Annotated in this window: 86 protein-coding genes and 1 tRNA gene; 61 read left to right on the top strand and 26 right to left on the bottom strand. The window is 66.4% G+C overall.

From position 1 onward, the window contains the following. Window positions 1-161 precede the first annotated feature (161 nt). The 6 genes from L284_RS27535 to L284_RS27515 all read right to left on the bottom strand — a co-directional run bounded on the left by L284_RS27535 (window position 162) and on the right by L284_RS27515 (window position 8,271). Window positions 162-3,347, bottom strand: coding sequence for an autotransporter outer membrane beta-barrel domain-containing protein (locus tag L284_RS27535; RefSeq protein WP_021232497.1), 3,186 nt, complete (start codon window positions 3,345-3,347; stop codon window positions 162-164). A 113-nt stretch (window positions 3,348-3,460) separates the two neighbouring features. Next, window positions 3,461-5,896 carry a TonB-dependent receptor domain-containing protein gene (locus tag L284_RS27530; protein WP_031341427.1) on the bottom strand — a complete coding sequence of 812 codons (2,436 nt, stop codon included), beginning with the start codon at window positions 5,894-5,896 and terminating at the stop codon, window positions 3,461-3,463. Window positions 5,897-5,898: 2 nt separating this feature from the next. Further along, window positions 5,899-6,840, bottom strand: a complete 942-nt coding sequence (locus L284_RS27525; RefSeq protein ID WP_021232495.1) for a FecR family protein — start codon at window positions 6,838-6,840, stop codon at window positions 5,899-5,901. 54 nt (window positions 6,841-6,894) lie between these two features. Beyond that, entirely contained in the window at window positions 6,895-7,431 is a 537-nt protein-coding gene (locus tag L284_RS27520; protein ID WP_021232494.1) for an RNA polymerase sigma factor, read from the bottom strand. A gap of 87 nt (window positions 7,432-7,518) precedes the next feature. Further along, window positions 7,519-7,692: a hypothetical protein gene (locus tag L284_RS48175; RefSeq protein WP_021232493.1), complete on the bottom strand. Its 174-nt coding sequence runs from the start codon at window positions 7,690-7,692 to the stop codon at window positions 7,519-7,521. 150 nt (window positions 7,693-7,842) lie between these two features. Beyond that, on the bottom strand, window positions 7,843-8,271 hold the full coding sequence (locus L284_RS27515; protein WP_021232492.1) for an organic hydroperoxide resistance protein: 429 nt from the start codon (window positions 8,269-8,271) through the stop codon (window positions 7,843-7,845). A gap of 103 nt (window positions 8,272-8,374) precedes the next feature. On the opposite strand from L284_RS27515, the gene L284_RS27510 reads away from it, so the two are divergent. From L284_RS27510 to L284_RS27480, 7 genes are all read left to right on the top strand, one after another. Then, a complete protein-coding gene (locus L284_RS27510; RefSeq protein WP_021232491.1) occupies window positions 8,375-8,842 on the top strand; it encodes a MarR family winged helix-turn-helix transcriptional regulator in 468 nt (155 codons plus the stop codon). A 341-nt stretch (window positions 8,843-9,183) separates the two neighbouring features. Continuing rightward, window positions 9,184-9,996, top strand: a complete 813-nt coding sequence (locus L284_RS27505) for a ferredoxin--NADP reductase (protein WP_021232490.1) — start codon at window positions 9,184-9,186, stop codon at window positions 9,994-9,996. A 138-nt stretch (window positions 9,997-10,134) separates the two neighbouring features. Beyond that, complete coding sequence (locus tag L284_RS27500; RefSeq protein WP_021232489.1) at window positions 10,135-10,746, top strand: TetR/AcrR family transcriptional regulator; 612 nt, start codon at window positions 10,135-10,137, stop codon at window positions 10,744-10,746. 606 nt (window positions 10,747-11,352) lie between these two features. Beyond that, window positions 11,353-11,742 carry a hypothetical protein gene (locus tag L284_RS27495; RefSeq protein ID WP_021232488.1) on the top strand — a complete coding sequence of 130 codons (390 nt, stop codon included), beginning with the start codon at window positions 11,353-11,355 and terminating at the stop codon, window positions 11,740-11,742. Further along, a complete protein-coding gene (locus L284_RS27490) occupies window positions 11,739-13,028 on the top strand; it encodes an efflux RND transporter periplasmic adaptor subunit (RefSeq protein WP_021232487.1) in 1,290 nt (429 codons plus the stop codon). Before L284_RS27495 ends, L284_RS27490 begins: the two co-directional genes overlap by 4 nt. 67 nt (window positions 13,029-13,095) lie before the next feature. Beyond that, entirely contained in the window at window positions 13,096-16,293 is a 3,198-nt protein-coding gene (locus L284_RS27485) for an efflux RND transporter permease subunit (protein ID WP_021232486.1), read from the top strand. Window positions 16,294-16,310: 17 nt separating this feature from the next. After that, complete coding sequence (locus L284_RS27480; protein ID WP_021232485.1) at window positions 16,311-17,720, top strand: efflux transporter outer membrane subunit; 1,410 nt, start codon at window positions 16,311-16,313, stop codon at window positions 17,718-17,720. A 178-nt stretch (window positions 17,721-17,898) separates the two neighbouring features. Here L284_RS27480 and L284_RS27475 read toward each other — a convergent pair whose 3' ends face one another. Beyond that, on the bottom strand, window positions 17,899-19,212 hold the full coding sequence (locus L284_RS27475) for an MFS transporter (protein WP_021232484.1): 1,314 nt from the start codon (window positions 19,210-19,212) through the stop codon (window positions 17,899-17,901). 190 nt (window positions 19,213-19,402) lie between these two features. Between L284_RS27475 and cyoA the strand changes: the two genes are divergently transcribed. From cyoA to L284_RS27435, 8 genes are all read left to right on the top strand, one after another. Next, a complete protein-coding gene (cyoA, locus tag L284_RS27470) occupies window positions 19,403-20,683 on the top strand; it encodes a ubiquinol oxidase subunit II (protein WP_052018304.1) in 1,281 nt (426 codons plus the stop codon). Window positions 20,684-20,690: 7 nt separating this feature from the next. Continuing rightward, a complete protein-coding gene (gene cyoB / locus L284_RS27465) occupies window positions 20,691-22,697 on the top strand; it encodes a cytochrome o ubiquinol oxidase subunit I (RefSeq protein WP_031341425.1) in 2,007 nt (668 codons plus the stop codon). A 3-nt stretch (window positions 22,698-22,700) separates the two neighbouring features. Continuing rightward, on the top strand, window positions 22,701-23,342 hold the full coding sequence (cyoC, locus tag L284_RS27460; RefSeq protein ID WP_031341424.1) for a cytochrome o ubiquinol oxidase subunit III: 642 nt from the start codon (window positions 22,701-22,703) through the stop codon (window positions 23,340-23,342). Beyond that, a complete protein-coding gene (gene cyoD, locus L284_RS27455) occupies window positions 23,342-23,719 on the top strand; it encodes a cytochrome o ubiquinol oxidase subunit IV (protein ID WP_021232480.1) in 378 nt (125 codons plus the stop codon). The genes cyoC and cyoD overlap by 1 nt, the downstream gene beginning before the upstream one ends. A 37-nt stretch (window positions 23,720-23,756) precedes the next feature. After that, complete coding sequence (locus L284_RS27450) at window positions 23,757-24,509, top strand: SURF1 family protein (protein ID WP_021232479.1); 753 nt, start codon at window positions 23,757-23,759, stop codon at window positions 24,507-24,509. Further along, window positions 24,497-25,837 (top strand): ATP-binding protein, encoded by a 1,341-nt coding sequence (locus L284_RS27445; protein ID WP_021232478.1) that lies wholly within the window; start codon window positions 24,497-24,499, stop codon window positions 25,835-25,837. The genes L284_RS27450 and L284_RS27445 overlap by 13 nt, the downstream gene beginning before the upstream one ends. 28 nt (window positions 25,838-25,865) lie before the next feature. Further along, entirely contained in the window at window positions 25,866-26,402 is a 537-nt protein-coding gene (locus L284_RS27440; RefSeq protein WP_031341420.1) for a response regulator transcription factor, read from the top strand. 125 nt (window positions 26,403-26,527) lie between these two features. Continuing rightward, window positions 26,528-27,457, top strand: a complete 930-nt coding sequence (locus tag L284_RS27435) for a LysR family transcriptional regulator (RefSeq protein WP_235054270.1) — start codon at window positions 26,528-26,530, stop codon at window positions 27,455-27,457. A 46-nt stretch (window positions 27,458-27,503) separates the two neighbouring features. On the opposite strand, the gene L284_RS27430 is transcribed toward L284_RS27435, so the two are convergent. The 4 genes from L284_RS27430 to L284_RS27415 all read right to left on the bottom strand — a co-directional run bounded on the left by L284_RS27430 (window position 27,504) and on the right by L284_RS27415 (window position 32,023). Then, window positions 27,504-28,280 carry a DeoR/GlpR family DNA-binding transcription regulator gene (locus tag L284_RS27430; RefSeq protein WP_021232475.1) on the bottom strand — a complete coding sequence of 259 codons (777 nt, stop codon included), beginning with the start codon at window positions 28,278-28,280 and terminating at the stop codon, window positions 27,504-27,506. Window positions 28,281-28,346: 66 nt separating this feature from the next. Next, entirely contained in the window at window positions 28,347-29,423 is a 1,077-nt protein-coding gene (gene rhaT / locus L284_RS27425; RefSeq protein ID WP_021232474.1) for an L-rhamnose/proton symporter RhaT, read from the bottom strand. Window positions 29,424-29,459: 36 nt separating this feature from the next. Beyond that, the gene (gene lldD, locus L284_RS27420) at window positions 29,460-30,602 is read right to left on the bottom strand and encodes an FMN-dependent L-lactate dehydrogenase LldD (protein WP_021232473.1); all 1,143 of its coding nucleotides are present in this window, start codon (window positions 30,600-30,602) and stop codon (window positions 29,460-29,462) included. Then, the gene (locus L284_RS27415; protein ID WP_021232472.1) at window positions 30,602-32,023 is read right to left on the bottom strand and encodes an FGGY-family carbohydrate kinase; all 1,422 of its coding nucleotides are present in this window, start codon (window positions 32,021-32,023) and stop codon (window positions 30,602-30,604) included. The genes lldD and L284_RS27415 overlap by 1 nt, the downstream gene beginning before the upstream one ends. Before the next feature lie 122 nt (window positions 32,024-32,145). Between L284_RS27415 and L284_RS27410 the strand changes: the two genes are divergently transcribed. From L284_RS27410 to L284_RS27400, 3 genes are all read left to right on the top strand, one after another. After that, complete coding sequence (locus L284_RS27410; protein WP_235054268.1) at window positions 32,146-34,248, top strand: bifunctional rhamnulose-1-phosphate aldolase/short-chain dehydrogenase; 2,103 nt, start codon at window positions 32,146-32,148, stop codon at window positions 34,246-34,248. Window positions 34,249-34,313: 65 nt separating this feature from the next. After that, window positions 34,314-35,606 (top strand): L-rhamnose catabolism isomerase, encoded by a 1,293-nt coding sequence (gene rhaI, locus L284_RS27405; protein WP_021232470.1) that lies wholly within the window; start codon window positions 34,314-34,316, stop codon window positions 35,604-35,606. Between the two features lie 129 nt (window positions 35,607-35,735). Then, window positions 35,736-39,134, top strand: a complete 3,399-nt coding sequence (locus L284_RS27400) for a glycosyl hydrolase (RefSeq protein ID WP_031341419.1) — start codon at window positions 35,736-35,738, stop codon at window positions 39,132-39,134. Between the two features lie 198 nt (window positions 39,135-39,332). Here the strand turns inward: L284_RS27400 and L284_RS27395 are convergent, their stop codons facing one another. Beyond that, window positions 39,333-40,196: a helix-turn-helix domain-containing protein gene (locus L284_RS27395; RefSeq protein WP_021232468.1), complete on the bottom strand. Its 864-nt coding sequence runs from the start codon at window positions 40,194-40,196 to the stop codon at window positions 39,333-39,335. Window positions 40,197-40,350: 154 nt separating this feature from the next. Between L284_RS27395 and pobA the strand changes: the two genes are divergently transcribed. From pobA to mdoH, 5 genes are all read left to right on the top strand, one after another. Beyond that, window positions 40,351-41,520 carry a 4-hydroxybenzoate 3-monooxygenase gene (gene pobA, locus L284_RS27390; protein WP_021232467.1) on the top strand — a complete coding sequence of 390 codons (1,170 nt, stop codon included), beginning with the start codon at window positions 40,351-40,353 and terminating at the stop codon, window positions 41,518-41,520. Between the two features lie 453 nt (window positions 41,521-41,973). Next, window positions 41,974-43,149, top strand: a complete 1,176-nt coding sequence (locus L284_RS27385) for a TolC family protein (protein ID WP_235054266.1) — start codon at window positions 41,974-41,976, stop codon at window positions 43,147-43,149. Next, a complete protein-coding gene (locus L284_RS27380) occupies window positions 43,142-44,317 on the top strand; it encodes an efflux RND transporter periplasmic adaptor subunit (RefSeq protein WP_031341417.1) in 1,176 nt (391 codons plus the stop codon). The genes L284_RS27385 and L284_RS27380 overlap by 8 nt, the downstream gene beginning before the upstream one ends. An 80-nt stretch (window positions 44,318-44,397) precedes the next feature. Next, the gene (locus L284_RS27375; protein ID WP_021232464.1) at window positions 44,398-45,969 is read left to right on the top strand and encodes a glucan biosynthesis protein; all 1,572 of its coding nucleotides are present in this window, start codon (window positions 44,398-44,400) and stop codon (window positions 45,967-45,969) included. Continuing rightward, entirely contained in the window at window positions 45,966-47,786 is a 1,821-nt protein-coding gene (gene mdoH / locus L284_RS27370) for a glucans biosynthesis glucosyltransferase MdoH (RefSeq protein ID WP_021232463.1), read from the top strand. The genes L284_RS27375 and mdoH overlap by 4 nt, the downstream gene beginning before the upstream one ends. A 152-nt stretch (window positions 47,787-47,938) precedes the next feature. Here mdoH and L284_RS27365 read toward each other — a convergent pair whose 3' ends face one another. After that, window positions 47,939-48,826, bottom strand: coding sequence for a LysR family transcriptional regulator (locus L284_RS27365; protein ID WP_021232462.1), 888 nt, complete (start codon window positions 48,824-48,826; stop codon window positions 47,939-47,941). Between the two features lie 95 nt (window positions 48,827-48,921). On the opposite strand from L284_RS27365, the gene L284_RS27360 reads away from it, so the two are divergent. Both L284_RS27360 and fghA read left to right on the top strand, forming a co-directional pair. Then, window positions 48,922-50,034, top strand: a complete 1,113-nt coding sequence (locus L284_RS27360; RefSeq protein WP_021232461.1) for an S-(hydroxymethyl)glutathione dehydrogenase/class III alcohol dehydrogenase — start codon at window positions 48,922-48,924, stop codon at window positions 50,032-50,034. Next, entirely contained in the window at window positions 50,034-50,876 is an 843-nt protein-coding gene (gene fghA, locus L284_RS27355) for an S-formylglutathione hydrolase (RefSeq protein WP_021232460.1), read from the top strand. Before L284_RS27360 ends, fghA begins: the two co-directional genes overlap by 1 nt. Before the next feature lie 193 nt (window positions 50,877-51,069). On the opposite strand, the gene L284_RS27350 is transcribed toward fghA, so the two are convergent. The 4 genes from L284_RS27350 to L284_RS27335 form a co-directional block, all read right to left on the bottom strand. Further along, a complete protein-coding gene (locus tag L284_RS27350; protein WP_031341414.1) occupies window positions 51,070-51,945 on the bottom strand; it encodes an amidohydrolase family protein in 876 nt (291 codons plus the stop codon). Next, window positions 51,938-52,612, bottom strand: a complete 675-nt coding sequence (gene ligK, locus L284_RS27345; protein ID WP_021232458.1) for a 4-carboxy-4-hydroxy-2-oxoadipate aldolase/oxaloacetate decarboxylase — start codon at window positions 52,610-52,612, stop codon at window positions 51,938-51,940. The genes L284_RS27350 and ligK overlap by 8 nt, the downstream gene beginning before the upstream one ends. Before the next feature lie 89 nt (window positions 52,613-52,701). After that, window positions 52,702-53,121, bottom strand: a complete 420-nt coding sequence (locus L284_RS27340; RefSeq protein WP_021232457.1) for a group II truncated hemoglobin — start codon at window positions 53,119-53,121, stop codon at window positions 52,702-52,704. Window positions 53,122-53,218: 97 nt separating this feature from the next. Then, entirely contained in the window at window positions 53,219-53,848 is a 630-nt protein-coding gene (locus L284_RS27335; RefSeq protein WP_021232456.1) for a L,D-transpeptidase family protein, read from the bottom strand. A gap of 631 nt (window positions 53,849-54,479) precedes the next feature. Here L284_RS27335 and L284_RS27330 point away from each other — a divergent pair. Then, window positions 54,480-55,496, top strand: coding sequence for an adenosine deaminase (locus L284_RS27330; RefSeq protein ID WP_021232455.1), 1,017 nt, complete (start codon window positions 54,480-54,482; stop codon window positions 55,494-55,496). Next, window positions 55,493-56,026, top strand: a complete 534-nt coding sequence (locus L284_RS0123660; RefSeq protein ID WP_031341412.1) for a DUF4269 domain-containing protein — start codon at window positions 55,493-55,495, stop codon at window positions 56,024-56,026. Before L284_RS27330 ends, L284_RS0123660 begins: the two co-directional genes overlap by 4 nt. Before the next feature lie 171 nt (window positions 56,027-56,197). Here the strand turns inward: L284_RS0123660 and L284_RS27325 are convergent, their stop codons facing one another. The 3 genes from L284_RS27325 to L284_RS27315 all read right to left on the bottom strand — a co-directional run bounded on the left by L284_RS27325 (window position 56,198) and on the right by L284_RS27315 (window position 58,990). Then, window positions 56,198-56,731, bottom strand: a complete 534-nt coding sequence (locus L284_RS27325) for a phosphoribosyltransferase (RefSeq protein ID WP_021232453.1) — start codon at window positions 56,729-56,731, stop codon at window positions 56,198-56,200. A 103-nt stretch (window positions 56,732-56,834) separates the two neighbouring features. After that, complete coding sequence (locus tag L284_RS27320) at window positions 56,835-57,755, bottom strand: LysR family transcriptional regulator (RefSeq protein ID WP_031341411.1); 921 nt, start codon at window positions 57,753-57,755, stop codon at window positions 56,835-56,837. A gap of 329 nt (window positions 57,756-58,084) precedes the next feature. Continuing rightward, window positions 58,085-58,990 carry a LysR family transcriptional regulator gene (locus tag L284_RS27315; protein WP_021232451.1) on the bottom strand — a complete coding sequence of 302 codons (906 nt, stop codon included), beginning with the start codon at window positions 58,988-58,990 and terminating at the stop codon, window positions 58,085-58,087. A 115-nt stretch (window positions 58,991-59,105) separates the two neighbouring features. On the opposite strand from L284_RS27315, the gene L284_RS27310 reads away from it, so the two are divergent. Beyond that, complete coding sequence (locus L284_RS27310) at window positions 59,106-60,266, top strand: isovaleryl-CoA dehydrogenase (RefSeq protein WP_021232449.1); 1,161 nt, start codon at window positions 59,106-59,108, stop codon at window positions 60,264-60,266. 173 nt (window positions 60,267-60,439) lie between these two features. Here L284_RS27310 and L284_RS27305 read toward each other — a convergent pair whose 3' ends face one another. The 3 genes from L284_RS27305 to ccmA form a co-directional block, all read right to left on the bottom strand. Continuing rightward, the gene (locus tag L284_RS27305; protein WP_021232448.1) at window positions 60,440-60,880 is read right to left on the bottom strand and encodes a hypothetical protein; all 441 of its coding nucleotides are present in this window, start codon (window positions 60,878-60,880) and stop codon (window positions 60,440-60,442) included. A 483-nt stretch (window positions 60,881-61,363) separates the two neighbouring features. Next, window positions 61,364-62,023, bottom strand: coding sequence for a heme exporter protein CcmB (locus L284_RS27300; RefSeq protein WP_021232447.1), 660 nt, complete (start codon window positions 62,021-62,023; stop codon window positions 61,364-61,366). Continuing rightward, window positions 62,020-62,604 (bottom strand): heme ABC exporter ATP-binding protein CcmA, encoded by a 585-nt coding sequence (ccmA, locus tag L284_RS27295; protein WP_021232446.1) that lies wholly within the window; start codon window positions 62,602-62,604, stop codon window positions 62,020-62,022. Before ccmA ends, L284_RS27300 begins: the two co-directional genes overlap by 4 nt. A gap of 63 nt (window positions 62,605-62,667) precedes the next feature. On the opposite strand from ccmA, the gene L284_RS27290 reads away from it, so the two are divergent. Beyond that, window positions 62,668-62,967 carry a 4a-hydroxytetrahydrobiopterin dehydratase gene (locus L284_RS27290; protein ID WP_021232445.1) on the top strand — a complete coding sequence of 100 codons (300 nt, stop codon included), beginning with the start codon at window positions 62,668-62,670 and terminating at the stop codon, window positions 62,965-62,967. Between the two features lie 19 nt (window positions 62,968-62,986). Then, window positions 62,987-64,096, top strand: a complete 1,110-nt coding sequence (locus L284_RS27285; RefSeq protein WP_021232444.1) for an acyltransferase family protein — start codon at window positions 62,987-62,989, stop codon at window positions 64,094-64,096. On the opposite strand, the gene L284_RS27280 is transcribed toward L284_RS27285, so the two are convergent. Further along, the gene (locus tag L284_RS27280) at window positions 64,093-64,710 is read right to left on the bottom strand and encodes a DNA-3-methyladenine glycosylase family protein (RefSeq protein WP_021232443.1); all 618 of its coding nucleotides are present in this window, start codon (window positions 64,708-64,710) and stop codon (window positions 64,093-64,095) included. The genes L284_RS27285 and L284_RS27280 overlap by 4 nt on opposite strands. Window positions 64,711-64,814: 104 nt before the next feature. Between L284_RS27280 and L284_RS27275 the strand changes: the two genes are divergently transcribed. From L284_RS27275 to L284_RS27125, 31 genes are all read left to right on the top strand, one after another. After that, window positions 64,815-65,132, top strand: a complete 318-nt coding sequence (locus L284_RS27275) for a 2Fe-2S iron-sulfur cluster-binding protein (protein ID WP_021232442.1) — start codon at window positions 64,815-64,817, stop codon at window positions 65,130-65,132. Window positions 65,133-65,286: 154 nt separating this feature from the next. Beyond that, a complete protein-coding gene (locus L284_RS27270; RefSeq protein WP_021232441.1) occupies window positions 65,287-66,297 on the top strand; it encodes a cysteine synthase A in 1,011 nt (336 codons plus the stop codon). 52 nt (window positions 66,298-66,349) lie between these two features. Next, entirely contained in the window at window positions 66,350-66,694 is a 345-nt protein-coding gene (locus L284_RS27265; protein WP_021232440.1) for a hypothetical protein, read from the top strand. Window positions 66,695-66,708: 14 nt separating this feature from the next. After that, window positions 66,709-67,554: a GldG family protein gene (locus L284_RS27260; RefSeq protein ID WP_235054264.1), complete on the top strand. Its 846-nt coding sequence runs from the start codon at window positions 66,709-66,711 to the stop codon at window positions 67,552-67,554. Between the two features lie 314 nt (window positions 67,555-67,868). Further along, window positions 67,869-68,366, top strand: coding sequence for a division/cell wall cluster transcriptional repressor MraZ (locus L284_RS27255; protein ID WP_021232438.1), 498 nt, complete (start codon window positions 67,869-67,871; stop codon window positions 68,364-68,366). After that, window positions 68,363-69,403, top strand: a complete 1,041-nt coding sequence (gene rsmH / locus L284_RS27250; RefSeq protein ID WP_021232437.1) for a 16S rRNA (cytosine(1402)-N(4))-methyltransferase RsmH — start codon at window positions 68,363-68,365, stop codon at window positions 69,401-69,403. The genes L284_RS27255 and rsmH overlap by 4 nt, the downstream gene beginning before the upstream one ends. Continuing rightward, a complete protein-coding gene (locus L284_RS27245; protein WP_031341407.1) occupies window positions 69,400-69,948 on the top strand; it encodes a hypothetical protein in 549 nt (182 codons plus the stop codon). The genes rsmH and L284_RS27245 overlap by 4 nt, the downstream gene beginning before the upstream one ends. 98 nt (window positions 69,949-70,046) lie before the next feature. Then, the gene (locus L284_RS27240; protein ID WP_407635830.1) at window positions 70,047-71,720 is read left to right on the top strand and encodes a peptidoglycan D,D-transpeptidase FtsI family protein; all 1,674 of its coding nucleotides are present in this window, start codon (window positions 70,047-70,049) and stop codon (window positions 71,718-71,720) included. Between the two features lie 10 nt (window positions 71,721-71,730). Beyond that, complete coding sequence (locus L284_RS27235; RefSeq protein WP_021232434.1) at window positions 71,731-73,191, top strand: UDP-N-acetylmuramoyl-L-alanyl-D-glutamate--2,6-diaminopimelate ligase; 1,461 nt, start codon at window positions 71,731-71,733, stop codon at window positions 73,189-73,191. 4 nt (window positions 73,192-73,195) lie between these two features. Further along, the gene (locus L284_RS27230) at window positions 73,196-74,707 is read left to right on the top strand and encodes a UDP-N-acetylmuramoyl-tripeptide--D-alanyl-D-alanine ligase (protein ID WP_021232433.1); all 1,512 of its coding nucleotides are present in this window, start codon (window positions 73,196-73,198) and stop codon (window positions 74,705-74,707) included. Window positions 74,708-74,723: 16 nt separating this feature from the next. After that, window positions 74,724-75,794, top strand: a complete 1,071-nt coding sequence (gene mraY, locus L284_RS27225; protein ID WP_021232432.1) for a phospho-N-acetylmuramoyl-pentapeptide-transferase — start codon at window positions 74,724-74,726, stop codon at window positions 75,792-75,794. 13 nt (window positions 75,795-75,807) lie between these two features. Then, window positions 75,808-77,193 (top strand): UDP-N-acetylmuramoyl-L-alanine--D-glutamate ligase, encoded by a 1,386-nt coding sequence (gene murD, locus L284_RS27220; RefSeq protein ID WP_021232431.1) that lies wholly within the window; start codon window positions 75,808-75,810, stop codon window positions 77,191-77,193. Continuing rightward, window positions 77,193-78,392 carry an FtsW/RodA/SpoVE family cell cycle protein gene (locus tag L284_RS27215; protein ID WP_021232430.1) on the top strand — a complete coding sequence of 400 codons (1,200 nt, stop codon included), beginning with the start codon at window positions 77,193-77,195 and terminating at the stop codon, window positions 78,390-78,392. The genes murD and L284_RS27215 overlap by 1 nt, the downstream gene beginning before the upstream one ends. Then, the gene (gene murG, locus L284_RS27210; protein WP_021232429.1) at window positions 78,389-79,600 is read left to right on the top strand and encodes an undecaprenyldiphospho-muramoylpentapeptide beta-N-acetylglucosaminyltransferase; all 1,212 of its coding nucleotides are present in this window, start codon (window positions 78,389-78,391) and stop codon (window positions 79,598-79,600) included. The genes L284_RS27215 and murG overlap by 4 nt, the downstream gene beginning before the upstream one ends. Then, window positions 79,597-81,018, top strand: a complete 1,422-nt coding sequence (murC, locus tag L284_RS27205) for a UDP-N-acetylmuramate--L-alanine ligase (protein WP_021232428.1) — start codon at window positions 79,597-79,599, stop codon at window positions 81,016-81,018. The genes murG and murC overlap by 4 nt, the downstream gene beginning before the upstream one ends. Further along, on the top strand, window positions 81,015-81,923 hold the full coding sequence (gene murB, locus L284_RS27200; RefSeq protein WP_031341406.1) for a UDP-N-acetylmuramate dehydrogenase: 909 nt from the start codon (window positions 81,015-81,017) through the stop codon (window positions 81,921-81,923). The genes murC and murB overlap by 4 nt, the downstream gene beginning before the upstream one ends. A gap of 9 nt (window positions 81,924-81,932) precedes the next feature. Then, window positions 81,933-82,889: a D-alanine--D-alanine ligase gene (locus tag L284_RS27195; RefSeq protein ID WP_021232426.1), complete on the top strand. Its 957-nt coding sequence runs from the start codon at window positions 81,933-81,935 to the stop codon at window positions 82,887-82,889. After that, window positions 82,886-83,863 carry a cell division protein FtsQ/DivIB gene (locus L284_RS27190; protein WP_021232425.1) on the top strand — a complete coding sequence of 326 codons (978 nt, stop codon included), beginning with the start codon at window positions 82,886-82,888 and terminating at the stop codon, window positions 83,861-83,863. Before L284_RS27195 ends, L284_RS27190 begins: the two co-directional genes overlap by 4 nt. Beyond that, on the top strand, window positions 83,863-85,143 hold the full coding sequence (gene ftsA, locus L284_RS27185) for a cell division protein FtsA (protein ID WP_021232424.1): 1,281 nt from the start codon (window positions 83,863-83,865) through the stop codon (window positions 85,141-85,143). The genes L284_RS27190 and ftsA overlap by 1 nt, the downstream gene beginning before the upstream one ends. A 169-nt stretch (window positions 85,144-85,312) precedes the next feature. Next, window positions 85,313-86,896, top strand: a complete 1,584-nt coding sequence (gene ftsZ, locus L284_RS27180; protein WP_021232423.1) for a cell division protein FtsZ — start codon at window positions 85,313-85,315, stop codon at window positions 86,894-86,896. Window positions 86,897-87,088: 192 nt separating this feature from the next. Continuing rightward, a complete protein-coding gene (locus L284_RS27175; protein ID WP_031341405.1) occupies window positions 87,089-89,074 on the top strand; it encodes an SPOR domain-containing protein in 1,986 nt (661 codons plus the stop codon). 204 nt (window positions 89,075-89,278) lie between these two features. After that, complete coding sequence (locus L284_RS27170) at window positions 89,279-89,785, top strand: type III secretion system chaperone family protein (protein WP_031341404.1); 507 nt, start codon at window positions 89,279-89,281, stop codon at window positions 89,783-89,785. A 147-nt stretch (window positions 89,786-89,932) separates the two neighbouring features. After that, complete coding sequence (locus L284_RS27165) at window positions 89,933-90,742, top strand: pyrroline-5-carboxylate reductase family protein (protein WP_031341403.1); 810 nt, start codon at window positions 89,933-89,935, stop codon at window positions 90,740-90,742. Window positions 90,743-90,887: 145 nt separating this feature from the next. After that, window positions 90,888-91,628 (top strand): Bax inhibitor-1/YccA family protein, encoded by a 741-nt coding sequence (locus L284_RS27160; protein ID WP_021232419.1) that lies wholly within the window; start codon window positions 90,888-90,890, stop codon window positions 91,626-91,628. Window positions 91,629-91,773: 145 nt separating this feature from the next. Next, on the top strand, window positions 91,774-92,487 hold the full coding sequence (locus L284_RS27155) for a hypothetical protein (protein WP_152524594.1): 714 nt from the start codon (window positions 91,774-91,776) through the stop codon (window positions 92,485-92,487). Between the two features lie 137 nt (window positions 92,488-92,624). Next, window positions 92,625-92,700: transfer RNA gene (locus L284_RS27150), tRNA-Ala, on the top strand. 163 nt (window positions 92,701-92,863) lie between these two features. Continuing rightward, the gene (gene obgE, locus L284_RS27145; RefSeq protein WP_031341401.1) at window positions 92,864-93,919 is read left to right on the top strand and encodes a GTPase ObgE; all 1,056 of its coding nucleotides are present in this window, start codon (window positions 92,864-92,866) and stop codon (window positions 93,917-93,919) included. Between the two features lie 112 nt (window positions 93,920-94,031). Next, window positions 94,032-94,934: an alpha/beta hydrolase gene (locus tag L284_RS27140; RefSeq protein WP_021232416.1), complete on the top strand. Its 903-nt coding sequence runs from the start codon at window positions 94,032-94,034 to the stop codon at window positions 94,932-94,934. Between the two features lie 70 nt (window positions 94,935-95,004). Beyond that, window positions 95,005-95,955: a DMT family transporter gene (locus L284_RS27135; RefSeq protein ID WP_031341399.1), complete on the top strand. Its 951-nt coding sequence runs from the start codon at window positions 95,005-95,007 to the stop codon at window positions 95,953-95,955. Window positions 95,956-96,051: 96 nt separating this feature from the next. After that, window positions 96,052-97,182, top strand: a complete 1,131-nt coding sequence (gene proB, locus L284_RS27130) for a glutamate 5-kinase (protein WP_021232414.1) — start codon at window positions 96,052-96,054, stop codon at window positions 97,180-97,182. Further along, window positions 97,182-98,105, top strand: coding sequence for an NAD-dependent epimerase/dehydratase family protein (locus L284_RS27125; RefSeq protein WP_021232413.1), 924 nt, complete (start codon window positions 97,182-97,184; stop codon window positions 98,103-98,105). Before proB ends, L284_RS27125 begins: the two co-directional genes overlap by 1 nt. A gap of 192 nt (window positions 98,106-98,297) precedes the next feature. Here the strand turns inward: L284_RS27125 and fahA are convergent, their stop codons facing one another. Together fahA and L284_RS27115 are read right to left on the bottom strand one after the other, a co-directional pair. After that, window positions 98,298-99,614, bottom strand: a complete 1,317-nt coding sequence (gene fahA / locus L284_RS27120) for a fumarylacetoacetase (protein WP_021232412.1) — start codon at window positions 99,612-99,614, stop codon at window positions 98,298-98,300. 60 nt (window positions 99,615-99,674) lie between these two features. Then, window positions 99,675-100,023: TonB family protein (locus L284_RS27115; protein WP_021232411.1), on the bottom strand; the 349-nt coding region annotated here is incomplete at its 5' end.

Genomic DNA, 100,023 nt, shown 5'->3' with positions numbered 1-100,023 from the left:
GGTCGGTTAAGCGACCGGGGCCGGAGGCGGGACGCGGGAAACGCCGAGCGCCTCGGGGAAGGCGCGGGGTTGGGGTGGGGGACGACGCTCCCCTCGGCGGCCCGGCCCGGCTGGGGCGCCGGATCCGGATCGCCTGTCCCGCCTTTCTCAGGCGCGGGCGATCACCAGCCGATGGTGACCGATCCGCGCAAGGCAAGGTCGACGTGGCCGTGGCGATCCTCGGCCGAAAGCTCGCCGCCCATGGTCAGGCCCAAAGTGCCGCCCACGGCACGCAGGCGGGCGAACCAGCCGCTGGTCGCCTCGTCGCCGTCGAGCGTGAAGTTCTGGCCGCCGGCGAAGTGGGCGGTGGTCGATCCGATGCCGCCGCTGACGATCTCGCGCCAGCCGCCTTCGGTTTCGACGCGGAACCAGTTCTCGTCCCGGCGCTGCATGCCCATGAAGTCGATGCCGAGCGTCAGGCCGCCGTTCACGCCGAGTTCGTCGCTGGTGCGCGAGGCGACCGTCAGGTCAAGCGCCTTGCCGCCGCCGGTTTCGGTGTAGCCGTCTTCCTTCAGGCGCACGTAATCGACCGTCACCGCCGGGCGGTAGAAGAAGTGGCTGCCGCCGCCTTCGTAGGAAGCGCCGCCGGATGCCGTGACGAACGTGCCGTTCCACTTGCCCTTGATCGTGCGGCTGACGTTCTCGCTGCCGATCGCGCCGATGAACTGGCGTTCGCTGTCGTGGCTGGAGCGACCGATCGAGGCGCGTCCGTAGCTCTGGAGGGCTCCGAACTGGCCGCGCCAGTGGCCGGCGAGTTCGAACGAGTTCGACTTGATCTCGCTGGCGCCGCCGCTCGTGTGGCGATTCCAGAGGTAGGAGAAGGTGCCGCCGAACCGGCCGATGCCGGTCAGGTACTCGGCGCCGAGCGACATGGCATAACCCTGGAGATTGTAGGCCGCGCTGGCCCCGGCCTTTTTCTCGCTGCCCCAGAAGGAGAGGTTCATGGTCGTGCTGAAGCGGCCTTCGCCCCAGACCGGGTTGACCGGGTCCATGAGCTGACGCGCGACGGTGCGGGTGCCGAGGCTGATACCCTCGAACGAGCCGCCCGCATGATCGGGCAGCATCTGACCGACGGCCTGGCGGAACTGATCGCCGCTGGTGATGCCGAGGAACACGTCCTCGATCTTCTCGTCCTGGCCGAGCGCCGCGAAGATCGCGTTATAGGCGGTCGCCTGCGAGCGGTTGAGGCCGAGTTCGGCCACGGTGCGGCGGGCGACGTCCACGACCACGGTGTTCGCGGCAGCAGCGTCATTCAGCGTGGCCTTGAACATGAAGGGTACGAGATCGGTCGCGGCCTTGAGCTTGTCGCGGCCGAGGATCGTGCCGGCGGTGAGCACCTGATAGCTGCCCTCGGCGGTCGAGACGTCGGCCAGCTTGATCGCCAGCTTGGCGCCGTCGGCGAACGAAGCCGTCCCCGCGACGTTGTAGGCCGAGCCCTGGCCTGCGGCCTTGTTCAGCGTCACGGCCAGAACGCCGTCCTTGCCGACATCGAGAGCGCCGATCGCGGCGGGCTTGTTCACGTCGAGCATGCCGCCCGTGACCTTGACCGCCAGGTTGCCGGCGTTCGCCAGAGAGCCGGAGAAGACCGAAGTACCGGTGAGCGTCAGTGTGTCCGCGCCGCCGCCGAAGTCCGCCGTGCCGACGAAGCGCGAAGTGCCCGCCAGCGTCATCGCGTCCGAACCGGCGCCGAAGGTCACGTTGCCGGTCTGCACCGCGTCTCCGGAGAGGGCGAGGGTGTTGTTGCCGCCCCCGAACGCGACGTTGCCGGTCATGGTGCCGTCGGCGATGTCCACCAGGTCGTTGCCGCCGCCGAGCAGGATGTCTCCGAGGATCGCGGGGGCGGTGAAGCCCGCGCCGACCTGGGTCTGCTTCACGGTCACGCTGCCCGCCGCTTTGGAGAGGTCGATGGCGACGTTCCTGCCCGATCCGGCCTTGGCGCCGGTGGCCGAGATCGTCCCGCTGTTCTCGACGAGGTTCAGCGTGCCGCTGGCATCGCCGATTGCGATGGCCGAGCCGTTCTCGTTGACAGCGGCGGCCTTGATCGTCCCCGAGTTTCGCAGCGTGGGCAGGCTTGCACCGGCATCGACGCGGACGGCGACGGCCTGAGCGCCCGAAGCGCTGATCGTACCGGCGTTCTGGATCAGCGGCGTGCCGGCGCCGGACCCAAGGCGCAAGGCCGTGGCTGCGGCGTCCTTCGAGGTTGCCGTCACGGTGCCGGACACGCCGATGCCGTTGGCGATGGTCACCTTGCCGCCGAGACCGCCAATCGCCACGCCGTTGCCGTCGATGCCCGCGTAGAGGCCGTGGCCTTCCACCGTGCCGTCGATCTGGAGGCCGTACTTGCTGGCGGTATTGGCGACCGGGCCGATGGCGATATCCCGAGTCGCCGAGCCGATCACGATCGCCGGAGCCTTGCCGTAAGTCTGGACCTTGGCGGCGCCTTCGGTGGCATCGGGGATGCCGTCGCCGTCCTCGTCGTCGTTCTTGGGGTCGCTGTCCTTCGGTGCGACGGCCAGCACGATGCCGCCGGTCACGTTGCCTTCGATCACGATGGCCGAGCCGCCCTGGAGCAGGTCGTCCGCGTCGAGCTTCGAGGGATCGGCGGGCGGCGTGGGATAGCGGTAGCCGGTCGAGACGATCTGGCCCTGCACGACCATGGCACCGTTGATGTCGCCGCCGAACCGCGCGCCGACGGCGTTCCTGCCCTGCGCCTGGACCGTGCCGGCGAGGCGGACGTTGCCGTCGATCTGGCCGGTCTTCACGCCCACGGCATTGTCGCCCAGCACGCTGGTCTTGCCGTCATGGGTGAAGTTGCCGGTCAGCTTGCCGCCCAGCGAGATCCCGGCGGAATCGTTGCCTTCCACGGTGATCGTGCCGCTCTGGGTGATCTTGCCGGTGTGGTCGCCTTCCGTGCGGATGCCGATCTTGTTCGAACCGAGCGCGAAGGGGCCGTCGAGATCGCCGTCCTTGTCGTCGTCAGTCGGGGTATAGGGCTCGTCGAGCGTGATCGTGCCGCTGTTGAGGATGTCGCCGGTGGTGCCGGCATTGGCGACGATGCCGCGCGCGCCGTTGACGTTGGCGATGGTGATCGTACCGGCGTTGGTGACGTTGTGGTTGCTGTCCATCGTCACCGCCGTGCCGGAGGTCAGCACGACCGAGCCGTCCTTGGTCACGTTGATCGCGTCGGCGGCGCCGTTCCTGATCGTCGAAGTGAGGAGCGGCGTGGTCTTCTTGGTGGTCACGTCTTCAGCATGAGCGGCGGTCGCCATGGCAAGAAGCGCGGTGGAAGCAAGCAGGTAGCGAGGCATCTTCGTCCCTTCAGGTCGATATCGAGACCTGAGACGGAGCCCTCGGCCGTCAGCCTTGGAAAAATTTCTCCGGCGAGGGAACAATTGGCCGCATAGTGATGGGGCGCTGGCGTTCAGAACCTGGCGTCGAGTCCCACGCGCAGGGTGCGCGGGCGCAGAGGGGTGACTTGCTCGCGGCCGGTGCTGAACGGGGTGCCCAGCGAGAACCGATTGCCGCGCACATCTGCAAGATTCGTCACGCTGAGGGTGACCCCGTGCCCGGCCGTGCCCAGGCGGATATCGAAGCCACTGTCGAAGTAGTCGCCTTGAGGCGCGCCGAGTTCCGGCCCGATGCCGAGCCGCGAGCGGCCGATGTAGTTGGCCCAGGCATTGGCACTTAGAGTCCAGTCCTCGCTCACCTCATGGGTCCAGGCGAGTGCCGAATGACCGGCGAAGCGGGCGATGTTGGGCACCTGCATGCCGCGCGCCGAGACGTAGCGCAGCGCGTCCGCGCGGGACAGCGTGGCGCCGGCGAGGCCGACCGGCGCCAGCACGTACTGGACCAGCGCCGCCGAGGGTTCGTCCACCCTGCTCTCGTTCCAGGTGGCGCCAAGCTCCACGCGCAGGCCCGGTGCCAGCAGCAGGCCGCCGGAGAGGCTGGCGGACCACACGCGCCCGTCGCCGATGTTGGCGGTGCTGGGCAGGCCTGAGCCGTCGATGAAGTCTGCCTGGATGTCCTGCCAGCGCGTGTAGGACAGGCTCATCGCCAGATCGAATGGGGAGGACCCGGCACGGCCGTGGCGGGCGCCGATCTCGAACGTGCCGGTGCGGTCGCTCTGGAAGCGGCGCACGACGTTGCTCTCGATTGCGAAGCCGCCGGGGCGGAAGCCTTCCTGATAGCGCATGTAGAGCGAATCCTGGTCCGAAAACCGGGCATTCAGCGCCAGGGAGGGGAGGAAGCGGCTCATGGTGCGCTTCGCCGTCACGCCGGACGTGACGAGAAACGCCTGCGTGGCCGGCGCCATATCCTCGCCGTCGCCGCCAAGCCGCGAATGGGTGAAGCGTCCGCCGCCGGTTGCCGTAAGCGGGCCGGTGAGGTGCAGGCTGGCCTCGCCGTAAAGCGTGAACTCGTCGATCGTGTTGCGCACGCCGGTGGCGGCCTGGCGCATGTCGAACAGGAGGCTGGAGAAGTCGCGGTTGAGGACCGTGCGGTTATGGGTGTAGCTGGCGCCGAGCAGCCAGCCGAAGCCGTGGCGCTCGCTTTGCCACACGCGCGTCTCGTGCACGATCATACGCGTGTCGTTGGCCTGCGAGAACAGGCGAGGGTCACCGCCCGTCTCGCTGGCATCATAATGCTCGCGCAAGTCCTGCACTACTACGCCGGTCGTCGAGCGCAGGTCGATCTCGCCGATCCGGCCGGAAACCACCAGCTGGCCCAGCGCATACTCCGCTTTCGAGCCTTCGGGCACGCGCGCGGAGCTTTCCAGAGGTTTGCCGTTGCGGTCGGCATATTGGCTGTCGTCCGCCTCGGTGCTCTGGGCGAGGGCGATGAGGTCGATCGTCCAGTCCGGCGCGATCCGGGCGCGCAGGGCGAGCTTGCCGCCCAGCATGTTCGAGCGATTGACGTTGCTGCGGCCGAGCACGGGCTTGTCGATGTAGCCGCCGTAACTGGCGCTGTCGAACGTGGCACGCAGGGCCACGCTGTCGCCCGCCACCGGCAGGTTGACGGTGGCGCTGGCATCGGCGCCGGGGGCGCCGTGCTGCGTCAGCGACCCGCCGAGGATCACCGTGCCGCCGGTCTCGCCCATGAGCGGGGCATTGGGCACGAGGCGGATGATCCCGCCCAGCGATCCGGCGCCGTAGAGCGTGCCCTGCGGCCCTTCCAGCACTTCCACCCGGGCAAGGTCCGAAAGGCGCAGGTCCGGGTCCGGCGCATTGTAGGTCAGCCGCATGTCACCGAGATACTGGCCCACGGTGGCCTGAGTGGGCCCGGTGAAGCTGGAATCGGCGATGCCGCGGATGAACAGCTTGTTGCGTCCGCTGCCGAGATGGGTCGAGGAGACGGTGGCAAGCTGCCGGGTGATCTTCTCGGTGCCGCCGACGCCGCCCGTTTCCAGCGCTTTGCCGTCGAGGATCGCGAGATGTCCGGGCACATCCTCGATGCGGAGATCGCGTTTGGTCGCCTGGACGAAGATCGGCTCGCCGCGGGTTTCGATCGGCGGCCGCGGTGCTGCCGGTCCGGGAGTCTCGCGAGCGGGACGGGCGAGCGTCGCCGCAGGCTTCGCGGCTTCAAGGCGCCAGGCCGAACGTCCCACCGGTACGGCGCGCGCGCCTGCGGAACGGGCCAGACGGTTCAGCGCCTCGGCTACGTCCATGCGTCCGCGCAGGGCCGGGATCGTGCGCCGGGCGATCGTCGAATCGGCGATGACGATGCTGGTGCCGGTCTGCCGCGCGAGATCGACGACCGCCTCGCCCGCGGTGCCCGCGCGCGTCGCCACGTCCGCCTCGCGCGCGAGCACGGGGAGAGGCATGGCCAGAGCGGCCGCCAGAAGCCACGCCGGACCTCTCATCTTCAGGGCACGCCGATCATCCAGCGTTTCGCGTCTTCGCGGACCTCGATGCCGAGCAGCGGCCCGAGCGCGGCGGGATCGGCGCGCAACGGCGCGACCAGCAGCGAGCCGGAGACCTTGCGGTCCGCACTCCCCGGCGCGACGGCATAGGCAACCCCGGTCGCGCGGGCGAGGTCGGCAGCGACGGTGCGCAGCGGCGTGTCCTCGAAGGTCACACGCCCCTCGCGCCATTCCCCGACCCGGGCAGGCGCGATCCTGCCGAGCGTATAGTCTCCGGCCTTGCCGTGCCGCCGGAGCACTTCGCCCGGCGCGATCCGCAGGTCCTGCGCCTTGGGATTGAACTGCACCGCGCCTTCGGACACTGCCACGCTGAGGTCTTCGCCATTGCGGCGCACGTCGAACACGGTGCCGACGTCGACCAGGGTGTCCTCGCCCACGGTCACCTGGAAGGGGCGGGCTTCGTCGTGGCGGACGGTGAAAAGCGCCTGTCCGTTTTTGAGGCGGGCGAAGCGCGGATCGTTGCGATCGAACTCCATCGCGGTGCCGCCTGCCATATCGACGCGGGTCTGCGCGTCGAGCGCCACGGTGCGGACCTGCCCCGGCAGCGTCTCGATCCGGTAGAGGTCGCGGCTTCCCGCCTGCCAGACCCACAGGCCGCCGACGAGCATCAGCGATGCCGCGATGGCGCCGCCCAGCCAGGCGCGCCGTGGCCTGCGCGGAGCGGTGGCCATGATCGCGGGCAGCGCATCATCGTTGGCGGGAGCGGACGAGCCGATCAGCTCCGCGCCATCAGCCACGGCAGCTGCTACCGTATCATAGGCGCGGGCATGGGCAGGGCTCTCGTCGAGCCAGCGCGTGAAGCCGTCCCAGTCCTCGAAAGCGGGATCGCCGACGCGCAGCGCCCAGTCGAGCGCTTCGGCCTCCATCTTGTCATCACCACTCATCGCGCGCTCCTTCTGCGGCGAAGACGGAGACGATCGGCGCGAACCTCGACGCCATCAGGCCTCATCGCTGCGTTCCTTCCATTGGGCGAGCGCCCGATAGGCCACGCGCAAGTCGCTTTCCACCGTGCTGAGACTGATGCCGAGTTCGGCGGCGACCTGCTTCTGCGCCATGCCGTCGATCCGGTGGCGGCGAAAGATTGCCGAGACCCGAGGGCCGAGGCTTTCGAGCAGCGAGAGGACGTGCCCCGCTTCCTGCGCGGCGGAGAGGCGGCGTTCGGCGGAAGGTTCGGGAGAGGCGCCGGCTTCGTCCGCATGGGCCTGGGTCCAGTCGCGCTCGCGCGTGCCGGACTGGCGCGCCGAGCGGAAACGGTCGATCATCAGCAGGTCGGCGGTGCGGAAAAGATAGGATAGCGGCGCGGCGACGGGGCCGGGCGTGCTGCGCGAAATCTTCAGCCAGACTTCCTGGACCAGGTCCTCCGCCGCGTCTCCGGCTCCGCGGGCGCGCAGGAAGTGCAGCAGCTTGTCCCGATTCTCGAGAAAAGTCGCTTCAAGGCCCGATCGGGAAGGGGAAGGCGGCGCGGAAGGAGGCATGTTGGCTTTTCGCGGGGACAGATAGACTGTCCGCAGCCTCGGGGAAAGTCCTTGCCCTCCTGCTCTTTGACCGAGCCGCCGGGCGTGTCAGCGGGCGATCTGGGCCGAGGCGCGGGACTGGATGGCCCGATCGGTGAAGAGGGCGAGGGCGGCCATGGCGCCGCCGGTAAGGCCCGCCGTTCCCATGGCGATGATGACCGGCTGGGCGGCATCGGCGAGGCGGCTGGCGCGGTCATGAATGGGATTGAAGAAGCGGGACATGGCGGGGGCTTTCCGAAACGTTGCTGGGCTGACCTTCTGTTTCCTCTTTTCCTGGCTTTCCGGGAATTGAGATAAGTTGATCCGGTTTGTTCCAGATAGTTGAAATGCCATGCCGGGAAGGTGCGCTCTCCGGCATGGCATCGATGCTGCTCAGGCGACGGCGAGCGTCACCGAGATATTGCCGCGCACGGCGTGACTGTAGGGACAGATGGTGTCGGCCTCGGCAACCAGCGCTTCGGCAGCCTCTCGCTCCACGCCGGGCAGGGTGACGAGCAGTTCGACGGTCAGGCCGAAACCCTTGTCGCTGCGCGGACCGAGGCCGACAGTAGCGTTCACCGTGGCGTCTGCGGGCACGCGGGGCAGGGCCTTGTCCTGGCTGGCGGCGAACTTCATGGCGCCCAGGAAGCAGGCGGCATAGCCCGATGCGAAAAGCTGTTCCGGATTGTTGCCCTGATCGTTGCCGCCGAGTTCTTTCGGTGTGCCCAAGGTGACTTCGAACGCACCGTCATCGGTGCGGGCCTTGCCGTCGCGGCCGCCGGTTGCGGTGGCGCTGGTCTTGTAAAGAGGGTTGATCGACATCGTGCATCTCCATTTAAATCGTTGGTGATTGGATCGTGTGCGATATAAATGCGTGACTCGTTCCGAGATGTCAAGCATTGCGATTCAATCGCGTGCGATTTATATGGAGGAAATGAGCCAGAGCCCTTCATCCACGCCGGAGATCGACCTCGACCCTTTCGAGGATTTCCTCTGTTTTTCGGTCTATTCTACCGGGCTGGCCTTCAATCGGATCTACAAGCCGCTGCTCGATCGCCTTGGTCTGACTTACCTGCAATATCTGGCGATCCTCGCACTCGCGCGGCAGGACGACCAGGCGGTGAGTGAGTTGGGCGAGAAGCTGTTCCTCGAGTCGAATACGCTGACACCGCTGCTGAAACGCCTGGAAGCGGCAGGTCTGGTGGAGCGCCGTCGTTCGGCCGTGGACGAGCGCGTGGTGCGGATCACCCTGACCGACAAGGGGCGGGAGACCGCAGAGCAGGCCCGCTGCGTGCCTGCGGAACTGCTGGAGACGACCGGGATTGCGGTTGAGGAACTGGAGGCTTTAAACGGCGCGATAAAGAAGCTGCGCGGGCAGCTCCGTGGTAAGTGAGTGCACCCCGTTAATCGCTATTGATAATCGATAGCGCAAACGGTAGTTCAGCGTTGATGTGCTATTCAGCCCTGCAGTGCAACGAGCACGGAAACCGGCAAGCAGCCGCTTTTCGCGAAGTCTGGCTTTCGGGCGTGAAAACGCAACTGCGTTGCGCGATGGCCCAGTGGCGCTACTAGGCGGACCCTTCACGCCCATGATCCCCTTCGGCCTCCCCCGGCACCGGGCGCTTGCGCCTGCGACTGCATCTGCTATGCGCCGACGCGAACGCGCTAAGGCTGCGTCCGGTCTGGCTGGGCTCCTTCGTGGGCTTAACCCATTACCACCCGAGGAATGAATTGATGAGCGACGGTCAGGCCGTGATGGCCCCCCTTGAACCCACTACCGCCCTGACGGTCGAGGAAGTTCTCACCGTACGCCATTGGAACGAGCACCTGTTCAGCTTTACGATGTCGCGCCCGGCCTCGTTCCGCTTCCGCTCGGGCGAATTCGTCATGCTCGGCCTCCAGGGCGAAAAGCGCCCGCTGCTGCGCGCCTATTCGATCGCCAGCCCGTCCTGGGCCGAGGAAATCGAATTCCTCTCGATCAAGGTGCCGGATGGCCCGCTGACCTCGCGCCTCCAGCTCGTGCAGCCGGGCGACCAGATCTATCTCGGCCGCAAGCCCACGGGCACCCTCGTCACCGACGCGCTGCTGCCGGGCAAGCGCCTGTTCATGCTCTCCACCGGTACCGGCCTGGCGCCGTTCATGTCGCTGATCCGCGACCCGGATGTCTACGACCTCTACGACGAAGTGATCGTCGTCCACTGCGTCCGCCGCGTCAGCGACCTCGCCTATCGTGAGGAACTGGAAAGCCAGCTGGCCGAAGATCCGCTGGTTTCCGAGCAGGCGCTGGTGCAGCTGCACTATGTACCGACCGTCACGCGCGAGCCGTTCCATACGACCGGCCGCATCGGCGCGCTGGTGGAAAGCGGCCGCCTGTTCGAAGGCCTGAAGGGCGATCAGCGCTTCAATCCCGAGACCGACCGCGTGATGCTCTGCGGCTCGATGGACATGATCAAGGACTTCTCGGCCGACCTCGAATCCTGGGGCTTCACCGAGGGTTCGAACGCCAAGCCCGGCGATTTCGTGATCGAACGCGCGTTCGTGGGGTGAGTTGTTTGTCCGACCTGACGGTCGGAAGCGGTGCCGCTCAAAAACGGGCGGAGGTCCGTTTTCGCCCGACCGTGAGGCCGGACGAACGATAGCGTGACACTTTACGGACAACTGAGCGCTACCTATATACCGACCGGTATGAAATGTTCGGCCCCCACTACGACTCGCGGTCGTCCGCGTGAGTTCGACCCTGAAAAGGCGCTGACGGCGGCGCTTCGGGTGTTCTGGCAGCGCGGCTACGAAGGCGCGTCGATGGCGGAGCTGACCGAGGCGATGGGCATCACCAAGCCCAGCCTCTATGCCTGCTTCGGCAACAAGGAAGCCCTCTTCAAGAAGGCGCTCGACCTCTACGAGCGCGACAAGCTGGCCTATGTCGGCAAGGCTTTGGAAGCGCCCACTGCGCGCGGCGTGGCCGAGCGGCTGCTGACGGGCGCGATTTCCACGCATTGCGGCGGCAGCGATCCGCACGGCTGCCTGGGCGTGATGTCCACCGTCACCTGCACGATGGAAGATCCCTCGATCCGCGACTTCGTGACCGAACGCCGGATCGCCACCGAGGATGCGCTGATCGAGCGCTTTGAACGCGGCAAGGACGAGGGCGACCTCCCCGAAAGCGTCGATCCGCGCTGCCTTGCGCAATGCCTGACGACGGTGCTCCAGGGCATGTCGGTCAAGGCTCAAGGCGGTTCCTGCGCGCAGGAGCTGAAGGGCGTGGTCGATACTTATCTGACGATGTGGCCGGGCAAGTAGGGCTTTGGCCAGCGCCGGCAGGGCAGAGCGCTACTCCTCCCCCTGCACGGTATCGTCATCCTGACTTGTTCCGGGATCGACTCCTCGACCCGCCCCGTCGTTCTGCCATGGATCCCGAAACAAGTTCAGGAAGCCGTTGAGTTGGGGGGCGAAGCGAGTCGGAGCGACGGCAGCCAGAAATCAACCTGCAAGTGGTATCACCATCAGCGAAAGATTTCGTTCAAGCGTTGTTAAGCCCCTTGAAAACCGCAGCTTCCAACAAATCTTACCAAGCGGTACAGAAACCTGCTTGACGAGATACCGCGCCGCAATATATACCGCTTGGTACAGAACGAGGTAGCCTCACTCGCCGCTTAAGGGAGTGACGGGCCGAGTTCGCAAGGGTCCGGCCAACCGGGCCTCCACCTGGCGCCGCCTGTCCCCCGCAGGTGACTCCTAGAACACAAACCTGTGCAGAAGCCCTTTCGGAAGTGCGATTCCGGGAAGTGTTCTTCTGCGCCTCGAGACTTTCCGGCGCCCCTTGCGCCGGAACACCCCGGCGTGCGCCCTTTCCCCCTCCCTTTCCCGAGGGCGTGCGCCGGGCACCTTTTTCAGGGAGCACACAACATGGCCTTCATCGATTTCTCCGATGCGGCGCTCCAGGCGCTGCCCGTAAACCGCACGTTTTCAGAAACCCCTGCCGAGCCGCTTTCTCGCTTCGAACGCAGGATCGTCGAACTGGCGCGTGACGATGGCCTTGCCACCCTTCTGCCGCAGCGCAAGCGCGGCTGGTTCGCCCGCCTCATCCTCGGCCCGCAGCCGCCTTCGCCGATGCTCGCCAACGAGCAGTTGGAGGCGCTGCGCCGCCTGGCCGTGCAGGCTTGGCATCACGGCTACACGCTGCCCGCTTCGGTCATGAAGGAGGCCCGCACGGCCGGCCATAGCGAGGCCAAGATCGGCGCCGTCATCGACCTTATCGGGCGCTCCCGCGCCCCGTTCCGGAGGCTTGCCGCGTGAATTTCCCCGTATCCCCAGAAACGCTCGCCGCAGCGCAGGCGGAGGCCGAACAGCCCCGCAGCCGTGGCCCGAGCCGCCCCAAGCGCGGACGTCAGGCCGCCGTTGCCGCCATCGCCCTGATCGCGGTGGCGGGCATCGGCTGGAAAACCTTCAGCCACACCGAAGCCGACGCGGCGCCGATGGCGCCGGCCGTCGTCCAGGCCGCCACGCCGCTTATTCGCGATGTGACCGAATGGGATGACTATGTCGGCCGCTTCGCCCCCAGCAAATCGGTGGAAGTGCGCCCGCGCGTTTCGGGCGCGATCACGCAGTTGTTCTTCAGGGACGGCGATTTCGTCCGCGAAGGGCAGCCGCTGTTCACCGTCGATCCGCGCCCTTACCGCGCCGCGCTGGCCGAAGCGCAGGCCGAAGTGGCCTCCGCCCGGAGCGCGCTCGTCCTCGCGAAATCGGATTATGCCCGCGTCGCCGGCTTGAAGGGTGACGAGGCCATGGCCGCAAGCGAAGTCGACCAGCTTCGCGCCAAAGTCCGCGCCGCCACTGCAGCGCTGGCAGGGGCCGAGGCCCGCGTGCGCCAGCGCGCGCTCGACGTCGAGTTCGCCACCGTGCGCGCGCCGATCTCGGGTCGCATTTCGGATCGCCGCGTGGACGTGGGCAACCTCGTCTCCGGCGAAAACGGCACCGGCGCCACGCTGCTGACGACGATCAACGCCGTCAGCCCGATCTACTTCACGTTCGACGCCTCCGAAGCGCTGTTCCTCAAGACCCAGCGCGAGAAGGCCGAGCACAAGCAGGCTGCCAATGTGCAGGTCCGTCTTCAGGACGAGGCCCAGTACCGCTGGAACGGCAAGCTGGACTTCACCGACAACGGGCTCGACCCGCGCTCGGGCACGATCCGCGTGCGCGCCGTGCTCGACAATCCCGACGGCTTCCTGACGCCGGGCATGTTCGGCAATATGCGCCTTGCGGAGGGCGGCACGGTCAAGGCCATGCTGGTGCCGGACGATGCCGTGCAGTCCGACCAGGCGCGCAAGGTGGTGCTGACGGTGGGCAAGGACAGCGTGGTCGCGGCCAAGCCGGTCGAGCTCGGCCCGCTGGTGGACGGCCTTCGCGTCATCCGCTCCGGCCTTGCCCCGACCGACCGTGTTGTCATCTCCAACTACCAGGCCGCCATTGCCGGCGCCAAGGTCAATACCCGTCGTGGCCAGATCGCGGTGGACCCCAAGGCGGTGCCTGCCGCTTCCGGTCCCAGCGCGCCCATCGCCGCGCAGGCCACGCTCGCCAACTGACATTCACCCAACCGGGGGAGCGGTCCTCGTCCTGAGTGACCGCTCCCTGTGAGAGGGGCATATTCCCATGCGATTTTCCCGGTTCTTCATCGACCGGCCGATCTTCGCAGGCGTCATCGCGGTGATCCTCACCGTGGTGGGTGCGCTTGCGTTCTTCGGCCTGCCGGTCAGCCAATATCCCGACATCGTCCCCCCGACGGTTACGGTGACCGCCCAATATCCCGGAGCTTCCGCCGAAACCGTCGCCGACACCGTGGCTGCTCCGATCGAGCAGGAGATCAACGGCGTCGACGACATGCTCTACATGTCCTCGCAGTCGACCGGCGACGGCAAGGTGACGATCACCGTCACCTTCAAGATCGGCACCGACCTCGATGCCGCGCAGGTTCTCGTGCAGAACCGCGTCGCCATTGCCGAACCGCGCCTTCCCGACGCGGTGCGCGCGATGGGCGTGGTGACGCGCAAGACCTCGCCCGAATTCCTGATGGTCGTGAACCTGCAATCCCCGGACGGCACGTTCAACCGCGATTACCTGTCGAACTACGCCCTTACGCAAGTCAAGGACCGCCTCTCGCGCCTGAACGGCGTGGGTGACGTGCAGCTGTTCGGCTCGCGCGACTACGGCATGCGCATCTGGATCGATCCCACCAAGGCTGCCGCCATGAACCTGACGGCGGGCGAGATCGTCGCGGCGCTCAAGGCCCAGAACGTGCAGGTTTCCTCGGGTGCGATCGGCGCGCCGCCTTACGATCGCGGCAATGCCTATCAGGTCGGCGTCGAGATGCAGGGCCGCCTGACCACGCCCGAGCAGTTCGGCGACATCGTCGTGCGCACCGATGCCGAGGGCCGCCAGGTCCGCGTGCGTGACGTGGCGCGCGTGGAACTGGGCGCGCAGGACTACACCACCAACACCTACCTCTCGGGCAAGCCCACGGTCGTGATCGCCGTGCTCCAGCGCCCGGGCTCGAACGCGCTCGATGCCGCCAAGGCCGTGCGCGCCGAGATGGACGACGTGGCCACGCACTTCCCCAAGGGCCTGGAATACTCCGTCATCTACAACCCCACCGAGTTCATCGGCCAGTCGATCGACGCGGTGTACCACACGCTGTTCGAGGCGGTGATCCTTGTCGTCCTCGTCATCCTCGTTTTCCTCCAGAACTGGCGCGCGGCGGTCATTCCGATCATCGCCATCCCCGTCTCGCTGGTCGGCACCGCGATCGTGCTCGCGGCGGTCGGTTACTCGCTCAACAACCTCTCGCTGTTCGGGCTGGTGCTCGCCATCGGCATCGTCGTCGACGACGCGATCGTCGTGGTCGAGAACGTGGAACGCTACATCGAGGAGGGCATGTCTCCGCTGGAGGCTGCCCGCCGCTCGATGGACGAAGTGACCGGCGCCCTGATTGCCATTGTTCTCGTGCTCTGCGCGGTCTTCGTGCCGACGCTGTTCATCACCGGCATGTCGGGTCAGTTCTACAAGCAGTTCGCCGTCACCATCACCACGGCCACGGCGATCTCGCTGCTGCTCTCGCTCACTCTGTCCCCGGCCTTGGCAGCGATGCTGCTGAAGGAAAAGCACGGGCTTCCTGCCGACGCCCCGCGCTGGAAGCGCGCGGTGCAAGGCGCCGCCGACAAGTTCAACCACGGCTTCGAGCGCATGAGCGAGGGCTATGCCCGCCTCACGCTCACCCTGGTGAAGCGTCCGGTGAAGATGATGGCCGGCTATGCCGCGCTCATCGCCGCCACCGTGGGCCTGTTCTGGGCGACGCCTGCGGGCTTCATCCCGAACCAGGACCAGGGCTACTTCCTGGCCGCGATCTTCCTGCCGCCGGGTTCCTCGCTCAGCCGCACGGACGAAGTGACGCAGGAAGTCGCCAAGCGCATCCTGCCGGTGAAGGGCCTGCGCGGCGCGGTGATGTTCGCCGGCTTCCACGGCCCGTCGCAGACCGCCGCACCGGACGCCGCCGCCATCTACTTCCCGTTCAAGAGCTTCGAGGAGCGGAAAGCTCTGGGCGTGACCTATGAAGGGATCATGGCCCAGGCCCAGGCAGCGATGCAGGGCTACGACAAGGCGCAGGTCCTGCTGATCCCGCCGCCGACCATCAACGGCATCGTTCCTCCGGGCGGCTACCGCATGGTCGTGGAGGACAAGGAAGGGCGCGGTTTGGCCGAGCTTCAGAAGGCTGCCGGCGCACTGATCGCCAAGGCCAACCAGGCCCCCGAACTGAGCCAGGTCTACACCCTGTTCACGATGAACACGCCGCGCGTCTATGCCGATGTCGATCGCCGCAAGGCCGACATGCTGGGCGTCTCCCCCGCCAAGGTCTTCGAGGCGATGCAGGTCTATCTCGGATCGTCGTATATCAACGATTTCAATCTCTTGGGACGCACTTATCGCGTGACCGCGCAGGCCGATGCCGAGCATCGCGGATCGACGGCGGACATTGCCAACCTCCAGACCCGCTCGGATTCGGGCGCGATGGTGCCGGTCGGCTCGGTCGCGACTTTCAAGGACCAGACCGGTCCCTACCGCGTGGTGCGCTACAACCTGCACCCGGCGGTGGAAATCGACGGCAGCTACGGCAAGGGCTACTCCTCGGGCCAGTCGCTGGCGACGATGGAGAAGATCGGGGGCGAAACCCTGCCTACGGGCTACGACACCGAGTGGACGGGTATCGCCTATCAGCAGGCCACCGCCGGCAATACCGCCGGCGTGGTGTTCGGCATGGCGGTGCTCTTCGTGTTCCTCGTGCTCGCCGCCCAGTACGAGAGCCTGACCTTGCCGCTGGCGATCATCCTGATCGTGCCGATGTGCCTCTTCGCGGCCATGCTGGGCGTGAACCTGAGGGGGATGGACAACAACATCCTGACCCAGATCGGTCTGGTCGTGCTGATTGCCCTTGCCGCCAAGAACGCGATCCTCGTGGTCGAGTTCGCCAAGCAGGCCGAAGAGGAACGGGGCTATTCGCCGGTGGAGGCAGCCGTCTACGCGGCCCGCACCCGCCTGCGTCCGATCCTGATGACTTCGCTGGCCTTCATCCTCGGCACGGTGCCGCTGGTGATCGCGAGCGGAGCAGGCGCCGAGCTTCGCCAGGCGCTGGGTACGGCGGTGTTCTTCGGCATGACCGGCGTTACCGGCTTCGGCCTGCTGTTCACGCCCACCTTCTACGTCGTCTGCCGCAAGCTGGCGACCTCGCTGAGGCGCAAGCCCGCAGCCGGGCACCATACAAGCCACGGGGCCAGCCACGCGGTGGTTCCGGCGGAATGAAAGGACCGATGATGTCCATGAAAATCAAGAATCTGGTTGCCGGACTTTTCGCCGCGACCGCCCTTTCGGCCTGCGCCGTCGGACCCGACTATGTCGCGCCGACGCCGCCGGTCGCGGCGGGGGCGCCCTTCGTGGGCGTCCAGTCCGCCGAAGTGACCAGCGCCGCCCCCGACGACAACTGGTGGCGGCTGTACCAAGACCCGGTGCTCGACGGTCTCGTTGCCGATGCGCTCGCTGCCAATACCGATGTGCGGGTGGCGGTCGCGCGGATCGAGAAGGCCCGCGCCAGCCTGCGCGGCTCGCGCTCGGACCGGCTGCCGCAGACCGACATCAGCGCCTCCGGCACGTATGGCCGCGTTTCCGAAGCGCAGGTTCTTCCCGGTTTCGACCGCGAAGGGCGCCGCGTCGACGGCGAACTGGCGATCGGCTATGAACTCGACCTGTTCGGCCGCGTCTCGCGCGGGATCGAGGCTTCGCGGGCCGATCTCGCCGCAGCGCAGGAGGATGCCGACGCAGTGCGGGTGACGGTGGTGGCCGATACCGTGCGCGCCTATGTCGATGCCACCAGCGCCGCCGACCAGCTTGGTGTCGCCCAGCGGACCGTCGATCTGCTCGACCGTTCGACGCGGATCACCAATGCCCGTTTCGAACGCGGCCTCAACCAGAAGCTCGACGTGATCCGCGTCACCCAGCTTCGCGAGCAGCAGGCGGCGGCCATCCCCAGCCTCCAGGCTGCGCGCGACGCGGCGCTGTTCCGTCTCGCTACCCTGACGGGCCGAACCCCGCAGGATCTGCCCGAGGCGGCGCGCACCCGCACGACCACGCCGGACGTCAGCAAGCCGATCCCGGTGGGCGACGGCGCTACTCTGCTGGCACGCCGTCCGGACGTGAAGGCGGCCGAACGCCGGCTTGCGGCGGATACGGCGCGTGTCGGCGTGGCGACGGCGGACCTCTATCCCAAGATCACGCTGGGCGGCTCCGTCGGCACCACGGCGGTCGGCGCGACCGATGTGTTCGGCGGCGGCCCGCTGCGCTGGCTGCTCGGGCCGATGATCTCCTGGGCCTTCCCCAACCAGGAAGCCATCCGCGCCCGGATCGGCGGCGCCAAGGCCGATGCCGAGGCCGATCTCGCCAATTTCGACGGCACCGTTCTGCGGGCGCTGGAAGAGACGGAAACCGCGCTTTCGGCCTATCGCAATGCCCTGCTGCGCAAGGAACGACTCGGCTCCGCGCGCGATGCGGCGGAACGGGCGGCAAACGTCAGTCTGGCGCGCGAGAGCAGGGGGCAGATCGATTCGCTCCACGTGCTGGATGCGCAGCGCACCCTGGCGCAGTCGGAGGCCGACTATGCGGCGGCGACCCGCGCCGTGGCTTTCGCACAAGTCGACCTGTTCCGCGCGCTCGGCGGAAGCTGGCAGCAGAGCTGATACGGATTTAACCGGGGGGCAGGAAAAGGCGGCAAGGCGCATGTCCCTGCCGCCTTTTTCGTGCCGTTCCACGCCTTCTTTTCGTCGCTGCGCTCGCAGCGACGAGTTATCGGCCAGACACAAAAAAGGGAGCGCCGAAGCGCTCCCTTTCCAAAATTCCCAAGGGAACCCCGCCGGGTCAGTTCCGGCTGGCGAGGCCCTTGTTCAGCCAGAGCGCCACCAGGGTGGCGATCGCGCCGGAGAGCAGATAGCCGCCCGAGGCGATCAGGCCCCAGTTGCTCGACAGCAGCAGGGCCGCCAGGGGGGCGAAGCCGGCGCCGAACAGCCAGGCAAGGTCGCTGGTGAGCGCGGAGCCGGTGTAGCGGTGCTCGCTGGCGAAGCCCGAGGCGACGACGCCGGAGGACTGGCCGAAAGCGAGGCCGAGCAGGATGAAGCCGCCGATCATGAACGCGATCTCACCCGCCGGGCCGGCATCGAGAAGCTGCGGGGCGAAGCCGGAGAACACCGCGATGGCGACGGCGCAAGTGCCGAGCAGGTTACGGCGTCCGAACTTGTCGGCAATGCGGCCCGAAGCAATCACCGCGACCACGCCGAAGGCGGCGGCGAGGGCTTCGATCAGCAGGAAGCCGATCGGCGAATCGGGGGTGAAGAGGAAGACCCACGAAAGCGGGAACACGGTGACCATGTGGAACAGCGCGAAGCTGGCGAGCGGGGCGAAGGCGCCCAGAACGATGGTCTTCCACTCGGTGCGCAGGGTAAGACCGACGCTGACCGGCTGGAGGTCGCGGCTGGCGAAGAGATTCTCGAACTCCTCGGTGACGACGATGCGCAGGCGGGCGAAGAGCGCCACGACGTTGATCGCGAAAGCCACGAAGAAGGGATAGCGCCAGCCCCAGTCCAGGAAATCCTCGGCGGGGAGGGCGGCGATCATGAACGCGAAAAGAGTGGAAGCCACGATCAGGCCGAACGGCGCGCCGAGCTGCGGGATCATCGCATACCAGCCGCGCTTGTGCTCGGGGGCGTTGAGCGCCAGCAGCGAGGCGAGGCCGTCCCAGGTGCCGCCGAGGGCGAAGCCCTGGCCAAGGCGGAACAGGCAGAGCAGGGTGATCGCGGTGCTGCCGGCCGATTCGTAGGAAGGCAGGAAGGCGATCGCCGCGGTGGAGCCGCCGAGCATGAACAGCGCGATCGTCAGCTTGGTGCCGCGGCCATAGGCGCGGTCGAGCGCCATGAAGACCAGCGAACCGACCGGACGCGCGATGAACGCCAGCGCGAAGACCGCGAACGAGTAGATCGTGCCGGTCAGCGCATCGACGAAGGGGAAGAACAGCTTCGGGAACACCAGCACCGAGGCGATGGCATAGACGAAGAAGTCGAAGAACTCCGAAGTTCGGCCGATGATCACGCCAATGGCGATTTCACCGGGCGAGGGCCGGTGATGCTCCTTGAACGTCGGCAGTCCCAGGGCTTCGCGGGGCTGGGGGATGCTGGTCATTTCGATTCTGCGGCCTTCGTTTCGGGTCCGCGAGCGGCCGGTCCTGGAATCTGCCGAGCGCGGACGAATCAAGGCGGGCGCGCGAAACGCCCGGCTACATGTCGGGGCGTATCGTCATTGTCCGGCTTCAAGGGGATTGGACAAAATGTCCTATGTTCGCACCCGCGGCATCGGCTTAGGCGCTCCACCCATGCGCCCACCCGAGTCCAGACCGAAGCCGCGGCAGCTGACCGCGCTCGCCAAAGTCCTTGCCGCCTTGTCCCTGACTGGCGCGCTTTCCGCTTGCAACACCGTCGTGCTTGACCCTGCGGGGGATGTCGCGCGTCAGCAGGGTGACCTCGTCGTCATCTCTACCCTGCTGATGCTGCTGATCGTCCTTCCGGTGATGGCGGCGACGTGTCTCTTCGCGTGGCGTTACCGCGCGTCGAACAAGGAGGCGGTCTATCAGCCCGACTGGGATCATTCGACTCAGCTCGAACTGCTGATCTGGACCGCGCCGCTCCTCATCATCATCTGCCTCGGCGCATTGACCTGGGTTACGACTCACCTTCTCGACCCCTACCGCACCATCGGCCGCATCGACGCCAACACGCCGGTCGCCGCCAATGCGAAGCCGCTGGAGGTCGAAGTCGTCGCCCTCGACTGGAAGTGGCTCTTCATCTACCCCGAGCAGGGCGTGGCCACCGTCAACGAGCTGGTCGTCCCGACCGGCCGTCCGCTGCACTTCAAGATCACCTCGTCGAGCGTGATGAACTCCTTCTACGTGCCCGCCATGGCCGGCCAGATCTACGCGATGCCCGGCATGGAAACGCGCCTGCACGCGGTGGTCAACAAGCCGATCGAAACCGTCGGCTTCTCGGCCAACTATTCCGGTGCCGGCTTCTCCAACATGCGCTTTGCCACGCGCGCCGTCAGCGACGCTGATTTCGCCAAGTGGGCCGAAGGCGTGAAGGCCGGCGGCGACAAGGCCGGCGGCACGCTCGATCGTATCGCCTATCTCCAGCTCGAGAAGCCGAGCGAGAAGGTGCCGGTCATCCGCTATGCCTCCGTCGCCCCCGACCTCTACGACGCGATCGTCGACATGTGCGTCGAGCCCGGCAAGATGTGCATGAGCGAAATGATGGCGCTCGACGCCCGCGGCGGTCTCGGCAAGGCCGGCATCCGCAACGTCGAGATGCTCGCCTACGACAAGCACGGCCGCGAAGCCGTGGCCAAGGCCAACGCCAATCCGAACGCCGCCATCCAGCGCGAGCTGGCTTGGGTCCGCGCGCTCTGCCGGCAGATGCCGGGCACTGCGCCCGACAACACCGTCAAGGCGCCGACCAACCTGCGTTCGCTGACCGGTGCCGGCATGGCCGCTCCGCAGTCGCTGCCGCTCTTCGGCAAGGGGGAGCAAGCGCTCTCCCAGCCGCAGGCCGAGCCGGTCGCCGTCAACGACGCCGCGCACTCCTCTCAGATTTCCCGGAACTGATAGAACAATGGAAGTTGTAGACCATTCTCACTGGAGCCCGTTACTGGGCCGCCTGTGGTGGGACGCCATGCCACAGGAACCGATCGTGCTCGCCACGTTCGTCGTCGTCGCCCTGGGCGGCGCGGCGCTTGTGGCCGGGCTGACCTATTTCAAGCTCTGGGGCTATCTCTGGAAGGAGTGGTTCACCAGCGTGGACCACAAGAAGATCGGCATCATGTACATGGTGCTGGGTCTGGTCATGTTCCTGCGCGGCTTCGCCGACGCGGTCATGATGCGCATCCAGCAGGCGATCGCCTTCGGCGGCAACGAGGGCTACCTCAACGCCCATCACTACGACCAGATCTTCACCGCCCACGGCGTGATCATGATCTTCTTCGTGGCGATGCCCTTCGTCACCGGCCTGATGAACTACATCGTGCCGCTGCAGATCGGCGCGCGCGACGTCAGCTTCCCGTTCCTGAACAACTTCAGCTTCTGGATGACGACGGCAGGCGCGGTGCTGGTCATGGCCTCGCTGTTCATCGGTGAGTTCGCGCAGACCGGCTGGCTGGCCTATCCGCCGCTGTCCAACCTGGCGTACAGCCCGTGGGTCGGCGTCGACTACTATATCTGGGCCTTGCAGATCGCCGGCGTCGGCACATTGCTCTCGGGCGTCAACCTGATCGCGACGATCGTCAAGATGCGCGCGCCGGGCATGACCATGATGCGCATGCCGATCTTCACCTGGACCGCGCTCTGCACCAACATCCTGATCGTCGCCGCCTTCCCGGTGCTGACGGCCGTGATGACGATGCTCACCGTCGACCGCTACCTCGGCTTCAACTTCTTCACGAACGACTTCGGCGGCTCGCCGATGATGTACGTCAACCTGATCTGGATCTGGGGCCACCCCGAGGTCTACATCCTCATCCTGCCGCTGTTCGGCGTCTTCTCGGAAGTCACCTCGACCTTCAGCGGCAAGCGCCTGTTCGGCTACTCGTCGATGGTCTATGCCACCCTGTGCATCACCATCCTCTCGTACCTCGTGTGGCTGCACCACTTCTTCACCATGGGTTCGGGCGCGAGCGTCAACTCGTTCTTCGGCATCACCACGATGGTGATATCGATCCCGACCGGCGCGAAGCTCTTCAACTGGCTGTTCACGATGTATCGTGGCCGCATCCGGTTCGAACTGCCGATGATGTGGACGGTCGCCTTCATGCTGACCTTCACCGTCGGCGGAATGACCGGCGTGCTCCTCGCGGTGCCGCCTGCCGACTTCGTGCTGCATAACTCGCTGTTCCTGATCGCCCACTTCCACAACGTCATCATCGGCGGCGTGCTGTTCGGCATCTTCGCGGCGATCAACTACTGGTGGCCCAAGGCCTTCGGCTTCAAGCTCAACCAGTTCTGGGGCAAGGTCAGCTTCTGGCTCTGGGTTCCGGGCTTCTGGGTGGCCTTCATGCCGCTCTACATCCTGGGCCTGATGGGCGTGACCCGCCGCATGCGCACCTTCGACGATCCCTCGCTGCAGATCTTCTTCGTCATCGCCGGCATCGGCGCTGCCATGATCGCGGGCGGTATCGCCGCCATGCTCGTCCAGTTCGCCGTGTCGGTCTGGAAGCGTGAGGAACTGAAGGACGAATCCGGCGACCCGTGGAACGGCCGTACCTTGGAGTGGGCGACCTCGTCCCCGCCGCCGGAGTACAACTTCGCCTTCACCCCGGTCGTGCACGACATCGACGCCTGGGACGACATGAAGCGCTGCGGCGTGACCCGTCCGACCGCCGGCTTCCGTTCGATCCACATGCCCAAGGGCACGGGCACCGGCCTGATCCTTGCCGGTCTGTCCACGGTCCTCGGTTTCGCGATGATCTGGTACATCTGGTGGCTCGCGGCCGTGTCGTTCCTCGGCGTGATCGGCTACGCGATCTTCCATACCTTCAACTACAAGCGCGACTACCACATCCCGGTCGAGACGGTCGAAGCGACCGAGGCCGAGCGTACGCGCCAGCTCGCAGCAGTGGGAGCCTAATCGATGACTGCCACTGCTGAAATGACCAAGAACCTGACCCAGCCTGAACTCCAGGCCGCGTTCTACGACCTGGACGAGCACGACCATCCCGAAGGCGGCAGCACCATGCTGGGCTTCTGGATGTACCTGATGAGCGACTGCCTCATCTTCGCGATGCTGTTCGCCGCCTATGGCGTGCTGGGCGGCAGCTTCGCGGCGGGGCCGGGGCCGAAGGATCTCTTCGACCTCAAGCTGATCGCGCTGAACACGGCCATGCTGCTGTTCTCGTCGATCACCTACGGCTTCGCGATGCTGGCCATGGAGAAGGACAACCGCGGCGGCACGCAGCTGTGGCTGCTGGTCACCGCCCTGTTCGGCGCGGCCTTCCTCTTCATCGAACTCTACGAGTTCAGCCACTTGATCCACGAAGGCGCGACGCCCATGCGCTCGGGCTTCCTTACCGCGTTCTTCTCGCTGGTGGGCACCCACGGCCTTCACGTCACGTTCGGCCTGATCTGGCTGTTCACGCTGGTCGTCCAGATCGGCAAGAAGGGCCTGATCCCGGCCAACAAGCGCCGCCTCATGTGCCTCTCGCTGTTCTGGCACTTCCTCGACGTGATCTGGATCGGCGTCTTCACCTTCGTCTATCTCATGGGAATGCTGTGATGAGCGACCACGTTCACCCCAACCACCACCTCGACGACGATCACGGCAGCCACGGCTCGCTCCGCGACTACGTGATCGGCTTCATCCTCTCGGTCATCCTCACCGCCATTCCGTTCTGGCTGGTGATGACCGGGGCGATCGCCGACAAGTCTACCACGGCCTTGGTGATCATGGCCTTCGCGGCGGTGCAGATCGTGGTTCACATGATCTACTTCCTGCACATGAACACGAAGTCCGAGAACGGCTGGACCGTGATGGCCCTGATCTTCACGATCGTCATTCTCGTGATCACGCTTTCCGGCTCGCTCTGGGTGATGTACCACCTCAACCACAACATGATGCCGATGACGAGCCACGAGATGGGCCAACTGCCCTGATCGAAACTCGGGACAAGAGACGAAACTGACCGAAGCAATGCGGACAGAACCGGATCGAACAGAAGCGCGGCGGCCCTGGGGGCTCGCCGCGTTTCTTCTGGTTGCGCTTGCGGCCTTCGTGGCCCTGGGCCTGTGGCAAGTGCAGCGCATGCACTGGAAACACGCGCTGATCGCCCGTGTCGAAACGCGCGTTCACGCCGCGCCCGTCGCGGTGCCGGACGATGCCCGGCTGAACCGAGCGTCGATGGTGGACGGCATTTCCGAATTCGCCTACTTGCGCGTGAAGATCGCCGGAACCTACGAAGGCAGAGCGACCGCTCTGGTGCGCGCTGCGACGGAACTCGGCACCGGCTACTGGACGATGACGCCGATCCGCACCGCCGAAGGACGGCAGGTCTGGATCAACCGTGGCTTCGTTCCAGCCGGAACCACGCGGGAGCAAGCCGCTGCGACGGCGCCGCAGGGCCGCGTCGAAGTCACGGGGCTGTTGCGGGCCAGCGAGCCGGGGGGAAGCGTGCTCCAGTCGAACCAGCCCGGCGCGGACCGCTGGTACTCGCGGGACGTCAAGGCTCTGGCCATGGTGCGCGGCATCGGTGCGGTGGCGCCGGCTTTCGTCGACGCTCAGGTCGAGCAGGCTGCGCCGGTCCGGGGGTTGCGTCCGGTTCCCGGGCTTACCCAGATCCATTTCCCCGACAGCCATCTCACTTACGCGCTGACGTGGTTCGCGATGGCGGCGATGTCCGCCATGGCGTTGATCTTCGTCTGGCGGCGCGGGCGATGGACCGCCTGATCGAACTGTTCGCGCCGCCGGGCCTGCCAAGGGGGTCGGCCAGCCGCGCCAATGTCATCCTGCTGACCCAGCTGCGCTGGACGGCGGTGTTCGGCCAGCTTGCGACGATCGTCATCGTCTCGCAGGCCTTGGGCGTGAAGCTGCAACTGGCGCCGCTGCTGCTGGCGCCGCTGCTGCTGATCGTCGTCAACCTCGCCTCCGCCAGCGTCGTGCTGCGGCGGCGGGACTTCACCCAGGGCGAGCTGTTCTCGGCGTTGATGGTGGATGTGACCGCGCTGTGCTGGCAGCTTTATCACAGCGGCGGCGCGACCAATCCCTTCACGTTCCTGTTCCTGCTCCAGATCGTCATCGCGGCAGTGATCCTCGACTTGCGCTGGAGTTCGCTGGTTGCGATCAACGCCTGCCTCTGCATGTTGCTGCTGACCTACTTCTACGTCCCGCTGCAACTGCCGGAGCGCTATGCGGAGCGCCCGTTCGAACTCTACATCTACGGCAGCCTGTTCTGTTTCGTGCTGGCGGCCGTGCTGCTGATCGTCTTCGTCGCCCGGCTGGACTTCACCCGGCGCGAAAGCGACGCCAAGCTTGCCGCGCTGCGCCAGCAAGCGGTGGAGGAAGACCACATCATCCGCATGGGCCTGCTCGCCTCCGGCGCTGCCCATGAGCTGGGCACGCCGTTGTCGTCGATCTCGGTGATCCTTGGCGACTGGGCGCGCCAGCCGGGCATCGCCGAGGACCCGGACCTCGCCGCCGACCTCGTGGACGTGCGTCGTGAACTGGCGCGCTGCAAGAACATCGTCAGCGGCATCCTCATGTCGGCGGGCGAAATTCGCGGCATCGATCCGGCGGTGACCACCCTGCGCGGTTTCCTGAGCGAGATCCTGGAAGAATGGCGCGCCCGTATGCCCGGCGAGCTGCGCTTCATCGACCGGATCGCCGAAGACCGCTCGATCGTCGCCGATCCCGGCCTTCGGCAGGTGATCGGCAATGTCATCGACAATGCCGTGGAAGTCTCTCCGGCGCTGGTGATCATCGAGGCCTGGGTAGATGCCGCCGGCGATCACGGCCAGCTCGTCCTCACCGTGAGCGACCGCGGTCCCGGCTTTGCGCCCGAGATGCTGCCGCGCGTCGGTCAGCCCTATGCCTCCACCAAAGGCCGGGACGGCGGCGGGCTCGGACTGTTCCTGGTCGTCAACGTGATCCGCAAGCTCGGCGGCAAAGTCGCGGTCGACAATCTCGCCGATGGCGGCGCGAGGGTGCAACTTGCGATTCCGCTTGCTACATTGGCCTACGAGCCGCGAAAGGGCGAAGATACAGCCGGGGCGGCATGATGGGCGAAGCACGATGACGGAAGCAGCGATGAACGAAGCGGAGGGCGCGAGCCTGCTGATCGTCGAGGACGATCCGACCTTCGCGCGTACCTTGCGCCGCTCGTTCGAGCGGCGCGGCTACCGCGTCAGCTCCGCCGCCAGCCCCGACGATGTCGAGGCGCTGAGCGAGGACGAAGTCTTCGACTATGCCGTGGTGGACCTGAAACTTGGCGCCTCGTCGGGGCTGGCGGTGGTGCAGTCGCTCCATGCCCGTTGCCCGGAAACCCGGATCGTCGTGCTGACCGGCTATGCCTCGATCGCCACCGCCGTCGAAGCGATCAAGCTCGGCGCCTCGCACTACCTCGCCAAGCCTTCCAACACCGACGATATCGAGGCTGCCTTCACCAGCGGGGAGGGCGATGCCAGCGTCCCGGTCGACGGAAGGCGCAGTTCGATCAAGACGCTGGAGTGGGAATATATCCACGGCACGCTCGTCGAATGCGAGTTCAATATTTCGGAGGCCGCCCGCCGTCTTGGCCTCCACCGCCGCACTCTGGCGCGCAAGCTGGAGAAGCGGCAGCTTTAGCGTGGTTCCAAATGCGCTCGACATCGCTTTGCCGTTCGTCATTGGTACGCTCGCGATGACGGGGATGGTGTGATGTCGAAACACAATGGAAGCATTTGCGTCTTGGGCGCTGGAGCGCCGTCGGCATGACGGACATCTCTGCCTCCTCGCCATTGGCACGCATGCCGGCGATCGATCCGCGCGCGCTGATGACGTTCCGCGTGGTTTGCGAAACCGGCTCGATCAGCGCGGCGGCGCGCGTGCTGAACCTGTCGCAGCCCTCGGTCTCCAACACCATCGCCCTGCTCGAGCGTCGTCTCGGCGTGGCGCTGTTCGAGCGGCGGCGCGGCGGCATCGTGCTGACCCGTGAGGGCGAAGTGCTGCGCCGCCCGGCCGAGGCGATGGCGCGGCTGCTTTCCGACGCGATGAGCGACGTCGAGCACGCCCGGCACCACATTGCCGGACCGCTGCGAATCGGCGGGACGCCCGGCGCCTTGCTCACGCTGCTGCCCGGCGCGATCCTGCGCGTGGAGGAAGCGGTCGGCGATTTCGCGCTGAGTGCGGTAGAGCGGCCGGACGAACAACTGATCGACATGCTGCGCAAGGGCGAGGTCGAACTGGCCTTCGTCACCACGCGCATTCAGAACGTCCCGCCGGACATGGAGGAAGTGACGTGCGCACGCGATCCTTTCGCGCTGATCGTCGGCCCGCGCCACGCCGATCTGGGAGAGCACGTCTCGCTGCGCGACGTCGAGCACTATCCCTGGGTCCTGCCGGAAGCCCGCGGTGCTTTCCGCCGTCAGGTCGATGCCCTGTTCATCGCCGCCGGCGTCTCGGTGCCGCGCACGACGATCCGCTGCGACTCGCTGCTTACCACTCGCGCGATCGTGCGGGAGACCGACCGCGTGACCGTCTTGCCGCGCACGGTCGCGCTCGACGGCGCCTCGGACGGTTCGATCCGGGCGATCGCCATTCAGGAAGCGGTGTTCGAGCGCAGCGTCGGCGTGCTGCGCTTGGCCGCGCGCCGGCTGTCGCCGCTGGCCGAGGCCATGCTGGCCGCGCTCGGCGCCGGCTAGAGGATTTTCCAATCAGGTGGAATCACCCGATCACTCGGAAACTGCTCTAGCCGATCACCAGCTTCACGCCGAGATCCCGGAGCTGATCCGCCATCTCCTGGGGAATGCCGGGATCGGTGACGATCGTGTCCACTTCGTCGAGGCCGCAGACGATCGCTCCGGAAGAGGAGCGGAACTTCGAGCTGTCCACCATCAGGATCACCTCCTCCGCCCGGTCCATGAACCGGCGTTCGGCGGCGACCAGGATCACGTCCTGCTGCATCACGCCCTGAGGGCCCACTGCCGCGGCGCCCATGAACAGCTTGGGCGCATGGAAGCGCGGCATCGAATCCTCTCCGGCAGGCGCGAGGACGATGTTCTGCTCGCGAAACACCGTGCCCGAGGGCAGCAGCACGCGCGTTCCCACTTGCGGCAGCAGGGCGTGGACGATGTGCAAGGAGTTCGTCAGAACCTGCATGTCCAGCCCGTCGAGATAGGGGCACATCTGGAGCGTCGTGGTGCCGCCGTCGATCATGATCCCTTCGCCGGGGCGGCAGAGCCGGGCGGCGGCGCGGCCGATGGCCTGCTTGGCCGGCAGGTTCTGAGTGATCGACTGCTCGAACGGGGTGCCGGCGAGACCCTCGGGCCCTTCCGGCTTGTCGTCCTCGGGCAGCTTGGCGCCGCCGTGGACGCGCAGGATATGCCCCGCCTCTTCCAGGCGGGTCAGGTCGCGCCGGATCGTGGCGGGCGAGGCGTCCAGCCGGGCTTCGAGAGAACGATAGCTCACGAAGCCGGTGGCGGCGACGGATTCCAGGATCAGGCGTTCACGTTCGGTCGAGTGCATGCGGTTTCCTGTCGCCGTTACCCTGTCGATGCAATCGTTTTCGCTCAATTGCCGCCGTGTCGCCCCTTACAGAGCGACATGGGCCTCGATCATGTTGCCGATGCCGATCACGACGGTGGCGCCTACCAGAAGTCCGATCCCGGTCCAGACCATGGTGCGCGTGCGGGATGAGGCGCCTTTCCATTCGCGCAGCGCGAAGCCCCACAAGGTCGAGAAAAGAATGATCGAGGCCATGTGCAGCGTCCAGGAGGAAAAGCCATAGCGGCCCATCTGGCTCTCGCCCATGGTGTAGAAGAAGAACTGGAAGTACCACAGGGTTCCGCCCAGCGCCGCCAGCAGATAGTTGACGAGAAGCGGCGCGCGGCGGCCTTCGGCAGGGTCGGCCGAGGCACCGAAGAACTGGCCGAAGCTGCGGTTGCGCCGGATCAGCAGCGCGCACCAGATCGCGTTCGTGGTCAAGCCCCCCGCGAGCACCACGCAAAGCACGGGAAGGCCCTGGCTCAACGGATCGGTGCCGGCGGCCAGCGTCAGGTCGCGGATGGGCTGCCCGGCATCGAGGCCCCAGGCGAAACAGCCCGACATCACGCCGGAGAACACGGCGATCAACAGACCCTTGCGCAAGTTGAATTCGGCGACTCCTTCCGAGGCTTGGGCGCCCAGTTCCTTGTCCTTCGCACTGCCGGCACGGGCCACCACCACGATGCCGGCAAGAGTGATGGCGATCCCCAGCAGGGTGAGCTGCCCACTGGTGCGGGTGGCGATCTCGCCCAGGGTGCCGTGGAAGATCGGCGGCCCCATCGTGCCGATCACCGTCGTCAGGCCCAGCGCCACCGCCATGCCCAGTGAGAGCCCGAGGTAGCGCATCGTCAGGCCGAATGTCAGCCCTCCGAAACCCCACATGAGTCCCCAGAACCAGCACCAGAAAAGAGTCGCGGCAGGTGTCGCTCCCAGTACGCCCAGCAGATTCTCGGTGCGCAATGATGCGAAGAGCCAGGGGGCGATTGCCCAGGAGAACACACCGCCGGTCAGCCAGAAGACTTCCCATGACCAGAGCTTGATGCGCTTGTAGGGGACGTAGAAGCTGGCGGAGGCAAAACCGCCGAGCCAGTGGAACAGGACGCCGAGCGCCGGATTGCCTCCCATCGAAACGTGATCCTCTCTTTCAGTTATCGTATCTTGTCAGCGGGCCAGGATCGTTCTGTCGATCTCCGCGATTTTCGTGGTGCCGGTGAGCGCCATGGCGACGCGCATCTCGGCCTCGATCAGTTTCAGCATCTTGGTGACGCCGGCTTCGCCGCCCGCCGCCAGTGCCCAGGCCCAGGCCCGGCCGAGCAGCACGCCCCTGGCGCCAAGCGCGAGCATGCGCACCACGTCCAGGCCGGAGCGGATGCCGCCGTCCGCCAGCACCGTCATGCGGTCGCCCACCGCCTCGGCGATGGGCGGCAGGGCGCGGGCGCTGGAGAGCACGCCGTCCAGCTGCCGGCCGCCGTGGTTGGAGACGACCAGCCCGTCCGCGCCGAGCGCGGCGGCTTCCTTGGCATCTTCGGGATCGAGAATGCCCTTGATGACCAGCGGCCCTTTCCATTCCGAGCGGATGAAATCGAGATCGCGCCAGTTGATCGAAGGGTCGAAATTATTACGCATCCAGGCGAAGAAGTCCTCGATGCCGGTCTTGCCCAACAGCACGGGTGCGACATTGCCCAGCGTATGCGGGCGGCCGTGAATGCCGACGTCCCAGGCCCAGGCCGGTCGCGCGGCGGCCTGGGCGAAGCGCCAGGCCGCGCCCTTGAACCCGCCGGTTCCGGCAAGGCCGGTGTGATAGTCGCGGTAGCGGCTGCCGGGGACGGGCATGTCCACCGTGAACACAAGGGTGGAGCAGCCGGCCTCGACGGCTTTCGCCAGCAGGTCCTTCATGAAGGCGCGGTCGCGAATCATGTAGAGCTGGAACCAGAACGGCTTGCTTGCGGCCTTGGCGACTTCGCCGATGGTGCAGGCGCCGACGGTGGAAAGCGTGAAGGGAATGCCCGCCTTGTTCGCCGCGCGCACCGCCTGGCACTCCCCGCGCCGGGCATTGAGGCCCGCCAGGCCGATCGGGGCGAGGGCGACGGGCAGAGCCAGCTTCTGCCCGAATATCTCCGTCGAGAGATCGAGCTGCGAAACGTCGCGCAGCACCCTCTGCCGCAGGGCAAGCTCGGCAAGGTCCGAGACGTTGCGGCGCAAAGTCGCCTCGGCATAGGAGCCGCCGTCGATATATTCGAACAGGAAGCGCGGCAGCTTGCGCCGGGCAGCCTCGCGAAAGTCCGGAACGGAAGCGGTGATCATCAGGCCAGCTCTCGCATATGCGCGCGCCATTTGTCGCGATAGGCGAAGAGGTCGCCTTCCAGCGGTTCGACGTGCCGCAGGCCGCCCTGCGCCTGAAGCAGCGGATTGATCAGCCGCAATGCGCCGAACGAGACGTCGTTATGCGCGTTCGCCACGTAGACTTCCGTTTCGGGACGCAGCGCCGCCAGGGCGCGGACGAAGACTTCCGCATCGGCGAACCGGCCCTCGATCAGCAGGCGCTCCTTCGATCCGATCAGGTCGAGCGAAGTGTCGGCCACCATGGCCGCATAGAGGCAGATCGCGGCACGGCGGGCATACCAGGTGCCGGCCCATTCCTCGGGTTTGTCGACCCATTCCGCCTTGCCATCCGGGAAAGGCCCGAAGCCGGGCGCCAGGGTCGGCATCATCATCGTGCCGCGCGCGAGCAGGCCGGGGACGGCCTCCATCAGCTTTGGCTGGTCTGGGCGGATGTCGACGCGGCGGGTGTCGATCTGGATCACCGACTCGATCTCGCGTCCGCCCATGAAGCGCGCCGAGGGCACCGGCCAGCCATAGGCATCGACATTGACGAGCGTGTCGCGCGCCTCGGGCAGCGACGCGATCGAGAATGTCTCGGCCGCGAGACGCATGGCGATGAACCATGTGCCGGTCGAGAGGATCGTCGCCTCCTTGCGGGCGATCGCCGTGAAGCCGCGCGCGGCGAGGAGGGCAGCGTTCGAATCGTGAAGACCCGCGAGAACCTTGGCGGTTGGCGGCAAGCCGGATTCGGCGGCGATCTCGGCGCGCAGGGTGCCGACGACGTCGCTGGTCTTGGCGACCGGGGCGAAGCGTTCGGCCCAGCCGAAGCGTTCGGCCATCGGGGAGAAGCGGGCGTCGGCAGGGCACCAGAGGTCGGTATGGCAGCCGAGGCTGGTCACTTCGCTGGCGACCTGGCCGGATAGGAACCAGGCCCAGTACTGCGCCCAGGGCACCAGCGTGGCGCCGGCCATCTTCTCGGGGTGGAGCCGGGCCATCCAGTAGACCTGGGTTCCGAGATTGAGGCCGTCCGGAAGGGCGGGAGAGCCGGTGAGCGTGAAGGCGTCCCGTTCGCGGCGATAGTCCGCCATGATCTCTGCGGGAACAGCCTGTTCGTAGTCGAGCGGCGGGAACAGCAGTCCTCCGCCCCCGCTGCCAAGCGCGGCGAAGCCTGCACCGTGCGCCACGGGGATGATCGCTTCCACCGGATGGCCCGACCAACCACGCAGCGCGGCGCGCAGCCACCCGCCGATTCCCTCGACATCGAGAACGCGCAAACCCTCGTGCTCGCACAGGGCATTGGGCCGCACCTGACGGTCGAGCATGCGCCCGCCGCGCGTCCACAGCGTCACCTTGCTGAGGGTCTTGCCGATATCGACGACGATGAAAGTACCCGTTCCCGTCATGCCTCTTCCAATCTTGCCGTTCTGACCAATTATGATTGACTTTGGTGATCGAACGTGATCGTTTTGTAGCGAAACAGATTGCTCATGCAAGCACGAATTGGTAGAGGATGACTATGGATACCATGACCGCTTCTCGCACCGCGGCGATACCCTTCGCCGTTCCGACCAGCCGCTGGGATGATTCGCTCGCCGCGACGCTTTCGCCCGAGCAATTGCTGCTCTACCGCTCCAATCTGCTCGGTTCCGACCTCACCGTCACCAACTTCGGCGGCGGCAATACTTCGGCCAAGCTGACGGAAGTGGACCCGCTCACCGGTGCCGAAGTGGAAGTGCTCTGGGTGAAGGGCTCGGGCGGCGACATCGGTTCGATGAAGCTCGACGGCTTCGCAACGCTCTACCAGGAAAAGCTGCTCGGCCTCGAGGCGCACTACGCCGGGCCGGAAGACGACGATAAGATGGTGGGCTACCTGCCGCACTGCACCTTCAACCTCAACGGCCGTGCCGCCTCGATCGATACCCCGCTGCACTCGCTGCTGCCTTTCGCACATGTCGATCACGTTCACCCCGATGCGATCATCGCGCTGGCGGCCAGCTCGGGCGGCGAAGCGGCGACGCAGGAAATCTGGGGCGGCAAGATCGGCTGGCTCGGCTGGAAGCGCCCCGGCTACACGCTCGGCGTCCAGCTGCGCGACTTCGTGGCGGCTAACCCCGGCGTGGAAGGCGTCATGCTGGCGGGCCACGGCATCATCTGCTGGGCCGACACGGCCAAGTCCTGCTACGAACACACCGTCGAGCTGATCGCCGATGCGGCGAAGTACCTCAACGCCAAGCTCGGGGAGAAGCCGGCGTTCGGCGGTGCCGCTCATGGCACATCCGAAGACCGCGCGGCCATTGCCGCCGACCTGATGCCGCGCCTGCGCGGACTGATGACCGGCGCGCGCCGCAAGGTTGGCCACTTCTCCGACGATGCCGAAGCGCTGGAATTCGTGAACTCGGTAGAGTTCGAGCGTCTGGCCGGTCTCGGCACGTCGTGCCCCGATCACTTCCTGCGCACCAAGATCGCTCCTCTCACGCTTGACCCTTCGCGTCTTCAGGACCAGGACTATCTGGCTCAGAAGATTGCCGATTATCGCGACATGTATGCCGCCTATTACGAGCGCTGCAAGCGTCCGAACTCGCCTGCGATGCGTGACGCCAATCCAGTGGTCGTGCTGGTGCCGGGTGTCGGCCGCATGACCTTCGCCACCGACAAGACCACTGCGCGTCTTGCAGGGGAATTCTACGGCAACGCCATCAACGTGATGCGCGGCGCCGAAGCCATCGGCGACTACATCGCGCTGGACGAGCAGGAAGCCTTCGACATCGAATACTGGCTGCTCGAGGAAGCCAAGCTCCAGCGCATGCCTGCGCCGAGGCCCCTGGTCGGCCGCGTGGCGCTCGTCACCGGCGGCGCAGGCGGTATCGGTGCCGCCACTGCCGCGCGCCTGATGGCGGATGGCGCCTGCGTGCTGCTGGCCGACCGTGACGCCGATGCCGTCGAGGAAGTCCGCGCCGGTTTCGCCAAGCAGTTCGGCAAGGACGTGGTCCGCTCCGCCGTCTGCGACGTGACCGACGAAGCGCAAGTTTCCGAGGCCTTCGCCGTGGCGGCGCGCGAATTCGGCGGGCTCGACATCCTCGTCGCCAATGCCGGCATCGCGTCGTCGGCCCCGATCGAGGAAACCACGATCGAGCTGTGGAACCGCAATTACGACGTGTTGGCGCAAGGCTACTTCCTCACCAGCCGCGCCGCCTGGCCGCTGCTGAAGGGCATGAAAGAGCAGGGCGGCACCTCGGTCGTCTTCATCGGTTCGAAGAACGGCGTGGCCGCCGCCACCAATGCCTCTGCCTATGCTTCGGCCAAGGCGGCGGCGAACCACCTTGCCCGCTGCCTGGCGTTGGAAGGTGCGCCGCACGGTATCCGCGTCAACGTCGTCAACCCCGATGCGGTCATCAAGGGCAGCAAGATCTGGGACGGCGACTGGCGCAAGGAACGCGCGGGCGCTCACGGCATCGACACCGGCAAGGAACTTGAAGAGCACTACCGCAACCGCTCCATGCTGAAGCGCGACGTGCTGCCTTCGGACATTGCCGAGGCGGTCTATTTCCTCGCCGGCGACCAGTCGGCGAAATCGACCGGCAACATGATCAATGTCGATGCGGGTAACGCTCAGGCATTCACGCGCTAATAAGAGATGTTTTCGGGGAGCGCGCGAACCGGTGCGTTCCCCCGAACGGGCTAGAGGATAGAAGAATGAGCAGATTGCCGATTTCCGATGAGCTGATCGCCGAAGCCAATGCCCGCGCCGCGGATGCGCTGGAGGACGACTATGCCTCGCTCGGCCGCAAGCTGGAGCGTTCGGGCATCGCCATCGACGCGATCAAGGACAAGGTCGCCGCCTTCTCGGTCGCCGTCCCTTCGTGGGGCGCGGGCCGGGGCGGCACGCGTTTCGCCAAGTTCCCCATCGCGGGCGAGCCGACGAATATCCACGAGAAGCTCGAAGACTGCGCCGTCATCAACCAGCTTTCGCGCCTGACGCCGCGCGTCTCGCCGCACTTCCCCTGGGACAAAGTAAGCGATTACAAGGCCCTGCGCGAGGAAGCCGCCAGCCTCGGCCTCGGCTTCGATGCGGTGAACTCCAACACCTTCCAGGACCAGAAGGACCAGGCCCACACTTACGCCACCGGCTCGCTCTCCTCGACGATCGAAGCGACCCGGCAGCAGGCCGTCGAGCACAACATCGAATGCATCGAGATCGGCCGGCAGCTCGGCTCGACCGATCTGACCGTATGGGTGGGGGACGGCACCAACTTCCCGGGCCAGCAGGACCTTGGCCGCAGCCTCGACCGCTATCTGGACGCAGCGGCACAAGTCTATGCCGCGCTGCCGGACGACTGGCGCATGCTGCTGGAACACAAGATGTTCGAACCGGCGTTCTACTCCACCGTGATCAGCGACTGGGGTTCGTCGATCCTCGCGGCGCAGGAACTCGGCCCCAAGGCCAAGTGCCTCGTGGACCTGGGCCATCATGCGCCCAACGTGAACATCGAGCAGATCGTCGCCCGTCTCCACCGCTTCGGCAAGCTGGGCGGCTTCCACTTCAACGACAGCAAGTACGGCGACGACGACCTCGATTCCGGTTCGATCAACCCCCACCAGCTGTTCCTGGTGTTCAACGAACTGGTCGAGGCGGAGCTGGCCCCGCGAGACGGCTTCAAGCCCAGCTACATGATCGACCAGTCGCACAACGTGACGGACCCGATCGAATCGATGCTGTCCTCCGCCGAAGCCATCGGCTCCTGCTATGCCAAGGCCCTGCTCGTGGACCGCGAGGCGCTGCACCTTTCGCAGGAAGCCAACGACACGATGATGGCCTTCCAGGCGCTGCGCCGGGCCTACAACGTCGATGTCAGCCCGATCCTTGCCAAGGCGCGCGTGGAAGCGGGCGGCGCGGCTGACGTGCTGGGCGTCTACCGCGAAAGCCGCTGGCGCGACCGCAAGGCGCAGGAACGCAAGGCTGTGGGCCTCGGCGCCGGGATCGTGTGATCTTTTTCAATACCTGAACTGCCGCCGGGAAGGGCAAAAGCCCTCCCGGCATCGCCTGCCGCCAAAACCCTTCGGTTTCGGTGACCGGTGCAAGAAGACAAGACCATCACCATGGATCCGGGAGGGACTATGCCGATCCTTACGCTGCGCACTCTGCTGTGCGTCGCCACCGCACTCGTTGCCGTTCCCGCGATCGCGCAGGAGCAGGCGCCTGCTCCTGCGACGGCGGATGCCTCTGCCGCACCCCTGGAAGAACAGTTCCGCGATCCGCCCAATTCCGCGCGTCCGCGCGTCTGGTGGCACTGGATGAACGGCAATATCTCGAAGGACGGCATCGCCAAGGACATGGCCTGGATGAAGCGCGTCGGCATCGGCGGCCTCCAGAACTTCGACGCCAACCTCCAGACGCCGCAGGTGGTGGACAAGCGCCTCGTCTACATGACGCCCGAGTGGAAGGACGCCTTCCGCTTCGCCGCGCGTGAGGCCGACCGGCAGGGGCTGGAACTGGCCATTGCGGCCTCGCCCGGCTGGTCCGAAACCGGCGGCCCCTGGGTAAAGCCGCAGGACGGGCTGAAGAAGCTGGTCTGGTCGGAAACCACGATAGCTGGCGGGAAGCGCCTGACCGGGAAGCTGGCTGCCCCGCCCTCCAGGACCGGGCCCTACCAGACGCTCGGCGCGCCGCTGTCCATCGAGGAAATGATCTCCGGTCACCCGGCTCCTCCCGGACCTTCGCATTACGGCGAAGTCGGCGTCTTCGCCTTCCCCGAGCAGGTAGAGCCCGCCCTCGTGCCGGCGCGCGCGGTCGATGGACTTGGCAATGTGCTGTCCCCTGGCAAACTGTCGGACGGCGACCTGGGCGAGGGCGTGACGCTGGCGCGCAAGGATGGCCAGGCCCCCAACCTGCGGCTCGAATATGCCAAGCCCGCCAGGGTCGCCTCTGCAACGGTCTTCGTGCCGGGCGTCGTGGTGCCTTTCGCTGGTGCCGCCTTCACCGCCGTGCTGGAATCGAGCGCCGACGGCAAGGTCTGGACGCAGATCGCTCCGCTGACGCTCGGCGCGGTGCCTACCACCGTCAGCTTCCCCGTCGTCACCGCCGCGCATTTCCGGCTGGTGCTCAATTCGCGCAAGCCCGATGGCGGTCTGGGCTCCCCGGCGCCGGGCATCGTCATGAACGGCTTGTTCGACGGCGTTGGCGCAGCGATGGCGAAGAAGCCGCTCGTGGTCGGCACTTTCGCGCTTGATACAGGCGCCAGAGTCGATCGCTTCGAAACCAAGGCCGGCTTCGTGATGAGCCGCGACTACTATGCGCTGGAGGAGCCGAAGGATGGCGCCACCGGCATCGCGCCGGCCAGCGTGATTGACCTGACGGACAAGCTCGGGGACGACGGAACGCTCGACTGGCAGGCTCCCGCGCTTCCCGAGGGCCAGCGCTGGCGGGTGCTGCGCATGGGTTATTCGCTGCTCGGCACCACCAACCACCCCGCGCCGCCCGAAGCGACCGGGCTTGAGGTGGACAAGTTCGATGGCGATGCGGTGCGGCGCTATCTCGACCACTACATCGGCCTATACAAGGAGGCCGCCGGACCGGACATGGTCGGCCAGCGCGGTGTGCGCGCCCTGCTGACCGACTCGATCGAGGTGGGCGAGGCGAACTGGACGCCGAAGATGCTGGAACAGTTCCAGCGCCTGCGCGGCTATGATGCGCGGCCCTGGCTGCCGACGCTGACCGGCGTACTGGTCGGCACAAGGGCGGAGTCCGACAAGTTCCTCTACGACTATCGGCGCACCCTGGCAGACTTGCTGGCAAGCGAGCACTATGGCACGGTTGCCAAGGTGGCGCACGAGAACGGCCTGAAGGTCTATGGCGAGGCGCTGGAAGACAAGCGCCCGATGCTGGGCGACGACATGACCATGCGCAGCCACACGGACATACCGATGGCCGCCATGTGGACCTTCCGCGAGGAAGGCCCGCGCCAGACGCTGATCGCCGACATGAAGGGCGCGGCCTCGGTCGCGCATCTCTATGGGCAGAACCTTGTCGCGGCGGAATCGATGACCGCCTCGATGTCGCCCTGGGCTTTCGCGCCCAAGGATCTCAAGCGCTTCATCGACATGGAGTTCGTCAACGGCGTCAACCGCCCGGTGGTGCACACTTCGGTCCATGTGCCGGTGGACGACAAGAAGCCGGGCCTCTCGCTTTTCATCTTCGGCCAGTATTTCAATCGGATGGAAAGCTGGGGCGAAATGGCGAAGCCCTGGGTGGACTATATCGCGCGCTCCTCGCTGCTGCTCCAGACGGGGCGGAACGTGGCGGACGTGGCCTATTTCTACGGCGAGGAAGCGCCGCTGACCGGGCTCTACGGCGACAAGCCGGTGGCCGATGCCCCGGTATCGCACGCATACGATTTCCTTAGCTACGACGCCCTGACCGGCCTGCTCTCCAACGACGGCAACGAAGTCGCGGCACCCAGCGGCGCGCGCTATAAGGCGATCTATCTTGGCGGTTCCTCGCAGCGCATGACGCTGGGCGCGTTGAAGAAGCTGGCGGCGCTCGTCGAAGGCGGAGCGACGGTGATCGGCGATGCGCCGGTGTCTACGCCCAGCATGTCGGACGGAGAGGCCGGCGAATGGTCGGCACTTGTGGCGAAGCTCTGGTCGGGCAGCGGTGACGCAGCGGTCGGAAAAGGGCGGGTGATCGCGGGCAAGGACGTGGAAGGCGCGCTGAAGGTCATCGGCGTCGCTCCCGACTTCGCCTTTGCCGGGGCGGAGCAGGGCGCGAAGATTCCCTTCGTCCACCGCCGCGACGGGCAGGGTGAAATCTACTACCTCTCCAACCCGCAAGGCCCGCAGAGCATCGAGGCGCGCTTCCGCGTCACCGGCAAGGTGCCGGAACTCTGGCACCCCGAAACCGGAACCAGCGAGCCGGTAAGCTACCGCATCGAAAACGGCCAGACCATCGTGCCGCTCTCGCTGGTCGAAGGCGATGCGGTCTTCGTGGTGTTTCGCAAGGCCACTACGAAGCAGAGCCTGACGCTGCCCGCGAAGTCGGTGCAGACGCTGGCTTCGCTCGACGATGGCTGGACAGTGCGGTTCCAGGCCGACCGAGGCGCTCCCGCTTCGATCGAGATGGCGAAGCTGGCGCCGCTGGAGCGGAACGCGGATGCGGGCGTGAAATACTTCTCCGGCGAGGCGACCTATTCACGCAGCTTCACTCTGCCCAAGGGCGCGAGGGCCGGGCAGTCGCTCTGGCTCGATCTCGGGCAGGTGGGCGATCTGGCGGAAGTCACGGTGAACGGCAAGCCGGTAGGTGCGGCGTGGCACGCGCCTTATCGGGTCGACATCGGCAAGGCCGTGAAGAGCGGCGCGAACACTATCGAGGTGAAGGTGGCGAACCTCTGGGTCAATCGCCTGGTGGGTGACGCGCAGCCTGGTGCCAAGCCAATCACCTGGACGGCGATGCCGACCTATCGGGCGGATGCGCCGCTTCGGCCTTCGGGTCTGATCGGGCCGGTTGTTCTGGAGAAGTAAGAAGAGGAACTCCTGGGGGATGATCCCCCAGGCCCTCGGAATGTCGACCTTGCGCGCGACCTATCGGCAGTGCGCTCCCTGCGGCGCAGCCATTATGTCTCCCGACGCAAGGGGCGCGCCAAGGGATAGTGCAGGGCGGGTCATCGACAGTTATGGGGGTGCAGGGGGTCTATGATCCCCTGCTTTTCCCGTCCCCCTTCACTCCCCATGCGCATGCGTGGACTTGTCCAGATGCGGCCGATGCCCCGTCATCCGCAGGTAAAACCGCGAGAAATACGAGGGGTCCGAAAAGCCCAGTTCGTTCGAAACCTGCACCACGCTGGCGTTCGCGAAGCAGAGCAGTCGCTGCGCCTCAAGCGCCAGCCGGGCGTGGAGCAGTTCCTGCGGCGAGCAGCCCAGCTTCGCACGGCATAGCCGAGAGAGCGTGCGCGCGGTCATGCCCAGCCGCTCGGCATACCAGCCGACCGGCAACTGGTCGCGAAAGTGCAGTTCCACCAGGTGGCGCAGGTGCGAGATGCGGTGGTCGCCGCTGCCTTCGTCGGCGGCCTGTTCCTCCGGCAGCAGCGAACGCAGCAGCGCCTCTGCCATGGACAGGAACAGCGCGTTCGGTCGCCGCCAGTCCTGCGGTACAGCGAGCATTTCGGCGCAGAGAAATTCAATCCGCCCGAGGATCTCCGACGGTGTCGTTGCGAAGCGGCCGTAGGTTGCGGCGTGGAGCAGCGGATCGCCGGGGCTGCTCCGCCGCTCCGCGAAACCGCTGCTGAGCATCAGCACATAGCCCAGGGTCTCCGGCTGGAAGCGGAAGCCGTGAATGCTGCCGGCCGGGACCACGATGTGACAGGGCGCTTCGAGCGTCTCGGTGGTATCGTCGATGGTGAGCGTCACCTGTCCCTTCGATACCAGCATGACCTGCACGCCCCGGACATGGCGATGCGGTGCGATTTCCCAGTCGTGCAGGGAACTTCGCGCGGCGATCGTCTCGATATGCCCGAATTCCGCAGAGCTTTCGGGAATATCCTCGCCATAGAGGACATAAGATGGAACGGGCCGGGCAAGTGTCATGGCATGTCTCGAAAGTACCGGAAGAATGGCCGTCCGGTGCATTCCGTCAGACCACGCGGCCTGTCAATCCCGGGGTCGTAGCGAGGCTCCTCGGTCAAGTCGGCCAGAAGGTCGAAGAGCGAGCCCGCAGCTTTGGAATTGGGAGAATGCGAACATGCGCAAGCAAGTAGCCATCATCGGTGCCGGTCCCGCCGGCCTCCTCCTCGGGCACCTGTTGCGGGCCGAGGGTATCGACTGCGTCGTCGTCGAGCGCCAGACCGGTGAATATGTCCTGTCGCGCATCCGCGCGGGCGTGCTGCAGCAGGGCACCGTGGCGATGATGGAGCGCCTTGGCCTCGATGCCCGCATGAAGCAGGAAGGCCTGCCGCACGACGGCTTCAACCTGGCCGACGGCGAGCGCCTGATCCGCATCGACATCAAGGCGCTGACCGGCAAGCAGGTCATGGTCTACGGCCAGACCGAACTCACCCGCGACCTGATGGAAGCGAGCGAGGAACGCGACCTGGAAGTGATCTATCAGGCCGCCGACGTCGCTCTTCACGACATCGAAAGCAACGCGCCCTACATCACCTATACAAAGGACGGCGCCGAGCACCGCATCGACGCGCGCTTCATCGTCGGGTGCGACGGTTTTCACGGCCCCTCGCGTCAGGCGATCCCGGCCAGCGTCGGCCAGACTTTCGAGCGCGTCTATCCCTTCGGCTGGCTGGGCATCCTGGCGGACGTGCCGCCCTGCAACCACGAACTGATCTACGCGCACCACGAACGCGGCTTCGCGCTCGCCTCACAGCGCAGCCAAACGCGCAGCCGCTACTACATCGACGTGGCGCTGACCGAGAAGCTGGAAGACTGGAGCGACGACCGCATCTGGGACGAACTCTCGATCCGCCTCGGTCCCGACGCCGCCGCGCATATCACGCGCGGGCCTTCCATCGAGAAGTCGATCGCGCCGCTGCGCTCCTTCGTCTTCGAACCGATGCGCCACGGCAGCCTGCTGCTCTGCGGCGACGCCGCACACATCGTCCCGCCGACCGGCGCCAAGGGCCTCAACCTTGCCGCCAGCGACGTTCACTACGCGCACGAAGCGCTGACGGCTTTCTTCAGGAAGGCCGACAACGACGCCATTCCCGCCTATTCGAGCAAGGCCCTGCGCCGCGTATGGGCTGCGGAGCGCTTCAGCTGGTCGCTGACGAAGCTCATGCACCGCTTCCCCGAGGACGGACCGTTCGAGCGCCGGATGCAGCTTGCGGAACTCGACTACATCGCGTCGAGCGAACATGCGCGGCGGGTCATCGCCGAGAATTACGTCGGTCTGCCCGTCTAAGGAAAAGAGGAAGTTCCGGGGGATGATCCCCCGTACCCTCGAAATGCAGAAGTCGTGCGCCGCCTATCCGCCGTGCCTCCTTTCGCCGAAGCCGATACGTCTCCCAAGGCAGCCCCGGGCGCATGCCCTAAAGAGAAGGGCGCATCGCAGATAGTAACGGGACGCAGGGGTGATCCCCCTGCGTCTTTTCTTTTCTGCGCCCTTCGACAACCCTTCACTTACCTATGCGTTTCGGCTCCGAGCAAATTGCAGCGAGGGGACGATGCGACATGGATCGGAAAGCCGGCGATCGCTACCGGATGTCCCTTTAAACGGCTGCAGAGCGGCTTTTTCGCCTCCGAGGCAAGAACTTGGGGTCTTCGCATGCGCAGCATGATTGCCTCCGCGCGCTTTGCTGCTATCGCAGCCCTTGTGCGAAATCCTGTTGTCATCCGCCGCGCACGCGGCCCCTTTGTGTCGGCGCTCGGCGTTGGGCTGAGCCTGGCGCTTGCCGGGTGCGCTACGTCCAAGGCGCCCGAGACCCATGCTGCCCTGACGATCGCGCCGCCGGTGGAAGCTCCGCAGGACGGCGACTGGTGGAGGGCGGCGGGCGATCCGCTGCTCGCCAATCTTATCGAGCGCGGCCTTGCGGCAGATAACGACCTCGCCTGCCGCGCTGCTCGGCTTCGCGAGCAGGAAGAAACCGACGCATCCGCCTCGCGCCGGCTCTCGGGCAAAGTCCGTGCCTTGGTCGGCAAGGATGAGGCGCCGGAGCGTGACGCGGCGCGCATGGCCTGGGCCTATGCCTACGCACAGGCCCGTGCCGACCGCGCGACCGAGGTGGCGCTGGCCTATGTCCAGGTGCGCCGCCTCCAGCAGATCCTGATGCTGCGGACCGAGCGGCTCGACCAGTTCCGCGACAATGCCGTGATCGCCGAGTTCCGCCGCCAGGCCGGTCTTGTCACGGCGATCGATGGCGGGCTGGGCAACAGCATGGCGGGCGTGGCCGATACCGATGTTGCCGCTACCCGTGCCCGCTACGACGAGGCGCGCGGCAGGCTTTCGGCGCTGACGGGCATGACCGACACCGACCTGCTCACGGCGCTGGGAGACAAGGCCGATATCCCGACCTTCGCGGCCCCGGCATCGCCGCCGTCCGAGGCCCGCGGCGCTTCTTTGCACCGGGCAGACCTTCTCGCCTTGCGCAGTCGCCTCGAAGCCAGCCTCGCGCACGAGAAAGTGACGCAGGAGCAACTGGATGCCGCGATCGGTGCGCCTGAAGACCCGGCCACGCCGCAGGCTCTGCGGGACGCCTTGCAGAAGCTGGCCAAGGCGGAAGAGGGCGCGCGCGCGGAAATCGCCTCTACCCGCGTGGCGCTTGCAGCTTTCGACAAGCGCGAGGCTGCGTTGGCCGAGACGGCGGCCCAGGCCAAGCGGGCCGTCACCGATGCGCGTTCGGCCTACAGGGCCGGTTTCGGGGATTTCGCGACGCTCTACGTGACTGAAGCGGCGGCGCTGGCGGCCGAGGAAGCGCGTGTCGGCCTGAAGGCGGACCGTGCGGCGACGGTCATTCGCCTGCACAAGCAGGAAGGCTTCGGCTGGTCCGCCGCCGATCTCGATCCGCCGGTGGGGACAGCGACCTGTGACTAACGCCGAATCGGGGGAACTCGATACATTTCTGGGCGCCGGCAGAAGGCGGGGGCGGGGGCATTTCCTCACCGTGGCGCTGCTGGCGCTGGCGGCGGTCGCTTCGGTGATGCTGCTGGTCCGGTTCCTGACCGGAACGGATTCGCCTTACTACACCGCCCTGGTCGAGCGCGGCGACGTGGTGCCGCTGATCTCTGAGCAGGGGACGATCCACGGCAGCGGCGAAGTCGCCTTGGCGGCGACGCTGGACGGCACCGTCACTGCGGAAGGCGTCCCTGCGGGCGGGCGCGTGGAGGAAGGGCAGGTGCTCGCCACCATCGACGCGGAGCCGCTGCGCAGCACGCTCGCGGCCGACCGCTCGCTGGTCGCGGCCGCCGAAGCCGACCTCGCCGCCGCGCGCGCCGCCCGGGACGAGGCGGCAGCGAAGCTCGGTCGGTTCGAGGATGTCTGGCGGCGTTCGGGGCACCGGGTTCCGGCGATCAACGAACTGGAGAGCGCCCGCAGCGCGGTCGCGCGCGCGACCCGCGAAGTGGCTGCGGCACAGGCGCGCATTTCGGCGGAGCGCAGCCGCCTCAAGGCCGATAGCGAGAAACTGGCCGCCGCTGTGGTGCGCGCACCTTTCACCGGCTTCGTGGTGGATCGCAATATCAGCACCGGCCAGCGGGTCCGCGCCGGAATGCGGCTGTTCACGCTGGCCGCCAGCGACGAGACGCTCGAGATCGAGGTTCCCCTTGCCAAGGCGGGCAATGCCCAGATTGCCGCCGGCACCGTGGCCCGGGTGCGGCTCGATGCCATGCCGGACACCGTCCAGCAGGCCACGCTCGCACGGATCCTGCTGGATCGCGCCGATGCCCCGGGATCGCGCCGGGCGGCTTTTGCTCTGGAGAACCCGCCCGAAACGGTGCGACCAGGCATGGCTGCAACGGTCGAGATCGCGCTGCCGGCACGCAAGGGCGTGATGCTGGTGCCGGACGGGGCGCTCACCTTCGATCCGGAGAACTCGGCTGATCGCAGCCGGGCACGGATTTATCTCGTTTCGCCGGACGGGGAGCCGCGCCGCGTCTATGTCTCGACGGGCGCAGGCGACGGTAAACGAACCGAAGTTTTCGCCAACGACCTCAAGCCCGGTGACGAAGTGATCATCGGATGGCGCAACCCGCCCTCTCGCTAACGGCGCTGTGATCGCGCCCGCCCATAGAAGGACCCTTCAGGCGCAACGAAACTTTGGTTTCGTCTATGCGTATTGACCGCATGAACCGAACGAACATGAGGGGCGCCAGCCCGGAAGCGGGGCCGATTGCCGAGGCTGATCTCCCCGTCTCGCAGCGATCGCTTGCCCGGCGTGAGTTTTCAGGCCTTCTGGCTCTTGTAGCCGGCCTTGCCGCGTTCCCGCGCGTGACAGAGGCGGCCGTCCAACCGAAATTTGCCGCCCCCCGGCCGTTTTCCTGGGACACGCTGGTCCAGCAGGCGCGCGAGCTTGCGGGCCGTCCCTGGACCGCGCCGACGACGTCGCCGCATGCCGCTGCCGATTTCGACGCGGCGGGACGTCTGACATATGGCCAGGCGCAGGCCCTGGGCGGCAACGTCCGCCTGTTCCCGACGACCCGGGGCACGTCGCCCCATGCCGTGAAGCTCCACCTCGTGGAGAACGGGGCGGCGCGGGAACTGATCGATGCGCGCGGGCTGTTCGTGGGCGGCAAGCAGGGCGATCCGGCGGGCTTCCGGGTCATGACCGCCGATCAGCGTTCGGACTGGATGGCCTATCTCGGTGCTTCCTACTTCCGTGCTTCCGGTTCACGCGACCAGTATGGGCTTTCGGCGCGGGGCATCGCCATCGACACCGCGCTGTCCAAGGCGGAAGAATTCCCCGCCTTCACTGAATTCTGGATCGAGAATCTCGCTGCCGATCATATCCGCATCCACGCCTTGCTCGAAGGGCCGAGCGTAACGGGCGCCTATGCCTTCGACTGCCGGAAGGCCGCTGTTGGGGTCACGCAGGACGTGCGCGCGGCGCTGTTCTTCCGCCGCGATATCGAGCGTCTCGGCGCCGCGCCGATCACCAGCATGTTCTGGTACGACCAGTCCGACTCCGCCAAACGGGGCGACTGGCGCCCGGAAATCCACGATTCCGACGGTCTGGCGCTCTGGTCCGGCAGCGGCGAGCGCATCTGGGTGCCGCTTTCCAACCCTGCCGTGAACCGCACCAATGCGCTTCGGGCGGATCGTGTGAAGGGCTTCGGCCTGCTTCAGCGTGACCAGGCCTTCGACCACTACCAGGACGACGGCGCCTTCTACGACCGCCGCCCATCGCTCTGGGTCGAGCCGCAGGGCGACTGGGGCGCGGGCACGGTCATGCTCTATCGCATGCCCACGGACGCCGAGACGCAGGACAATATCGCCGCCTTCTGGGTTTCCGATCAGCCGGCGAAGGCGGGCCAGAGCCGAGAGTTCGCCTATCGCCTGACCTGGACCTCTCAGGACCCATCCACCGGCACGGCGGCGCGCTGCGTCGACAGCTGGCAGGGCCGGGCCGGGCGGCCGGGCGATACGCCTACCGGGCAGGAAGCGCGCAAGTTCGTGTTCGACTTCGAGGGTCCGGCTCTCAAGGGGCTTGGCCGAGACAGCGGCGTGACGGCGGCAACGAACCTCCCGGCCAAGGCCCTGCTGCATTCCGCCGCCTATCCGGTGGCCGGGCAGGAAGGTCGCTGGCGCGTGACGCTGGACGTGCAGCCATCGGCTGTGCCTTCGCCCGAATTCAGGGTATACCTGAAGCGTGGTGAGCAGGCGCTCAGCGAGACGGTGATTCAGGGAGTCCAGCCATGAACCGTGCTCTAGCTCCGCTTCCGGCGGAAGCTCCGCTGGCAATGCCGATCCAGGATCTGGACGGCATCGCACCGGGCACGATCGCGGTCGCCACCAGCCCGCACGGCATGCTGGTCAAGCGCCTGCTGCTGATCGCCCTGACCGCCACCATCGGTCTCGCCGCGTCGAGCGAAGTGCGCTTCGCCCTGTCGCGTGACGGCCTGGGCGTGATCGACGTGATCCTGCTGCTGTTCTTCGTGCCGCTGTTCTGCTGGATCTCGTTCGGCTTCGTCACCTCGACGATCGGCTTCCTCCAGCTGATCAGCGGCAAGCATCCCGGCTTCACCGCGATACCCAGCCCCGCTTCCTCGCTGCGCCACCGCACCGCCGTGCTGATGCCGGTCTACAACGAGAGCGTGGAAGCGACGTTCGGCCGCGTGCGCGCGATGACCAACTCGATCGCGGCTTCGGGCGCGGCGGAGTGGATCGACTTCTTCGTGCTCAGCGATTCGAACGCCTTCCACGGCAAGCGCGAGGAAGCGGCCTGGCGGGAGATCGCTGCCGAGGCCCCGATCAACGTCTATTACCGCCGCCGCGAGAAGAACATCGCGCGCAAGCCCGGCAATATCGCGGAATGGGTCCAGCGCTTCGGCGGCGCTTACGAGAACATGCTGATCCTCGACGCGGATTCGCTGATGAGCGGGGATGCCATCGTCGGCATGGCGGCGATCATGGAGGAGCGACCTTCGATCGGCCTGCTCCAGACGGTGCCGATGATCATCAATGCCCATACGGTGTTCCAGCGCTGGATGCGCTTTGCCAGCGATGCCTATGGCCCGATCGCCTCGGCGGGCCTGCTCTGGTGGTCGGGCGCCGAATCCAACTTCTGGGGCCACAACGCGATCGTCCGGACCCGTGCCTTTGCGGAGGCCTGCGGGCTGCCGGAGCTTCCGGGCAAGCCGCCGTTCGGGGGGCACATCCTCAGCCACGACATGCTCGAATCCGCGCTGCTCCGCCGTCGCGGCTGGGCCGTGCACATGGTCATGATCGACGGCAGCTACGAGGAATTCCCGCCCACCATCGTCGATCACGCGATTCGCGATCGGCGCTGGATGCAGGGCAATCTTCAGCATCTGCGCCTGCTCGACGCCTCGGGCCTGCACTGGGCAAGCCGCCTGCACCTGCTGATCGGCGCCTCGGCCTACCTGACCTCGCCGGGCTGGCTGCTGCTGCTGCTGACCTCGATCGCGCAGGCTGCGGCCAGCAAGGGGGGGCAGTTGCTGGGCGTGGTGACGCCGCCGAGCGTGCTCTGGCTCACCGTGCTGCTGCTGTTCGGCCCCAAGGCGATGGGCACGATCTGGGTTCTGGCCGACGGCAAGCGCCGCCGCAGCTTCGGCGGGTTCGGCGGCGTCCTGCGCTCCGTCGCGCTGGAAGTGCCGCTGGCGATCCTGCTCGCGCCGGTGACGATGGTCATGCAGGTCAAGGCGCTGGTCGGCCTGGCGCTGGGCATCCCCGTCCATTGGAACACCCAGGACCGCGACGCGCGCCGCATTTCGGTGCGCGAGGTGCTGCCGGACCTCAAGGAGCATATCGCGCTCGGCCTGCTTTTCGCGGCGACCGTGTTTATCGATCCCGTGACGGCACTGTGGCTCTCGCCCCTGACTCTGGGTCTGCTCGCCTCGCCCTGGCTGATCAGCCTGACGTCGAGCCAGCAGATCGGCGACCGGGCGGAGCGGCTCGGCTACTTCCGCGTGCCCGCGCCGACGATCGACGATCCGGTGGAGCATGCCAACGACGATGCAGAAGAAGGCGGCACCCCGCCGCTGGTGATCGGATAATCCGGCAGAGGGCCTGGAATATACCGTCGTCCCGGGCCTGATCCGGGACCGCTGGCCTGGCCGCGCCAAACCTCGGCGGGGCGCATGTCTGCAAGCTGGCGCCCAAAGGATTGCCAGCGGTCCCGGATCAAGTCCTGGACGACGTATTGCGCTTAAGCACTCGCCTCTGCCAGCCTCGCCGGAAGCTGTGCCCGCAAGTGCTCTACCAGCGCGCTGACCTTGGGCGAGAGATGCCGCCGCTGCGGGTAGACCGCCCAGATCGGCTCCTCCTCCGGTGCAAGCGCGGCCAATACCGGTTCAAGCCGTCCGGCGGAAACGTGGTCGCCCAGATAGAACGCCGGCAACTGGCAGATGCCCATGTCGGATAGCGCTGCTTCCAACAGCGCATTGCCGCTGTTGCAGCGCCAGCGTCCCTGCGGCCGGAAAGTCTTGCCGCCCCGAAAATGCCACTGCGCCGCCGAGCCGACCAGGCATTCGTGGCGCGAAAGCTCCGCCATGTCGGCAGGCCGTCCGCGCATGTCGAGATAGGCGGGCGAGGCGAGGGTGACCAGCGTGCGGCTGGCCACCCGCGTCGCCACCAGTCGGGAATCGTCGAGATGCCCGGTGCGGATCGCCAGATCGTATCCTTCGGCGATCAGGTCGACGAGCGAATTGTCGAGGTCCAGCGTCACCGAGATCGCCGGATAGGCCTGCGACAGTTCGCGCACCAGCGGCGCCACGAACTTCTCACCCAGCGCGTAGGAGCAGGTGACGCGCAAGTGCCCGCGTGGCTCGCCCTGCGAAGTGATCGCTGCAATGGCCTCGTCGCGTTCCTCGATCAGGCGGCGGCAGGTGTCGAGGAAGATCTGCCCCGTTTCCGTCAGTCGCAACGAGCGGGTGGTGCGGTGGAGCAACTGCACTTGCAGGCGTGCCTCCAGCCGCGCCAGCGCCCGGCTCATATGCGTGACAGAGGCGCCGTAGGCCTCGGCCGCCTGGGTGAAGCTGCCCAGGCGCGCCACGATCACGAACTCCTCGATCCCGTCCCACTGGCCCAGCATCATTGTCCCCGTACGGTGATAATCCTTTTCGCGCTGGCCGCTTTATCACAGCAAGGCGCAGTCCTACAAAGGCGATCAGACTTTCAGGAGCATACCCCATGAAGACCCGCGCCGCCGTCGCCTTCGAGGCCAAGAAGCCGCTCGAAATCGTCGAACTGGACCTCGAAGGCCCCAAGCCGGGCGAGGTCCTGGTCGAGATCATGGCGACCGGCATCTGCCACACCGACGCCTATACGCTGGACGGTTTCGACAGCGAGGGCATCTTCCCCAGCGTGCTCGGTCACGAAGGCGCAGGCATCGTGCGCGAAGTGGGCGCGGGCGTGACCTCGGTGGTGCCGGGCGACCATGTGATCCCGCTCTACACCCCGGAATGCCGCCAGTGTAAGTCGTGCCTCTCGGGCAAGACCAACCTCTGCACCGCGATCCGCGCGACGCAGGGCAAGGGCCTGATGCCGGACGGCACCACGCGCTTTTCCTACAAGGGCCAGCCGATCTACCACTACATGGGCTGCTCCACGTTCTCGAACTTCACTGTGCTGCCGGAAATCGCCGTCGCCAAGATCCGGGAAGACGCGCCGTTCCAGTCCTCGTGCTACATCGGTTGCGGCGTCACCACCGGCGTCGGCGCGGTCATCAACACCGCCAAGGTGCAGGTGGGCGACAACGTGGTGGTCTTCGGCCTCGGCGGCATCGGCCTCAACGTGATCCAGGGCGCTCGTCTTGCCGGGGCCAACAAGATCATCGGCGTGGACATCAACCCGGACCGTGAGGAATGGGGCCGCCGCTTCGGCATGACGGAGTTCCTCAACACCAAGGGCATGAGCCGCGAGGATGTGGTGGCGAAGATCGTGCTGATGACCGATGGCGGCGCGGATTACACTTTCGACGCCACCGGAAACACCGAAGTGATGCGCACCGCGCTGGAAGCCTGCCATCGCGGCTGGGGCACCTCGATCATTATCGGCGTGGCCGAAGCGGGCAAGACCATCGAGACGCGCCCGTTCCAGCTCGTCACCGGCCGGAACTGGCGCGGCACCGCGTTCGGCGGCGCCAAGGGCCGCACCGACGTGCCGAAGATCGTCGACATGTACATGACCGGCAAGATCGAGATCGACCCGATGATCACCCACGTCATGGGCCTGGAAGAGATCAACACCGCCTTCGACCTGATGCACGAAGGCAAGTCGATCCGCTCGGTCGTCGTGTTCTGATGGAGACCGTTTCGACCAACAAGGCGTTCGGGGGCGTGCAGGGTGTCCATACCCACGCGTCCGCCGAGACGGGTACCGAGATGACCTTCTCGGTCTTCGTGCCCGACGTTGCCGGTGATCGGGCGCCGGGCGCGAAGCTGCCGGTGCTGTGGTTCCTCTCGGGCCTCACCTGCACCCATGCCAACGTCACCGAAAAGGGCGAATTCCGCCGCGCCTGCGCCGAGCATGGCGTCATCCTCGTCGCGCCGGACACCTCCCCACGCGGCGATGAGGTGCCGGATGACGAAGCCTACGACTTCGGCAAGGGCGCGGGCTTCTACGTCGATGCCACCGAGGCACCGTGGAAGGCGAACTTCCGGATGCGCTCCTATCTGGAGATCGAACTGCCCGCCGTGATCGCCGAGCACTTCCCCGCCGACATGGCGCGGCAGGGGATCACCGGCCACTCGATGGGAGGCCACGGCGCGCTGACGATGGCCTTGCGCGATCCCTCGCGGTTCCGCTCGGTCAGCGCCTTCGCGCCGATCGTCTCGCCATTGAACTGCCCTTGGGGCGAGAAGGCGCTGACGGGCTATATCGGTGCGGACAGGGCGGCATGGCGCGAGTACGACGCCTGCGCCCTGATCGAGGACGGCGCGCGTCTGCCGGACCTGCTGGTGGATCAGGGCACGGCGGACGGTTTCCTCGAAGGCCAGCTCAAGACGCATCTACTGGAGGAGGCCTGCGCCAAGGCTGGGCAGCCCGCGACGATCCGGATGCAGGAGGGGTACGATCACTCGTACTACTTCATCTCCAGTTTCATGGCCGAGCATATTGGCTGGCACGCTGAGAGGTTGAAGTAAGAAGGGAAGACCCGGGGGATGATCCCCCGGATCCTCGGAATGTCACCGTAGCGCGCTACCTATCTGTAGTGCGCTCCTTGCGGCGCAGCCAATAAGTCTCCCGACGCAGCCATGAGCGCGGGACGGATAGTCGGGGCGTGACCTCGACAGTAATGGGGTGCAGGGGCGATGGCCCCTGCATTTTCCCTTAAGCTTAAAGCTCTTCCGGCCAGTAAAGCCGCATCGGATTGGTCACGAGCAGCTTTTGCTGAAGCTCTGCCGTGGGCGCGATGCGGGGGATCATGTCGACGAGGTGGCCGTCGTCCGGGATGTTGTCCTGCATGTTCGGATGCGGCCAGTCGGTGCCCCAGAGCACGCGATCCGGATAATCCGCCACCAGCGGCGCGACCGCTTCGGCGAACTTGTCCCACGGATCATTCGTGGGGTCGAGACGGTCGGGGCAGGTGGCCTTGAACCAGATGTCCTCGCGCGAATCGAGCAGTGAGCGGAACGCCGTCATGTCTACGCCGTCCGGTCCCTGGGTCACGTCCGGGCGGCCCATATGGTCGATGACGACGGGCACCGGGATGGCGTCGATGAAGGGGCGCATTTCGTCGAGGATGTCGGCCTCGAAGTAGATCACGACATGCCAGCCCTCGGGCAGGCGACCGGCCACTTCGAGGAACTTGTCCTTCGGCGCATCGTCCACGAGGCGCTTGAGGAAGTTGAAGCGGATGCCGCGAATGCCGCCTTCATGCAGCTTGGCGAGGTCTGCGTCCGAGATCGCCGGATCGACCACGGCCACGCCGCGCGCCTTTCCGTCCGACTTGGCGATGGCGTCCAGCGTCGCGGCATTGTCGGTGCCGTGGCAGCTGGCCTGCACGATCACGTTGCGGGCGAAGCCCAGGCGATCGCGCAGGGCGAAGAGCTTGTCCGGCCCGGCATCCTCGGGAAGGTACTTGGCCTTGGCGCTGAACGCAAACTGCGCCATCGGCCCAAAGACGTGGCAATGCGCGTCAATGGCGCCTGCGGGCGGCGTGTAGAGCGGCTTGCTCGGGGCCGCGTGCCACGAGGTGATCCGCTCAGACATACTTGAGGCCTTCCTTTTCGAGGCGCTCGCGCATCTTGTACATGTCGAGGCCGAGCACGCCGGCGGCCAGCTTCTCGCGCTTTTCGCCTTCGTTGGCTTCGCGGGCCTGTGCGGCGGCGAGCACTTCGGCCGCCTTTTCGCGGGGGACGACGACTACGCCGTCATCGTCGGCCACGATCACGTCGCCGGGTTTCACGGCGGCATTGGCGCAGACCACCGGCACGTTCACCGAGCCGAGCGTGTTCTTGACGGTGCCCTGCGCGTAGATCGCCTTGGACCAGACGGGGAATTCCATCTCGGTGAGGTCGCGCACGTCGCGCACGCCGGCGTCGATGATCAGGCCCCGGCAACCGCGCGCGATGGCGCTGGTGGCGAGGAGATCGCCGAAATAGCCGTCCTCGCAGGGGCTGGTCGGGGCGAGGAGCAGTACGTCGCCTTCCTGAAGCTGCTCGATGGCGACGTGGACCATCCAGTTGTCGCCCGGAGGCGCGCTGATGGTCACGGCCGAACCGGCGATGCGGGCGCCGCGATAGATCGGGGTCATGTAGCTGGCAAGAAGGCCGGTGCGGCCCTGGGCTTCATGGACGGTTGCGACGCCGCACTTGGCGAGGCCGTCGATCACTGCGGGATCGGCCCGCTCGATGTTCTGAACGACGATACCACTCATCACGTGCTCTCCTGCATTATCGGAACTTCAGGCCGTCATTCTAGGCCCGAGACCGCAGGAAAGGCGAAGGCGATTGCCCTGACCGGATATTAGTTCTGACTAATCGTGTTTTCAGCGGGCTGCTCGTCCGGCACGTTGCGCATCCAGTCGGCCAGACGGGCCATGGCCTCGTCGATGGCCTGGCGCGCCGCTTCGTCGGCCACGGTTTCGGCCAGCGCGCCCCGCATGCAGAGCAGCCAGGCGTCGCGTGCGGCGGAGTCGATCGCCACGCGCATATGACGCTGGCGCATCCGGGGATGGCCGCGCACCGGCGAGAACAAGGCCGGTCCGCCGAGCCACTCGGAGAGGTAGTCCTTGAGCACCTGTCCCAGCGGGGCGAGATCCTGCGGGTGCATGGCGCGGATGGTGCGCGCTTCGGCCAACTGGTCCATGCGGGCGTAGAAGCTGTCGACGAGGGCGTCGATGGTCGGCGCGCCGCCGATGCGGTCGTAGAGGCTGGTCTCGGTCATGATGGCGGCGTCATTCGGGCATTGTGGAAGCGAGGGCAAGCATGAGCGAGGATAGGAAGATCGTCGTCCCGGCCTTGATCCGGGACGACGGGGCGCTCTACCCGCCCGCCAGATCGTCCCCCAGGCCCACCTGCTTGCCGCGCGTGATGTAGACCTTGTCGCCGACTTTCGTCGCGGCGAACACCTTGGCCGCGAAGTCCACCGGCATGCCCACGCAGCCGTGGCTGGCATAGCCCAACGCCACGTCAGAGCCGTGGAGGGTGATGCCGTCGTTGGTCAACCGCTGCATGTAGGGCATCGGCGCGCCGGTGTAGATGTTGGAGACGTGGTCCTTGTCCTTCTGCGTGATCGGGAAGACGCCGAGCGGGGTGGGCTTGTCCTCGGTGCCGAGCAGGACGGCGCTGGCGCCGATCTCGTAGCCGCCCCGGAACACCGAGAGCACACGCGCGTCGAGGTCCACCGTCACGACGATCGGACCGGGAGGGACTTGCGCATCGTCCCAGTGCCATTCGCCATATTTGATGGCGCCCTCGATCGGCAGGATGCGCTTGATGACGAAAGGTTCGTCCTTCGGCGGGGCCTTCGGCTTTGCTGCGGGAACAGGCGTCTTGGCCGGGGTGGTGGTGGCCGCGCGGTGGACGGTCGGTTTCGACGAGGACAGCGCGAAGACACCGACGATCACGGCAATCGCAAGAACGCCAGAGGCGAGCAGGAGGCGGGCATTCACGGGAAGAGGTGTCCTGTCGGTTCGGCGGCTTTCACCCTGTCAGCATTGCGCATGGTCGCCGCGATGGCCAGTGCCGTCCGCGCAGTGTCCCGCATGGGGACTGTTAAGGGGCGGGCGTTAATGTCGGATCCCGGCGGCGAGCCTCGCCAGTCACCCCAGATGCTCGTCATCCTGAACGTGTTTCAGGACCCATCGTGTCGATCAACCCGCCGCTCATGGCCAGAAGCCATCGGGCTCCTTCTGGCGATGACTTCTTGGGGCCGAGCGGTGCCGGGCGATCAACGCGGTGGCGGGCCCAAACTTCGGAGATGTCGACTGGTTGGCCTTCGCGCGTCGCACTTGCCGGGAAAACCCGGACGGCAGGGTGTCCTTCGCCCAGGTCCGCGCGATCTCGGCATTCCTGGGGGAGCACCTGCCGTCGTCCCGCACTTGATCCGGAACCGCTGGCGTTCTTTAGGCGAGTCGGTGCAGTGGCGCACCCTGCCGAGATGTAGGCTGGTCATGGCCAGCGGTCCTGGATCAAGTCCGGGACGCCGAAAGAGACGAACGCGATGAGCGATGAAAAACTTCGCAGCCCGGCACCCCGATCGGAACCTTGCACGAAGCGCCGCCGCATTGCACTTTGGGAGACATGACCGACCTCGACGCCTTCATCACCGGCCTGCCCAAGGCCGAACTCCACCTCCACATCGAAGGCAGCCTCGAACCGGAACTCATGTTCGCGCTTGCCGAGCGCAACGGCGTGTCGATCCCCTTCGCCAGCGTGGAAGAGGTGCGCGCGGCCTACGACTTCTCGAACCTCCAGGACTTCCTCGACATCTACTACGCCGGCGCCAACGTGCTGCTGACCCGGCAGGACTTCCACGATCTCGCCTCCGCCTATTTCGCGCGCGCGGCTGCCGATGGAGTGGTCCACGCGGAACTCATGTTCGATCCCCAGACCCACACCGATCGCGGTGTGCCGTTCTCGGAAGTGATCGAGGGCCTGCTCTGCGCGATGGAAGCCGCCCGCGCCGAGCACGGCATCTCCAGCAGCCTGATCCTCTCGTTCCTGCGCCACCTTTCCGAAGAAGCCGCCTTCGCCACCCTGGCCGAGGCAGAACCCTGGCTCGACCGGATCGAGGCGGTGGGTCTGGACTCTTCCGAAGTGGGACATCCGCCGGAGAAGTTCGCCCGCGTCTTCGCCGCCGCGCGCGACAAGGGCTTGCGCATCACCGCCCATGCAGGTGAGGAAGGCCCGCCGGAATATGTCCATCAGGCGCTCGATCTGCTCGGCGTCCACCGCATCGACCACGGCAACCGCGCACTCGAAGATCCCGCCCTGATCGAACGGCTGGTGCGCGAGGGAATGACGCTGACGGTCTGCCCGCTGTCCAATCACAAGCTCTGCGTGGTGGACGACCTGGCCGACCACCCCATCGACGCCATGCTGGCCCATGGCCTCAAGGCCACCGTGAATTCGGACGATCCGGCTTATTTCGGCGGCTATGTCGCGGACAACTACCGGGCAATCGCCATGGCGCGCCGGCTTGACCGGGATGCGCTGGCCACACTCGCGCGCAACAGCTTCACCGGCTCTTTCCTGCCGGACGAGATCGTGGCTGAGCATCTCGACCGCCTGGACGCCTACCTGGAGGCGCATCGCTGACCGGCCCCGACTGGCGGGCCGCGCTGGAGGCGAGCGGTGTCCTCACGCGGCTCGCTCGCTTCGATCCGCACGTCGCCGGGACATTTCCGCTGGGGCTAGACGTTCCCGGCAGCGACATCGACGTGCTCTGCCATGCGCCCGATGCCGAAGCCTTCGCGGCGGCCTTGTGGGAGGCGTTCGGGCACTTCGCGCATTTCGCGATGTGGCAATGGCAGAAGGCAGACCGTCCGGTGATCGCGGCCTTCTCGGTGGCGGGTGTCCCCTTCGAGGTGTTCGGGCAGGCGCTGCCGGTGGAGCGGCAGCACGGCTGGCGGCACTTCGCGGTGGAGGCACGGCTGCTGCGGCTCGGCGGCGCGGGCTTGCGTGAGGCCGTCATGGCGGCGCGGCGGGCCGGGGCGAAGACGGAGCCCGCCTTTGCGGAAGTTCTCGGGCTTGAGGGAGATGCCTACCAGGCGATGCTCGACCTGGGAGAAAAGAACGACACCGGGTTGGTGGAGGTCTTGAAGAGAAGGGGAAGTCCTGGGGGATGATCCCCCAGACCCTCGGAATGTCAGCCCCTCGCGCTACCTGTCTGTTGCGCCCTCCCTGCGGCGCAGCCAGTAAGTCTCCCGAGGCGGCCGTGGGCGGCAACGGCGTTGGATCTGGTGACCCGGACGGTCACCGGGTTCAGGGGTAACGACCCTGCTTGTTCCGCTTAACCTTCAGGCCAATCGTTCCGGCACCGACAGCGCCTCATCGACGATGCTGTCCCGCGAGCCCACGGACTCCCACGGGAACACGAACCAGCGCTTGTCGTCGGCGCGGTCGATCATATCGGCCCAGACGTCGACTTCCACTTTCGAACTCTTGTTGTTGATTACGACGGCGAAGCGCAGGTTCCCGTGATCGCAGCCGCCTTGCGAAAGCTGGCTGCGGATGTAGTCGATCGTGCCGCCGGTGTCGTTGATATCGTCCACGAACAGCATGCGCGTGCCTTCGGCGCTCATCGCGGCGACTTTCGCCAGCAGTTCGTCTGCGAAACCGGGGATCTTGGACGAATGGTCGATCGACAGCATCGGCAGGGAAAGTTGGTGCGAGATATAGACCGCCGGTACCAGTCCGCCCCGTCCCAGGCCGATCACGAATTCCGGTTGCCACGCCCCTTGCTGCACCTGCCGTGAAAGCTGGCGCACTTTGGCGAGGAAGTCTTCGTAGTATTCGAGATAGTGGAGCTGAGGCTCGGAAGCTTCACTCATGCGCGCTGGATCCTGGTACGGAGTTTGGAGAGGAAGCTGCTCCGGTTACCGCGTCCGTGCGAATTTTGCAATCGCGCGTTCGCCGCGGCCCTCCTTCCGCCCGCTAAGTATCTGATGCGCAATAGCCGAGCCGGGCGAAAGTGTCTTCGAACTCGCCGAGCACCAGGGCCGCCGCATGCGAGGGCGCGCGCGTCGAGGCGGTGCAGAGCGCCAAGGTCATCGGCCGCAGCAGCGAATCGGAAATGCGCGTAAAAGCCAGTGTGCCGCGCTGGACTTCGGTCTGCACGTCCAGAGAGGTGAGCACGCCAATGCCCGCACCGTGCTGGACCAGCGAAGTGATCATCTGGATGTTGTCCGAACTCGCCCGTCGGTTCAGCGCGATCCCGGTCGCGCCTTCCAGCACGGCGATCTGCTGATAGACCGCCAGAGGCTCGGCGGGGATGATCATCGGCTGATCCGCGCAGGCCGAGAAGCGTGCGTCCCGCAACTGCGCGATCGCATGATCCGGCGGCGTGACGAAGCCGAGCACGACTTCGGTGAAGGCTCTTACCGAAAGGTCGCGATAGGAGTGCGGCTCGAACAGGATACCGCAGTCCACCTCGCCGCCGATCACCGCACGGCGCACGGCATCGTTGCCCAGCACTTTGATGCCTAGGGTGATGCCGGGATAGCGCTGCTGCATGGCATGGAGCGTGGCCGGAACATGGCCGGTCGCCAGGGCGTCGATCACGGCAATGTCGACATGGCCGCGCTTGAGACCGCGCAAGTCTTCGATCCTGCCGCGCAAACTGACCATGCCCCGCTGCCACTGCGCGCCCGATGCCATCATCATCTCGCCCGCAGCGGTAAGCCGCAGTCCCGTCGGCAGGCGCTCGAACAGCGGCAGGCCGAGTTCGGCCTCCACATTGAGGATCTGCCGGTCGATCGCGGAAGCCGAGACGTTGAGTTCGTCGGCCGCCTTGCGAATGGAGCCGAGGCGACCCACGGCCATGAAATAACGGAGAAAGCGGGAAAATGCCGGCATGGTGGTGTGTTCTTAAGTGCTCTGTTTTTTGCAACGCTGCGTCATATTCATTGCGTTTGATCGTACTCTGTCATCGCTTTACCCATGCGGCAACACCGAAGCGTGCGACCGCGCCGGCGGCGGCTCTCTCCCAACCAGGAAGCTGCCGGAACGTGAACGCACGGCGGTAGGGGGCGCATTCCCATGTCGGGGGTAAAAAGGGACACCAGACGCGGGAGCGCCCCCGCTTGCGCCAACGTTGGACAACATGCCGGCGACAGGTCGAGGTTCAGGGCGACACGAGAGGGCAATAAACATCGGAACGACAGGCGTGCACACCGGCAGGAATGTCAGGGTGCGCCGCCGGATCGAGAAGCCAGGGAGGGAAGGCTGGCGGTGACGATCTCCAGCGTCGCCGCCAGTCGTTCCGCCGCTTCTACAGGGAAAGCCGGGCCGCGCACCAGGCCAAGCCTTCGGCTCAGGCCATAGCCCAGGATCTCCGCCGTAGCGGTTCCTGGGGGCGCAAGCGATCGCGGCGCCACCGTCACCCCCAGACCGGCGGCAACCATGCGCATGCAGCGGTCCTCGTTCTCGCTCCGCAAGGCAAACCGCGGGCGAACACCGGCGTCGGTAAAGAAGCGGCTCGTCGGCTGCAGCACCTCGCACGCACGCCGGGCGATCATGATGTCTCCGGCAATATCCTGGGGGGCGACCTGTCCGGCGCCTGCGAAGCGATGCTCGCCCGGCATGACGAGGACGTAAGGCTCTTCCAGCAGCAGGTCGGCAGCGAAATCGCCTGCCGCCGCGTCCTCGCCCTGGCCCAGCAGGGTCAGCGCCAGATGGAGCTTGCCGCTGCCCAGTCCGGCGCGAAGATCGCGGTCGTCGCCTTCGACGAGTTCGATCCCGAAGCTGCGCGCCAATTCTCTTGCGATCAGTTCCAACATCGGCCCGGAGACCGTGGAAATCACGCCGAGCTTCAGGCCGGGCCATTGCTCGGGGATCGGCCGCCCGAACTGGTCCGCGCGGCGAAATCCGGCTTCGAGGTCACGCGCGATCGAGAGGAAGGCGCCGCCCGCCTCGGTGAGCCGCACATGGCGGCGATCACGCACGAAAAGCGCCGAACCGGTCAGGCGCTCCAGTTCGGCGATGCTGGTGGAGATGGTCGGCTGCGTGACATGCAGGCGCGCCGCTGCCTGCTTGAAGCTGCCCCCATCGGCCACGGCCAGGAAATGACGGATATGGGCGCGCTTTATCATAGGAAAAATTTATCCGAGGACGCCGCAAGTTTCAATTTGTTCGTGAAAAGGCTGGTCGCTATCCTGCTGGACAACAAAACGCCGCAGCAACGGCGCAAGGATTGGGAACACGAGCATGAAGGCAACCCCGAACTTCGACTTCGCCCTGGGCGAATCGGCGGAGATGATCCGCGAGAGTGTGGCGCGCTTCGCCGACGAGCAGATCGCGCCCCTGGCCGCGAGGATCGATGCCGAAGACTGGTTCCCGCGCGAACTGTGGCCGGCCATGGGCGAGCTGGGCCTCCACGGCCTGACGGTCGAGGAGGAATGGGGCGGCACCGGGCTCGGCTATCTCGAACATGTGATCGCGGTGGAGGAAGTCAGCCGCGCTTCGGCCTCGGTCGGGCTGTCCTACGGGGCGCATTCGAACCTCTGCGTCAACCAGATCCGCCGCTGGGGGAGCGATGCGCAGAAGGCCAGGTATCTGCCGAAGCTGGTTTCCGGAGAGCACGTCGGCAGCCTTGCCATGTCCGAGGTGGCCGCAGGCTCCGACGTCGTCAGCATGAAGCTGCGCGCCGATGCGGTGGACGGCGGTTTTCGCCTTACCGGCACCAAGTTCTGGATCACCAACGGCACATATGCCGATGTGCTCGTGGTCTACGCCAAGACCGATGCGCAAGCGGGATCGAAAGGCATCACCGCCTTCCTGATTGAGAAGGACATGCCCGGCTTCTCGATCGGTCAGAAGATCGACAAGATGGGCATGCGCGGCTCGCCCACTTGCGAACTGGTCTTCGACGACTGCTTCGTGCCCGTCGAAAACGTCATGGGCCCGCTGAACGGCGGCGTGAAAGTGCTGATGAGCGGCCTGGACTACGAACGCGTCGTGCTCGCCGGTCTTCAGATCGGCATCATGCAGGCCTGCCTCGACACCGTGATCCCCTATGTCCGCGAGCGTCGTCAGTTCGGCGCCGCGATCGGGACCTTCCAGCTCATGCAGGCCAAAGTCGCCGACATGTACGTCGCGCTGCAGTCGGCGCGGGCCTACGTCTATGCCGTGGCACGCGCCTGCGATGCCGGACAGACCACCCGCTTCGACGCGGCGGGCGCGATCCTGCTGGCGAGCGAGAACGCTTTTCGCGTCTCGGGCGAGGCGGTCCAGGCGCTGGGCGGGGCAGGCTATACCAAGGACTGGCCGGTCGAGCGCTACCTGCGCGATGCCAAGCTGCTCGATATCGGCGCGGGGACGAACGAGATCAGGCGGATGCTGATCGGGCGCGAGCTGATCGGGGCATAAGGAGAAGGGAAGATTCCCGGGGGATGATCCCCCGGACCCTCTGAATGTCGATCTTTCGCGCCGCTATGTGTCTTGCGCTCCCCGCGCGGCCATGGGCGCGCGACGGAGGCGCAGGGCACGGGCTCGACGGTAACGGGGTGCAGGGGCGATGGCCCCTGCTTATTCCCTGTTCTTCAACGCCGCTTTGCCGCCACCGGCTCACCCGGAAAGATCCCGGCAATGGCCATGGCCGCGCCCAGCTTCGAGAGCGTCTCCAGCATGTCGCCCACGCTCTCTTCCGAGATGATCATCTCCAGCGTGTCGCGGGTCTGCTGAGGGCCGCGGTCGCGTAGCGAGGTGATGAGTTCGAGAATCACCGCTTCGTGCTCCGAAACGTGGCTGCAGGCCATCGGGCAGAAGGCGAAGGTTTCGAGCGCGTCGCGGTTGAAAAGCAACATCGCGCGGTGGAAGGGCTGGAGCCCACCGATCATCCGCCACTTGGCGAAAGCCGGCGCCAGAGCCTGCGCGGGGCATTGGCGGCGGCCCAGGGTGGTGACCCAGGCCCGCATGGACCAGACCAGGAAACGGCACCCCTCGTCGAGCGAATTGAGCGGGCGATCGACATATTGATACATGCCTGTTCTCCATGGGCTTGCACTTGAGAATGATTATCATTAGCTATGTCTACGCAGCTTGTCTTGCCCGTCAAGCCTGCACCAAGGACCTCGGGTCGGCGCTTGTCATGGGGCTCCGACCTGCCCTTCCTGTCGACTGGGCCGGGGCGATTTCACGTCATGCGCGAGAAACCGCCCCGGCCCGCTTTTTCCCAGATATCCTACGTTTTTCCGGAGTTCATCCCGGACTTATGCCGCCTTTTTCCACAAGCGAGGCGCTGGGCGGCGCTGATCTACAGCGTCGGAAACGGTCCCGATTTTTCAGGCAGGAAGTTGCCGCCGGCCAGGTCCCGGCTTGCGACTCGGATATGTGTCAAAGCGATTCGCAGTGTGTGAGTCGCGTCAGGGACCGTCGAGACACCGGCGACCATTTCCCGGATCTGAAGCGCTCGCTTTTGGCGAGGCAAGACAGTGCGCCAAGTCCGGTCGTAGAACTTCGGCGCGTCAGTTCCGCGCCGCGCGCACCGCCGCACCGCCCGCGAAAGGCGCCAGCGCGAGCAGGACGAGGCTGGCGGCGGCGGCCAGGGCCAGACCGCTTTCTCCTCCTGCGCCAAGGCTGCCTGCACCGAAGATCAGCACCGGCACCGCCATGGGTATCACCAGCAGTCCCGCCAGCGCCGCCCCGCCGCGCAGCCCCGCCGTGAGCGCGGCGACCGTCACGCCCAGCGCGGCCAGGCCCGGTGTTCCCGCCAGAAGTCCGATCTCGACCGTCAGCAGCGTATGTCCCTCCAGCCCCAGCAGGGCGGCGGCGGGCAGGGCGGCCAGCATCAGCGGCGGTCCGAAGCTCAGCCAGTGGGCCAGCACGCGCACGGCGATCACCAGTTCTTCGGAAATGCCGCGCAGCGCCCATTGATCGAACTGGCCCATTTCCAGATCGGGCTCCACCAGGCGGTCGAGCGGCAAAATCGCGGCGAGCAGCGCGGCGACCCAGATCACGCCGCCGCCGGTCCGCGCCAGCAGAGGTGCGTCAGGCCCCACGGCGAAGGGATAGAGCATCGCCACCGAAAGGAAGAACAGCACCGGCAGCAGCGCACCGCCGCCGCGCGCCCCCAGCAGCAGCCGCAGAAGGTCGCGCTTCAACAAAGCGAGGATCCTGCCGCTCATGTCGTGTAATCCGAGAGCGCGAGCGTCGCCATACCCGGCAGCGCAAACGGCTGGTGCGAGGCTATCAGCGCGATGCCCCCGGCCGCGCAGTGCTCCGCCGTGAGCGCTTCGGCCAGCGCGGCGGCATGGGTGTCGAGCCCGTTGAGAGGTTCGTCCAGCAGCCAGATCCCGGCCTCCTGGCCCAGCAGCCGGGCGAGGGCGGCGCGCTTCTTCTGTCCGGTGGAGAGATAGCGAACCGGCACGTCGAGCAGGGCTTCGAGGCCCAAGCGGCCAAGATCGCCGTTTCTCTCCCCCGCGCCGTCGATCTGCCGCCAGAAAGCCAGCGCCTCGCCCAGCGTTCGCGCGGGATCGAGAGCGGGGCGTTCGTCGACCAGCCCGATTGCTCCCTCGGCATTCACCTTTCCGGCGAAGGGCGGCGCGAGCCCGGCGACGATGCGCAGCAGGCTGGACTTGCCGATGCCGTTGCGCCCCACGACGCGAAGCGCCTCTCCCGCGCGCAGGCGCAGCGAAAGGCCGCGGAACAGCAGGCGGTCGCCGCGCCGGCACGCGAGATCGTCGATGGCGATGGAGGCCCCTTGCATGGGGTGAGGCGATAGTGGAAAGGGCCTCCGGTGCCAAGCTGGCCTCCGGGGGAGTCGTCGATCATGTCCATAGCCCGTCTTACCGACGCGGAGCGCGCCGAGGCGCTGGCCGCGTTGCCGGTCTGGCACTTGCGCGAGGATGGCCTGGCCATCGTGCGCAAGCTCAAGTTCGCCGATTTCAACGCTGCGTTCGGTTTCATGACCCGCGTGGCGATCCAGGCCGACAAAGTCGATCATCATCCCGAGTGGTTCAACGTCTACAACCGCGTCGAGATCACGCTGACCACCCACGATGCTTCCGGCCTTTCCCGGCGCGACGTGGAGATGGCGCGCTTCATCGACGCGATCGCGCCGCAGGCCTGATCCGGAGGGACGGGGCGCCATGAGCCGGCCTGCCGAAGAACCGTTCCTGACGCGGCCGCTCTCGGTCGTGCTGGACTTCGTGCGCTTCGGTGCGGCACTGCTCGTCGTGGTCGGTCACGCGGTACAACTCGGGCTCTATCACGGCGACTTCCCGTTCGGCGTGCGCATGCAGCACTACTGCGTGATCGTGTTCTTCGTGTTGTCCGGCCTCGTTATCAGCACGTCCGTGCTCGGCGGCAGATCCAACCTGGGACGCTATGCGGTCGCCCGCATCTCGCGCATTCTGCCGGTGGCGATCCCGGCACTGATCTTCAGCACGCTGGCGGCCTATCTGCTGGCGGGGCCAAGCCCGGTGCGGATGGACAACAGCCCCGAAGACGCTCTTGCCATCACCAAGCAGCTTCTCGCGCCCCTGACCTTCATCAGCGCCTGGCCCGGCGTGGCGGGGCCGGTGTGGAACCCGCCCTATTGGTCGCTCTGCTACGAAGTCTGGTATTATGCGATCTTCGCCCTCGCAGCCTTTCTGAGGGGCTGGCGGCGCGCGGTTGCCGTGACCCTGAGCTGTTTCGCAGCAGGCGGAGCCATTCTCCTGCTCATGCCGGCCTGGTTGTTCGGCGTGGCGCTGACCCATGCGCCCGCCGCGCGCAGGCTCCCCCTCGCGCTCGCGCCTCTCGTGCTGGTCGCGGCGGGCTGGGCGGCGCTGGCGCTTTTCGAGATCGACCGGGAAGTGCTCAATCCCATGCTCAAGGCATGGTGGCCGGGCGATGCCGAGTGGTCGGAATGGGCGCTTTCGGACCTTGCGATGGGCCTGATCATGACCGTGGCCCTGGTGGGCTCCCGCCCGCTGGCCGAAGCCATGGCCGGACCTGTCCTGCGGCTCGGCGCAGCGGCGAAAAGCCTCGCCGGGTTCTCCTTCACCCTCTACTTGTTCCACTGGCCGCTGATCCAGCTGCTGCGGTCGTGGGGCATCGAGGCGGGGCGGAGCTTCACGGCGTTCACGGCGCTGATCGGAGCGATCGTGTTGGCCTGCGCGGCGATCTCGATCCTCACGGAGCGACAGGCACCGCGCCTGCGCCGCTGGATGGACGAGCGATCGTCCGCTGGGGCTGGCCGGGTCGCCCGCGCCTAGAGCGCGGGATTGTTGTAGCAGTGCCAGGTGAAGATCGCCGCGGCACCGCGATGGGGGCGCCAGTCTTCCGCGATGGCCCGCGCTTCCCGTTCGCTGGGACGCGCATCCAGCCCCAGGATCCGGTGCAGCCCGGCTTGAACGGCCAGGTCTCCCGCCGGCCAGATATCCGGTCTTCCCTCGGCGAAAAGCAGATAGATCTCCGCCGACCATCGGCCGATGCCCTTGATGAGGACCAGCCGCGCGATCGCTTCCTCGTCATCCTCGGGCAAGGCATCGAGATCGAGCGTACCGGCCATCACCAATTCGCACAGGCTGCGGGCATAGCCTTGTTTCTGGCGCGACAGTCCGCAGGCGCGCAGCGCCTCGAACTCGGCGGCGAGCAGCGTTTCGGGGGCCAGTCCCTCCCCCAGCAGCGCCTCCAGCCGGCTCCACACCGAAGCCGCCGCCGCGACCGAAACCTGCTGGCCGACGATGGTGCGAAGCAGGGTGGCATAACCCCTCTGGCGTATGCGCGGCTCGGGATAGCCGGCCGCGTCCAGCGCTCGGGCGATGCCCGGCTCCCGCGCCGCGATGGCATCGATTCCCTGTCGGAGAGCGGCGGCATTCAGGCCCATTTTTCGATCACCTTGCAAAAGAGGGGCGCAGTCATTAGCAGCCGGCCGCAAAGGCTAACACCTGCATGTCACGATACATGCCGTATCAAAGAGGATCGACGAGAATGCCGCAGATCATCGTCATCAATCAATCGGGCGACGAATCCACCGTTGAGGCTCTCGAGGGCCGCACTCTCATGGAAACGATCCGCGACAGCGGCTTCGACGAGCTTCTGGCGCTCTGCGGCGGTTGCTGCTCTTGCGCGACCTGCCACGTTCATATCGATCCGGCCTATGCCGACAAGCTGCCCGCCATGAGCGAAGACGAGAACGACCTGCTGGACAGCTCGGATCATCGCAACGAATATTCGCGCCTGTCGTGCCAGGTTCCGATCACCGCGGCGCTCGAAGGCTGCAAGGTCACGATCGCGCAGGAAGATTGAAGGATCGACCGTCGTCCCGGACTTGCCCGCTCCCGCGAAAGCGGAGGATCCGGGACGACGGATCGCTGGCCGAGGCGGCAGAGAAACCGCCGTTTTGAACGATAGGCGCGCAAATCATTTGCGCCATCCCGCCTGACTTCCTACCTGTGCCGCCATGACTGCACCGATCCCCCAGCGCGCCACTCTCGACCTCATCGGCAACACCCCGCTCGTCCTGCTCAAAGGGCCGAGCGAAGCGGCCGGCTGCGAGATCTGGGGCAAGTGCGAATTTGCCAATCCCGGCGCCTCGGTGAAGGACCGCGCGGCCCTGTGGATCGTCCGCGATGCCGAAGCCAAGGGGCTGCTGCAGCCCGGCGGCACCATCGTCGAGGGTACGGCGGGCAATACCGGCATCGGCATCGCTCTGGTCGCCAACGCGCTGGGCTACAAGACGATCATCGTCATGCCCGAGACCCAGTCGCGCGAGAAGATGGACACCCTGCGCGCACTGGGTGCCGAACTGGTACTCGTCCCTGCCGCACCGTTCTCGAATCCCGGCCACTTCGTCCACACGTCGCGCCGCCTCGCCGAAGAGACGCCGGGCGCGATCTGGGCCAACCAGTTCGACAATATCGCCAACCGCAAGGCGCACATCGAAAGCACCGCGCCGGAAATCTGGCAGCAGATGGAAGGCCGCATCGACGGCTTCACCTGCGCCGCCGGCACCGGCGGCACGATCGCGGGCACGGGCCTGGGCCTCAAGGCCTTCGACGAGAATGTGACCATCGCGCTCACCGATCCGCATGGCGCCGCGCTTTACAACTACTACGCCCATGGCGAACTCAAGGCCGAGGGCAATTCGGTCGCCGAGGGGATCGGGCAGGGCCGAATCACCGCGAACCTGGAAGGCGCGCCGATCGATACCCAATTCCGCATCTCGGACGAGGAAGGCCTCGAATGGGTGCGCCGCCTGCTGTCGGAAGAGGGGCTTTGCCTCGGCCTGTCCTCGGGCATAAACGTGGCGGGCGCCGTCGCGCTCGGCCGCAAGCTGGTGGCAGAAGGCAAGCCCGATGCCCGGGTGGCGACGATCCTGTGCGACACCGGCTTCCGCTACCTGTCCTCGCTCTACAATCCGGAATGGTTGAAGTCGAAGAACCTGCCCGTCTTCCCATGGCTGCAATCCTGAGGTAAACGGTCCGTCGATGGCAGGACACATTCCGCCTACTCAGGTCGGGCCCATGATGGTCGAACCGATCACCGCCCCGCAGCACTTCGTGCCGCCGACGGCGCGTGAATTGCGTTCGCAGGCCGTGCATCGGTTGCAGGTCGGGCTGTTCGGCCTTTGCGCCATGCTCCTGATCGTGGGCCTCGCGAACATCATCAACGATCGCACCCGTCTGATCGATACTACGGATCCGATTCAGCAGGTCGTCGCCGTCGATGCCAAGCCGAAGAAGGCCGCCAGCGATCCGCTCGCGGATATCGGCGTGGTGCCTGCGGCCGATCCCGTTCCCACGCCGGCGCCGGCTCCTGAAGCTACCGGGGTCACCGATGCCGAAGCGAGCGGCGTAGCCGGTCAGTAGGGATGCCGAATAGCGTGCGGGGTGCCTTCGCGCTGCTGGCGAGCGCGCTGGCGCTTGCGGCTTGCGGCGAATCAGGTGTTCCGCGTTCCACCCCCACTATCGGCCTTTACACCAGTCTGCCGATCGTCTGGGGCGAGAGCGGCGATATCCGCGAACTGTTGGCGGACGAGCGGCCGCAGCATTGGGCGCTCGCGGCCCTGACCTCCGCCGGGACCCTGACTCCCTTGGACACGCTGGCCGATGCGAGTGGCAACCTGCCGCTTCCTCGGGACGGGCTGCTGGTCCTGGCCCAGCCGCGCCCGCTTACCCCGCAGGAGAACGTCGCGCTGGATCGCTGGGTACGGGAAGGGGGCAGTGTGCTGCTCTTTGCCGATCCCATGCTCACCGCGCCTTCCCGCTATGCACTGGGCGATCCGCGCCGTCCGCAGGACACCGTGCTGCTCTCGCCGATACTCGCGCGTTGGGGGTTGCGGTTGGAGTTCGACGACGCCCAGCCCGCCGATGAGCGCCTGGTCGCAACCGACTTCGGGGCGATACCGGTTGCGCTCGCCGGACGTTTCCGATTTTCGGGGAATTCCGGGGAGGGTGCCCTGCTTCCGGGAACTTCGGGGAAGAATGGGCCCGATCGGCACGGCGGCCTCGTAACGGGAAAAACCGGGATCATGGGGAAGGATGGGGATGCCGCCAGCCCATGCCATCTCATCGCAGACGGTATCGTCGCTCAGTGTGTCTCCGGGAAAGGGCGCATTTTGGCCATTTCCGACGCCGCTCTGTTCGAAGAGAGCGAAGATCGCGCGTCCCTCGACATACGCCGTAAGACATTGGCGTCATTGATGGCCCAAGCCCTAAGTGGGGATTGAGCGGGTAAGCGCGGAGCAAGCCCTGCCTGTGCCGAAAAACATCTGAAAATCAGCGTTCTTTGTAGTTGTGAGGCAGTTAACACGCTTCGGCGTGGGACAGTCCGTGCCGGAAATCCGAAGAAATCCGCCGGATAAATCGCGCTGATCCCCACATTTCCCTTTAATCCCCAAAATTCCCGCTATAAAAGCCATGTCAATCGGAATGGCTGAGTCTCGTCGTGTCCTCATCGCAGGACGCGGACCTTGCCGCGTGGCTGCGCGGCGGGGAGGGGGTCCGTCATGCCCGAGAAGCAACCTAGGGGCGAACAGGGATCATGGCTGGGCAGCCATTCATCTACAACGGACAGGGCTTCTCGCTGCTACGCGACAAGAACCGTTTCGTGCTGCCCAATGCATTTCGCGGCACCGTGCGCGAATCGAGCGGGAAAGACCTGCTCTGCCTGACCACCCATGACCGCTGGCCCTGCCTTGTCGGCTTCGGTCTCTCGCGCATCCAGGATTTCGAGCAGGAAATCCGCGAACAGCAGGAACTGGCCGTTCGCGCGGGCAAGGACTTCGACGCGGAAAAGCGCGCGGCGGACATCTACGCCTCCTACGAAGTGCCCTTCGACGGCAGCGGCCGTTTCGTCCTGCCTGAGGATCTGGCCGCCCTCGCCAACGTCTCCGACCAGCTCTACTTCCGCGGCAACGGCCGCTTCTTCACCGTGTGGAGCCCGGAAAACCTCAATGAAATGGACGACGGCTGGAAGGCGGCACAAACCGCCTGCCGCAGCCTGGCGGCCAAGGAACTTCAGAAAGCGTCGAAGAAATGAGCGCCTCTCGCACCATACCCGAGGGCGTTCCCCACGTTCCGGTGCTCCTTGAGGAGGTCGTCGCCGCCCTGAACCCCCAGGGCGGCGACGTCATCGTCGACGGCACCCTGGGCGCGGGTGGCTACACCCGACGCCTGCTCGATGCCGGCGCGACTGTCCACGCCTTCGACCGCGATCCCGACGCCATCGCCGCTATCGTGGATAACCGCGCGAAATGGCCGGAGCTGGACGCCAATCCGCCCCGCCTCGTGTTGCACGCCCGCCGCTTCTCCGAAATGGTCGCGAGCCTGGAAGAAGCCGGAGTCACGGGGGTGGACGGCGTCGTCATGGATATCGGTGTCTCCTCGATGCAACTCGACCAGGCGGAGCGCGGCTTCGCCTTCGGAGCCGATGGTCCGCTCGACATGCGCATGAGCCAGGCCGGGATGTCCGCCGCCGACTTCGTGAACGAGGCCGACGAGGCCCAGATCGCCGATGTGCTCTACCTCTATGGCGAAGAGCGCCAGTCGCGCCGCGTGGCCCGCGCGATCGTCGCCGCGCGCCCGATCGCGACGACCGGCGAACTGGCTGCCGTGGTGCGCAAGGCGGTGGGTTACAACGCGAACTACAAGGGAGCTTCCGCGCCGAAGGACCCGGCGGCGCGCAGCTTCCAGGCGATCCGTATCCACGTGAACGGAGAGCTGGACGAACTCGATGCCGGGATGGAAGGGGCCGAAACCGTGCTGCGCGCCGGGGGGCGGCTGGCGGTGGTGACCTTCCACAGTCTCGAGGATCGCAAGGTGAAGCGCTTCCTGCGCGACGCCGCCGGGCAGGCGCAGAGCACGTCGCGGCATCTGCCGCAACTGGGCTCCGGCCCGCAGGCGACGTTCGAACGGGTGGCCAAGGCCGTGCGGCCGGGGGAGGCGGAACTCGCCGCCAATCCCCGTTCCCGATCCGCAACCCTGCGCGCCGCCGTGCGAACGCAAGCCCCCCCAAGAGTATCTGGCCCAAGAACAGCGGTCCACGAAGGCCGTAAAGACCCCAGGAGTGCCCCATGAACCTCACTCGCGATCGCGTCCATTCGATTGGGTGGATTTCCGTGCTGCTGGTCTGCGGGGCGCTGACGATCGGCCTGACCTTGCGCGTCAACGCGGTGAAGAGCCAGGTCCACGACGCCGAAAAGCGGATCGTCTGGGTGCAGCAGGACATCAACTTCCTGGAGACCGAGTTCCAGACCCGCTCGAACCAGCAGGCGCTCAAGGAACTCAACGAGGTCGAGTTCGGCTACAAGGCGCCGACCGCCGCGCAATATATCGAAGGTGAGCGCCAGCTTGCCGCGCTGGGCATGCCGGTGGGGCCGGGTGCCCCTGCGCCGATCCGCTACGCCAATGCCGAGACGGCCGGCGAGGAGGGCCAATCCGATAACGGCGGGCTCCTGGCGATGGTTTCGCCGGTGAGCGGTGCGAACGCCGCTGCGCAGCCGGAGGCCAAGGGCACCGGCGGCAGGAATCGCGATCCGGAGCGTGACCAGATGGCGCGCGACGCCGCAGCGCTGGGCAGCCGCCTGGCGCGGATCGAAGTGGCGGAGGCCGCCCAGCAGTGAACGCTCCGGCCTTCCCAATCGGAGCGGTCCCCACCACGGTTTCGACCGGCCGGCGCAAGCTCTTCAACGTCCGGCAGCAATCGCTGCTGGTCGCGAAGATGCGCACGCTCTGGATCCTGGGCGTTTTCACGCTGATCGGGCTCCTGGCGTTCTTTCGCGTCATCTACCTGGGCGTGACCGGACCTTCGGTGCGCGGCGGCGACCTGTCGGACCTGCTGGTGCCCCAACGCGGGGAAATCGTCGATCGCAACGGTGTGCCGCTGGCGCGCGAGTTCCGCACCTACTCGCTGTGGTTCAACCCCAAGGCGATGAGCGAAGGCTCGTCGCTGATCCACACACCTGCCGAAGTCGCCAGCGGGCTGATCCGCATCTTCCCCGATCTCGACCGCGCCGAACTGATCGCCAAGCTCTCGTCCGACAAGCCCGGCTATCTGCGCAAGTCGATCCTTCCAGAAGATGCCAACAAGGTCCATGCGCTGGGCGAACCGGCGCTGGAATACCCGCAGGAAGCCACGCGCTTCTATCCCCAGGGCTCGATGGCGGCCTCGGTGCTCGGCTATGTGGATACCTTCGGCAAAGGCCAGGTCGGCATGGAGCAGGCTTTCGACAAGCAGCTCACCAGCCCCGAAGGCCGCGCGCAGCCCTCCACGCTGTCGATCGACTTTCGCGTGCAGAGCGCGCTGGAAGACGAACTGGGCAAGGGCATGGCGCTCAGCAAGGCCAAGGGCGCGGCGGGCGTGATCCTCGACGTGGACACCGGCGAGATCCTGGCGCTGGCCTCGTTGCCCTCGTTCGATCCCAACCACGTGCAGCCCAGCGACCTCGTGATCACCGAGGAGCAGGCCAAAGCCGGCGACGTCCCGCGCGGCTTCAACCGCGTCACCAACCAGGTCTACGAACTCGGCTCCACCTTCAAGCCGATCACCGTCGCGGCCGCGCTCGATGCCGGTACGATCACCGACTTGCGCCGCCGCTGGCCGGCTACGCCGCTTCATGTCGGCAGGTTCACGATCCATGACCTGCACAACTACGGCAGCTCGCTGAACGTGCTGGAAACTCTGATCCATTCGTCCAACACCGTCACTGCCCATATCGCCGACGAACTCGGCGGTGCCCGGCTCAAGAAGACGATGGAATCGCTGGCGATGAACCAGCGGCCCTATGTCGAGCTGCCTGCGCGCGGTTTTCCGCTCTGGCCGCGCGGCGAATGGCCGCGCCTGCGCACGATGACGGTCGCCTATGGCCACGGTATCGCCGTTACCCCGCTGCACCTCGCGTCCGCTTACGCCTCGCTGGTCAACGGCGGCATCTGGCGTCCAGCGACGCTCAAGAAGCTGGAGCCCTCGCAAGTCCCGGACGGACGCCGCGTGTTCACCGCCGCCACCAGCGCCCGCATGCGCCAGCTGCTGCGTATGATCGTGTCCTATGGCACCGGCCGCAAGGCCGACGCGCCGGGCTTCCGCGTCGGCGGCAAGACCGGGTCGGCCGAAAAGCCGGGTGCAGGGGGCTATCGCAAGCACTCGCTCGTGGCGACCTTCGCGGCGGCATTCCCGATGGACCGCCCGCGCTACGTGGTCATCGCCATGATGGACGAGCCGCAGGGCACCGAGGCGACGTCGTTCCAGCGCACCGCGGCCTGGAACGCCGCGCCGGTGATCCAGCGCGTGGTCCCCCGCATCGGACCGCTGCTGGGCGTGATGCCCGACGAGACCCGCGACATCGACATTTCCGACCTCAAGCCGCTGATCCCGGCCGGAACCGCTGAAGAGTGAGCCTGAACGCATGAAATTGTCTGCCCTCTGCGCCGCTGCCGATGTTTCCTTCGCGGGTGCAGATTCCCATGTGACCGGCTTCGCCATCGATCACCGCAAGGTCGCACCGGGCACGATTTTCGGCGCATTCCGCGGCGCGAAGTTCAACGGCGAGGATTACATCGCCGCCGCCGTCGAGGCGGGCGCCATCGCCATTGTCGCCCATCCGGACGCCCAGGTCGAAGGTGCGGTTCACTTCGCCGATTCCGAGCCGCGCCGTCTCTTTGCGCGCCTTGCCGCGCCGTTCTTCCAGCCGGTGCCCGAGACCTTGGTGGCCGTGACCGGCACCAACGGCAAGACCTCCACGGTAGAACTGACCCGTCAGATCTGGCGCATGGCTGGCCAGCGCGCCGCCTCGATCGGCACCCTGGGCGTGACCACCAGCGACGAGACGGTCTTCACCGGCCTCACCACGCCGGATATCGTGACGTTCCTCGCCAACCTTACCGGCCTTGCCCGCGAGGGCGTCACCCATGTCGCCTACGAGGCGTCCAGCCACGGCCTTTCGCAGTTCCGCATCGAGGGACCGCGCGTTGCGGCAGCCGCCTTCACCAACCTCTCGCGCGACCATCTCGACTACCACGCCGACATGGACGACTATTTCGCGGCGAAGATGCGCCTGTTCGACGAAGTGGTCGTCGAGGGCGGCACCGCCGTGATCTGGGCCGACGATCCATGGTCCGACAAAGCCATCGCCCACGCGCAGCAGCGCGGGCTCAAGACGTTCACCGTGGGTGCCAAAGGCACCGAAATCCGCCTTTCGGGTCGCAAGCCGGGCGGACTCGGCCAGAAGCTGGAGCTCGAGCACGATGGGAAAACTTACGTGCTCGAGCTTCCGCTGATCGGTGCCTACCAGGCCGCCAATTCACTGGTGGCCGCTGGGCTGGTGTTGGCCAGCGGCGGTGAACCGCATGCGACATTCGATGCGCTGAAGCGGCTCGTCACCGTGCGCGGGCGACTGGAGCGCGCGGCAATTTCTTCGGTAGGCGCGCCGGTCTATGTCGACTATGCGCATACGCCCGACGCGTTGGAAGCGGCGATCGCGGCGCTTCGTCCGCATGTGGAAGGGCGCCTGATCGTGGTATTCGGCGCGGGCGGTGACCGCGACCAGGGCAAGCGGCCGGAAATGGGCCGTGTCGCCAGTGTAGGCGCGGACGTGGCGATCGTCACCGACGACAACCCGCGCGGCGAAGACCCGGCAGCGATTCGCGCCATGGTTCTCGCCGGGATGGGTGAAGGCGCGCGGGAAATCGGCGACAGGCGCGAGGCTATCGGCGCGGCCATCGCAGAAGCCGGACATGGGGACATCGTCCTCATCGCCGGCAAGGGGCATGAACAGGGGCAGATCATCGGCAGCGGCGACTCCGTGCGCGTCCTGCCATTCGACGACGTCACCGTGGCCAGGGAAATGTCTGGTCCGCAGGGAAGGTAGTGCGATGAATGCTGTAGCCCGGATCCTCGAATGGCCCCGTGATGTGGTCGAGGAAAACCCGCTTGCCCCGTGGTCTTCCGCGCTCTGGGATTCCGCCACGCTCGCGCGGGTGACGGGTGGCTCTGCAAGCAGCGACTTCACGGTATCCGGCGTCGAGATCGACAGCCGCGACGTCCAGGCCGGCGACTTGTTCTTCGCGCTCAAGGGCGAAACGATGGACGGCCATCGCTTCGTCGAAGGGGCCTTCGCGAAGGGTGCGGCGGCAGTCGTGGTCGACCGCCCGGTCGCGGGGCCGCACATCCTTGTCGCCGATACCACCCAGGCGCTGGAACAACTGGGTGCCGCCGCGCGCGAGCGGTCGCGCGGGCCGATCATCGGCGTGACCGGCTCGGTGGGCAAGACCGGCGTGAAGGAAGCGATCTTCGAAGCACTCGATCGCGCCAGCCGGGGCGATGCCCACCGTTCGGTCAAGAGCTACAACAACCATGTCGGCGTGCCGCTCAGCCTGGCGCGGATGCCGGCACGCGCCCGTTTCGGCATCTTCGAAATGGGCATGAACCACGCGGGCGAGATTGCCGCGCTGACGCGGCAGGTCCGCCCCAACGTGGCCGTCATCACCACCATCGCGCCCGCGCACATCGAGATGCTGGGCTCGATGGAAGCCATCGCCGATGCCAAGGCGGAGATATTCGAAGGCCTGGAAGCGGGCGGCACTGCCGTCATTCCCGCCGACAGTCCCTATTTCAACCGGCTGAAGGAAACGGCGCAGGCCGCCGGGGCCGAGGTCGTCTCGTTCGGCAAGGCGCGCGATGCCGACGTGCGGCTGCTCGACGCGGTTCCGGCGATCGGCGGTGGCTCGCTGGTGACCATCGACATGGGCGACCGCCGCGTCTGCTACACCGTCGCGGCGCCGGGTGAGCATCATGTCATCAACTCGCTTGCGGTCATGGCCGCGGTGCGGGCGGTCAAGGGAGACCTGGGCGCCGCAGGGGTGGCGCTTGCCGAAATGGGCGGGCTGCCCGGGCGCGGCGCGCGGCTTCAGGTCGACGTTCCCGGCGGCAAGGCGCTGCTGATCGACGAGAGCTACAACGCCAATCCCGCCTCCATGCGGGCGACGCTGGAGCAGCTGGGCCGCACGCCTGCGCACCGGCGCATCGCCGTGCTCGGTGCGATGAAGGAGCTGGGCAGTCACGGCCCCGACTACCACGCTGCCCTCGCCGGTCCGATCGGCGAGGCGGGGGTCGATTTCGCCGTGCTGGTGGGCGAAGAAATGGCGCCGCTTGCACAGGCTTTGACGCAGGCCCTTGAAGGGCGTGGGAATTCCGGGGAACTGGGGAAATCCGCTGGTCTTCCGCTTGGCAAAGCGGTGCCCTTCGCGCATTGCCTCACTGTGCGGGAAGCTATCGACGCACTGCGCGAATTCGGTCTCGAACGGGATGATGTCATCCTTGTGAAGGGCTCCAATTCGGTGGGTCTGGCTTCCCTGGTGAACGCGCTCGACAAACAGGAAGGGTAGGGGGAAACCCCGCAAGATGCTGTATCTCATCGCAGATTGGTTCCACTACGAGGGGCTGTCCAACCTCTTCCGCTATCAGACGTTCCGTTCGGGCGCGGCACTGATGACGGCGCTCGGCCTCGGCCTGCTGATCGGGCCGCGCTTCATCAACATGCTGCGCGTGCGCCAGGGCAAGGGCCAGCCGATCCGTGAGGACGGCCCGCAGAGCCACCTCGCCAAGCGCGGTACACCGACCATGGGCGGCCTGATGATCCTGACCGCGCTGGTCAGCTCGATGATCCTGTTCATGGACGTGACCAATCCCTTCGTCTGGGCCTGCATCGCGGTGACCGTGGGCTTCGGGATCATCGGTTTCCTCGACGACTACGACAAGGTCGCCAAGCGCAGCACCGCCGGACTCTCCAGCAAGCTGCGCCTGGCACTGGAGTTCGTGGTGGCGGGCATCGCCTCGTACATCATCGTCAGCCAGCTCAATACCAACCTCTATGTGCCGTTCCTCTCGGGCCGCTACATCCCGCTCGGGCCGTTCTACTACGTCTTCGCGGCCTTCGTGATCGTCGGCGCGGGCAACGCGGTGAACCTGACGGATGGGCTTGACGGACTGGCGACGATGCCGGTGATCATCGCCGCAGGCACGTTCGCGATCATCTGCTACCTCGCCGGCCGCGTCGACTACGCCAATTACCTCGGCATTCCGCATGTCCCGCGCGCGGGTGAACTGGCCGTGTTCTGCGCCGGGATCATCGGCGCCTGTCTGGCCTTCCTCTGGTTCAACGCGCCGCCCGCCGCCGTCTTCATGGGCGACACCGGCAGTCTGGCGCTGGGCGGCGCGCTCGGCGCCATCGCCGTCGCCGCGCACCACGAGATCGTGCTGGCCATCGTCGGCGGCCTCTTCGTGCTGGAAGCGGCCTCGGTGATCATCCAGGTGTTCTGGTTCAAGCGCACTGGCCGCCGCGTGTTCCGCATGGCGCCGATCCACCACCACTTCGAGCAGAAGGGCTGGAAGGAATCGACCGTCGTGATCCGCTTCTGGATCATCTCGATCGTCCTCGCCGTTATCGGCCTCTCCACCCTCAAGCTGCGATAAGGAGAGCGCGACGGTGATCGTCTCCCCCGCCTTTGCCGGAAAGCGCTACGCGGTTCTCGGACTCGCGCGCTCCGGCCTCACAGCGGTCGAGACGCTGCTCGCCAGCGGCGCCCATGTCATGGTGTGGGATTCGCGCGAGGAACCGCGCCAGGCCTTCTGCGCGCGGCGCCATGAGGAAAGCATCGAAGTCGCCGACCCGGTCACTGCCGACCTGACCGGCTATGACGGCCTGGTCGTCTCGCCGGGCGTGCCGCTCAACACCCACCCGGTGGCCGAGGCTGCGCGTCGCCAGGGCGTGCCTGTGATCGGCGACATCGAACTCTTCGCTCTCGCGCGCGAAAGCCTGCCCGCCCACCGCGTCGTCGGCATTACCGGCACGAATGGCAAATCGACGACGACGGCGCTCGTCCACCATCTGCTGGAAAGCGCCGGCGTTCCCACGCGCGTCGGCGGCAATATCGGCGTACCGGTGCTGGGCGAAGAGCCGCTGCCGGAGGGCGGCGTCTACGTGCTCGAACTTTCCAGCTACCAGATCGACCTGACCCGCAGTCTCGATTGCGACGTGGCGGCGCTGCTCAACGTGACGCCCGATCACCTCGATCGCTACGAGGGTTTCGAAGCTTACGCGGCCTCCAAGGCGCGCCTTTTCGCGATGCAGGATGCCGAGCGGCCCGCCGTGTTCGGCACCGGCGACCGCGAGACGTCGGACATCGCCAAGGCCGAGGAAGCGCGCCGTGCTCCGGGTGCGGTGCGCCGGGTGGACGGCCGCGATCTGGCTGACCTTCAGAAGGACTGGCCTTCGTTGCAAGGCCCTCACAACCTCCAGAACGCCGCCGTGGCCGTCGCCATCGTCGAGGCGCTGGGAATTTCCGCCGATCAGTGGCAGCCTGCGCTGCGCACCTTCAGCGGGTTGCCGCACCGAATGGAGCGCGTGGCCGAGGCTGGCGGCGTGCTCTACATCAACGACAGCAAGGCGACCAACCCGGCCTCCACCGCACCCGCGCTGGCCGCGTTCCCGCCCGCGCCGGAGCCGCGTATCCACTGGATCCTCGGCGGCTTGCCCAAGGGCGACAATCTCGACGAATGCGTGCCGTTCTTCGGCAATGTCGCCGCCGCCTACACCATCGGTGATGCCGGTGCGCGCTTCGCGGAGATCCTTGCCCCCTACACGGAGGTTCACCGCAGCGAGATGATGGCCGAGGCTATTCGCGATGCGATGACCCGCGCTCGCCCGGGCGATGTCATCATGCTTTCGCCCGCCTGCGCCAGCTTCGATCAGTTCCGCGACTACGAGGCGCGGGGGCTGGCATTCCGCCAGATCGTAGAGGCCCTGCTCGAACTGCATGGCGGGGAGCAGAATGAGCAGCCTGGCCTGGGCGAAGACGGGGTGAAGCACTGATGGCCACTGCCGCACCCGGGACACAGCCCGCCAACGTCCGCTACAACCGCAACCGTCGCGGGCAATTGGCGATCTGGTGGCAGGAAATCGACCGCACCGTGCTGGCGGTGGTCCTGATCCTCATGGGGATCGGCGCCGTGGCGGTCGCCGCAGGTTCTCCCGCCAGCGCCCGGCGCCTGTCCACCGCGCATGAGAAGCTATCGCAGCTTCACTTCTTCTGGCTGCATCTGCGCTGGCAGTTCGTGGGGCTTTGCGCGATGTTCTGGGCCTCCAGCCTGTCGAAGGACAGCGCGCGGCGCGTCGGCATCCTGATCGCCGCGGTCATGCTGGTGGGACTGGTGCTGGTGCCGGTGGTCGGCTCCGAAGTGAACGGCGCGCGGCGCTGGTTGAAGCTGGGAATCTCTATCCAGCCCTCGCAGTTCCTCGGATCGGGCTTTCCGATCCTGCTCGCCTGGATCCTCTCCTGGCGCGCGCGCGACCCGCATATTCCGGTAGTAGCGATCTGCTTCTGCCTTATGGGGTTCCTCGGCGCGTTGCTGATGGCGCAGCCGGACTTCGGCTCGACCATGCTGTTTTCGGGCACCTTCTTCGTGATGATCCTGCTGGCAGGCATTCCCCTGAAGCGCATCGGCATGTTCGCCGGCCTGGGCGTCGCGGGTATCGTCCTGATGTATTTCACCTACGATAACGGCCGCAACCGCATCGACTCGTTCCTCTCGGGAGGCAACGCCTTCGACCAGGTGGACCTTGCCCAGCGTACGCTGCTGAACGGCGGATGGTTCGGGCAGGGCTTCTGGATGGGCGCGCGCAAGATGGCGCTGCCCGAAGCGCATACCGACTACATCTTCTCCGTCATCGGCGAGGAGTTCGGCCTGATCGCCTGCATGATCATCGTCATGATCTACCTGGCCCTGCTGACGCGGGTCATGCTGCGCCTGGTGGAAGAGGAAGACCTCTTCACCGTGCTCGCCGCGTCCGGCATCGCCTCGCAGTTGGGCGGGCAGGCCTTCATCAACATCCTGGTCAACCTCCAGCTCTTCCCGTCCAAGGGCATGACCCTGCCGCTGATCAGCTACGGCGGGTCCTCCACGGTGGCCATGTGCATGACCGTGGGACTGCTGCTGGCGATCACGCGCCGCAATCCGTTCATCAAGCGCGAGAAGTTCTCGCTCCGCGCCGTTGGAGACTTTTCTTCATGAGTTCGGCCGTAAAAGGCTCGGTAAGCCGTCACTACGTCCTCGCTGCAGGCGGGACGGGCGGGCACCTCATCCCCGCCTTCGCGCTCGCCGCCGAGCTGGACCGGCGCGGCCACCACGTCGCGCTCATCACCGACGAGCGCGGCGCCGGAATCCCCGGCAAGCCCGACTATGTGCCTGCCCACGTCCTGCCGCCCGGCCGCATCGCCGGCAAGAATCCGCTGAACTGGCTCAGGGGCCTGAAAGGCATCCTGTCCGGCCGGAGCATGGCACTGCGCCTGTTCGAAAGCTTCCAGCCCACCGCCGTGGTCGGTTTCGGCGGCTATCCCGCGCTGCCGACCATGCTGGCGGCGAACGCCGCGAAGATCCCGACGATCCTGCATGAGCAGAACTCGGTGCTCGGCCGGGTGAATCGCTATTTCGCGGGCAAGGTGAACGCCATCGCCACGGCCTTTGCGCAAGTGGACCGGCTCGATGCGAAATATGCCGACAAGATCACGCTCGTCGGCAATCCGGTGCGTGACGAAGTCCTGGCCCTGCGCGAGGCGCCGTTCCCCGAATTCGGCGAGGACAGCCTGCTGCGCATCCTCGTGACCGGCGGCAGCCAGGGCGCGCGCGTGCTCTCCGAAGTCGTGCCGGACGGGCTCGCCATGCTGCCCCCGGCGCTGCGCTCGCGGCTTCAGGTGATCCAGCAGTGCCGCCCCGAAGACATCGAGGCCGTGCGCGCCCGCTATGCCGGGCACGGCATCCCCGCCGAACTTGCGACCTATTTCGAGGACATGGCGGAGCGTCTTGCCGGGGCGCATCTCTTCATCGGCCGCTCGGGCGCCTCTACCATCGCGGAGCTCACCGCCGTCGGTCGTCCCGCGATCCTGATCCCGCTGCCGATCGCCACCGACGACCACCAGGCCGCCAACACGCGCGAGATCGTCGCGGCGGGCGGCGCGCGCGCGATCCGTCAGGAAAGCTTCACCGCGACCACGCTCGCGAAACAGATACAGGCCATGGCCCAGCACCCCGAAACCCTTGCCAATGCCGCCCACGCCTCGTGGAACTGCGGTTATCCCAATGCCGCCAGCGATCTGGCCGACCTCGTCGAGAGCTTCGGCGCCGCGCCGATCATGGACGTGATCCGCATGGAAAAGGCCATGCCCGCCAAGGGCGGCGAGGCGCTCGCCAAGAGCAAGCTCGCGAAGGATTCGGTTCAGTGAGGGGCGTCGGCACCGACATCGGCACGATCCACTTCGTCGGCATTGGCGGCATCGGCATGTCCGGTATCGCGGAGGTGATGCACAACCTCGGCTATTCGGTGCAGGGCTCCGACATTGCCGAGGGCTATGTGGTCGAAGGCCTGCGCGAACGCGGGATCAAGGTCATGATCGGCCAGGCGGCGGAGAACGTCGAGGGCGTGGCCGTGGTCGTCACCTCGACCGCCGTGAAGCGCGACAATCCCGAAGTCGTCTACGCGCTCGAAAACCGCATCCCCGTGGTCCGCCGCGCCGAGATGCTGGCCGAGCTGATGCGCCTCAAGAACACCGTGGCCGTGGCCGGTACGCACGGCAAGACTACCACGACCTCGATGGTGGCGGCGCTGCTCGATGCGGGCGGGGTCGATCCCACCGTCATCAATGGCGGCATCATCAATTCCTACGGTTCGAACGCGCGCCTCGGCGCTTCGGACTGGATGGTGGTGGAAGCCGACGAAAGCGACGGTTCGTTCCTGCGTCTCGACGGCACGATCGCCGTCGTCACCAATATCGATCCCGAGCACCTCGACCATTACGGTTCGTTCGACAAGGTGAAGGATTCCTTCGTCGAATTTATCGAGAACGTGCCGTTCTACGGCGCGGCGATGCTCTGCATCGACCACCCGGAAGTGCAGGCGATCATCCCCAAGGTCCGCGACCGCCGGGTGGTCACTTACGGGTTCTCGGCACAGGCAGACATCCGTGGCGAGAACGTCACGCCGATCCCCGGCGGCAACCGTTTCGACGTGGCCCTGCGCCAGCGCGACGGTTCCTTCCGCCGGATCGAAGGCATCGAACTGCCGATGCCGGGCCGCCACAACGTCCAGAACGCGCTCGCCGCCGTAGGCGTGGCGGTGGAGATGGGCTGCTCGGAAGAGTGCATCCAGACCGGCTTCTCGAAGTTCGGCGGCGTGAAGCGCCGCTTCACCAAAGTGGGCGAGATCGAAGTCGAGGGCGGAACCGTAACCGTGATCGACGATTACGGGCACCATCCGGTCGAGATTCGCGCCGTGCTCGCCGCCGCGCGTGAGGGCGTGAAGGGCCGCGTCATCGCCGTGGTCCAGCCGCACCGCTTCACGCGCCTGCGCGATCACATGGAAGACTTTGAAGGCGCGTTCAACGATGCCGACGTGGTCTATGCCGCCCCGGTCTATGCGGCAGGCGAGCAGCCGATCGAAGGCGTCGATTCCGCGCAGATGGTCTCGGGCATGAAGGCGCGCGGACACCGCTCGGCGCAAGTCGTTGCCGGGCCAGACGCCCTTGCCGAGGCGCTCGCGACCTCGATCCAGCCGGGCGACATGGTCGTCTGCCTCGGAGCGGGCGACATCACCAAGTGGGCCGCCGGGCTGGCGGATGCGATCCGGGCGCGGAGGGCCGCTTGAGCGAAGCCGCGCACCTTCCGCAGGTCTCCGGCAAGCTGAAAGCCGATGCGCCGCTGGCCCCGCTCGTCTGGTTCAAGTCGGGCGGCGCGGCGGAGTGGCTGTTCGAGCCGAAGGATCTGGCCGACCTGCAAGGATTCCTGCGCGATCTCGATCCCTCGGTTCCGGTCATGGCGCTTGGCCTCGGCTCCAATATGATCGTGCGCGACGGCGGCGTTCCCGGTGTGGTGATCCGCCTGGGCAAGGCTTTCGCGAAAGTCACCTTCGTCGATGACGTCACGCTGGAATGCGGCGGCGGGGCCAGCGGCATTCTCGTCTCCTCGACCGCGCGCGACAACGGCATTGCCGGTGTGGAATTCCTGCGCTCGATTCCCGGCACCGTCGGCGGCTTCGTGCGCATGAACGGCGGCGCCTATGGCGGTGAGGTCAAGGATATCCTGATCGATTGCGACGTGGTGCTGCGCGACGGTTCGCTGGTCACGCTGGGCAATGCCGACCTCGGCTATACCTATCGCCATTCCGAATTGCCTGAAGGCGCCGTGGTCGTCGCCGCGCGCTTCAAGGGGCGCCCCGGAGAACCGGAGGCGATCCAGGCCGAGATGGACCGCATTTCCGCCAGCCGCGAGGCCAGTCAGCCGCTGCGCAGCAAGACCGGCGGCTCCACCTTCAAGAACCCCGAGGGCCACAAGGCCTGGCAACTCGTGGACGAAGCCGGTTGCCGGGGGCTGACTCTCGGCGGCGCGCAAGTGAGCGAGAAGCACACCAACTTCCTGCTCAACGTCGCCGACGCCACCAGCAGCGATATCGAGGCCCTGGGCGAAGAAGTACGCCGCCGGGTCAAGGAAAAGTCGGGCGTGACGCTCGAATGGGAAATCCAGCGGGTCGGACGATCCGTAGACAAGAAGTGAGTTGACGCAGTGACCCTCTCCAAACTCCACGTCGCGGTCCTGATGGGCGGTTGGTCGAACGAACGGCCGGTCTCGCTGATGAGCGGCGAGGGCGTGGCCAAGGCGCTCGAGTCCAAGGGCCACAAGGTCACCCGCATCGACATGGACCGCGATGTCGCGCTGCGTCTGTCGGAAGCCAAGCCGGACGTCGTGTTCAACGCGCTCCACGGCGCGCCGGGCGAGGACGGCACGGTGCAGGGCATGATGGACCTGATGGGCCTCACCTACACCCATTCGGGCCTCGCCACTTCGGTGATCGCCATCGACAAGGAACTGACCAAGCAGGCGCTCGTCCCCCACGGCATTCCCATGCCCGGTGGCCGCATCGTCGAGAGCGCGACGATCCACGAGCGCGATCCGCTGCCGCGTCCCTATGTGCTGAAGCCCGTCAACGAGGGGTCGTCGGTCGGCGTCGCCATCGTCACCGACGAAGGCAACTACGGCAATCCCATCGCGCCGGATGCCAAGGGCCCGTGGCAGGAATTCGACCGCCTGCTCGCCGAGCCGTTCATTCGCGGGCGCGAACTGACCACGGCGGTGATCGGTGATCGCGCGCTCCTGGTCACCGAACTCAAGCCCAAGTCCGGCTTCTACGACTTCGACGCCAAGTATACCGACGGCATGACCGAGCACGTCTGCCCGGCGGAAATCCCCGACGAGATCACGGCGGCCTGCAAGGATCTCGCCCTGCGCTCTCACCAGTTGCTGGGCTGCAAGGGCACCAGCCGCGCCGACTTCCGCTGGGACGACACGCAGGGCATCGAAGGTCTGTTCCTGCTGGAGGTCAACACCCAGCCGGGCATGACTCCGCTCAGCCTCGTCCCCGAACAGGCGCGCGCTTGCGGGATGGAGTACCCCGATCTCGTGGAAGCAATCATTGCGGAAGCGCTGGCAGACGCTGGAAAGGTCGCCAAGGGGGGCAAATGAGCCAGACGATCCGGCGCAAGCCGAAGACAGCGCGAAAGGCCGCAGCGGCCCAGAACACCAAGGCGAAAGTGCGTCAGGCCAAGGCGACCAGCGGCACTGCCGTCGATACGGTGATGAGCTGGCTGCCCTTCACCGAGGAGCACCTTCACAAGATCTTCCTCGTCGCCATCCTCGGCGGCGCGGGGCTGCTCGTCTGGGTCGTGGCCAATGCGGCAGGCGTGCCGATGCTGGCGGGCAAGCAGTTCGCGCAAGTCGCCGCCAATGCCGGGTTCGAGGTGAAGCGCGTCGAAGTGCGCGGGGTGAAGAATCTCAACGAGTTGAAAGTCTACGAGAAAGCCCTCGCAGAGCGCGACCGGGCAATGACCCAGGTCGATCTCGACGGGCTGCGCGGCGAACTGCTCGGCCTCTCGTGGGTCAAGGATGCACGCGTTTCAAGGCAACTTCCCGACACGCTGGTGATCGATATCGTCGAGCGCGAGCCGCATGCCGTGCTGCGCAAGGCTGATCGTTTCATGCTGATCGACGAGACCGGGCAGGAACTCGAAGCGATCAACCGCAAGGACGCCAAGGGCAAGCTGATCGTCTCCGGCCCTGGGGCGGGCCAGCAGGTGACGCAGCTTGGCCACTTGCTGGAAGCCGCGCCCGCGCTTCAGCCGAAAGTGCAGGAAGCCGAATGGATCGGCAACCGTCGCTGGAATCTGACGTTTCAGACCGGGCAGGTGCTGGCGCTGCCGGAAGGCGATACCGAATCCGCCAGCGCGCTGGTGACTTTCGCGCGGCTCGACGGCACCAACCGGCTGATCGGCGGCAAAGTGACGGCTATCGACATGCGGGCGAAGGACCGGATCTACTTGCGGGTGCCGGACGGCGAAGGACAGGAATTGGCAATGAAGGCGGGGGCAGTGCCGCATACGGGGACAGAAGCGAGCGGGGCCACGGCCGCCACCACTGCCGTCGCGGCGGAGGAGCAGTAATGGCGCCGCCGCGCATCACCCGCGTCTTCGGCGCGGTCAACATCGGCTCCTTCCGCATTTCCGCGATCGTCGCGGGCATGTCGGAGATGGGCGACATGATCGTGCTCGGCTCCGGCCATCGTGCCAGCCAGGGCATCAAGCGCGGCTATGTCACCGACATGGCGGCAGCGACTTATGCGGTGCGCGATGCCATCGACCGGGCCGAGAAGATGGCCGATACCAGCGTGTCCAAAGTCTGGATCGGCTGTTCGGGCGCAGGGCTCGCCAGCCGGATCGACCAGTTCGATGCCGAGATCGGCGGGCGCCGCATCGAGCAGGAGGACATCGATCAGCTGCTGATCTCGGCACGGGAAGTGATCCAGCCGGACGGCCGCATGGTGCTTCATGCGCAGCCCGCGCAATATCGCCTCGACGGCGCCCATGGCGTCGGCAATCCGACCGGCCTCCATGCCGAGCGGCTCGGCGTCGATATCCACATCGTGCTGGCCGACGGTGCGCCGATCCGCAATCTCACCGAGGCGGTGCAGTGCGCCCATCTGGAGGTCGAGGCGGTGGTCGGCTCGCCTATCGCGGCGGGGCAGGCCTGCCTCTCTCCCGAGGAGCGCGATCTCGGTGTCGCGCTGGTCGAATTCGGCGCGGAAGTCACCAATGTCGCGGTCTATTCGCATGGGCTCCTGATCGACATGATCTCGATCCCGATGGGTTCTGCGGACATCACCGACGCGGTCGCCTCCGCCTTCGGCATCCGTCGCTTCCAAGCCGAGCGCCTCAAGTGCGTCAACGGCTCGGCCATCGCCAGCCCGCACGATCACCGCGAGATGATTCCCGTCAATGCGCCGGGCGAGGAGGGCACCGGGCCGATCGCCCGCCACGCCGACGACAAGAACCGCATCCCGCGCGCGGAGTTGATCGGGGTGATCACCGGCCAGCTCGGCATCCTGATGGAAGAAATCAACAAGGCGCTCAAGTTGATGCGTTTCAACGCCCAGCGCGGCAAGCAGGTGGTCTTCACCGGCGGCGGCGCGGAGCTGGTGGGCCTGGCCGACTATGCGCAGGCCGCACTCGGGAAGCCGGTGCGAATCGGCCGGGTGCCGCATCTTTCCGGGCTCGCCGAAGCGCACGTGAAACCGGGCTTTTCCACGCTGGCGGGCCTCGTCCTCTACGCCGCCGCCGATCCCATCGACATCCGCACGTTCGGCAAGAACCGCCAGGGAACAGTTCGTTACAGCGGCTTGGGTGTCGTCAATCGCGTCTATAGAGCTTTGAGAGAATACTTTTGAGCACTTTGGCCAGTCGTGCAATTCCTGCGACGCGGACGCCGCAATTGGCGGGAATTGGCGGTTTCGCCTGTGGACAACAGGGCTCCACGCTTTGCCTTGACAGAGGCTGGCGTGCAATCAGGCTAGTCAAGGTAAATTTCTTCGCGCACGTGCCTGCCAGGAGAACGAAATGAGCATCAACATCGGACCGCCGGCGATCGAAGAGCTTCGTCCGCGGATTGTCGTCATCGGCGTGGGCGGTGCCGGCGGCAACGCCATCGCCAACATGATCCAGGCCCAGATCGAGGGCGTGGACTTCGTCGTCGCCAATACCGACGCCCAGGCGCTCAACAATTCGATCGCGGAAACGCGCATCCAGCTCGGTCCGGAAATCACGCAGGGCCTGGGTGCCGGCGCGCGTCCGGAAGTGGGCCGCGCAGCCGCGGAGGAAACCATCGAGGACATCGAGCGCCTGCTCGAAGGCGTCCACATGGTGTTCATCGCCGCCGGCATGGGCGGCGGCACCGGCACCGGCGCCGCGCCGATCATCGCGCAGGCCGCGCGCGCCAAGGGCGTGCTGACCGTCGGCGTGGTTTCCAAGCCCTTCATGTTCGAAGGCACGCGCCGCATGCGCTCGGCCGACGCGGGCATCGAGGAGCTTCAGAAGCACGTCGATACGCTGATCGTCATTCCGAACCAGAACCTGTTCCTGGTCGCCAAGGCGGAAACCACCTTCAAGGAAGCGTTCTCGCTGGCCGACGAAGTGCTCCAGCAGGGCGTGCGCTCGATCACCGACCTGATGATCATGCCGGGCCTCATCAACCTCGACTTCGCGGACGTCCGCTCGGTCATGGGCGAGATGGGCAAGGCGATGATGGGCACGGGCGAGGGTGAAGGCCCGAACCGCGCGCTCGAGGCGGCCGAACGTGCCATCGCCAACCCGCTGCTCGACGGCGTGTCGATGCAGGGCGCCAAGGGCGTGATCATCTCGATCATCGGCGGCGACGACATGAAGCTGCTCGAAGTCGACGAAGCCGCGAACCACATCCGCGAGCTGGTCGATCCCGATGCCAACATCATCTGGGGCTCGGCCTTCAACCCCGATCTTCAGGGCAAGATCCGCGTCTCGGTGGTCGCCACCGGCATAGAGCAGACGACGGAAATGGCCGAAATTGCCTCGCGCCCGCTGAACCTCAGCACTTCGCGCGGCCCGGTGCGCCCGATGGTCTCGCGTCCGGTGCCCAGCGCGCCGGCTCCGCTCGTCACCCCGGCTCCGGCCGCTGCCGTTCCTCCTGCGCCTGCCGCTCCGGCTTCCGAACCGTTCGAGCTTTCGACGCCCGCCCCGGAAGCGGCCGAGCCCTTCGAACTGGAACTGGGCGCCAGCCAGGAAGTCGAACAGGAAGCCCCCGTCGCTTATGCCGGACTGCGCAATGGCGGTGCGGAATCGCTCGATCGCGCCGCCGCGCAGGCGCCCGCTGCGCCGCATTATTCGGCGCCTCAGCACGCGGCCCCGCAGTTCTCTGCAGGCGCCCAGCGCGAGCAGGACGAATTGCGGCTGAACGGCGGCCAGGCCGTCTCCCGTGCGCCCGAGCCGGCCCCGGCTCCGGCGCCGGTTCAGCCCGCTCCGGCCCGGCCGGCAGGTGGAAGCACTCTGTTCGAGCGCATGACAAGCCTGTCCCGCCCCAAGGCGGCTCCGGCAGAGCCTGCGGGCGACGATGACGACGGCGGTTCGATCAGCATTCCGCGTTTCCTCGGCCGTCAGAACAACCAGTAAGGACGATGGGCGGAAAGCCGGTCTCCCGTCACGCCAGAGAGTGACGGGACCCGATTTCCGCCCGTTTTCGCAAGGTTCATGATCGGCCGGGCATAGGCGGAAGACCGGTCTTGTGCAGGTCGGCACAGTGAAGAGTGGCGAGGCCCGAGTGCGTTCGGGCCTTCGCGCGTATAAGAGAAGGTTGCGCGGGTTTTGCGGTTACGTCAGCGGGTTTCGAGCAAATGGCTGGTCTCGGCCGCCACCTCCGTCGCGCTGGCCGTGCCTGCCTTGGCTCTGTCGTCCGCCGCTTTTACCGCGTCTGCCGCACCGGTGGTCCAGGCGCTGCCGAGTGCCGACCAGCAGAAACTGCAAGCGGCGCTGGCACGGTTGGGCCGCGATCCGCGCGACGTTTCGGCGCTGATCGATGCGGGTGACGCGGCGCGTAAACTCGGCGATTTCGACGCCGCGATCGGGTTCTACCGCCGTGCCGACGAGATCTCCGGCGGCAACGCGCGGATCAAGGCGGGGCTTGCGGCCTCCCTGGCGCAAAGCGGGGATCCGGTGGCGGCCCTGCCGCTTTTCGCGGAAGCCGAGCGGGCTGGAGCCAGCACGGCGCAACTGGCCGCCGACCGCGGGCTGGCTTACGACCTCGTGGGCGACAATGCAGCGGCGCAGCGTTACTATATGCTGGCGATCGGCGGCGTGAACGATGAGGAAGTACGCATGCGCCTGGCCATCAGCCAGGCCATCGCGGGCGATGCGAAGGCTTCGGAAGCGACGATCATGCCGCTGCTGCGCAAGCAGGACAAGCCGGGCTGGCGCACGAGGGCTTTCTCGCTGGCGATCGCGGGAGACACCAAACAGGCGGTCGAGGTCTCGAACACGATACTGCCGCCCCAGCTCGCGCAGAACATCGCGCCTTACTTGCGCTATATGCCACGCCTGACCCGCGCCCAGCAGGCGGCGGCGGCGAACCTCGGCAAATTCCCGCGCGCTTCTGAAATCGGCAACGACGATGCGCGGATCGCCGCCTACAAGTCGCAGCAGATCGCCCGAGCGGACGCCAATCTCGTGCCACGCGGCGAAGCGCTTGGCAGCGGCAGTTCGGCCGCAGCCGCTCGCCCGGCGAAGACATCCACAAACACCAGGAAGGGCGGCTCCCGCACCGGCGCGCGGGTCGCGTCTGCACCTGCGACCGGTTCCTATCGTCTCGGCGCGGGACGCGCCAATTCCGCGCGGACGACCGCGCCAAGCGCCGGAGCGGAGCCCGCGCGGGTAGCTCCGCCCGAGCCGATGCCGACGATCGAACGCGGCGCCGCCGCGACGGGCGAACTGCCGCCGATCCATGCCAAGCCCGCCGTATCCGCGGCTTCCCAGGCCGTAGCGTCACCCGCTCCGATCGCGTCCGCGTCCAGTCGCGCTCTGCCCGTCGCAACGCCGACCTCGACAGTCCCTCCCTCGACAGTCCCTCCCTCGACAGGCCCGACCTCGACAGCACCTGCCGCACCGGCGCGTGTGGCAGGCACTCTCGCTCAGGCCGTGCCCGCCAAGCCGACGGTCGCGGAAGCGCCGCCCGAACCCAGCGCGCAGCAGCTCTCGCTGGAGCAGATCTTCGCGGATCTCGGCAAACCGACGATGCAGATCATGCCCGCCGTCGGCGCTGTCGACATTCGGCAGATCGAGCCGGCTCGTCCGCCGGCCCCGAAGATCGAGGCACCCAAGCCCGATCCGGAAGCGCCAAAGCCGGCGGAGAAGTCGGCCGCCAAGGCCGATCCCAAGGAGAAATCGAACGCCAAGGCCAATGCCAAGTCCGTCGAGGACGAGGAAGCCGCCGCCGGCAAGGCAAAGCCCAGGACCAAGGCCGAAATCGCCAAGGCCAAGGCGGAAGCCGCCAAGGCCAAGAAGCCGGCTCCGCCGTCGCATCCCAGCCGCATCTGGGTGCAGATCGGGGTGGGCCGGAACAAGGCGGCGATCGCATTCGATTGGCGCCGCTACACCAAGCAGTCGCCCGCGCTGTTCAAGGGGCGCGAGGTCTACGTCAGCGAAATGGGGCGCACGAACCGCATGCTCGTGGGACCGTTCGCCACCCAGAAGGCAGCCAGTGCCTTCATGGCCGATGCCCGCAAGCAGGGCTTCTCCGATGCCTTGCCCTGGACCAGCCCCGCCGGCCAGGTCGTCGATCCGCTCTCCGCCGATTGACGGAACCGTGCGGGTTCGCCGGAGCGCTCCAGCGCGCCGCGATGTCATCGAAGCGTCGGAAATCGAGAGCGTTTCGCCTTATCCACATCCTGTAAACAGGCTTGTGCAGTTTTGCGCAGGCGATCGCATGACCCGGATTGTGCTTGCCCCCTCTGGCGAAGCATCCATGGCACCTCGCGTCGCGGAGGGCAAATGTCGGAAATCATGAGAACGGTACAGGACGACATCGGCCGGGAGGACGAATCCGCTCCGATCGAAATGCTGGCGTCGCTGTTCGAGGCCCGCGACTGGGCGTTCGACCACGCCGGTGAGGACGAGATCTCCGCGGAAGTGAAGGGTGCCTGGGCCACTTATCAGATCCAGGCGGTCTGGCGGGCGGAGGACCGGGTCTTGCAATTGCTCTGCCTGCCCGACATCCGCGTCGCCGACAGCAAGCGGCAGGCCATGTTCGAGGCTTTGGCCCTCATCAACGAGCAGATCTGGGTCGGCCATTTCGACACCTGGTCCAGCAGCGGCGTGGTGCTCTATCGCCACGGGTTGATGCTGGGCGAGGACGGGCTGCTCGGACCCGGCCAGGCGCAGACCGTGGTAGAGGCCGCGATCGAGGAATGCGACCGGTTCTATCCCGTTTTCCAGTTCATCCTCTGGGGCGACAAGACGCCGACCGAAGCATTGGCCGCCGCGATGATCGACGCGGCCGGAGAAGCCTGATGCGGTTCGGCGCGTTTCGGTGCTTCGCTCACCCCGGGCAATGACGGCGGCGGCTATCCTGCCTTACGGACTTGGCAGCTTTCCGGCGCTTCCCTAAGCGCAATGCACGGTGCAATGGAGCGCGTATTTCCGCGTAAGGGGAACGAGATGGATCGCTTTGAGAACATCCTGCTGGTCGGTTGCGGTAACATGGCCGGCGCCATGCTCGAGGGCTGGCTGAACGGCGGCATTCCTGCGGAACGCTTCACTATCGTCGATCCGCGCCGCGCCGAAGCGCCGCAAGGCGTGACCCTGCTGCAGGACCTGCCGGGCGAGGGGCATTTCGACGCCGTCATGCTCGGCATCAAGCCGCAGGGACTGGATGATGCCGCCCCCGCGATCGCCCCTCTGGTCGGGCCCCGGACGGCGCTCTTCTCGATCCTCGCCGGAGTGGAGTTCGACAGCCTCGCCGCGCGTTTCCCGGATGCCGGAGCGATCGTGCGGATCATGCCCAATCTGGCCGCCGCCATTGGCAAATCGCCCATCGCGCTCGATTCGCGCGGGCTGGACGAAAGCGGCCGTGCTGCCGTCACTGCGATGATGGCGCACCTGGGCACGCCGGAATGGCTGGCGGAAGAGGCCCTGTTCGATTCCGTGACCGCTCTGGCCGGGTGCGGTCCTGCTTTCGTCTACCGGTTCATCGACGCTCTCGCCGCAGGCGGAGCCGCGCTGGGCCTCGATGAAGGACAGGCGCAGCGGCTTGCCGTGGCGATGGTCGAAGGCGCGGCCCAGCTTGCGGCCGCTTCGCCGTTGTCACCCGGCGACCTGGCGGACAAGGTCGCCAGCCCCGGCGGATCGACCCGTGCCGGCATGAACGTGCTCGACGCGGACGCCGCGCTGACGCGATTGATCGCCGCCACGATGGCCGCCTCGCGCGACCGCAATGCCGAAATGGCCGCAGAGGCGCGCCAGGGCTGAAGTTCTCACTCTTCGCTTCCGGCAATTTTTTACATTTTGACACAATGTAGATGGACCGGTTTTCCTTGAATTCCCGCTGCGGACAGCCGATATTCCAGCCAGTCGGGCGCTGCATTTCGCTGGCGCCCGCGTAAGGGAGTTTGAAATGGCGAATTGGAACGACCCCCAGCCCCGCACGGGCTTCGGTGCGTCTCCGAGCCTTGACGGACGCGAAGCCGGCCGGGCCACGTATGACGCGGGCCTGCGCAGCTACATGCTGTCCATCTACAACTACATGGCCTCGGGCGTGCTGCTTTCGGGTATCGTGGCGCTGGTCTTTGCGAATTCCGGCATGGCCATGCAGGTTTTGACGACGCCGCTGCGCTGGGTTGTCATGCTGGCACCGCTCGGGTTCGTGATGGCGATGAACTTCGGCCTGAACCGGATGAAGACCTCGACGCTGCAGATGCTCTACTGGGCCTTCTGCGTGGTCATGGGCCTGTCGCTCTCGACGATCTTCCTGGCCTTCACGGCTACCTCGATCGCCACCACCTTCTTCGCGACGGCAGCCTCGTTCGCGGGCCTCAGCCTGTTCGGCTACACCACCAAGAAGGACCTCTCGGGCTTCGGCACGTTCCTGATCATGGGTCTGTTCGGCATTCTGATTGCAATGCTGATCAATATCTTCGTGGGTTCGACCGTGCTCCAGCTGGCGATCTCGGTGCTGGGCGTCCTGATTTTCGCGGGCCTCACCGCCTACGACACGCAGATGCTCAAGAACCAGTACGCGCAGCTTCGCGGCACCGAATTCCTCGGCAAGGCCGTGATCATGGGCGCGCTCAGCCTCTACCTGGACTTCATCAACATGTTCCAGTTCCTGCTGAGCTTTCTGGGCGATCGCCGATAATCCACCGTTTTTCGACGGATGAAACGATCATGCCCGGTGCGATTCGTCGCACCGGGCATTTTCATTGGACTCGAGTCGATATAGAATCCCGCTCATTCTGAGAACTGGAGTGTCCGGGGTGGTTAACCTGAAGAAAAGAGGCCTTTTGCGCGGTCTCACGTTGATGGCGGGCTCGCTCGTCGCCGTGCTGTCGGGCTGCGGTCCCAAGAAAGTCGCCGTCGCGCCGCCGCCCCCGCCGCCGGTGGTGGTCATCCCGCCGCGGCCGATGCCGCCGCTGGGCGCCTCGCCCAACATGGTCGTGCCGGCCCTCGCCGTCGACGGATCGCGCCGGACCGTCAACACCGGGATTTCTTCCGCCCAGGCCCTGTGGAACTTGCGCTCGGCCTACAATGTGGCCGCGCTCAATTGCATCGGGCCGCAGTACGAGCCGATCCTCAGCGGCTACAAGGACTTCCTGAAGAAGCACGGCAAGACTCTGACGTCGACGAACAAGGCGCTGGACAAGGAGTTCAAGACGCGGTTCGGTGCCAAATCCGTGCGCGAGCGTGAGGCTTACCAGACCCAGGTCTATAACTACTTCGCCCTGCCGCCGGTGGTGCCGGCGCTTTGCAACGCGGCTATGGGGCTCGCCGTCGAACTTCAGGCGGTTCCGGCCGGGCAGTTGGACGGGTTCGCGATGACCGGTCTCGCCAAGGCGGAAGCGCCGTTCAAGGAATTCTTCAACAGCTACGACCAGTACCGCGCCGACCTGGCGGCCTGGGAAGCGCGTTACGGTGCCGGGGCGGCCGCGAGCGCCGGCAGCGGGGCTACCCCCGTGGCTTCGGCCGGCAATCTGGCGCAGCCGGCTTACGCCCGCTGAGCCCTGTTGGAGCCCGCATCATGTCGGTTCCGCCGAGCTGACCGCCGCGACTGCATTTTTGCTCTTTCCTGGGGAAGAGCACTTCGCTAAGGGGACGCCTCGCGGAACGCTGGGCGTCCTTGCGAAAATACTGGAACGGGGCCGTAGCTCAGATGGGAGAGCGCGTCGTTCGCAATGACGAGGTCAGGGGTTCGATCCCCCTCGGCTCCACCAGTATGACAATCTGAAGCGATCCGGGCCTTCCCGGGTCTCCCCCGGCATGAGGCGTTTGACGCGACATGGCCGGGTTTTTTGTTTATCTGCGATGGCAGGATTGGGGCGCAACGCCGCCGCTCCTGGCAGATGAACGTCTTTGACCGCGCCGGAAACCTATACGATGCACTTTCTCGACCAAGCCAAGATCTACATCCGTTCCGGCGGCGGCGGCCCCGGCGCGGTATCGTTCCGGCGCGAGAAGTACGTGGAGTACGGTGGTCCCGACGGCGGCAACGGCGGCAAGGGCGCCGATATCGTGTTCGAGGCCGTTGCCGGTCTCAATACCCTCATCGACTTCCGCTACACGCAGCACTTCAAGGCCCCGCGCGGCGGCCACGGCATGGGCAAGAACCGCAACGGCGCGGCGGGCAAGGATCTCGTCATCAAGGTGCCGGTCGGCACCCAGATCGTCGATGACGAGGACCGCGAGACCGTTCTGGCCGACCTCACCGAAGCCGGCCAGCGCGTGGTCCTGCTGGAAGGTGGCATGGGCGGGCGCGGCAATGCCAGCTACAAGACCTCCACCAACCGTGCGCCCCGCCAGCATCAGCCGGGCATTCCGCCGCAGGAGATGTGGGTCTGGCTGCGGCTGAAGCTGCTGGCCGACGTCGGCCTGGTGGGCATGCCGAATGCCGGCAAGTCGACGTTCATCAACAAGCTCTCCAACGCCAAGGCGAAAGTCGGCGACTACGCCTTCACCACGCTGCGGCCGCAGCTGGGTGTCGTCACGCACAAGAACCGCGAGTTCGTGCTGGCCGACATCCCCGGCCTGATAGCCGGCGCCGCAGAGGGGGCAGGCATCGGCGACCGCTTCCTCGGCCATATCGAGCGTTGCCGCGTGCTGGTCCATCTGATCGACATTTCGAACACCGATCCGGTCGAGGCGATGCACGTCGTCGAAGAGGAGCTTGAGGCTTACGGCGGCGATCTGGAAGGCAAGCCGCGTCTCGTCGCGCTCAACAAGATCGACCTGGTCGACGATGAGCTGGCAGCTGCCTATGCCAAGGAACTGCTGAAGGCTGGCGCTCACGAGGTATTTCCGATCTCGGGCGCGACCGGCAAGGGCATGTCGAAGCTGCTCGATGCGGTTATCGAGTATCTCCCCGCCGCGACCGTGACCGAGCGTCCCGAAGGCGAGCGCGAAGAGGCTGACGACAAGCCCTGGTCGCCGCTCTGATGCTCGTCCGGTCCGGCGCCTGACCCAAGTCCGGATGAAACCATCAAGGGATGGTTTCCTCAGGGATCAGGCGAATGTTGGCAGGCAGGCCCGTGCTCGCTAGGCCAGGGTGATGAAGATTGCGCAGACGCTTCTCGCCCTGGGGCTTTTCCTGGCTTCGCCTGCCGCCATGGCCTTGCAGGCATCACCACCGGAGGTCGAAGGGGCGCGAATCGAGATCGGCACCAGCTACCGTTTCCATTCGTTCGTGCTCGACGACACGCGTGAGGTGAATGTGTGGCTGCCGGTCGGCTACGACAAATCTCAGGATCGCTATCCGGTCCTCTACCTGCTGGATGGCGGGCTGGACCAGGATTTCATCCACATCGCGGGCCTCGGCCACCTTGCCTCGCTGAGCTGGACGTATGGCCCAATGATCGTGGTGGGCGTGCAAACGAACGACCGCCGTGCCGAACTGACGTCGCGTCCCACCGACTCACGTTACCTCTCCGCCTTCCCTGAAAGCGGGGGAGCCGACAAGTTTCGCCAGTTCCTGCGCGAGGAAGTCATACCTTTCGTCGAAAAGCGCCTGCGCACCGGAAAGCGCCGTGCGATCATGGGCGAATCGCTGGCCGGGCTGTTCGTCGTCGATACGCTGCTGAGCGAGCCTGGGCTTTTCGACGATTACGTGGCGATCAGCCCCAGCCTGTGGTGGGACGACCGCCGCCCGCTCGCCGCCCTGGATCGCACCGCTCGCCTGAAGGACGTGAAGGACAAGCGCCTCTACCTGGCGGTCGGCGACGAAGGCGGGACGATGCAGGACGGGATCGACAGGCTCCGCGCTTTCATGGCCCGCCAGCCTGCGGGTCGGGTGACTTTGCGCTACGACGATTTCAGCAAGAGCGCTTCGCACGCCACCATCTATCACCATGCGGCGGAAGACGCCTTGCGCTGGCTCTATCCGGCCCCGCCTTACGAAGGCGGGGGTACGCCGTGGTTCATGATCGAGGGCGCCTTGCCGCCGCCCGCGAACTGATCGACGAAGCATCGCCCGGTCGGCAGCATCCGATGGAGACCGGCGCATGATTACGTCCTAAGGGACAGGCATGAGCACGAATACCGCCCCGCTGACACGAAGACCCGTCGACGGTCGCGCAGCCTTTTTCATGGTCGGTCTTTGCGCGATCTGGGGCATGCAGCAGACGGCATTGAAGGCAGTGGCATCGGACATGGCGCCGGTCCTGCAGATATGCGTGCGCTCCGGCGTGGCGGCTGTCTTCATCGCCGCATTGGTCTTCGCACGGGATGAGAATCGCGCCCTGCGCGGCGGAACCTGGAAACCGGGCTTGGCGATCGGCGCGTTGTTCGCGCTCGAATACCTGTTCATGGGCGAGGGGCTACGCTTCACCAACGCCTCGCACATGGGCATCTTTCTCTACACCGCGCCAATCTTCACGGCCCTCGGTCTTCATTTCCGGCTGCCGGAGGAGCGTCTGAGCCCGCTGCAATGGCTGGGTATCGTGACCGCATTCGGCGGGGTGGCGGTTTCCTTCCTCGGCGGCGCAGGAGATGGCCCCGCGCGCAGAACGGCCTGGATCGGCGACCTCATGGGCATCGGCGCCGGTGCGGCCTGGGGCGCCACGACCCTGACCTTACGGTTCTCCCGCCTCTCGCAAGCGCCCAGTTCGGTGACGACGCTCTACCAGTTGCTCGGCGCTTTCGTGCTGCTGGGTCTGCTTGCACTCGGCACCGGCCAGACCGCGATGACGGTCACCCCGCTGCTGGGCCTGAGCATGGCGTTCCAGATCGTCTTCATGTCGCTCATCAGCCTGCTGGTCTGGTTCGGAATGCTGCGCGTCTATCTCGCCTCGCGCCTTGGCGTGCTGTCGTTCATGACGCCGCTGTTCGGTGTCGTCTTCGGGGTCGTGCTGCTGGGCGAGCGGCTGGAGCCGGCCTTCATCGGCGGCGCGGTGATGGTCATGGCAGGTATCCTGCTGGTCAGCGGACACGAGATGGTCCGTGCAAGGCAGGCGAAGCGCGCAGCTTCGATGGGGTAGACGGCGCGCACTGTCGCTCGGTAACCCAATGGGGAGGGCGCTTTCTCTCGCAAGTGCTTTCCACGGCGCGGCATCTGTCCTAGAGGCTCTGCCTCCATGCCTATCTCGCGCCTTTCCGATCTCTCCGACAGAGCCCTTGCACCTCGCCTTGTCATCAAGGTGGGCTCGGCGCTGCTCGTGGGCAAGGAAGGCGCGCGGCGGCGCTGGTTGACCGCGCTCGTTGCGGAGATCGCCGAAGCGCGGGCGCGCGGACAGGATGTGATCGTCGTCTCCTCGGGCGCGATCGCCCTGGGCGCGGCGACGCTGGGGCTGGAAAAGGGCGGGCGCGGTTCGCTGGCCGACGCGCAGGCTGCTGCCGCCGTCGGCCAGATCGCGCTTTCCGGGCTCTGGGCCGAACTGCTCGGCAGCCACGGCCTTACCGCCGCGCAGATGCTGCTGACGCTGGACGACCTCGAGGACCGCCGCCGCTACCTCAACGTCACCGCCACGCTTACGCGCCTGCTCGATGCAGGGGCGGTCCCGGTGATCAACGAGAACGATTCGGTCGCCACCCAGGAAATCCGCTTCGGAGACAACGACCGCCTTGCCGCGCGCGTCGCCCAGGCGGCGCAGGCGAGCGCGGTGCTGCTGCTCTCCGACATCGACGGCCTCTACGACCGGCACCCGAAGGAACCCGGCGCGCAGATGATCCCGGTCGTCGAGGGGGTGACGCGCGAAGTTCACGCCATGGCGAGCACCGAATCGAACTCCGGCATGGGTTCGGGCGGCATGGTCTCGAAGCTGCAGGCGGCCGAGATCGCGGAACTGGCGGGCATCTGCCTCGTCATCGGCAACGGCCAGCACGAACGCCCGGTCGCCCGTATCATCGGGGAAGGCATCGGCACCTTGTTCCTTCCCCGCCGCAGCGCAAGTGCGCGCAAGGCCTGGCTGGGCGGGCGCCTGCGGCTCAAGGGCAGCATCCATGTCGACGCCGGTGCCGCCGTAGCCTTGAGGCGGGGCTCGAGCCTGCTCGCCAAGGGCGTGACCGGCGTGGAAGGCCACTTCGACCGCGGCGATCCGGTGGCTATCGTCGATGCCGAGGCGCGCGTCGTCGCCCACGGGCTTTCCGAATATCATGCCGGGGAATGCGCTGCGATCCGAGGGCTTCACTCCAGCGAACAGGCCGAAGTGCTCGGTTATTCGCCCCGTTCATCCGTCGTGCATCGCGACCAGCTTGTTCTGAAGTGATGGAAATAGATCGTCCCACCATCGCGCTCACTGGCGCCACCGGCTTCGTCGGCCAATCTCTGCTCGATGAAGCCGTCGCCGCCGGGTACGACGTTCGCGCGCTCACCCGCCGCGAGCAGGAGCCGCGCGAGAACGTCACCTGGGTGCGCGGCGAATTGCGCGACACCGGTTCCCTGTCCGAACTGACGCGGGGCGCTGAAGCCATCCTGCATGTCGCCGGCGTGGTCAGCGCGCCGGACGCCGCCAGCTACGAAGTGGGCAACGTCACCGGCACGCTCAACCTCATCGAGACGGCGGTGGCCAAGGGTATCCGCCGCTTCGTCTTCGTCTCCTCGCTTTCGGCGCGCGAGCCGCAGCTTTCCGCCTATGGCGCCTCCAAGGCCAAGGCCGAGAAGTTCCTGCGCGCCAGCCCGCTGGACTGGACCATCGTGCGGCCGCCCGCGATCTACGGGCCGCGTGACAAGGAGATGTTCGAGCTGTTCCGCGCCGCGCGATGGGGCGTGGTGCCGGTGCCCAGGGGCGGCTCCGCCTCGATGATCCACGTCGAGGATCTCGCGCGCCTGCTGGTCGCGTTGGTGCCGGGGGGCGAGGACGTGACCGGCAAGCTCTTCGAACCCGACGACGGCAAGCCGCTCGGCTGGGACAATGTCGAGATGGCGCGCGCCATCGGCGCCGCCGTGGGCCGCCGCGTGCGGGTGCTCTCCCTGTCGGCGGGCGCGCTGAGCAAGGCGGCGAAAGTGGACCAGTTCCTGCGCGGCGACGGCGCGAAGATGACGGCGGATCGCGCGGCCTACTTCAGCCATCCGGACTGGGTGGTCAGCGCCGAGGCTGCGGTGCCGGCGTCGATCTGGCAGCCTCGTATCGATACGCGCGACGGGCTGCGGGCAACGGCCGAGTGGTATCGGGCGAACGAGTGGCTTTGAAGAAGCAGGAAGTCCCGGGGGATGATCCCCCAGACCCTCCGAATGTCGATGCTGCGGGCCGCCTATATGTCGGGCACTCCTTGCGGCGCCGCCGATAAGTCTCCCGACGCGGCCATGGGTGCGGGACGCCGTGGGCCAGCGTGACCTCGTCAGTAACGGGGGGCAGGGGTGATGACCCCTGCTTTGCCTTTTCTACTTGAACGGAACCGCCGCCTGCACGACGCCGGTGCAAGGCCCGAACCCGATCGAAACCGCGCCTTCCGCCACGAAGCGGCCCGAGAGCATGAGTTCGTCGCCGTCCTCGAGGAACGTGCGCGTCTCGCCCGTCGGCAGGGTCACCTTTTCGCGGCCGGAACGGGTGATTTCCATCAGGCTGCCCTGCGTGCCATGTTCCGGCCCGGAGATCGTGCCGGTGCCGAGCAGGTCGCCGGGGTTCATCTCGCAGCCGTTGGAAGCGTGGTGCGTGACCATCTGCGCGATGGTCCAGTACATGTTGCTGGCCGGGCCACGGCTGAGGCGCTCGGCAGGCAGACCCTGCTCGCGCATCTTCTCGGTGCTGAGGCGCACTTCGAGATCGAGCGAAAGCGCGCCTCCTCGCTGGTCGGCCTCGTCCCAGAGGTAGGGCAGGGGCCGGGGATCGCCTTCGGGGCGCGGGGGCTGCGCGATGCGGAACGGGGCGAGGGCTTCCATCGTCACGAGCCAGGGCGAGACGGTAGTGAGGAAATTCTTGGCGAGGAACGGGCCGAGCGGCTGGTATTCCCAGGCCTGCAGGTCGCGCGCGGACCAATCGTTGAGCAGGGTCAGGCCCGCGACATGGTCCAGCGCCGCCTCGATCGGGATCGGCTGCCCGAGTTCGTTGCCCTGCGCCATCCACACGCCGAGTTCGAGTTCGTAGTCGAGCCGCGCGATCGGTCCGAACGAGGGCCCTTCCGCATCTGGGGCCTTGGTCTGGCCGTTGGGGCGGATCACCGGGGCGCCGCTCGGCCGGACGGTGGAGGCGCGGCCGTGGTAGCCGATGGGGACGTGCTTGTAATTGGGCAGCAGCGGATTGTCGGGGCGGAACAGCTTGCCGATGTTGGTGGCGTGGTGGATGCCGACATAGAAGTCGGTGTAGTCCGCGATCCGCGCGGGCAGATGGAGCGTCGCCTCGGCCATGGGCACCAGCAGCGGCTCGACTTGCGGGCGCTCGGCGGCGCCTTTCGCCAGCAGCGCGGAAAGGCGGCGGCGCAAGGCGCGGCGAGGACCGGCGCCGAGTGCCAGCAGGGGGTTGAGCGTATCGCCCGAAGCGGCCCCGGCGGCTTCGAGTGCTTCTCGCTCAAGCAAGCCGGAGCCCGCCAGCGCGGCCAGATCGAGCACGCTGTCTCCGATCGCCACGCCGCCGCGCGCCGCTTCTCCCGGCCGGGAGAACACGCCCAGGGGCAGGTTTTGTATCGGAAAGTCGCCGTGGCCGTTCGCGCTTTCCACCCAGGAGCGCAGTGCGCCGTCATGGGTTTCGTCGATTGCGGCCATGGGTATCTCCTCTCGGGTCAGTGTCTTCGCGGGCTTTCCTAGCGGCTCGGCCGGGCGGCGTCACGGTCCCTCTTCGACATCGTCCCAGCCGTGGGTTTCCGTCATGAGGAAGGGCACCGGATCGCCGCGCGCATCGCGCGCGGGTCGGAAGCGGAAGCGTTCGGTTATGCGCTGGCAGGTTCCGGCGTCCACGTCGGGCCTGCCGCTGGAAGAAACCACGGTGCAACCGCTGACCCTGCCGTCCACGCCGATGCGGTAGCGGACGGTTATGTCTGCGCCTTCGCGCGCCTTGCGCAAGTCGGCGGGAAGATCCGAGAAGCGAATGCGGCCGGCGACCTGGCGGGGAAGCCTGGCCACGCCGGCGTTGGCACCTTGGCCATCGCCGCCCCTTCCGCCGCCGCCGCTTCCG

Source organism: Novosphingobium lindaniclasticum LE124, assembly GCF_000445125.1.
GTDB lineage: Bacteria > Pseudomonadota > Alphaproteobacteria > Sphingomonadales > Sphingomonadaceae > Novosphingobium > Novosphingobium lindaniclasticum.
The sequence above is the reverse complement of the archived record's forward strand: the minus strand, read 5'-3'. Positions and strand labels throughout refer to the sequence as shown.

Coding starts and splice junctions, on each gene's coding strand:
- rhaI (WP_021232470.1), top strand. CDS start 34,314: ATGAGCAGATTGCCGATTTCCGATGAGCTGATCGCCGAAGCCAATGCC.
- L284_RS27170 (WP_031341404.1), top strand. CDS start 89,279: ATGAGAACGGTACAGGACGACATCGGCCGGGAGGACGAATCCGCTCCG.
- cyoD (WP_021232480.1), top strand. CDS start 23,342: ATGAGCGACCACGTTCACCCCAACCACCACCTCGACGACGATCACGGC.
- L284_RS27265 (WP_021232440.1), top strand. CDS start 66,350: ATGATGGTCGAACCGATCACCGCCCCGCAGCACTTCGTGCCGCCGACG.
- fghA (WP_021232460.1), top strand. CDS start 50,034: ATGGAGACCGTTTCGACCAACAAGGCGTTCGGGGGCGTGCAGGGTGTC.
- L284_RS27245 (WP_031341407.1), top strand. CDS start 69,400: ATGAACCTCACTCGCGATCGCGTCCATTCGATTGGGTGGATTTCCGTG.
- L284_RS27440 (WP_031341420.1), top strand. CDS start 25,866: ATGAACGAAGCGGAGGGCGCGAGCCTGCTGATCGTCGAGGACGATCCG.
- L284_RS27165 (WP_031341403.1), top strand. CDS start 89,933: ATGGATCGCTTTGAGAACATCCTGCTGGTCGGTTGCGGTAACATGGCC.
- proB (WP_021232414.1), top strand. CDS start 96,052: ATGCCTATCTCGCGCCTTTCCGATCTCTCCGACAGAGCCCTTGCACCT.
- L284_RS27375 (WP_021232464.1), top strand. CDS start 44,398: ATGAACCGAACGAACATGAGGGGCGCCAGCCCGGAAGCGGGGCCGATT.
- L284_RS27505 (WP_021232490.1), top strand. CDS start 9,184: ATGAGCGACGGTCAGGCCGTGATGGCCCCCCTTGAACCCACTACCGCC.
- L284_RS27365 (WP_021232462.1), bottom strand. CDS start 48,826: ATGATGCTGGGCCAGTGGGACGGGATCGAGGAGTTCGTGATCGTGGCG.
- L284_RS48175 (WP_021232493.1), bottom strand. CDS start 7,692: ATGTCCCGCTTCTTCAATCCCATTCATGACCGCGCCAGCCGCCTCGCC.
- L284_RS27135 (WP_031341399.1), top strand. CDS start 95,005: ATGAGCACGAATACCGCCCCGCTGACACGAAGACCCGTCGACGGTCGC.
- L284_RS27415 (WP_021232472.1), bottom strand. CDS start 32,023: ATGACGGGAACGGGTACTTTCATCGTCGTCGATATCGGCAAGACCCTC.
- L284_RS27140 (WP_021232416.1), top strand. CDS start 94,032: ATGAAGATTGCGCAGACGCTTCTCGCCCTGGGGCTTTTCCTGGCTTCG.
- rsmH (WP_021232437.1), top strand. CDS start 68,363: ATGAGCGCCTCTCGCACCATACCCGAGGGCGTTCCCCACGTTCCGGTG.
- L284_RS27290 (WP_021232445.1), top strand. CDS start 62,668: ATGTCCATAGCCCGTCTTACCGACGCGGAGCGCGCCGAGGCGCTGGCC.
- L284_RS27330 (WP_021232455.1), top strand. CDS start 54,480: ATGACCGACCTCGACGCCTTCATCACCGGCCTGCCCAAGGCCGAACTC.
- L284_RS27410 (WP_235054268.1), top strand. CDS start 32,146: ATGACCGCTTCTCGCACCGCGGCGATACCCTTCGCCGTTCCGACCAGC.
- L284_RS27535 (WP_021232497.1), bottom strand. CDS start 3,347: ATGCCTCGCTACCTGCTTGCTTCCACCGCGCTTCTTGCCATGGCGACC.
- L284_RS27395 (WP_021232468.1), bottom strand. CDS start 40,196: ATGACACTTGCCCGGCCCGTTCCATCTTATGTCCTCTATGGCGAGGAT.
- L284_RS27305 (WP_021232448.1), bottom strand. CDS start 60,880: ATGTATCAATATGTCGATCGCCCGCTCAATTCGCTCGACGAGGGGTGC.
- murG (WP_021232429.1), top strand. CDS start 78,389: ATGAGTTCGGCCGTAAAAGGCTCGGTAAGCCGTCACTACGTCCTCGCT.
- L284_RS27435 (WP_235054270.1), top strand. CDS start 26,528: ATGACGGACATCTCTGCCTCCTCGCCATTGGCACGCATGCCGGCGATC.
- L284_RS27315 (WP_021232451.1), bottom strand. CDS start 58,990: ATGATAAAGCGCGCCCATATCCGTCATTTCCTGGCCGTGGCCGATGGG.
- L284_RS27445 (WP_021232478.1), top strand. CDS start 24,497: ATGGACCGCCTGATCGAACTGTTCGCGCCGCCGGGCCTGCCAAGGGGG.
- mraY (WP_021232432.1), top strand. CDS start 74,724: ATGCTGTATCTCATCGCAGATTGGTTCCACTACGAGGGGCTGTCCAAC.
- L284_RS27485 (WP_021232486.1), top strand. CDS start 13,096: ATGCGATTTTCCCGGTTCTTCATCGACCGGCCGATCTTCGCAGGCGTC.
- cyoA (WP_052018304.1), top strand. CDS start 19,403: ATGCGCCCACCCGAGTCCAGACCGAAGCCGCGGCAGCTGACCGCGCTC.
- L284_RS27495 (WP_021232488.1), top strand. CDS start 11,353: ATGGCCTTCATCGATTTCTCCGATGCGGCGCTCCAGGCGCTGCCCGTA.
- L284_RS27475 (WP_021232484.1), bottom strand. CDS start 19,212: ATGACCAGCATCCCCCAGCCCCGCGAAGCCCTGGGACTGCCGACGTTC.
- L284_RS27320 (WP_031341411.1), bottom strand. CDS start 57,755: ATGCCGGCATTTTCCCGCTTTCTCCGTTATTTCATGGCCGTGGGTCGC.
- L284_RS27510 (WP_021232491.1), top strand. CDS start 8,375: ATGGAGGAAATGAGCCAGAGCCCTTCATCCACGCCGGAGATCGACCTC.
- rhaT (WP_021232474.1), bottom strand. CDS start 29,423: ATGGGAGGCAATCCGGCGCTCGGCGTCCTGTTCCACTGGCTCGGCGGT.
- cyoB (WP_031341425.1), top strand. CDS start 20,691: ATGGAAGTTGTAGACCATTCTCACTGGAGCCCGTTACTGGGCCGCCTG.
- L284_RS27230 (WP_021232433.1), top strand. CDS start 73,196: ATGAATGCTGTAGCCCGGATCCTCGAATGGCCCCGTGATGTGGTCGAG.
- L284_RS27500 (WP_021232489.1), top strand. CDS start 10,135: ATGAAATGTTCGGCCCCCACTACGACTCGCGGTCGTCCGCGTGAGTTC.
- L284_RS27285 (WP_021232444.1), top strand. CDS start 62,987: ATGAGCCGGCCTGCCGAAGAACCGTTCCTGACGCGGCCGCTCTCGGTC.
- ftsA (WP_021232424.1), top strand. CDS start 83,863: ATGGCGCCGCCGCGCATCACCCGCGTCTTCGGCGCGGTCAACATCGGC.
- L284_RS27280 (WP_021232443.1), bottom strand. CDS start 64,710: ATGGGCCTGAATGCCGCCGCTCTCCGACAGGGAATCGATGCCATCGCG.
- L284_RS27340 (WP_021232457.1), bottom strand. CDS start 53,121: ATGACCGAGACCAGCCTCTACGACCGCATCGGCGGCGCGCCGACCATC.
- ftsZ (WP_021232423.1), top strand. CDS start 85,313: ATGAGCATCAACATCGGACCGCCGGCGATCGAAGAGCTTCGTCCGCGG.
- L284_RS27125 (WP_021232413.1), top strand. CDS start 97,182: ATGGAAATAGATCGTCCCACCATCGCGCTCACTGGCGCCACCGGCTTC.
- pobA (WP_021232467.1), top strand. CDS start 40,351: ATGCGCAAGCAAGTAGCCATCATCGGTGCCGGTCCCGCCGGCCTCCTC.
- L284_RS27430 (WP_021232475.1), bottom strand. CDS start 28,280: ATGCACTCGACCGAACGTGAACGCCTGATCCTGGAATCCGTCGCCGCC.
- L284_RS27235 (WP_021232434.1), top strand. CDS start 71,731: ATGAAATTGTCTGCCCTCTGCGCCGCTGCCGATGTTTCCTTCGCGGGT.
- L284_RS27255 (WP_021232438.1), top strand. CDS start 67,869: ATGGCTGGGCAGCCATTCATCTACAACGGACAGGGCTTCTCGCTGCTA.
- ligK (WP_021232458.1), bottom strand. CDS start 52,612: ATGAGTGGTATCGTCGTTCAGAACATCGAGCGGGCCGATCCCGCAGTG.
- L284_RS27520 (WP_021232494.1), bottom strand. CDS start 7,431: ATGCCTCCTTCCGCGCCGCCTTCCCCTTCCCGATCGGGCCTTGAAGCG.
- L284_RS27480 (WP_021232485.1), top strand. CDS start 16,311: ATGAAAATCAAGAATCTGGTTGCCGGACTTTTCGCCGCGACCGCCCTT.
- L284_RS27215 (WP_021232430.1), top strand. CDS start 77,193: ATGGCCACTGCCGCACCCGGGACACAGCCCGCCAACGTCCGCTACAAC.
- L284_RS27270 (WP_021232441.1), top strand. CDS start 65,287: ATGACTGCACCGATCCCCCAGCGCGCCACTCTCGACCTCATCGGCAAC.
- L284_RS27450 (WP_021232479.1), top strand. CDS start 23,757: ATGCGGACAGAACCGGATCGAACAGAAGCGCGGCGGCCCTGGGGGCTC.
- L284_RS27300 (WP_021232447.1), bottom strand. CDS start 62,023: ATGAGCGGCAGGATCCTCGCTTTGTTGAAGCGCGACCTTCTGCGGCTG.
- L284_RS27190 (WP_021232425.1), top strand. CDS start 82,886: ATGAGCCAGACGATCCGGCGCAAGCCGAAGACAGCGCGAAAGGCCGCA.
- L284_RS27275 (WP_021232442.1), top strand. CDS start 64,815: ATGCCGCAGATCATCGTCATCAATCAATCGGGCGACGAATCCACCGTT.
- L284_RS27400 (WP_031341419.1), top strand. CDS start 35,736: ATGCCGATCCTTACGCTGCGCACTCTGCTGTGCGTCGCCACCGCACTC.
- cyoC (WP_031341424.1), top strand. CDS start 22,701: ATGACTGCCACTGCTGAAATGACCAAGAACCTGACCCAGCCTGAACTC.
- L284_RS27240 (WP_407635830.1), top strand. CDS start 70,047: ATGCGCACGCTCTGGATCCTGGGCGTTTTCACGCTGATCGGGCTCCTG.
- L284_RS27160 (WP_021232419.1), top strand. CDS start 90,888: ATGGCGAATTGGAACGACCCCCAGCCCCGCACGGGCTTCGGTGCGTCT.
- lldD (WP_021232473.1), bottom strand. CDS start 30,602: ATGATCACCGCTTCCGTTCCGGACTTTCGCGAGGCTGCCCGGCGCAAG.
- L284_RS27515 (WP_021232492.1), bottom strand. CDS start 8,271: ATGTCGATCAACCCTCTTTACAAGACCAGCGCCACCGCAACCGGCGGC.
- L284_RS27360 (WP_021232461.1), top strand. CDS start 48,922: ATGAAGACCCGCGCCGCCGTCGCCTTCGAGGCCAAGAAGCCGCTCGAA.
- L284_RS27350 (WP_031341414.1), bottom strand. CDS start 51,945: ATGTCTGAGCGGATCACCTCGTGGCACGCGGCCCCGAGCAAGCCGCTC.
- mdoH (WP_021232463.1), top strand. CDS start 45,966: ATGAACCGTGCTCTAGCTCCGCTTCCGGCGGAAGCTCCGCTGGCAATG.
- L284_RS27525 (WP_021232495.1), bottom strand. CDS start 6,840: ATGAGTGGTGATGACAAGATGGAGGCCGAAGCGCTCGACTGGGCGCTG.
- fahA (WP_021232412.1), bottom strand. CDS start 99,614: ATGGCCGCAATCGACGAAACCCATGACGGCGCACTGCGCTCCTGGGTG.
- L284_RS27310 (WP_021232449.1), top strand. CDS start 59,106: ATGAAGGCAACCCCGAACTTCGACTTCGCCCTGGGCGAATCGGCGGAG.
- L284_RS27325 (WP_021232453.1), bottom strand. CDS start 56,731: ATGAGTGAAGCTTCCGAGCCTCAGCTCCACTATCTCGAATACTACGAA.
- L284_RS27530 (WP_031341427.1), bottom strand. CDS start 5,896: ATGAGAGGTCCGGCGTGGCTTCTGGCGGCCGCTCTGGCCATGCCTCTC.
- obgE (WP_031341401.1), top strand. CDS start 92,864: ATGCACTTTCTCGACCAAGCCAAGATCTACATCCGTTCCGGCGGCGGC.
- ccmA (WP_021232446.1), bottom strand. CDS start 62,604: ATGCAAGGGGCCTCCATCGCCATCGACGATCTCGCGTGCCGGCGCGGC.